117 protein-coding genes and 2 tRNA genes (2 of these 119 running past the window's edge) are annotated in these 115343 nt (G+C 42.7%); 83 read left to right on the forward strand and 36 right to left on the reverse strand.

Annotation, left to right across the window (positions count from 1 at the left end; genetic code table 11):
• From mfd to pth, 6 genes are all read left to right on the forward strand, one after another.
• Positions 1 to 1080, forward strand: partial view of a transcription-repair coupling factor gene (mfd, locus tag P0M11_RS05105; RefSeq protein ID WP_275624728.1) — the final stretch only. Its footprint begins 2274 nt before the window's first position; the window shows 1080 of its 3354 coding nt (coding positions 2275-3354); its start codon lies beyond the left edge, outside the window; it ends in the stop codon at positions 1078 to 1080.
• A 61-nt stretch (positions 1081 to 1141) separates the two neighbouring features.
• Positions 1142 to 1999 (forward strand): hypothetical protein, encoded by an 858-nt coding sequence (locus P0M11_RS05110; RefSeq protein WP_275624729.1) that lies wholly within the window; start codon positions 1142 to 1144, stop codon positions 1997 to 1999.
• Positions 2000 to 2128: 129 nt separating this feature from the next.
• Positions 2129 to 3007 carry a hypothetical protein gene (locus P0M11_RS05115; protein ID WP_275624730.1) on the forward strand — a complete coding sequence of 293 codons (879 nt, stop codon included), beginning with the start codon at positions 2129 to 2131 and terminating at the stop codon, positions 3005 to 3007.
• A gap of 74 nt (positions 3008 to 3081) precedes the next feature.
• Positions 3082 to 3963, forward strand: a complete 882-nt coding sequence (locus P0M11_RS05120) for a hypothetical protein (RefSeq protein ID WP_275624731.1) — start codon at positions 3082 to 3084, stop codon at positions 3961 to 3963.
• 59 nt (positions 3964 to 4022) lie between these two features.
• Positions 4023 to 4871, forward strand: coding sequence for a hypothetical protein (locus tag P0M11_RS05125; RefSeq protein WP_275624732.1), 849 nt, complete (start codon positions 4023 to 4025; stop codon positions 4869 to 4871).
• A gap of 91 nt (positions 4872 to 4962) precedes the next feature.
• The gene (gene pth / locus P0M11_RS05130) at positions 4963 to 5526 is read left to right on the forward strand and encodes an aminoacyl-tRNA hydrolase (RefSeq protein ID WP_275624733.1); all 564 of its coding nucleotides are present in this window, start codon (positions 4963 to 4965) and stop codon (positions 5524 to 5526) included.
• 3 nt (positions 5527 to 5529) lie between these two features.
• On the opposite strand, the gene P0M11_RS05135 is transcribed toward pth, so the two are convergent.
• The 7 genes from P0M11_RS05135 to P0M11_RS05165 form a co-directional block, all read right to left on the reverse strand.
• A complete protein-coding gene (locus tag P0M11_RS05135) occupies positions 5530 to 6165 on the reverse strand; it encodes a carbonic anhydrase (protein ID WP_158063179.1) in 636 nt (211 codons plus the stop codon).
• Positions 6166 to 6195: 30 nt separating this feature from the next.
• Positions 6196 to 7788 (reverse strand): SulP family inorganic anion transporter, encoded by a 1593-nt coding sequence (locus tag P0M11_RS05140; RefSeq protein WP_275624734.1) that lies wholly within the window; start codon positions 7786 to 7788, stop codon positions 6196 to 6198.
• A gap of 125 nt (positions 7789 to 7913) precedes the next feature.
• Positions 7914 to 8159 carry a hypothetical protein gene (locus P0M11_RS05145; RefSeq protein ID WP_275624735.1) on the reverse strand — a complete coding sequence of 82 codons (246 nt, stop codon included), beginning with the start codon at positions 8157 to 8159 and terminating at the stop codon, positions 7914 to 7916.
• A 58-nt stretch (positions 8160 to 8217) separates the two neighbouring features.
• Complete coding sequence (locus tag P0M11_RS05150; protein WP_158063181.1) at positions 8218 to 8901, reverse strand: carbonic anhydrase; 684 nt, start codon at positions 8899 to 8901, stop codon at positions 8218 to 8220.
• Positions 8902 to 9037: 136 nt separating this feature from the next.
• The gene (gene rfbA, locus P0M11_RS05155; RefSeq protein ID WP_275624736.1) at positions 9038 to 9898 is read right to left on the reverse strand and encodes a glucose-1-phosphate thymidylyltransferase RfbA; all 861 of its coding nucleotides are present in this window, start codon (positions 9896 to 9898) and stop codon (positions 9038 to 9040) included.
• 128 nt (positions 9899 to 10026) lie between these two features.
• Complete coding sequence (gene rfbB / locus P0M11_RS05160; RefSeq protein WP_275624737.1) at positions 10027 to 11109, reverse strand: dTDP-glucose 4,6-dehydratase; 1083 nt, start codon at positions 11107 to 11109, stop codon at positions 10027 to 10029.
• Between the two features lie 2 nt (positions 11110 to 11111).
• The gene (locus P0M11_RS05165) at positions 11112 to 12440 is read right to left on the reverse strand and encodes a UDP-glucose/GDP-mannose dehydrogenase family protein (RefSeq protein ID WP_275624738.1); all 1329 of its coding nucleotides are present in this window, start codon (positions 12438 to 12440) and stop codon (positions 11112 to 11114) included.
• Positions 12441 to 12716: 276 nt separating this feature from the next.
• Between P0M11_RS05165 and rimP the strand changes: the two genes are divergently transcribed.
• The 13 genes from rimP (at position 12717) to pckA (ending at position 33715) form a co-directional block, all read left to right on the forward strand.
• Positions 12717 to 13184 carry a ribosome assembly cofactor RimP gene (rimP, locus tag P0M11_RS05170; protein WP_275624739.1) on the forward strand — a complete coding sequence of 156 codons (468 nt, stop codon included), beginning with the start codon at positions 12717 to 12719 and terminating at the stop codon, positions 13182 to 13184.
• 55 nt (positions 13185 to 13239) lie between these two features.
• Positions 13240 to 14475, forward strand: a complete 1236-nt coding sequence (nusA, locus tag P0M11_RS05175; RefSeq protein ID WP_158063186.1) for a transcription termination factor NusA — start codon at positions 13240 to 13242, stop codon at positions 14473 to 14475.
• Between the two features lie 64 nt (positions 14476 to 14539).
• Positions 14540 to 17401 carry a translation initiation factor IF-2 gene (gene infB / locus P0M11_RS05180; RefSeq protein WP_275624740.1) on the forward strand — a complete coding sequence of 954 codons (2862 nt, stop codon included), beginning with the start codon at positions 14540 to 14542 and terminating at the stop codon, positions 17399 to 17401.
• Between the two features lie 89 nt (positions 17402 to 17490).
• Positions 17491 to 19395: a S8 family serine peptidase gene (locus tag P0M11_RS05185; protein WP_275624741.1), complete on the forward strand. Its 1905-nt coding sequence runs from the start codon at positions 17491 to 17493 to the stop codon at positions 19393 to 19395.
• 107 nt (positions 19396 to 19502) lie between these two features.
• A complete protein-coding gene (locus P0M11_RS05190; RefSeq protein WP_275624742.1) occupies positions 19503 to 22385 on the forward strand; it encodes a SusC/RagA family TonB-linked outer membrane protein in 2883 nt (960 codons plus the stop codon).
• 24 nt (positions 22386 to 22409) lie between these two features.
• Positions 22410 to 23897: a RagB/SusD family nutrient uptake outer membrane protein gene (locus tag P0M11_RS05195; RefSeq protein ID WP_275624743.1), complete on the forward strand. Its 1488-nt coding sequence runs from the start codon at positions 22410 to 22412 to the stop codon at positions 23895 to 23897.
• Positions 23898 to 23911: 14 nt separating this feature from the next.
• The gene (locus tag P0M11_RS05200; RefSeq protein ID WP_275624744.1) at positions 23912 to 24715 is read left to right on the forward strand and encodes a hypothetical protein; all 804 of its coding nucleotides are present in this window, start codon (positions 23912 to 23914) and stop codon (positions 24713 to 24715) included.
• A gap of 173 nt (positions 24716 to 24888) precedes the next feature.
• Positions 24889 to 26820: a putative porin gene (locus P0M11_RS05205; protein ID WP_275624745.1), complete on the forward strand. Its 1932-nt coding sequence runs from the start codon at positions 24889 to 24891 to the stop codon at positions 26818 to 26820.
• Between the two features lie 45 nt (positions 26821 to 26865).
• The gene (bshC, locus tag P0M11_RS05210; protein WP_275624746.1) at positions 26866 to 28413 is read left to right on the forward strand and encodes a bacillithiol biosynthesis cysteine-adding enzyme BshC; all 1548 of its coding nucleotides are present in this window, start codon (positions 26866 to 26868) and stop codon (positions 28411 to 28413) included.
• A 43-nt stretch (positions 28414 to 28456) separates the two neighbouring features.
• Positions 28457 to 30118 carry a LysM peptidoglycan-binding domain-containing protein gene (locus tag P0M11_RS05215; RefSeq protein ID WP_275624865.1) on the forward strand — a complete coding sequence of 554 codons (1662 nt, stop codon included), beginning with the start codon at positions 28457 to 28459 and terminating at the stop codon, positions 30116 to 30118.
• Positions 30119 to 30211: 93 nt separating this feature from the next.
• Positions 30212 to 31078 (forward strand): ACP S-malonyltransferase, encoded by an 867-nt coding sequence (gene fabD / locus P0M11_RS05220; RefSeq protein ID WP_275624747.1) that lies wholly within the window; start codon positions 30212 to 30214, stop codon positions 31076 to 31078.
• 7 nt (positions 31079 to 31085) lie between these two features.
• Positions 31086 to 32000: a GYDIA family GHMP kinase gene (locus P0M11_RS05225; protein ID WP_275624748.1), complete on the forward strand. Its 915-nt coding sequence runs from the start codon at positions 31086 to 31088 to the stop codon at positions 31998 to 32000.
• Between the two features lie 110 nt (positions 32001 to 32110).
• Entirely contained in the window at positions 32111 to 33715 is a 1605-nt protein-coding gene (gene pckA / locus P0M11_RS05230; protein ID WP_275624749.1) for a phosphoenolpyruvate carboxykinase (ATP), read from the forward strand.
• A 56-nt stretch (positions 33716 to 33771) separates the two neighbouring features.
• Here the strand turns inward: pckA and aroQ are convergent, their stop codons facing one another.
• The 5 genes from aroQ to P0M11_RS05255 all read right to left on the reverse strand — a co-directional run bounded on the left by aroQ (position 33772) and on the right by P0M11_RS05255 (position 36091).
• Complete coding sequence (gene aroQ / locus P0M11_RS05235; protein ID WP_158063194.1) at positions 33772 to 34182, reverse strand: type II 3-dehydroquinate dehydratase; 411 nt, start codon at positions 34180 to 34182, stop codon at positions 33772 to 33774.
• Positions 34183 to 34245: 63 nt separating this feature from the next.
• Positions 34246 to 34320: transfer RNA gene (locus P0M11_RS05240), tRNA-Glu, on the reverse strand.
• 13 nt (positions 34321 to 34333) lie between these two features.
• Complete coding sequence (gene rpsT, locus P0M11_RS05245) at positions 34334 to 34588, reverse strand: 30S ribosomal protein S20 (protein ID WP_158063199.1); 255 nt, start codon at positions 34586 to 34588, stop codon at positions 34334 to 34336.
• An 88-nt stretch (positions 34589 to 34676) separates the two neighbouring features.
• A tRNA-Glu gene (locus P0M11_RS05250) sits at positions 34677 to 34748 on the reverse strand.
• A gap of 59 nt (positions 34749 to 34807) precedes the next feature.
• On the reverse strand, positions 34808 to 36091 hold the full coding sequence (locus P0M11_RS05255; protein WP_275624750.1) for an N-acetylmuramoyl-L-alanine amidase: 1284 nt from the start codon (positions 36089 to 36091) through the stop codon (positions 34808 to 34810).
• 34 nt (positions 36092 to 36125) lie between these two features.
• On the opposite strand from P0M11_RS05255, the gene P0M11_RS05260 reads away from it, so the two are divergent.
• From P0M11_RS05260 to P0M11_RS05270, 3 genes are all read left to right on the forward strand, one after another.
• Positions 36126 to 38729 carry a putative LPS assembly protein LptD gene (locus P0M11_RS05260; protein WP_275624866.1) on the forward strand — a complete coding sequence of 868 codons (2604 nt, stop codon included), beginning with the start codon at positions 36126 to 36128 and terminating at the stop codon, positions 38727 to 38729.
• Between the two features lie 102 nt (positions 38730 to 38831).
• Positions 38832 to 39212 (forward strand): RidA family protein, encoded by a 381-nt coding sequence (locus P0M11_RS05265; RefSeq protein WP_158063201.1) that lies wholly within the window; start codon positions 38832 to 38834, stop codon positions 39210 to 39212.
• On the forward strand, positions 39212 to 39661 hold the full coding sequence (locus P0M11_RS05270) for a hypothetical protein (RefSeq protein ID WP_275624751.1): 450 nt from the start codon (positions 39212 to 39214) through the stop codon (positions 39659 to 39661). The genes P0M11_RS05265 and P0M11_RS05270 overlap by 1 nt, the downstream gene beginning before the upstream one ends.
• Before the next feature lie 66 nt (positions 39662 to 39727).
• On the opposite strand, the gene P0M11_RS05275 is transcribed toward P0M11_RS05270, so the two are convergent.
• Positions 39728 to 41245, reverse strand: a complete 1518-nt coding sequence (locus P0M11_RS05275; protein ID WP_275624752.1) for a trypsin-like peptidase domain-containing protein — start codon at positions 41243 to 41245, stop codon at positions 39728 to 39730.
• Between the two features lie 238 nt (positions 41246 to 41483).
• Between P0M11_RS05275 and P0M11_RS05280 the strand changes: the two genes are divergently transcribed.
• Genes P0M11_RS05280 through P0M11_RS05290 form a run of 3 tightly spaced genes read left to right on the forward strand, consistent with a single transcriptional unit; the run spans position 41484 to position 43567 of the window.
• A complete protein-coding gene (locus tag P0M11_RS05280) occupies positions 41484 to 42728 on the forward strand; it encodes a peptidase U32 family protein (protein ID WP_275624753.1) in 1245 nt (414 codons plus the stop codon).
• Positions 42729 to 42760: 32 nt separating this feature from the next.
• On the forward strand, positions 42761 to 42991 hold the full coding sequence (locus tag P0M11_RS05285) for a ferredoxin (RefSeq protein ID WP_275624754.1): 231 nt from the start codon (positions 42761 to 42763) through the stop codon (positions 42989 to 42991).
• A 3-nt stretch (positions 42992 to 42994) separates the two neighbouring features.
• The gene (locus P0M11_RS05290) at positions 42995 to 43567 is read left to right on the forward strand and encodes a 5-formyltetrahydrofolate cyclo-ligase (protein WP_275624755.1); all 573 of its coding nucleotides are present in this window, start codon (positions 42995 to 42997) and stop codon (positions 43565 to 43567) included.
• Here the strand turns inward: P0M11_RS05290 and P0M11_RS05295 are convergent.
• Together P0M11_RS05295 and P0M11_RS05300 are read right to left on the reverse strand one after the other, a co-directional pair.
• Positions 43519 to 44100 carry a hypothetical protein gene (locus P0M11_RS05295; protein ID WP_275624756.1) on the reverse strand — a complete coding sequence of 194 codons (582 nt, stop codon included), beginning with the start codon at positions 44098 to 44100 and terminating at the stop codon, positions 43519 to 43521. The two genes, P0M11_RS05290 and P0M11_RS05295, sit on opposite strands and share 49 nt — an antisense overlap.
• Positions 44084 to 45241, reverse strand: a complete 1158-nt coding sequence (locus P0M11_RS05300; RefSeq protein WP_275624757.1) for a hypothetical protein — start codon at positions 45239 to 45241, stop codon at positions 44084 to 44086. The genes P0M11_RS05295 and P0M11_RS05300 overlap by 17 nt, the downstream gene beginning before the upstream one ends.
• Positions 45242 to 45438: 197 nt before the next feature.
• Here P0M11_RS05300 and P0M11_RS05305 point away from each other — a divergent pair, with 197 nt between their 5' ends.
• Both P0M11_RS05305 and P0M11_RS05310 read left to right on the forward strand, forming a co-directional pair.
• Positions 45439 to 45777: a hypothetical protein gene (locus tag P0M11_RS05305; protein ID WP_158063209.1), complete on the forward strand. Its 339-nt coding sequence runs from the start codon at positions 45439 to 45441 to the stop codon at positions 45775 to 45777.
• A gap of 108 nt (positions 45778 to 45885) precedes the next feature.
• On the forward strand, positions 45886 to 46098 hold the full coding sequence (locus tag P0M11_RS05310; protein WP_158063210.1) for a hypothetical protein: 213 nt from the start codon (positions 45886 to 45888) through the stop codon (positions 46096 to 46098).
• A gap of 50 nt (positions 46099 to 46148) precedes the next feature.
• Here P0M11_RS05310 and P0M11_RS05315 read toward each other — a convergent pair whose 3' ends face one another.
• The 7 genes from P0M11_RS05315 to P0M11_RS05345 form a co-directional block, all read right to left on the reverse strand.
• Complete coding sequence (locus P0M11_RS05315) at positions 46149 to 46922, reverse strand: TrmH family RNA methyltransferase (protein WP_275624867.1); 774 nt, start codon at positions 46920 to 46922, stop codon at positions 46149 to 46151.
• Entirely contained in the window at positions 46915 to 48420 is a 1506-nt protein-coding gene (gene rmuC, locus P0M11_RS05320; RefSeq protein WP_275624758.1) for a DNA recombination protein RmuC, read from the reverse strand. Before rmuC ends, P0M11_RS05315 begins: the two co-directional genes overlap by 8 nt.
• 52 nt (positions 48421 to 48472) lie before the next feature.
• On the reverse strand, positions 48473 to 49234 hold the full coding sequence (locus P0M11_RS05325) for a DUF5995 family protein (protein ID WP_275624759.1): 762 nt from the start codon (positions 49232 to 49234) through the stop codon (positions 48473 to 48475).
• Positions 49235 to 49290: 56 nt separating this feature from the next.
• Complete coding sequence (locus P0M11_RS05330) at positions 49291 to 49707, reverse strand: YciI family protein (RefSeq protein WP_275624760.1); 417 nt, start codon at positions 49705 to 49707, stop codon at positions 49291 to 49293.
• A 100-nt stretch (positions 49708 to 49807) separates the two neighbouring features.
• A complete protein-coding gene (locus P0M11_RS05335) occupies positions 49808 to 51013 on the reverse strand; it encodes an FAD-binding oxidoreductase (RefSeq protein ID WP_275624761.1) in 1206 nt (401 codons plus the stop codon).
• 16 nt (positions 51014 to 51029) lie between these two features.
• Entirely contained in the window at positions 51030 to 52211 is a 1182-nt protein-coding gene (pncB, locus tag P0M11_RS05340; protein WP_275624762.1) for a nicotinate phosphoribosyltransferase, read from the reverse strand.
• Positions 52212 to 52293: 82 nt separating this feature from the next.
• Entirely contained in the window at positions 52294 to 52770 is a 477-nt protein-coding gene (locus P0M11_RS05345; RefSeq protein ID WP_275624763.1) for a Dps family protein, read from the reverse strand.
• Between the two features lie 242 nt (positions 52771 to 53012).
• On the opposite strand from P0M11_RS05345, the gene rpsL reads away from it, so the two are divergent.
• From rpsL to P0M11_RS05510, 33 genes are all read left to right on the forward strand, one after another.
• Positions 53013 to 53426 carry a 30S ribosomal protein S12 gene (gene rpsL / locus P0M11_RS05350; RefSeq protein ID WP_158063215.1) on the forward strand — a complete coding sequence of 138 codons (414 nt, stop codon included), beginning with the start codon at positions 53013 to 53015 and terminating at the stop codon, positions 53424 to 53426.
• Between the two features lie 25 nt (positions 53427 to 53451).
• Positions 53452 to 53928 carry a 30S ribosomal protein S7 gene (rpsG, locus tag P0M11_RS05355; RefSeq protein ID WP_158063216.1) on the forward strand — a complete coding sequence of 159 codons (477 nt, stop codon included), beginning with the start codon at positions 53452 to 53454 and terminating at the stop codon, positions 53926 to 53928.
• Positions 53929 to 53934: 6 nt separating this feature from the next.
• Positions 53935 to 56052 carry an elongation factor G gene (gene fusA / locus P0M11_RS05360; protein WP_275624764.1) on the forward strand — a complete coding sequence of 706 codons (2118 nt, stop codon included), beginning with the start codon at positions 53935 to 53937 and terminating at the stop codon, positions 56050 to 56052.
• A 114-nt stretch (positions 56053 to 56166) separates the two neighbouring features.
• Positions 56167 to 56472 (forward strand): 30S ribosomal protein S10, encoded by a 306-nt coding sequence (gene rpsJ, locus P0M11_RS05365; protein WP_002661363.1) that lies wholly within the window; start codon positions 56167 to 56169, stop codon positions 56470 to 56472.
• Positions 56473 to 57166: 694 nt separating this feature from the next.
• Positions 57167 to 57790: a 50S ribosomal protein L3 gene (gene rplC / locus P0M11_RS05370; RefSeq protein WP_158063221.1), complete on the forward strand. Its 624-nt coding sequence runs from the start codon at positions 57167 to 57169 to the stop codon at positions 57788 to 57790.
• Complete coding sequence (gene rplD / locus P0M11_RS05375) at positions 57781 to 58410, forward strand: 50S ribosomal protein L4 (RefSeq protein WP_158063222.1); 630 nt, start codon at positions 57781 to 57783, stop codon at positions 58408 to 58410. The genes rplC and rplD overlap by 10 nt, the downstream gene beginning before the upstream one ends.
• A gap of 3 nt (positions 58411 to 58413) precedes the next feature.
• Positions 58414 to 58701 carry a 50S ribosomal protein L23 gene (gene rplW / locus P0M11_RS05380; RefSeq protein ID WP_158063223.1) on the forward strand — a complete coding sequence of 96 codons (288 nt, stop codon included), beginning with the start codon at positions 58414 to 58416 and terminating at the stop codon, positions 58699 to 58701.
• A gap of 31 nt (positions 58702 to 58732) precedes the next feature.
• Positions 58733 to 59554 (forward strand): 50S ribosomal protein L2, encoded by an 822-nt coding sequence (rplB, locus tag P0M11_RS05385; protein WP_158063224.1) that lies wholly within the window; start codon positions 58733 to 58735, stop codon positions 59552 to 59554.
• Between the two features lie 2 nt (positions 59555 to 59556).
• Entirely contained in the window at positions 59557 to 59835 is a 279-nt protein-coding gene (gene rpsS, locus P0M11_RS05390) for a 30S ribosomal protein S19 (RefSeq protein ID WP_158063225.1), read from the forward strand.
• Positions 59836 to 59837: 2 nt separating this feature from the next.
• The gene (rplV, locus tag P0M11_RS05395; RefSeq protein ID WP_158063226.1) at positions 59838 to 60239 is read left to right on the forward strand and encodes a 50S ribosomal protein L22; all 402 of its coding nucleotides are present in this window, start codon (positions 59838 to 59840) and stop codon (positions 60237 to 60239) included.
• 8 nt (positions 60240 to 60247) lie between these two features.
• Positions 60248 to 60994 (forward strand): 30S ribosomal protein S3, encoded by a 747-nt coding sequence (gene rpsC, locus P0M11_RS05400; RefSeq protein WP_275624765.1) that lies wholly within the window; start codon positions 60248 to 60250, stop codon positions 60992 to 60994.
• Between the two features lie 103 nt (positions 60995 to 61097).
• Positions 61098 to 61523 (forward strand): 50S ribosomal protein L16, encoded by a 426-nt coding sequence (gene rplP, locus P0M11_RS05405; protein ID WP_158063228.1) that lies wholly within the window; start codon positions 61098 to 61100, stop codon positions 61521 to 61523.
• An 11-nt stretch (positions 61524 to 61534) separates the two neighbouring features.
• Complete coding sequence (gene rpmC / locus P0M11_RS05410; protein ID WP_158063229.1) at positions 61535 to 61723, forward strand: 50S ribosomal protein L29; 189 nt, start codon at positions 61535 to 61537, stop codon at positions 61721 to 61723.
• 11 nt (positions 61724 to 61734) lie between these two features.
• Positions 61735 to 61989, forward strand: coding sequence for a 30S ribosomal protein S17 (gene rpsQ, locus P0M11_RS05415; RefSeq protein WP_158063230.1), 255 nt, complete (start codon positions 61735 to 61737; stop codon positions 61987 to 61989).
• Positions 61989 to 62357 (forward strand): 50S ribosomal protein L14, encoded by a 369-nt coding sequence (gene rplN / locus P0M11_RS05420; protein ID WP_158063231.1) that lies wholly within the window; start codon positions 61989 to 61991, stop codon positions 62355 to 62357. The genes rpsQ and rplN overlap by 1 nt, the downstream gene beginning before the upstream one ends.
• A 19-nt stretch (positions 62358 to 62376) precedes the next feature.
• On the forward strand, positions 62377 to 62697 hold the full coding sequence (gene rplX, locus P0M11_RS05425; RefSeq protein ID WP_158063232.1) for a 50S ribosomal protein L24: 321 nt from the start codon (positions 62377 to 62379) through the stop codon (positions 62695 to 62697).
• Between the two features lie 11 nt (positions 62698 to 62708).
• Positions 62709 to 63260, forward strand: a complete 552-nt coding sequence (gene rplE / locus P0M11_RS05430; protein WP_158063233.1) for a 50S ribosomal protein L5 — start codon at positions 62709 to 62711, stop codon at positions 63258 to 63260.
• A 2-nt stretch (positions 63261 to 63262) separates the two neighbouring features.
• On the forward strand, positions 63263 to 63532 hold the full coding sequence (rpsN, locus tag P0M11_RS05435) for a 30S ribosomal protein S14 (RefSeq protein WP_158063234.1): 270 nt from the start codon (positions 63263 to 63265) through the stop codon (positions 63530 to 63532).
• Between the two features lie 152 nt (positions 63533 to 63684).
• Positions 63685 to 64083: a 30S ribosomal protein S8 gene (rpsH, locus tag P0M11_RS05440; RefSeq protein ID WP_158063235.1), complete on the forward strand. Its 399-nt coding sequence runs from the start codon at positions 63685 to 63687 to the stop codon at positions 64081 to 64083.
• A gap of 18 nt (positions 64084 to 64101) precedes the next feature.
• A complete protein-coding gene (rplF, locus tag P0M11_RS05445) occupies positions 64102 to 64647 on the forward strand; it encodes a 50S ribosomal protein L6 (protein WP_275624766.1) in 546 nt (181 codons plus the stop codon).
• Between the two features lie 14 nt (positions 64648 to 64661).
• Entirely contained in the window at positions 64662 to 65009 is a 348-nt protein-coding gene (rplR, locus tag P0M11_RS05450; protein ID WP_158063237.1) for a 50S ribosomal protein L18, read from the forward strand.
• Between the two features lie 18 nt (positions 65010 to 65027).
• Entirely contained in the window at positions 65028 to 65552 is a 525-nt protein-coding gene (rpsE, locus tag P0M11_RS05455; RefSeq protein WP_158063238.1) for a 30S ribosomal protein S5, read from the forward strand.
• Between the two features lie 14 nt (positions 65553 to 65566).
• Positions 65567 to 65749 (forward strand): 50S ribosomal protein L30, encoded by a 183-nt coding sequence (gene rpmD, locus P0M11_RS05460; RefSeq protein ID WP_158063239.1) that lies wholly within the window; start codon positions 65567 to 65569, stop codon positions 65747 to 65749.
• Positions 65750 to 65764: 15 nt separating this feature from the next.
• On the forward strand, positions 65765 to 66214 hold the full coding sequence (rplO, locus tag P0M11_RS05465) for a 50S ribosomal protein L15 (protein ID WP_158063240.1): 450 nt from the start codon (positions 65765 to 65767) through the stop codon (positions 66212 to 66214).
• Positions 66215 to 66222: 8 nt separating this feature from the next.
• Complete coding sequence (secY, locus tag P0M11_RS05470; RefSeq protein WP_275624767.1) at positions 66223 to 67605, forward strand: preprotein translocase subunit SecY; 1383 nt, start codon at positions 66223 to 66225, stop codon at positions 67603 to 67605.
• A 5-nt stretch (positions 67606 to 67610) separates the two neighbouring features.
• Entirely contained in the window at positions 67611 to 67826 is a 216-nt protein-coding gene (gene infA / locus P0M11_RS05475) for a translation initiation factor IF-1 (RefSeq protein WP_029297754.1), read from the forward strand.
• A gap of 79 nt (positions 67827 to 67905) precedes the next feature.
• Positions 67906 to 68022: a 50S ribosomal protein L36 gene (rpmJ, locus tag P0M11_RS05480; RefSeq protein WP_007839480.1), complete on the forward strand. Its 117-nt coding sequence runs from the start codon at positions 67906 to 67908 to the stop codon at positions 68020 to 68022.
• Positions 68023 to 68031: 9 nt separating this feature from the next.
• The gene (gene rpsM / locus P0M11_RS05485) at positions 68032 to 68409 is read left to right on the forward strand and encodes a 30S ribosomal protein S13 (RefSeq protein WP_158063242.1); all 378 of its coding nucleotides are present in this window, start codon (positions 68032 to 68034) and stop codon (positions 68407 to 68409) included.
• Between the two features lie 11 nt (positions 68410 to 68420).
• Entirely contained in the window at positions 68421 to 68810 is a 390-nt protein-coding gene (gene rpsK, locus P0M11_RS05490; protein ID WP_158063243.1) for a 30S ribosomal protein S11, read from the forward strand.
• An 85-nt stretch (positions 68811 to 68895) separates the two neighbouring features.
• Positions 68896 to 69504 (forward strand): 30S ribosomal protein S4, encoded by a 609-nt coding sequence (rpsD, locus tag P0M11_RS05495; protein ID WP_275624768.1) that lies wholly within the window; start codon positions 68896 to 68898, stop codon positions 69502 to 69504.
• Between the two features lie 33 nt (positions 69505 to 69537).
• A complete protein-coding gene (locus P0M11_RS05500) occupies positions 69538 to 70533 on the forward strand; it encodes a DNA-directed RNA polymerase subunit alpha (protein ID WP_275624769.1) in 996 nt (331 codons plus the stop codon).
• Between the two features lie 6 nt (positions 70534 to 70539).
• Positions 70540 to 71076, forward strand: a complete 537-nt coding sequence (gene rplQ, locus P0M11_RS05505; protein WP_275624770.1) for a 50S ribosomal protein L17 — start codon at positions 70540 to 70542, stop codon at positions 71074 to 71076.
• 147 nt (positions 71077 to 71223) lie between these two features.
• On the forward strand, positions 71224 to 71994 hold the full coding sequence (locus P0M11_RS05510) for a DUF3575 domain-containing protein (RefSeq protein WP_275624771.1): 771 nt from the start codon (positions 71224 to 71226) through the stop codon (positions 71992 to 71994).
• 32 nt (positions 71995 to 72026) lie between these two features.
• Here the strand turns inward: P0M11_RS05510 and P0M11_RS05515 are convergent, their stop codons facing one another.
• Positions 72027 to 72389, reverse strand: coding sequence for a hypothetical protein (locus P0M11_RS05515; RefSeq protein WP_275624772.1), 363 nt, complete (start codon positions 72387 to 72389; stop codon positions 72027 to 72029).
• Positions 72390 to 72559: 170 nt separating this feature from the next.
• On the opposite strand from P0M11_RS05515, the gene eno reads away from it, so the two are divergent.
• Positions 72560 to 73852, forward strand: coding sequence for a phosphopyruvate hydratase (eno, locus tag P0M11_RS05520; RefSeq protein ID WP_275624773.1), 1293 nt, complete (start codon positions 72560 to 72562; stop codon positions 73850 to 73852).
• Between the two features lie 80 nt (positions 73853 to 73932).
• Entirely contained in the window at positions 73933 to 75219 is a 1287-nt protein-coding gene (locus tag P0M11_RS05525; RefSeq protein WP_275624774.1) for a citrate synthase, read from the forward strand.
• Positions 75220 to 75462: 243 nt separating this feature from the next.
• On the opposite strand, the gene P0M11_RS05530 is transcribed toward P0M11_RS05525, so the two are convergent.
• Entirely contained in the window at positions 75463 to 75825 is a 363-nt protein-coding gene (locus P0M11_RS05530; RefSeq protein ID WP_275624775.1) for a DUF2200 domain-containing protein, read from the reverse strand.
• Between the two features lie 26 nt (positions 75826 to 75851).
• The gene (locus tag P0M11_RS05535; protein WP_275624776.1) at positions 75852 to 76307 is read right to left on the reverse strand and encodes a hypothetical protein; all 456 of its coding nucleotides are present in this window, start codon (positions 76305 to 76307) and stop codon (positions 75852 to 75854) included.
• An 87-nt stretch (positions 76308 to 76394) separates the two neighbouring features.
• Here P0M11_RS05535 and P0M11_RS05540 point away from each other — a divergent pair, with 87 nt between their 5' ends.
• Complete coding sequence (locus P0M11_RS05540) at positions 76395 to 77309, forward strand: arginine deiminase family protein (protein WP_275624777.1); 915 nt, start codon at positions 76395 to 76397, stop codon at positions 77307 to 77309.
• A 15-nt stretch (positions 77310 to 77324) separates the two neighbouring features.
• Here the strand turns inward: P0M11_RS05540 and P0M11_RS05545 are convergent, their stop codons facing one another.
• Positions 77325 to 77996, reverse strand: a complete 672-nt coding sequence (locus tag P0M11_RS05545) for a copper homeostasis protein CutC (protein WP_275624778.1) — start codon at positions 77994 to 77996, stop codon at positions 77325 to 77327.
• Positions 77997 to 78163: 167 nt separating this feature from the next.
• On the opposite strand from P0M11_RS05545, the gene P0M11_RS05550 reads away from it, so the two are divergent.
• Entirely contained in the window at positions 78164 to 79087 is a 924-nt protein-coding gene (locus P0M11_RS05550; protein WP_275624779.1) for an arginine deiminase-related protein, read from the forward strand.
• Between the two features lie 68 nt (positions 79088 to 79155).
• Here the strand turns inward: P0M11_RS05550 and P0M11_RS05555 are convergent, their stop codons facing one another.
• From P0M11_RS05555 to P0M11_RS05575, 5 genes are all read right to left on the reverse strand, one after another.
• Entirely contained in the window at positions 79156 to 81351 is a 2196-nt protein-coding gene (locus tag P0M11_RS05555) for a TonB-dependent receptor (RefSeq protein WP_275624780.1), read from the reverse strand.
• 266 nt (positions 81352 to 81617) lie between these two features.
• Positions 81618 to 81956, reverse strand: a complete 339-nt coding sequence (locus tag P0M11_RS05560; RefSeq protein ID WP_275624781.1) for a DUF3817 domain-containing protein — start codon at positions 81954 to 81956, stop codon at positions 81618 to 81620.
• Between the two features lie 32 nt (positions 81957 to 81988).
• A complete protein-coding gene (nadD, locus tag P0M11_RS05565) occupies positions 81989 to 82573 on the reverse strand; it encodes a nicotinate (nicotinamide) nucleotide adenylyltransferase (protein ID WP_275624782.1) in 585 nt (194 codons plus the stop codon).
• Positions 82570 to 84330 (reverse strand): single-stranded-DNA-specific exonuclease RecJ, encoded by a 1761-nt coding sequence (gene recJ, locus P0M11_RS05570; protein WP_275624783.1) that lies wholly within the window; start codon positions 84328 to 84330, stop codon positions 82570 to 82572. Before recJ ends, nadD begins: the two co-directional genes overlap by 4 nt.
• A 204-nt stretch (positions 84331 to 84534) precedes the next feature.
• Positions 84535 to 86157, reverse strand: a complete 1623-nt coding sequence (locus P0M11_RS05575) for an ATP-binding cassette domain-containing protein (protein WP_275624784.1) — start codon at positions 86155 to 86157, stop codon at positions 84535 to 84537.
• A gap of 189 nt (positions 86158 to 86346) precedes the next feature.
• On the opposite strand from P0M11_RS05575, the gene smpB reads away from it, so the two are divergent.
• The 3 genes from smpB to P0M11_RS05590 all read left to right on the forward strand — a co-directional run bounded on the left by smpB (position 86347) and on the right by P0M11_RS05590 (position 89133).
• Positions 86347 to 86805, forward strand: coding sequence for an SsrA-binding protein SmpB (gene smpB / locus P0M11_RS05580; protein WP_275624785.1), 459 nt, complete (start codon positions 86347 to 86349; stop codon positions 86803 to 86805).
• Between the two features lie 77 nt (positions 86806 to 86882).
• Positions 86883 to 88295, forward strand: coding sequence for an OmpA family protein (locus P0M11_RS05585; RefSeq protein WP_275624786.1), 1413 nt, complete (start codon positions 86883 to 86885; stop codon positions 88293 to 88295).
• Between the two features lie 97 nt (positions 88296 to 88392).
• A complete protein-coding gene (locus P0M11_RS05590) occupies positions 88393 to 89133 on the forward strand; it encodes a YebC/PmpR family DNA-binding transcriptional regulator (RefSeq protein ID WP_158063264.1) in 741 nt (246 codons plus the stop codon).
• A gap of 61 nt (positions 89134 to 89194) precedes the next feature.
• Here the strand turns inward: P0M11_RS05590 and P0M11_RS05595 are convergent, their stop codons facing one another.
• Together P0M11_RS05595 and P0M11_RS05600 are read right to left on the reverse strand one after the other, a co-directional pair.
• Entirely contained in the window at positions 89195 to 89485 is a 291-nt protein-coding gene (locus P0M11_RS05595) for a GNAT family N-acetyltransferase (protein ID WP_275624787.1), read from the reverse strand.
• A gap of 39 nt (positions 89486 to 89524) precedes the next feature.
• Entirely contained in the window at positions 89525 to 90277 is a 753-nt protein-coding gene (locus tag P0M11_RS05600) for an RDD family protein (RefSeq protein ID WP_275624788.1), read from the reverse strand.
• A gap of 23 nt (positions 90278 to 90300) precedes the next feature.
• On the opposite strand from P0M11_RS05600, the gene P0M11_RS05605 reads away from it, so the two are divergent.
• Genes P0M11_RS05605 through P0M11_RS05635 form a run of 7 tightly spaced genes read left to right on the forward strand, consistent with a single transcriptional unit; the run spans position 90301 to position 97018 of the window.
• On the forward strand, positions 90301 to 91269 hold the full coding sequence (locus P0M11_RS05605; protein ID WP_275624789.1) for a stage II sporulation protein M: 969 nt from the start codon (positions 90301 to 90303) through the stop codon (positions 91267 to 91269).
• Entirely contained in the window at positions 91266 to 92240 is a 975-nt protein-coding gene (locus P0M11_RS05610) for a DUF4013 domain-containing protein (RefSeq protein WP_275624790.1), read from the forward strand. The genes P0M11_RS05605 and P0M11_RS05610 overlap by 4 nt, the downstream gene beginning before the upstream one ends.
• Complete coding sequence (locus P0M11_RS05615; RefSeq protein WP_275624791.1) at positions 92230 to 93021, forward strand: DUF4129 domain-containing protein; 792 nt, start codon at positions 92230 to 92232, stop codon at positions 93019 to 93021. Before P0M11_RS05610 ends, P0M11_RS05615 begins: the two co-directional genes overlap by 11 nt.
• Positions 93022 to 93032: 11 nt before the next feature.
• Positions 93033 to 94187: a hypothetical protein gene (locus P0M11_RS05620; RefSeq protein ID WP_275624792.1), complete on the forward strand. Its 1155-nt coding sequence runs from the start codon at positions 93033 to 93035 to the stop codon at positions 94185 to 94187.
• Between the two features lie 24 nt (positions 94188 to 94211).
• A complete protein-coding gene (locus tag P0M11_RS05625) occupies positions 94212 to 95219 on the forward strand; it encodes a MoxR family ATPase (RefSeq protein ID WP_275624793.1) in 1008 nt (335 codons plus the stop codon).
• A gap of 42 nt (positions 95220 to 95261) precedes the next feature.
• Positions 95262 to 96584, forward strand: a complete 1323-nt coding sequence (locus tag P0M11_RS05630) for a DUF58 domain-containing protein (RefSeq protein WP_275624794.1) — start codon at positions 95262 to 95264, stop codon at positions 96582 to 96584.
• A gap of 14 nt (positions 96585 to 96598) precedes the next feature.
• Positions 96599 to 97018, forward strand: a complete 420-nt coding sequence (locus tag P0M11_RS05635) for an OsmC family protein (RefSeq protein ID WP_275624795.1) — start codon at positions 96599 to 96601, stop codon at positions 97016 to 97018.
• Between the two features lie 12 nt (positions 97019 to 97030).
• Here the strand turns inward: P0M11_RS05635 and P0M11_RS05640 are convergent, their stop codons facing one another.
• Positions 97031 to 99661: a glucosidase gene (locus P0M11_RS05640; RefSeq protein WP_275624796.1), complete on the reverse strand. Its 2631-nt coding sequence runs from the start codon at positions 99659 to 99661 to the stop codon at positions 97031 to 97033.
• A gap of 99 nt (positions 99662 to 99760) precedes the next feature.
• The gene (locus tag P0M11_RS05645) at positions 99761 to 100915 is read right to left on the reverse strand and encodes a hypothetical protein (RefSeq protein ID WP_275624797.1); all 1155 of its coding nucleotides are present in this window, start codon (positions 100913 to 100915) and stop codon (positions 99761 to 99763) included.
• A 97-nt stretch (positions 100916 to 101012) separates the two neighbouring features.
• Between P0M11_RS05645 and folE the strand changes: the two genes are divergently transcribed.
• The 9 genes from folE to P0M11_RS05690 all read left to right on the forward strand — a co-directional run bounded on the left by folE (position 101013) and on the right by P0M11_RS05690 (position 113615).
• Entirely contained in the window at positions 101013 to 101678 is a 666-nt protein-coding gene (gene folE, locus P0M11_RS05650; protein WP_275624798.1) for a GTP cyclohydrolase I FolE, read from the forward strand.
• Between the two features lie 33 nt (positions 101679 to 101711).
• The gene (cysS, locus tag P0M11_RS05655) at positions 101712 to 103178 is read left to right on the forward strand and encodes a cysteine--tRNA ligase (protein WP_275624799.1); all 1467 of its coding nucleotides are present in this window, start codon (positions 101712 to 101714) and stop codon (positions 103176 to 103178) included.
• A 193-nt stretch (positions 103179 to 103371) separates the two neighbouring features.
• A complete protein-coding gene (locus P0M11_RS05660; RefSeq protein ID WP_275624800.1) occupies positions 103372 to 104538 on the forward strand; it encodes a T9SS type A sorting domain-containing protein in 1167 nt (388 codons plus the stop codon).
• A gap of 172 nt (positions 104539 to 104710) precedes the next feature.
• Positions 104711 to 107359, forward strand: a complete 2649-nt coding sequence (locus tag P0M11_RS05665) for a 4-alpha-glucanotransferase (RefSeq protein WP_275624801.1) — start codon at positions 104711 to 104713, stop codon at positions 107357 to 107359.
• A gap of 199 nt (positions 107360 to 107558) precedes the next feature.
• Entirely contained in the window at positions 107559 to 108548 is a 990-nt protein-coding gene (locus tag P0M11_RS05670) for a hypothetical protein (protein WP_275624802.1), read from the forward strand.
• Between the two features lie 117 nt (positions 108549 to 108665).
• Complete coding sequence (locus tag P0M11_RS05675; RefSeq protein ID WP_275624803.1) at positions 108666 to 109142, forward strand: hypothetical protein; 477 nt, start codon at positions 108666 to 108668, stop codon at positions 109140 to 109142.
• Positions 109143 to 109275: 133 nt separating this feature from the next.
• Positions 109276 to 109785, forward strand: coding sequence for a ferritin (locus P0M11_RS05680; RefSeq protein WP_275624804.1), 510 nt, complete (start codon positions 109276 to 109278; stop codon positions 109783 to 109785).
• Between the two features lie 15 nt (positions 109786 to 109800).
• Positions 109801 to 111690, forward strand: a complete 1890-nt coding sequence (locus tag P0M11_RS05685) for a DUF3857 domain-containing protein (protein WP_275624805.1) — start codon at positions 109801 to 109803, stop codon at positions 111688 to 111690.
• A complete protein-coding gene (locus tag P0M11_RS05690; RefSeq protein WP_275624806.1) occupies positions 111687 to 113615 on the forward strand; it encodes a DUF3857 domain-containing protein in 1929 nt (642 codons plus the stop codon). The genes P0M11_RS05685 and P0M11_RS05690 overlap by 4 nt, the downstream gene beginning before the upstream one ends.
• Positions 113616 to 113670: 55 nt before the next feature.
• Here P0M11_RS05690 and P0M11_RS05695 read toward each other — a convergent pair whose 3' ends face one another.
• Positions 113671 to 115343 carry the 3' portion of a UvrD-helicase domain-containing protein gene (locus P0M11_RS05695; protein ID WP_275624807.1) on the reverse strand. The gene runs 1453 nt beyond the window's last position, so the window shows 1673 of its 3126 coding nt (coding positions 1454-3126); its start codon lies off the right edge, out of view; the stop codon is at positions 113671 to 113673.

Here is a 115343-nt window from a genome sequence, read left to right on the forward strand (position 1 = left end):
TATGAAATACAGCGGGACGGTCAGGTATTTTTCATCAATAACAGGATAGAGAATTTGAAGGATATTGCCGGACTCATCCAGAGGCTGGTGCCCGATGCTAAGGTGATCACCGGACACGGCCAGATGGAAGGCAAACAGCTGGAACAAAATGTCCTGGATTTCATGAACGGTAAATATGATGTGCTGGTCTCCACCACAATCGTGGAAAGTGGGGTAGATGTTCCCAATGCCAATACCATCTTCATCAATGATGCGCAGCGTTTTGGGATGGCAGACCTGCATCAGATGCGCGGACGTGTAGGCCGGAGTAACCGGAAGGCATTCTGTTATCTTATAACGCCACCGTTTGATATGGTAACCTCCGATGCACGCAAGCGGCTGGAGGCAATTGAGCAGTTTTCGGACCTGGGCAGCGGCTTCCAGATTGCCATGAAGGATCTTGAGATCCGTGGTGCCGGTGATCTTTTGGGTGCCGAGCAAAGTGGATTCATTAACGAGATGGGTTTTGAGACTTACCAGAAAATCATGCAGGAAGCTCTGGAGGAACTCCAGCATAATGAAGAATTTGAAGATCTTTTTGAGAATGAAGAAGACCGCCGGAAACTGATCAGTACCACTAAAGAGGTAAATATTGACACAGACCTTGAGCTGATGCTGCCGGACAGCTACGTGCAGAGTACGGAAGAGAGACTGAGCCTGTACCAGAGACTCGCGGAAGTGAAGTCGGCCGCAGAACTGGCTGTATTTGAAAATGAACTGAAAGACAGGTTTGGTAATTTACCGCAGGAAGCCCGTAACCTCCTGAAGTCGGTTGAGCTGAAATGGCTTGCCGCTGAGGTTGGGTTTGACAAGTTAATAGTGAAGAACGGCGTATTCCTGGGTTACTTTCCGGCGAATCCGCAGGACAGGTTTTATCAGAGCGATAAATTCCGCCACATCATCACTTATCTGACTCAAAATCCGGCGGAGGCAACATTAAAGGAAAAGAGTACGAACGAGGGTACGCAGTTAATGATGCGAAAGGAGAAGGTTAAAAACGTAGATGAGGTAACTGCGGTATTGGAAAGAATTTTAAATTAAATTAGAAAGCAAGTGCGTCCGTAACATAAAATCAGTTAGATTTGTTTAAAATAAATCTAATATGAAAAAATATTTACTCTGGTTTTTCAGTTTCCCGCTGCTTGGTTTAATTCTCTCCTGTGTGCCGCCTGATCCTGCCATGGTCTACGGATGGAACACCAATACGCCTGCAGGAATTACCGGTCCGCGCATCCTCCATAAGATAGACAGTGCCAATGTGACACGTAAAGAATATGTATCATCGCCCTCGGGCGTACTGGAAACTGTAAAATATTATGATACCGATGACGTAATTAAACTTTTTTACAACAGCAATAATAAAGTCAGCAAAATGACGCTTACTGACCCGGACATGTCAATGGACCTCAATTTTTCATATAACAGCGCAAATAAGATCACCAATGCGGTTATGACTACCAAAATGAATAACAGCAATCAGACGGTGATGGAGGAGACTCATTACTGGCTGGTATACAATAATGTTGGTCAGCTAATTAAGGCAGACCGGAAAAGCAAGCTCTTTCCTTCAATAACAGGACCTTTCACTCATTACGGTGTCATCAACCTCACCTGGGCTGGTGATAATATTGTAAAGGTAATGCAGAACAATTCAGGCATCATTCACCCGGACGGGAGCATGGAGCCGCTGGATCCTATGGCCGCAATGGTTTATAAATTTGAGGATTACGATAATAAGATAAATCCATACACTACATTTCCCGCAGAATTCAATATTGGAATGGGTATTCTGGCACCGCTCACCTTTTTCCAGTGCAGTTACAACAATCATCAGAAACTGCAGATGGAATTTCTTAACATGCCGGTAACCACCTATGGAAATTATATCTATGACACCCAGAATTATCCCGTGTCAGATGTCAGCGGAATTACGAAATATATCTACAAGCCGGTACAGTAACGGAAAAGTAATTAAAATATAGCTGAAGGCGCATTTAGGTGCAGGGTCGGAAACTTTAACATCAAATTATTGCCTTATCTTCAGAAAAAAAAGTAGTTTTGTATGTTATAAAAATTATAAAATTTTAATATGAAGAGAATATTACAATTTTTCAGTCTGATAATAGGTCTGGCCGTATTTAACTCCTGTGCGGAATCTGATCCTGCCGCAGTCTATGGTTTTGAGGATCCCAATGACATTTCGGGACCCCGTATGATCAGAAAGGTAAGTGATAATAACCGGACAGTGGAAGAATATGAACCCAATAACGGCAAGCTTTTCAAGGTAGTGCGCAATGCTTACACGGGTACTGCTCTGCAGGAAAACCAGAGTATTATCCTTTATTATCTTGGTAACAGGATTTCCAAGATGGAAATCATAACCACTGTTCCAAGTGGTCCGGGCACCGGCCGCCACGTACTGATCCCCAATTATGACAATACAACCGGAAGAATGGTAAGTCTGATGAATGATTTCTATGTGGGAAATACGCATACGAACCATTCAATAAGTATATTCAATTATGACGGCACAGGCAGGGTAATAAACGCTTACAAGAAGACAGCTGCGGTAAACCCGGCTACTCCTAATGTGTATGTATATCCGAACACGGTTACAGATGCCATTACCTACGACGGTCCAAATGTTGCCAAGGTGGAATCAAGCAAAAATGTCCTGGACATCAGTACGGGAGTTATTACCAGCACTGTGAGGAACACCTACGAATATGTGAATTATGACTGGCGGAACAATCCTTACCTGGGCATTTCAGACAATTATATTATCAATATCGCCAGTGTGTTTCCGGAAATGTACGCTTATATGTCCGACAATAACCCTGCGAAACTGAAGTTCACATCCGGTTCTGCACCAATGGTTGAAACGGTTTATTCCTATAAATTTGATACGCATAACTATCCTGTGACTAACGGCTTCAGGTCCTTCACCTACCAGCCGGCACCGCAGTGATAGCATGGGTCTGCCTGAAATTCATGCATACCGCACTGCCGCATTATAAATCATAAAAATACAAACAACCGAAAATGAAAAATATATTATATCTATTTGTATCGCTATTCCTTGTCCTGTCTGTTCACTCGTGTAAACGTATGGGCGATGACGACGGAAACCTTCTGAACGATATGGATTACAATCAGGGAGGTATAGGTGAAGACCGTTTCTTTTATCAGGAGGTAACCTCAGCCGATACGATTGCCGGATATCACTACAACGGCAGAAAGCTTGTGAAAGTAGTAGGTAACAATACGGTAACCAACATCAGTTATTCCGGAGACCAGATTAATAAGATTGACTTTACCGGAGTGGTAGCAGGCGACAGTATTATCTACGCTCAGCTGTTTAATTATGATCCAAATAATAATACAAAACTTTCGACAATAACTGAAACCAAAACTGTTTATCCTAACATAGCAGCACAAACGGCACCTCTGGTATTCCAAAAATCCAGGGCCCTATATTCTGTTAAATTTAATGCAAACTCAAAACTGGATTCAGTAATTATCCGGAGAGGTAACGAAGTACCTGCCCAGAATTTTGTGTTTACATCTTACCAGAAGTCGGCTTATCAGTATGATACGCTATGGAACGTTACTAAAGTGACCAACACCTACGGTAATGTGGTGGGGAATGTCCTTGGTGCCGCAATGGTTACTGAGTCTTATGACTTCTCTAACTTTGATGATAAAAGAAGCCCATACTCGCTTCTTCCATTCGGGTACCTGCTTCACAAAACATTTGAAAACTCATTCAACTCTTACCGGTTTTCTGTAAATAATCCAAAGCGTGTAATGTACACAAGTGACGCAATCCCATTGCCTGTTCTGTATAACACCTTGTATACGTATGATAAGCTTGGGTATGCCGTATCTGGTTGGGGATCCAATTATGAATACCGGCCTTTCTAAAACTGAAACTTTAACTACGGGAAATGTAACTGCATTTCCCTTTTATTTTTATTAAAATTATGATGACGGGAAAATTTAAGCAATTAGGTATTTCATTGGCAGCAGTCCTAGCGGTAACCTCATGTGCCGATTCATCGGGAGATTTAGTAGGTCTGGAAAACACCCTGCCCAATTACACCGAAGTGAAAGTTTTAAGCAAAGTAAATATTGCGGAAGCTGGTGCCACTCCGTACGATATAAATTATCTGTACAGCAGCGGAAAGCTTACTGCAGTAACTGCCAGTAATAACTCAACCTCTTACACTTTGGAATACAGTGGCACCCAGATTTCCAAAATCATTAAAACTGATATGCAGGGCACGCAGCCTCAGGTTATTACTTCAATACTCAGCTACAGCGGCAATGTGCTTACACAGATCACCGGTACCATTACAGACGCGGGTACGGTTTCCGGTACGTTCAAATCGGACCTGGTTTATACCGGTGCTAAACCCAGTCAGATTAAGACCACACTTTTTCTGCCAGGCTCAACCGTTGAGGCGGGAAAGCTGACATCAGACCTGGAATATTCAGGTAACAATCTTTCCAAATGGTTATACAGCGCTGAAGTAAGCGCCGGTCCGGTTGTAGTTTCTCCTGTCCAGTTTATTGCCACATTCAGTAATTATGATGGTAATACCAATCCCTACCGTACACTGCCGTTTGCCTTTACAGTTGCAACAGCAAATTTTGATATAGACGGTGCCGGTCCTACTGGTCTTTCATCCAACAATTATCAATCGGTTACCATACAGACGGGAGCAACCTCACAGTCTGAGACTCGGACACATACGGTGGGTACAGCCGGATTCGTCACTAAAACCCAGTCACCTTCCGCAGCTTGGACTTTTGATTATCAGAATCTTTAATACGCTACAGAAGTAAATAAATCTCAACTTCGCCGAAGTTGGGATTTTTTATACATAAAAATTACTTTTGCAAACTATAAAAAAGAAGGTCGTGAAATATTTGATTGTAGGACTGGGAAACAAAGGAGAGGAATACGCAGAAACGCGCCATAATATAGGTTTTAAAGTTGCAGAGAAGATTGCTGCAACCATTGAGGCTCCTTTTAAATCTGCTAACTTTGGCTGGCTGGCAGAAGGAAAATACAAAGGACGCAAAGTCTTTATCCTGAAACCGGATACCTATATGAATCTGTCCGGTAATGCAGTGAAATACTGGCTGCAGAAAGAAAATATTCCGCTGGAGAATCTTCTGGTCATTACTGATGATCTGGCACTGCCCTTTGGCACACTGCGCATGAAAATGAAAGGATCCGACGCTGGCCACAACGGTCTTAAGAGCATACAGGAAAAACTTCAGACGCAGAATTATCCTCGTTTACGCTTTGGAATCTCTGCGGATTTTTCAGAAGGGAAGCAGGTGGACTACGTTCTTGGGAGATGGGAGGAAAGTGAAAAAGAAAAACTTTCCGATCTAATCGGAAAGTTTTCTAATGCCTGTCTCTCATTTGTATTTGCCGGCATACAGAATACAATGACCGCCTTTAACGGTAAATAGAAGTTAAAGCCAGGTTACAACTCCGCTTTCTACACAGTAGTTGGCACCAACGATCTTAATGCTGCCTTCCTTTTCCAGATTTCTCAGCGTCTCACTTTGCGCCCGAATCTGGGAAATCGTACGTTTAATATTGCATACATTAAGCCTTTCAAGCAGATCTTCATTCGAGGAAGACCTTTCTTCTCCCTCGTTGATTACTTCATTAATGCATTCTTCGAAGTTGCCGATGAGGTGATTCAGGTTTTCCATGCCTAAACCTTCAACTTTTCGGGCGTCCAGACCACCTTTCAGGGCACCGCATTTACTGTGTCCCAGTACGACTACGAGTTTGGAACCGGCTACATTGCAGGCAAACTCCATCGAACCCAAGATATCGCGGTTCACGAAGTTTCCGGCAATACGAATGCTGAAAATATCGCCCAGGCCCTGGTCGAAAATAAGTTCGGCAGATGTACGGCTGTCAATGCAGCTCAGAATGGCCGCAAAAGGCCACTGTCCGGCACGGGTGTCATTAACCTGCTCCAGTAGGTTACGGTTAACTTTAAGGTTCTGTACAAAGCGCTGATTGCCTTCCTGCAGGAAAGTAAGTGCTTTTTCCGGGGTAGTTGTCGTTTGGGTTTCTAAAGTATGTGCTTTCATTAATTTTTATTGTAGGTTGTTATTCTTGAATTAGATTGCTCTGCGGTGTGCGATAATGACGTGTGAATCCTGATCTTCCGCATATTCTTTGTAAGAGGTTTTAAATCCAAGCAGATTGACCTCAATGTCTTCTTCCTTTGCTCGGATGTTGGCAAATTCCTGTATCATTTCCAGTATATCGGTTGCGATATAGGAAGTAGACCGTGCATCGATGCAAACCTTAGAATTAGGTTTCACATTTTTAAGTGTTTTTTTAATTGCCGCTTTGTTCAGGAAGGAAACTTCTTCGGCCAGTTTAATATTGATCTCATCGGCATCATCAAGCTGTTCGCGGCTCAGGTAGTATGCTCTTTTCATATTGCCCTGAAGGATGTAGAATACCGAGATCAGCAGACCAATACCGACACCCTTAAGCAGATCCAGTGATACAACTGCAATAATCGTGGCAATAAAAGGAATAAACTGATATTTTCCTTTCTTCCAGAAACGCATAATGGTGGCAGGCTTGGCCAGTTTATAACCAATGAGGATCAGAACTGCCGCCAGTGTAGAGAGCGGAATAAGGTTCAGTATAAACGGGATGGTAAGGACAGAAACCAAAAGCAGTCCGCCGTGAATCATTGTTGACAGTTTGGAAGTTGCACCTGCATTCGCATTGGCAGAACTTCTTACTACAACGGAGGTCATTGGCAATCCTCCGATAAGCGAGGAAAGCAGGTTACCGATGCCCTGTGCCCGCAGTTCACGGTTAGTATCGGTAATTCTTCTGTGCGAGTCCAGTCTGTCTGAAGCTTCAATACAGAGAAGGGTCTCGATGGATGCCACTATCGCGATTGTCGCTCCAACTACCCATACCTGTACATTCAGGAACCCACTGAATGCTGGAAATACAAGCATCCCGCGGAAATCGTCCAGACTTTTTGGCACGGGCAGAGATACCAAATGTTCAGATCCGATAGCCAGGCTACTGCCGGTAACGGTGAATAAATAATTAAGAAGTATTCCGGACGCCACAGCAACGAGGGCCCCGGGAATCATCTTTATTTTCTTCAGCGCCGGAACATTATCCCAGGCCAAAAGGATTGCTACCGAAACAAGTGTCACTATTACAGCACCCGGATGAATTCCCGCCGACATTGCTGCCAGTGAGTTCAGGCTGAATCCGTCAGCTCCCAAAACAGAATCTGTAAATCCGCTTTCAAAGCCAAATGCGTTTGGAATTTGTGTTATGATGATGATGATACCAATACCCGCCAGCATTCCCTCAATCACATTAGTTGGGAAATAGTTGGAAATACTTCCTGCGCGCAGGAAGCCGAGTAGAAGTTGCAGAAGCCCGGCTATTAACCCGGCACACAGAAACAGCTCAAAGCTGCCCAGGCCGGTAATAGCGGTAAGTACAATGGCAGTCAGTCCTGCCGCGGGTCCCGATACGGATATATTTGAATTACTTAGAAATCCTACCACCAGGCCACCTATGATACCGGCTATGATTCCTGATAACGGCGGTGCGCCGGAAGCCAGTGCAATGCCGAGGCATAGCGGTAAGGCTACAAGAAAGACTACGAGTCCTGAAGGGAAATTCTCTTTAATCCCTCCATATAATGATTTTGCTTTTTTCATTTTTTGGTAAAGTGTTGAGCATCCGTTTAACAGATAAACAGTGCAGGTTGAAAATTTAAAAAAGTGCACAGCATTGCTGTCCTGAATATCAATATCCTGGTCAGTTTACATGTGAAAATACTTCGTTAAAGTTCCGGAGGGGGAGAAAAAATGGAGAGAAAGGGGGACAGATGTACCGAATCATCTGCTAAGTGGAAAGATTTGCTAAGCAAATCTGTTCCGAACTTCAGGAAATCATTTATATTTAAAGTATTCGGAATTGTTTTCTCGTGCAGTACCAATGGTCCGTGCTGGGTTTCTTCTTCAGAGACCATAACAGTGGAAACGGGAATATCCCAACCCAATGTGACAGCCATACTGGGTAAGGCCATAAAGTTGAGAAAAATCGCTAATGTGATTAGACTCCAGATCCGCATCGGTAAAGACTTTTTAATCAATGAAGTTCCTGTTTTTTTTCCTACTCATCACCCAGTCTGAGTTCGTCAGGTTATATATTTTCTGAATATCCTTAAGGATACTCTCAAAATCAATTTCCTGGTCAATTATCCTGCCTGTCTTCAGGTCAAAGACCCAACCATGTACGATAGGATATTCATCTACGAGATACTGTTCCTGCACGACGGCCATTTTTATTACGTTGATGCACTGTTCCTGCACATTGAGCTCTACCAGCCGGTTATAACGTGCTTGTTCGTCAGAAATCTGATCCAGTTCCGACTGGTGCAGCCGGTAAACATCCCGGATATTGCGCAGCCACGGATTTAGCAGTCCCAGATCTTCCGAAGTCATTGCAGCCTTTACACCGCCACAGCCATAATGTCCGCAAACAATAATATGCTTAACTTTCAAATGCTCTACCGCGTACTGAATCACCGCTGTAGAATTCATATCCAGGGTGTTAACCAGATTAGCCACATTTCGGGTTACGAAAACCTCACCTGGTTTCATACCCATCATTTCCTCGGCTGAAACCCTGCTGTCCGAACATCCAATATATAAATATTCCGGGCTTTGTGTTTCAGCAAGTGTCCTGAAGAAATCAGGATTTTCGGCAACCTTGCGCTCAACCCATTTACGGTTATTCTCGAAGATAGCGTCGTATGATTTGCCCATAAGCAATGATTCAATATTACAAAGTTATTCAATTACTGATAACTTTTTCGGAAATCCAATAGATTTTATTAATAATGCAAAAATAGAATATTTACCGTGAAACCCGATATTTTTAACAGCATTTAACGCGTGATATCTATTTAACAAGTGCCTTCAAATAGTCACCGTAGCCACTTTTGCCATATTTGGCGGCAGCTTCCAGCAATTGCGTTTCATCAATAAATCCTTTTGAAAAAGCGATTTCCTCAATACACGAAATCTTAAAGCCCTGACGTTTTTCCAGTACTTTCACAAATTCAGATGCTTCATGCAGCGAATCAAAAGTTCCTGTATCCAGCCAGGCAGTACCACGCGACATCACTCCCACCTCCAGTTGCCCCTTTTCCAGGTAAATGCGGTTCACATCAGTGATTTCGAGTTCACCTCTCGGTGATGGTTTCAGGTTTTTTGCAATTTCAACTACAGAATTGTCATAAAAATAAAGCCCCGGCACAGCGAAATTTGACTTCGGATGGTCGGGTTTTTCCTCAATGGAAACAGCTTTAAATTGTTCATCAAATTCAACAACTCCATACCTTTCAGGATCTGAAACCTGGTAGGCGAAAACGCAGCCTCCTTTTACCATGGTTTTACTTTCCAAAAGTTTGGGCAAACCTGCACCGTAGAAAATGTTGTCGCCCAGAACCAATGCTACTGAATCGTCGCCAATAAATTCTTCGCCTAAAATGAAGGCCTGTGCCAGGCCGTCCGGCGAGGGCTGAACTTTATATTCGATCTTGCAGCCAATGGATGATCCGTCACCCAGAAGCTTGATGAACCCCTCCTGATCGTGGGGCGTGGTGATGATCAGAATGTCCTTGATTCCGGCCAACAGGAGCGTAGACAGCGGATAATAGATCATTGGTTTGTCATAAACCGGCATAAGCTGCTTACTCACAGCGATCGTTAACGGATAAAGTCTGGTACCGGAGCCGCCGGCTAAAATTATTCCCTTCATTTTTTTATGCTTTAAGCTTTAGGCAATATGCTGTATGCTTTTTTATATTTGATTAATTGTAGTTGACTTATATGCTCAGCTGTTCAAAATGTTTCTGAACAGGAAGCTTACCGCGTACAGCCTAACGCCTACTGCATATATTGCTTATCATAATACTCCTGGTAGCTTCCTGAAGTGACATGCTCCAGCCATTCCTGATTCTCCAGGAACCAGTCAATGGTCTTGCTAAGGCCTTCTTCAAAGGTAACAGATGGTTTCCAGCCTAATTCTGCGTTCAGTTTCGTAGCATCAATGGCGTAACGCTTGTCATGACCCGGTCTGTCCTTTACATAGGTGATGAGTTTTTCCGAATAGCCTGCCGGCTTGCCCAGCTTTTCATCCATTTGTCTGATGAGTTCCTTGACCAAATCAATGTTCTGCCACTCGTTAAACCCGCCGATATTATAAGTTTCGCCGGTTTTTGCCTCAAAAAAGATGCGGTGAATGGCTTTGGCGTGGTCTATTACAAAAAGCCAGTCCCGTGTATACTTCCCGTCGCCATAGATAGGTAGTGGTTTTTCGTTGATGATATTTGAAATACAAAGCGGGATCAGTTTCTCTGGAAAATGATTAGGACCGTAATTGTTGGAACAGTTGGAAACGATGAAGGGCATGCCGTAAGTGTTCCCGTATGCGCGAACTAAATGGTCCGAAGCGGCTTTACTTGCGGAATAAGGCGATTGCGGGTCGTAGGGAGTTGTTTCCAGGAAAAATCCTGTTTCGCCCAGACTGCCGTACACTTCATCCGTAGATACATGGTAAAACAGGTTGGTGCGCGTCTCATCCGGAAAGTTTCCATGGGTATGGTCTGGGTTTAAGGTCCAGAATTCGCGGCAAAGGTTCAGCAGGTTGGCTGTTCCGTTTACATTGGTGTTTATGAAGGCATTGGGGTCTGTTATGCTCCTGTCTACATGACTTTCGGCCGCAAGATGGATCACCGCATCAGGATTATATTTTTCAAATACCTTTCGGAGTTCTTCCGGTTTGGTAATGTCCGCCTTTTCGAAAACATAATTGGGTTCGTTCTCTATATCCTTTAGGTTTTCAAGATTTCCAGCGTAAGTAAGGGCATCCAGATTGATGATTAAAGTTTCGGGATGGTTCTTTACAAATTCCCGAACAACATGGGAACCGATGAAGCCGGCGCCGCCGGTAATGATGATGTTTTTCATTCTTATTGGTTTATCACTGTGTTTTTTATTGTCCTTCGGCCTACACTTTTATAAAAAAATCCGTGCTGTTCCAGCGTATCAACGGAATACATGTTCCGGCCGTCAAAGATGGCTTTATGTTTAAGGCGGTCCGCGATCAGGTCAAAATTAGGGTTTTTGAATTCTGGCCACTCAGTTACAATCAGCAGACAGTCTGCACCTTCAAGTGCAGAATACATATCTGCAGCATATTCAATTTGGTCGCCCAGAAGTTTGCGCACATTGTCCTCCGCAATGGAATCATATGCAACCACATTTGCTCCTCTGTCCAGTAATGCCCGAATATTGTCCAGGGAAGAGGCCTCACGGATATCATCTGTATTGGCTTTAAATGCCAGACCCCAGACCGCAATCCGGCGACCTTTAAGATTACCACCGAAATACTTTTCAATTTCCGGAATGAGAATGGTCTTCTGGGTGATGTTCACCTGCTCGGTGGCCTGTAGTAACTGAAAGTCAAATTCCTCACTTTTTCCGGAAGTGATCAATGCTTTTACGTCTTTAGGGAAACAGCTTCCGCCATAACCAATGCCCGGAAACAGGAAGCGGTGACCAATCCGGTCGTCGGATCCCATGCCCAGACGTACCTTATCCACATCCGCGCCTACCTTCTCGCAGTAATTGGCAATTTCATTCATGAAAGTGATCTTGACTGCCAGGAAAGAGTTGGAAGCATATTTGGTAAGTTCAGACGATTTCTCATCCATAAATATAATAGGGATGCCTGTATTGGTGAACGGCTGATAAATGGCAGACATTATTTCACGAGCCCGTGCCGAACTGCAGCCTACTACCACCCGCGATGGATTCATTGAATCTTCTACCGCGAAACCTTCCCGCAGAAATTCCGGGTTCGAAACTACGTCAAATGCGATGTCTGTCCGGGAGCTTATCACCTGCCTTACTTTATCGGCAGTACCTACAGGTACCGTGGATTTATTTACGATCACTTTATAATCACTCATGTAAGTGCCTATTTTTTCGGCGACGCCCAGGACATAGGACAAATCTGCGCTGCCATCCTCACCAGGCGGCGTAGGGAGCGCCAGGTATATTACCTCACTTTTGTCAAGAGCTTCTTTAAGGTCAGTGGTGAAAAACAGCCGCTGAGCCTGGATATTCCGGGTAAACATCTCTTCCAGATTGGGCTCATAAATTGGTATTTTACCCTCTTTCATAGCCGCCACCTTTTGCTCATCAATATCTACACAATATACGGAGTTCCCCAGTTCGGCCAGCGTTGATCCTGTAACCAGACCTACGTATCCGGTCCCTACAATCGTAATATTCAAAATTTTTACTTTATAATTGCGCCAAAATTACAGAAAATTTACCTTTTATTATCAAATAATAGAAGATGCTTAATGATAGCGGTTAGAACATTTTCCTGCCTGGTAGTATCTTAAACATATATCAGGACTTTTCATGCCAGCGTACACCCAATAATCTGAGAATCAAATCTGTTTTGTGTTTTAAGAATTTATTTGTATATTTGCACAGGAATTGCGGAAAAATGAAAAGGCTTCGAAAGAGAGCCTTTTTTCGTATCAGCAACCGTTCAGTAGATTATGGAGTTTAGAGAAAAGATAGAAAGCCTGATTGGCGAATTTCTGAAAGAGCGTGAAGATCTGTTCCTTATTGATCTTCGCTTTTCTGCCGCAGATGATATCACTGTCATTTTAGATGGTGATCAGGGTGTGTCGGTTCAGGATTGTCTGGATGCGAGCCGCGTAATTGAATTCAATATGGACCGCGAAGAGCACGATTTCTCGCTGCAGGTCATGAGTGCAGGGCTCAGCGAACCTCTGAAATCAGAAAGGCAGTTCCGTAAAAATATTGGTCGGGAGTTGGACGTCCTGCTTGCAGACGATACCAGGGTGGAAGGCGAGCTACTTACACTGGATGAAAAAAGTATTACCTTAGTACTCCGGTACCGAAAGCCCAAGGAAGTGGGGAAGGGCAAGGTTGATGTAGTGGAAGAAAGAGAGATTCCCTACTCAGAAATAAAAAAAGCGCTGGTAACAGTAAAATTTTAACAATATGATGACCGACGGAGTTTCCGTACTACTCATTATTATCACTATATAGATTATGGACAGTTTAGCGTTAATTGAAGCGTTTGGCGATTTTAAAGACGAGAAAAGCATCAGTAAGATTGACTTGATGGCTATTATTGAAGATTCACTGAAAACGCTGCTAAGAAAAAGATTTGATTCAGACGATCACTTTGATGTCATTGTAAACCCTGATAAAGGCGACTTTCAGATTTTCCTGAATAAAACTATTGTGGAAGACGGAATGTCCGAAGACGATGACCTGGAAATTGAATTGCAGGAAGCCAAAAAAATAGATCCTACCTTTGAAGTGGGAGAAGATTATACCGTTGAAATTCCGATTGCTGAATTAGGCCGTAGAAATATCCTTACACTTAAGCAGATTCTTGCTACCAAACTTCAGGAGCATAATAACGGACTTTTGTATGCGCAGTTCCATGACCGTATTGGTGAGATTGTTGTTGGAGAAGTGCATCATATTAGGAAACAGCACGCGATACTGTTGGATGATGAGGATAATGAATTTATCCTGCCGAAGGAAAATCAGATCCCTTCAGACTTTTTCAAGAAAGGTGAAAGCATCCGTGCGATTGTGGACAGTGTAGACTTTAAGGGTTCCAAACCGCAGATCATTGTTTCCCGAACTTCACCAAAGTTCCTGGAAAAACTTCTGGAGCTTGAGATTCCTGAGATCCAGGATGGTACTATCATACTTAAGAAGGTGGTAAGGATCCCCGGCGAAAAGGCGAAGATTGCTGTTGATGCCTATGATGACAGGATCGATCCTGTAGGTGCCTGTGTGGGAGTGAAGGGGTCCCGTATCCATGGCGTGGTGCGCGAACTGAAGAATGAAAATATTGATGTTATCCAGTGGTCCAAAAATCCTGAGATTATGGTGAAAAGAGCCTTGGGTAATGTAACGGTTAATAAAATTGACATCAATGAAGAGCAATCCTATGCAATGGTGTATACTCCGGTTGAAGAGATTTCCAAAGTAATCGGCAAACAGGGGCAGAACATTAAGCTTGCTTCATGGTTAAGTGGTTTTGAAATTGATGTATACCGGGAAACCAGTGATGACGATGATGTAGAACTGGACGAATTCAGCGATGAAATCAGCGAGTGGATCATCAAGGAATTTAAGAAAGTAGGATTAAACACTGCAAGAAGCGTCCTGGATAAGGATACTGAAGCATTGGTAAACCTTGTGGATTTGGAAGAGGAGCAGATCGATGAGGTGAAGCAGGTTCTTAAGGAAGAACTGGAAGCTTAAACACACCTCGTAAAATGCTGTACTGGGTACACGGGATTATAAAAATAAAATAGTAAATATTTGCATGCCAAAAATTAGATTAAATAAAGCGTTAAAGGAATTCAATATTTCAATGTCGAGACTTGTGGAGTTTCTGCAGGGGCAAGGCTTTGCTGTAGATGAAAATCCTAACGCTCAACTGGATGAAGCGGCATATGGGGCACTGAAGGCAGAGTTCATGAAGGACAGCGAGCAGCGTAAAGCTTCTCATGAAGTGGTTATGGCCAAAGTTCCTGAGGAAAAGCTGGTCGCGGAAGAGAAAGCACCGGAAGTGATTAAAGCGAGAGCTTCCGTAAGACCGGAAGCCAGGATCTTAGGTAAGATTGACCTTAACCCAAAGAAACCTGAAGCTCCTGCGGAAAAGCCGGCGCCGGCTCCGGAAACACCTGTGCAGAAAGAAGAGCCTAAACAGGAGACTCCAGCTGTGATTGAAAGGCAGGAATTCAAGATTCTTGACAAAATTGATCTGTCGCAGATAGAAAGCGGAAAACCGCGCTCATCCAAAAAGGAGCAACAAAAGCCAGAACCTGCCAAAGCGGCAGAGGAAAAGAAGGAAACTCCAAAACCCACAGAAGCCCCCAAAGCGGAAACTCCCGTGGCTGAAGCACCTAAAGCAGCAGATACAGAAACACCGTCGGTACCTGCAATTCAGGAATCTGAAAACTTAGGCGATAATAAAATTGAAACCGTATACCAAAAACTGGATGGTCCTAAAATCTTAAAGCAGACTGTAGACCTGTCCCAGTTCAATAAGCCTAAATCTCAGGGAGCCAACAGCGCTGGTGCCAAAAAGAAAAGAAAACGTATTGAAAAGCCAAATCCTGCCGGTGGGACTCAGTCCGGTAGCGGAGGTGCTGGAGGGCAGGGTAACAGACCCGGCGGTCAGGGTAACCGTCCGCCAGGCAACCGTCCACCACATCAGGGCGGCAATAAGCCGGGAGGCTCTAGACGAGGTGCAGACCGCGTAATGCCGGTTGAGCTTACTGATGAGCAGGTGAAAAACCAAATCAGGGAGACTCTGGAGAAGCTGACCAACAAAGGCGGCAAATCCAAAGGCTCCAAATACAGAAAAGAAAAACGGACTTACAGAAGGGAGCAGGACGAACTGCAGGAGCAGATTGATGCTGCAGACCGCACCCTGAAGGTGACCGAGTTTATAACCGTGGGCGAACTTGCAAGCTTGATGAACGTAAGTCCGACTGAAGTTATTTCAGCGTGTTTCTCACTTGGCGTAATGGTAACAATGAATCAGCGTCTGGAAGCAGATACGCTCTTGCTTGTTGCTGATGAATTTGGTTATAAAATCGAATTTTCCGATGCAGATATTGAAGAATCAGCTGCTGAGGAAGAAGCTGATGCAGAAGAAGATCTGGTACCGCGTGCGCCTATTGTAACAGTAATGGGTCACGTAGACCACGGTAAGACCTCGTTACTGGATTACGTAAGGAAAACCAACGTAATCGCAGGCGAGTCAGGTGGTATTACCCAGCACATCGGAGCTTATAATGTACAGCTTGAGAACGGTCAGAAAATAACCTTCCTCGATACTCCGGGGCACGAAGCCTTTACCGCGATGAGAGCCAGGGGTGCACAGGTTACCGATATTGCTATTATCGTAATTGCTGCTGATGATGATGTGATGCCACAAACCAAGGAGGCGATTTCTCACTCCCAGGCTGCAGGGGTACCGATGATTATTGCACTGAACAAAGTGGATAAACCTAACTCCAATCCCGACAATATACGTCAGCAACTTTCCGGAATGAATATCCTTGTAGAAGAATGGGGTGGTAACGTACAGTCTCAGGAGGTGTCTGCCAAATTTGGTAACAATATGGACGCATTGCTGGAAAAAGTACTTCTGCAGGCAGAAATTCTTGAACTGAAAGCCAATCCAAATAAAAATGCACAGGGAGTTGTAATTGAAGCGTCGCTGGATAAAGGCCGCGGATATGTAGCAACAATTCTGGTTCAAAGCGGAACACTGAAGGTGGGCGATTACGTTCTGGCGGGTAAAAACCATGGAAAAGTAAAAGCCATGCTGGACGAAAGAGGTAAACCAATGCAGTCCGCAGGTCCGTCAATGCCTGTAACGATACTTGGCCTGGACGGTGCTCCGGGAGCAGGTGACAAATTCAGGGTATTTGATGATGAAGGTGAAGCCAAAACTATCGCAACCAAGCGTGAGCAGCTTCAGCGTGAACTTTCTATCCGTACCAAAAAGCATACAACACTGGAAGAACTGGGCAGAAGAATTGCGCTGGGCGAATTCAAGGAGCTTAATATTATCCTGAAAGGGGACGTGGATGGATCTGTGGAAGCTCTTTCAGATCAGTTGCAGCGCCTTTCAACCGAGGAAATTAGTATTAATATACTGCATCAGGGTGTAGGACCAATCACCGAATCCGATGTAAACCTTGCCACAGCCTCCGATGCCATCATCATTGGATTTAACGTTCGTGCCGGCGCTAATGCGAAGGAACTTGCTGATAAAGAAGAAATTGAAATCCGTACCTACTCCGTAATCTATGCTGCTATTGAAGAAGTAAAAGAGGCAATGGAAGGAATGCTTTCACCGGAGATTAAGGAACAGGTGGTAGGTAATGTGGAAATCCGTGAGGTATTCAAGATATCTAAGGTCGGAAGCATCGCCGGGTGTATGGTTCTCAGCGGAAAAGTAGGACGTAATTCAAAAATCCGCCTGCTTCGCGACGGTATCGTGAAATTTGACGGCGAGCTGGAGAGTTTAAAGCGTTTCAAAGACGATGTAAAGGAAGTAACAAAAGGTTACGAATGTGGTCTGAACCTGAAAGGGTACAACGACATTGAAGTTGGAGATATACTTGAAGTCTACGAGGAAGTAGCCGTGAAAAAGAAGCTTAAATAACATCATTTACAAAATATAAAAAAACTACAGCAATGTAGTTTTTTTTGTATATTTACCGGCTTAATATCCTAAAAATAAATGATATAGTAATGAAAATTAAATTTATATGCGCGATTTTACTTATGGCGCCGCTCGTGCTGTCCGCCCAAACTAAAGAGGAACGTGAGAAAATTGCTTCGTTTTCAAATCATACTGCTAATGCAGCAATGGCCCTGGAATTAAAAGCTGAAGAGGAGGCCCGAAAAATAAGACTGGAAAACTTTCTCTCTAATAATCCTCAAGTTAAAAGAATACAGTACACTCCGGGTAAAGTAGAACTTCTTGATGTTCTCCCAAATGGAGATTTAATATTTGCAAAAACTTTTAATGCGGGTAGCGCAGTCACCGCAAGGGCTACAGCATTATATAATGGTGGAAGCTTAGGTATTAATATTCAGGGTCAGGGTATGATTGCGGGTGTTTGGGACGGTGGTATAGCTCGTACATCACATCAAGAGTTTGTTGTCAACGGATTGTCCAAAATTAATGTTATGGATACCGGACTTATTGATGAACATCCTACACATGTAACTGGGACAATTGCTGCAGAAGGAATTAATCCACTGGTAAGAGGCGTTGCTTTTAAATCAAGTATCAATGCTTATGATTGGACTTCTGATCTGAGTGAAATTCTCACAGCTGCTGCGGGAGGATTATTGGTTTCGAATCACTCCTACGGAATCGGATCGCTCGGCAGTTTATGGTTTTATGGTGCTTATGATAACAGAGCGCGTCAGTTTGATAATATAACTTTCAACAATCCATATTATCTTCCTGTTGTATCAGCAGGCAACGACAGAAACGAAACCAGCGCTCCAGGATCAACGCAGCTCGCAACTAAATTCGGTTATGACATGATTTTCGGTCATGGGAATGCGAAAAATGTTATTACGGTAGCGGCAGTTGGGCAGGTCAGTAACTATGTTGATGAAAATAGTGTGGTGATGTCCAGCTTTAGCAGTTGGGGTCCGTCTGATGATGGCCGTATTAAACCAGATATTTCAATGAAAGGAGTGGGTGTTAGATCTACCCTAGATACAAGTGATACTGCCGTTGGAACAATGTCCGGTACCTCGATGGCCTCACCAGGAGTTACAGGGGTTATAACGCTGCTTCAGCAGTATCATAATCAACTTTATAGTAATTTTATGAGGGCAGCCACTGTGAAAGGATTGATTCTTCATACTGCAGATGAAGCTGGCTACAACCCGGGTCCGGATTACGAATATGGCTGGGGTCTTATTAATGCAGAGAAAGCGGCAAAATTAATTAGGGACAAAAACCTTAGTTCTGCACGCAGTGTGGTTGAAGAACTTGTGCTTGCACCTAACGTACCATATACAAAGACCATCTCTGCCAGTGGTACGACTCCTTTAAAGGTATCTATTTCATGGACTGATCCTGCGTCGCCATCATCGAATACTGGAACTGTGGATCCCTCTACATTATATTTGGTTAATGACCTGGATCTTACGGTGACAGATGCAACTGGTACTGTTCACTATCCCTGGAAACTTCAGGGCATGAGCTCTCCGTATTCAGGTGCTACCAATACGGGAAGTAATAATGTTGATAACTTCGAGCGAGTTGACATCCTCAATCCTGCCGGTACTTATACAGTTACGGTAACCCATAAGAATTCACTGGTAAATAATCTTCAGAATTTTTCACTTGTTATTTCTTCTGAAAATTTAAGTACTCTTAACTCAAACGAAGTTAAAGTTATTGACAAAGATATTCAGATTTATCCTAATCCTGTTTCTGAAGTTCTAACAATTGCTAATGGAGTAAAGAGCTCCAAGGTAACAGTTTTAGACTATGCCGGAAGAATTGTCAAGCAGGAAGTCATTAAAGGTGAAAAGCTTATAGTAGGAGATTTGGAGGTAGGTAATTACCTATTGGTATATAAGGGCGCAGATGGAATTGAAAAAAGCTTTAAATTCACGAAAAGATAACAATTTTCCCTATTTATTGTAGATTATTAAAAAAACTAAAAAAAGGTTTGCTTATGTTAATTATTATTAACATATTTGCCGAATTAAAATATTAAAATTTTGTTAATATGAATGTTAAATTACGAGTAATTAGCGCAGGTATGCTATTTTTTATAGGCCATTCTGTAACAGCTCAAGTTGATACTACAGCCGTAGAAGAAATTCAGGAGGTTGTAGTATTAGGATACAGTAGAACCTCCACTAAACCTAAGGATGTTACTGCTTCCACTACAGTTACGTCTGAAAAATTTGAAAACAGACCTACAACATCCTTTCTGAACTCACTTCAGGGTGAAGCCCCTGGGTTGTCAGTTAATTCCACATCCGGTTCACCTGGTTCTGGAAAAATTGACATGATCTTACGTGGTATTGGATCCATTAGTGCTGGTAGTGAACCGCTTTATGTAATTGATGGTGTGGTTTCGAACTCTACACAATTTAGAAACTTGAACGATGCTGATATCGAGTCTGCGTCAGTATTGAGGGATGCTGCGGCTACCGCTATCTATGGTAACAGATCTGCAAATGGGGTAATCGTAATCACGACGAAAAAAGGTAAGTTCAATTCTCCGATGACCTTTAATTATAATGCGTCTACAGGTATAAACCTTTTGCCTAAAACCAAATATAACCTGATGAACACGCAGGAGGCTTTAACAATATCGCGCTTGTACGGAAAAGGTCTTGGGGTGGGCATGACTGATGCTGAAATTGCTAACTATCCGGTGAATACGGACTGGAGGAAAGTTTTCTTTAATCCAGGCGTTACACAAAGGCATGATATCTCTATGCGTGTTGGTGGCGAAAACGTAAATCTTTATTCCAGTTTAGGATACATGGATGTAGAGGGTATCGTCCCAACATCCGACTTTAAGCGTTTTTCTTTTAGAAATAACATGAACGGTCGTTCTGAAAATGGGAAGTTTAATTACGGTGTACAGTCAGCACTTTCTTTTTCAAGGAGACATCAGCTAGATGAAGAAACAAACACCAATATCCGTAATAACAGTATCCAAAACCCATTGCACGGAGCTTACGGTGGTTTGCCATACCTTCAGGCAGGTCAGTTCCAGAATGGACAGCAGTTATTTGATGCTATTGGGACTAACTTTGATGGCGGTAATAACGTGTATGTACTTGAAGATATCTTAAAAGGAACCATCCCGAACGAACGTACTGAAACCGGCATATTACTGAGTGGAAACCTCTCGTACAAAATTACCGACGATCTTACTCTTTCCAACAGAACGGGTATGGATCTTAAATTGTCCGAAACCAACTTTGCCCGTGCACCATGGAACTACCTGGCTATTGCAACTGCTTCAGGGCAGGCAACTGCCAATAATCCGAATCCATATCCTGGTATTGAGGATTTTGCTAAAGGTAGAGAGTTTAACTTTAATAACATTGTTAGCTTACTATATAACAAATCTATCGGTGATCATACTTTTGACGCTGGACTTTATTTCGATTATGTAAAAGCTCATTACAACTCTACGTCCCAAAGACGCACCGGTCTAAACTCACTTAACTGGGTGTTTGGTGCTGGAACAGGATATGTAGCACCGATATATTTCAACACTTCAGGAGCTAGCCCGGAGGTATGGTATGTACCAACAGCAAGTGCATCTGAAATTAATGCTGGAACAACAGCTTATTTCTTAACACTTGATTATGATTATGCTGATAAATATGGATTTTCCGGTTTGATCAGAAGAGATGGCACTTACCGTTTTGTTGATGAGAATCAATGGGGAACATTTTGGTCTGTAGCGGGTCGTTGGAATATTGAAAAAGAAGATTTTATGGCAGACTCCAGCTTTGACCTTCTTAAATTGCGTGCCTCTTATGGTATCACAGGTAACCAAAATATCATCGCAGGAACCTTGGGAACTAACCCATTGTTCGTTCAGCCAAACCTTGTGCGCGAAACTTATCTGACAGGTACAGGTTATGATAATATTACTGGAGCTACTGGTTTTGGCGGGTTAATGAATCCTCTAGTTCAGTGGGAAGAAATTGCGATGGCAAACTTAGGTTTAGATATCAAGCTTTTCAATAATCGTTTGGATATGAGGTTTGATGCATATGACAAAACTACTAATGAGGTTTATAACACCATCAACTTGTCCTCCATTACAGGTTCATCTGCGATAAGCGGAAATAACGGTAAAATCCAAAACCGTGGTGTTGAAGCGCAAATCCGTTATGATGTGCTAAGAGGTCAGGATGGCAAACTGTCTTTATATGGTAATGGTTCTTATAACAAAAGCAAGATCCTGAGCCTTGTAACTGAAGCAAATACAGGTAACATCCGTAACATTGTTGGTGGCGAACTTTATGAGTGGTATTTTGCTCCATATATTGGTGTTAATCCTGATAATGGAAATATGTTATTCCTTGATGCTAACAATAATGTAACAGAAACATTGGGCGATGCCGATCTGAGGGCAACCGGTAAAAGTATGTATCCAAAGTGGACTGGTGGTTTTGGTATGAATGCAGAATATAAGCGTTTCTACTTAGATGCACATTTCAGTTTTCAGCAAGGTGCATGGAAATATGATAATTCCATGGCTTGGGTATATGCCCCGGAATCTATCGGTGACTGGAACCAGTCTGTAGATCTGCTTGATGCCTGGACACCTGATAATACTGACGGATCTATGCCTGCGCTAGATGCAACTAACTATAATGACGCAGACTTCTCCGACAGATGGTTAAAAGATGCATCGTTCTTAAGATTGAAGAATGTAGCTTTAGGATATAATATTCCAAGTCATTTACTTAACGGAACAGGCGTTAAAGCTTTGAAGGTGTTTGTTTCTGGTGAAAACGTTGTAACATGGACCAAATGGAAAGGATATGATCCTGAACCTAACTTCTCTTATTCATTATCTGTTTATCCAAACATGAGAACATTCAGTTTTGGAGCAAATATTGATTTTTAATTAAATAGTAAAAGATTTCTTACAATGAAAAAAATAAAATTATTAGCATATGCTGTAGCAGCTTCGGTAACGATCTGGTCCTGTAGGGATGCACTGGATATTGTACAGCCAGGTGAAGTAACCGAAGAAGTTGTATTTAGAACTGTATCTGATTTGGAAGCTTTCCTAATTGGAAATGTTTATACTTCAGTGGATATTTCAAATGAGATTGCACTTACATCCTACTTTACCGATGAGACAGCAATCACTCCTACTAATTCCGGATGGTTTTTCCAAGAATTCCGTTATGGTCTGAATAGTGGGAACAGTTATGTTGCAGGCGCTTGGTCTACACATTACCGGACAATAAACCGCGTAAACAGACTTATTGAGGCTTCAAAGCTGATTACTCCACCAGCTGCGCAACAGGCTGAGTACAATTCAATTCTTGCAGAAGGTTATGCGATGAGAGCTTTCTCATACCTGCAACTACTTTCTTATTTCACGCCTGACATGAAGGACCCTAATGCATTGGGTGTTATCCTAAGTACTACCGTACCAGGAATTTATGACAAGCTTCCACGAGTAAGTAATGGCGAAATCTATGCTCAGATTGAGCAGGACTTGAATTTTGCAAGTGCAAACATTCAAGCATCTACTGCAACAAATAGTTATAAGTTTGTAACTCCACAGATGATTAACGCTGTAAGGGCGAGAATGTATCTGTATAGAGGAAACTATACACTTGCTAAGCAATATGCGCAGGAAGTTATAAATGCATCTAGCCCAATGACAATTGGTACTCCATTCATACAATCCAATTTCTATACTACAACTCCTTCTTCAAACCCTTACAGAAGAATATGGCAGGATTATGAAAAAGGTGAGGTAATCTTCGCACTTAGTCGTCCATCAGTTGGACCTGGCGGAAATATTGCCAGTCTTTGGACTACTAATACAACCAATTTTCAAGGTTCTCCTCTGATGGGTATGGGGCATAATCTCTATAATCTGATGAATACTGGTTCCGATATTAGAAGATGGGCGTTTGTTGATCCAACCTCAACTGCTACGGTAAAAGTTATTGATAAGTATCCTGGAAAAGGTAACACACCCCTTAAGAATGATATTAAGATTTTTCGCGTAACAGAAATGTATCTAATACTTGCTGAGGCTGCAGTAGCCGAAAACCAACTTTCGACGGCGGCAGGATATATTCAGCAGATCAGAACGGCGCGGAAATATACTGCTGGTCCAGCAACGCTGCCAGTCTACAGTTCGCAAGTGGATGGTTATCGTGACATTTTAAAGGAAAGACGAGTTGAGTTTGCATTTGAAGGACACCGCTATGTGGACTTAAGAAGACTTGGTGCTATAGCCGGTGTGAGCATAGACCGTCACCCACAAGATGATTTCTTCAATTCCAATACTCCACTTACATTGCCAATAACGGACTACAGATGGACATTCCCAATTCCTCAAATTGAGATTGCAGGTAATCCTACTATTGTTCAGAATTCTGGGTATAATTAATAAATAATAAACACATGAAAAAGTTATCATATCTTTTAGTATTGTTTTTCCTCGCTGTGGCTATTCAGTCCTGCCGGGATAACCACACAGAACCATTTTATGATGGTGAACCTGTACTTCATTTTCAAAAGGAATCCGCAGAAGTTAATGCTACTGACGTAGGTTTTACTGACTATGTTGTTGAATTTGGAACAATTGCTCCGGTAGCAGCTGGCACAACAGTAACACTTGTCAAGAAAGGTGGTGATGCTGTGGAAGGAACTGATTATGAAGTTTTAGGTGGTAACACAACACAAGTTGCGGCAGGTGCTGTTAATGGAAGTTTTACAGTTCGTGTTTTTGGAGCCGGTCTCTCTCCTGATACTGCTAAGACATTGGTTCTTGGACTACAATCTTCACAGATTGCTAACGCGGTATATAATCAGGAGATTACATTATCAATGAGAATGAAATGTCCTCTACCTTCAAATTTCCCGTTAACTTATAACGTATCAGTATATGCGTTCAACGAAGATGCACCATCCCATACGCAGACATTGGTTCCAGTACCAGGTACTGATAATCAGTTTACTATAGCATCTTCTTGGGGCCCAAATTTTGTAGCATGGGCAACCAACACACCTTCTTATGCAAATCAGTATTTGTATCCTGGTGTAATAACAATTAACTGTGGCGATGTTACCTTTACAACCAGTGCAGCGTACGGTTCTAATACTACAGGTACTTATGATCCTACAACAGGTGTTATACAGTTTGCAGTTCAGCAGTCGTTGTTTTCTACACAGTTTACAACAAATATCACTCTAACTCCTCAGTAAGGAACTAAAAGTTATAGTTAAGCCGCATTATTTAATGCGGCTTTTTTTATTTGGTGTGGTACAGCTTTATTTATTACTGTGCGATTACCATTTTCGTTAGCATCTTGACTTTTTTACATATCCAATTCTTGCTGTTCAGGGCTTTTTCTTACTTTTGTTCTACAATTTTACTGATGAGATACCTATTTTTCCTGGCGCTGCTCTTTTCCAACCTATACGCTTCACAGGTCGTGAACAAGACAGACAGCAATAGGGTGAAGCCTGCCGACACTCTGGTTATTGATTCGGGTACCAGGGATTCTTTGAAGATTTTTAAACCTACCATACAGGATTATAAATCCTTTACACAGTTTTCAGAAAAACAGGTGATTGACACTGTTCTTTCCGGCGAGAAAACTTATGTCTTCACCCAGTGGAACAACCGTGATAACTTTGGCAGGATTCAGTTCGCAAATATCGGAGCAGGCTTTAATCCCTTGGTTTATGAGTTAAATCCTGAACAAAATCTGACCTTACTTCCCGAAAACAAATCTTTTGGATTTCTGGGAATTAAAGATATACGCTACTATGATGTAAAAACGCCCACAACTACGTTTATTTATCATAATGCGATGCGCAACGGCGCCGCACTCAATTCAACCTATACACAGAATATCGGCAACAATTTTAATTTTGCCCTTGAGTATATGGGACTCCGTTCGCAGGGAATCTATAGTAACTCCCTGGCTGCGAATAACAATACGGTCTTCTCCGGCCATTATATCTCGGACAATTTGAAATACGAGGCCTTCGCACATTTTATACATCAGAATGTGAACAACCAGGAATACGGTGGAATTGCGAATGAGGAACTTTTCAGATCCGATGCCGATGCGTACGACAACAGGGCAAATGTGGAAGTTAATCTGCAGGGGGTGACCTCACAGTTTTCGGCGCGCAGGTATTACTTTAGCCACCAGTTTGCACCATTTGATCCTGTAAAGTATCCATTCAAGATCCGTCATACCATTTACCATCAGGGTAATAAGTACCGCTTCTCGCAGGATGCGCTACAGGATTTTTTCTATGACACACCTTCCGGGCTTGTGCCGGGATTTTCTTTAAGCACTGGAAAATTCTCCAATAACCTAAGCAATACAGTGAGCCTGGTTTTGGATAATGAGCGGTTCAGGATTGATGCAGGAGTCAGGCATCAGCTGATGACGCTCGGAGTTACAGAGCCATTGAACTTGGCCGATTTAAGTGTACCATCAGAAATCCGCGAAAACAGAATAGGAGCGGTCGGAAATCTAGGGGTTGATCTTTGGGACCGAATCGCGCTTAATTCCTTTCTGGAGGTTTCCCGTGGTGAGCAGTTTGGAAATTACCTGCAGTCACGTAATCAGTTAAGGTTTGAACCTGTTGAAGGCTATTTTGTAAATGCTAAAGTGAACTTTCAGTCGGCTGCTCCCAGCTTCAATTATCACCTGAACACTTCCCCTTATAAAGCCTATAATTTTTATGCAGGCGATCTGAAAAACCAGAATGTGCTTGAAATTGGGGGGAATGTTAATCTTAAATGGTTCGAAACCCAAGTCTTCGCTAATTATTTCAGAATTGATAATTACACCTATTTCCGGGCTGCGGTCCCACAGCAAAGTGATACTCCACTGAATATATCGCAGATTGGTGGCGATGCGACCTTCAGGTATGGAAAGTTCGGACTTAGTTCGAGGCTGCTTTTCCAGAAGACGCTGACCAACAGTGACCTGTTCCCTGCTCCTGATTTTGTAGGAAGGGTCAATCTGTTCTTTCAAAGCAAAGCCTTTAAGAATGCTGCCGAAATCCAGACAGGGGTGAAGGGGCACTTTTTCACGAAGTTCGGCTCGCGGGAGTATTCACCCATTCTCAATGAATTCACTGTTCCTGGACCTCAAGGATATCAGATTGGCGGAATTCCTGTAATTGATGCCTATTTCAATCTTAAGGTAAAGCGGATGTTCTTTTTTATAGAAGGCCAGCATCTAAATACCTTGATTGATAATAATAAAATATTTACAGCACCCTATTACCCATTCTATGATTTCCGGCTGAATATCGGAATTGTATGGTATTTAATAAGTTAGTAAACCGATTTGAAATTATATAAGAAAATACCTTTTGTGGAAATTATGGAAATCCCTGATATGATCAAGGATTTTCTAAACTCGGATATTTCTTACGCTGAGGATCACCTCTTTTCACCTGCCAATATTAAAGCTAAGATTGCAGCGAAAAGTGCTGATTTCACCTCCGCACACCGGAAAGTGCTCTATGAAGTAATGCGGGATCAGAATGCTGGATTGCAGGATGAAGTACAGCGTCAGCATTTGGATCTGCTTCGGGAAAGCACTACATTTACTGTGACCACGGGTCATCAGCTGAACCTGTTTACAGGTCCCGTATTTTTCATCTACAAAATTCTTCAAACCATAAAAACTGCCACCTATCTCAAATCACAGTTTTCGGAATACAATTTCGTACCTGTGTTCTGGATGGCTACAGAGGATCATGATTTGGAGGAAATCAGTTTTTTCAATACCGAAAACCAGCGTTATGACCTGTCTGCCACTTCTGGTGGCGCAGTGGGCCGTATTGTTCTGGACGATGTGTCATTTATTGACGGTTTCGAACAGGAATTTAAGGATTCGGTATTTGGTACCGAGCTGATTTTGATGATGAAGGAAGCGTATACTCCGGGTATTACATTGGCTGAAGCAACGCGCAAGCTGGTGAACCGGCTTTTTGCGGAGTATGGCCTTCTGATTATTGACGGCGATGATGCACGTCTAAAACGGCTCATGATTCCGGCTTTCCGCGAAGAACTGATTAATTCTGAAATATTGAAAAACACAACATCCAAAGTAGAGTTTCTGACCGCGCGGTATGGTAAAGTGCAGGTCAATCCGAGGGAGGTCAATCTTTTTTACCTCACTGAAAGCAGGAATCGGATTGATAAGTTAGGTGAAGAATTTGTGCTGGCCGACAGTGACCGGACATTTACCCAGGATGAGATCATTAGCGAACTTAAAAGTCACCCCGAAAGATTCAGTCCAAATGCGTTGATGAGACCTGTGTACCAGGAATCGGTTCTTCCAAATATAGCCTATATCGGTGGAAATGCCGAGATCATGTACTGGCTGGAACTGACAGGCTATTTTCAGGACAAAAACATTCCTTTTCCGGTTCTGATTCCGCGAAACTCCTTTTTAAATATCAGCAGTAAAACACTTAGCAAATTGTCCAGGCATTCGCTTGAGATCGATGATTTCTTCGGAGATTATAGTGAGGTAATTAATTCCAAAATCCTGCAGGACAACGCAATCCTGAAATTGCTGAATGAAAAGGAAGAAGAAGTGGCCGCGGCTTTCAAATCCATCCGCGAAATGGCTGCCAGAACCGAAAAGAGTTTTGGGAACCTGGTTGCTGCGGAGGAAACCCGACAGCTTAAATCCTATAAAAGAATGTGCCGGCGACTGCTTCGTGCCGAGAAGGTAAAACAGTATGAGCGCGTAGCCGCACTTCAGGATCTTTTTTTAAAGGTGCATCCGGGTGGGAAGTGGCAGGAACGGGTGTATAATTTTAGTGTATATTACGCTTTTGAAGGTAATTCTTGGCTTAAATCTTGTTTGGAGGAAATGGATGTACATACGTCCAGTTTGGTAGTGATGGTAGATTAATCCTAAAGCCTTAATTTTGTAAGGAATTCTTGTAATAAAGATGATGAAGAAAATATTCATAATGTCCGTCTTCCTGCTGTTCAGCAGTGTTTCGGCGCAAAAGAAAATGCATACTGTGGCCAAAGGCGACAATGCCTACAACATTGCCCGCAAATACGGCATTTCACTTGACGAGTTTTATAAACTTAATCCTGCGGCCAAAAGTGGTAACCTCAAAATCGGAGATAAAGTTACTGTTAAAAACAGTCCGGCAGCATCTGCCTCCTCAGCGGTTAGTTACATTACCGTCCAGTCCGGACAAACACTGTACGGTCTGCTCAGACAGTATAAAATCAGTGAAGCTGAACTCCGAAAGCTGAATCCGGGTCTGGAATCCAACCTTAAGATTGGCGACCGTATTGCTTTGCCTGCTTCTAACGTCAGCCGCTACGCAGACAGCAATACTTCGATTACTTCTGAAAAAGCAAAACCATCTGCGCCCGTATCTGCATCTGCCAACACCTACACTTCCAGCGGAATATCTTCTGACAATTTTGTTACCTATACTGTGCAGTCCGGCGATACAACTTTTGGCATCGTTAATAAATTTTCGGTAAGTCTGGATGATCTGATAAGGCTGAACCCGGATCTTGCGAAGGGCCTTAGAAGCGGAATGGTTTTGAAGGTGAAGCCGGCTGATAAAGCGTATGTTAAAAAGTCCGGCGATGAACTTAATGTTGTGGTCATGCTTCCTTTCGGTTATGAGTCCGGCGACAGCAAGTATAGAACTATGTCCCTGGATTTCCTTTCGGGAGCCAAGCTCGCTATAGAAAGAAATGCACGCCGCGGGCAGAAACTGAATGTCAAAATTGTAGATGCGGGAAGTGAGGCCACCTTTAAGAACTCACTAACTCAAATTAACAGAGATAATACCGATCTGATCGTAGGTCCACTTTTCAAATCCAGTATACTTGAAGTGCTGGACTATGTGAAGGACAGCAAAATCCCGATTGTTGCACCTTTTGCCAATTCAGATGACCTTTATGGATTCAGTAATCTTATTATTGTTGAAACTAACGAGCAGACTTATGCGGACCGCATCATCCAGGAAGTAAAAACTGCCCACACTGACCAGAGAATTTTTATAGTTGCAGATGGTGACCGTACCCACGCAAATTATATCCGAACCGGACTTATAAAGGCACTTAAGAATCCAAATATACAGCTGGTGAACTCACCGTCAGAGATTACGGCAGATACGAATATGATGACAGGACAATCAGTGCCCGTGATCGCGGTTCTGGCCAGCAATAATGACAGTACAGGGCAGGCGTTTGCCGAAAAGATGATCGCAATGTCCGGTGAGGTGCAGGGAATGAAAGCATTCAGTATGTTTTACGTACCTGCATTTGAAAAGAAGGCCGACGAGCTTGGTAAGGCAAGTTTAGTGTACGTAATGGACAGAACCATTAATACAGAAGGTTCTTTTGAAAAGGAGATTCTGTCTGAATTCAACAGAAAATATTGCAAAACCCCCGGTAAGTACGCAATTATCGGTTTTGATGTGATGAATGATATGTTAAGCCGCGAAAACAGCCGCGGTGAGATCTTCAGTCAGATGGGTAAGACCCAGACTCAGTTGGCAACCAAATTTGAATTTGAACGTATACAGAGAAACGGTGCTTACGTTAATACAGGTTACCGTGTAGTCCGTTTGGTACCCTGAAAACTTATTTCTTAAAGAAGTGCGGCATTGAAAATACATTTCAATGCCGTTTATTTTACGTAAATTTGCCGCATTAATTACTAATTAAAGTAGATGAAAGCACTTGTATTTCCTGGGCAAGGTTCACAGTTTGTTGGAATGGGAAAAGAACTATACGATTCCCGCAAAGACATCAAAGACCTGATGGAATCTGCCAATGATGTCCTTGGATTTGATATATTGTCGCTGATGTTCAGCGGTGCTGAGGAAGATCTTAAAAAGACAGAAATAACCCAACCTGCCATTTTTATCCATTCTTTGGCTGCACTGAAAGCTACTGATGCATTGGGCACCGAAATGGTTGCAGGGCATTCACTGGGCGAATTTTCCGCGCTGGTGGCAAACGGAGTGCTCTCTTTTCAGGATGGTTTGAAACTGGTGCATGAGCGTGCCAGGGCCATGCAGGAAGCCTGTGATGCTCATCCAAGTTCAATGGCTGCTATCCTGGGGCTGGAAGACAGTAAAGTGGAGGAAATCTGCGCTTCAGTAAATGGAGTGGTCGTTCCTGCCAATTATAACTGTCCGGGTCAGCTGGTAATCTCCGGCGAAACTGAAGCGGTTGAAGAGGCCTGTGTACGGATGAAAGAAGCCGGTGCGAAACGGGCGCTTTTGCTTCCCGTGAACGGAGCCTTCCATTCACCTCTGATGCAGTCTGCTCAGGATCGTCTGGCGATGGCTATTTCAAATACAAAATTCAGAAATTCTACAATTCCCGTATATCAGAACATAACGACTACTGCCGTATCTGATCCTGAAGAAATCAAGAATAACCTGATTGCCCAACTCACTGGACCTGTGAAATGGACCCAAAGTGTTCAGAATATGATTAAGGATGGGGCTACGAAGTTCGTTGAAGTCGGGCCGGGTAAAACTTTACAGGGTCTTATTAAAAAGATAAACTCCGAAGTCGTATTTTCATAATCTGCTTATGATGGGCAGAATATTTTCGCCGGGAAAATTATTGCTGACTTCAGAATACTTTGTCCTGGACGGTGCTCTTGCTCTGGCTGTTCCTACAACGCCGGGTCAGGAGTTTTTTTTTGAAGAAAAGGAAGACGGCCGAAGCGAAGTCTTTTGGGAGGCATTACATCAGGGCCACCCTTGGCTGCAGGTGAAGCTGGATTATAAAACCTGGACCATTCTGGGTACCAATTTACCGCAACCGGCAGAATTTGTGCTTCGTCTGTTGCAGTATATCCAGCAATATTCACCTACAAAATTTCAAGGTTCTGACACCTATTACCTCAAAACCAACCTGGAGTTTCCGGCAGATTATGGTTTAGGCAGTAGTTCTACGTTAATAAATAATATAGCTGAGTGGTCTGCCTGTGATGCCTATGCTCTAAATGAGATACTCTTGCATGGCAGTGGCTATGATATTGCAGTTGCGCGGGAGAAGAACGCAGTACTGTTCCAGAACTCTCCGGAACTGATGGTGGAAGTGGTAAACTATTCGCCGCCATTTAAAGATGACTTAATTTTTGTGCACATTAACCGCAAACAGGACAGCCGAGCGGGAATTCAGCTTTACCGGAGTAAGGAAAAGTCTGCGCAACTGATTAACCGGTTTTCCACGTTGACTCAGGAAATTTATGAATGTACTGCGTTGCATGATTTCCTGGAATTATTGGAACTTCATGAAAATTTGGTTTCAGAATTCCTGGGAATACCGAAGGTTAAAGATCAATTGTTCACCGGTTACCCCGGAACCATCAAAAGCCTGGGGGCGTGGGGCGGCGATTTTGTGATGGTCTCCAGGGTTGATGAGCACCGCTCCTGGTTTGCATCGCGTGGGTACACGTGGGTTTTTGATTGGGATGAATTGATTTCAGCCAGACCGTAAATGATTCTGTGCAAAATATTGGTGACCAATATCATTGTGTTTTAACATGTATAGCTTAGTAAATTTGCTTAAATTTGGCCCATTCAATTCGAAAAAAATCTATTTCTAGCATGAAACACATCAAAATTATTCAGCAGCTGAATGATCTGGGTATAACAGGTTATCAGGAAGTGGTGTACAATCCGTCTTATGAAGAACTTTTCCAGGCTGAGAACTCAGCAAAGAACGAAGGATTTGAGAAAGGCATCCTGACTGAGTCGGGCGCAATGTCCGTAAAGACCGGAATCTTCACAGGCCGTTCTCCGAAGGACCGTTATATTGTCCTGGACGACGAAACGCGTGACACTATTTATTGGGATGGCAAAGTAAACCTGCCTACATCCCCGGAAATATTCGCAAGCTGCAAATCTCTGGTTATGGACCAGCTGTCCAAATCCGAGAAGATTTATGTTGTTGATGCGTTTTGTGGCACCAACCCCGATACTCGTCTCAAAGTGAGATTCATTATGGAAGTGGCCTGGCAGGCACATTTTGTAACCAATATGTTCATCCGCCCTTCCAACCATGAGCTTGAAAACTTTGGTGCACCGGATTTTATGGTGATCAACGGTTCCAAAACTACTAATCCTAACTGGCAGGAGCAGGGATTGAATTCCGAGAATTTCGTGATGTTCAATCTTACAGAAAAAATGCAGATCATTGGCGGTACCTGGTATGGCGGCGAAATGAAGAAAGGAATGTTCGCTATGATGAATTATTACCTGCCGCTTAAAGGAATGGCTTCAATGCACTGTTCTGCAAATGTTGGCGAAGAAGGCGATGTGGCCCTTTTCTTCGGACTTTCAGGTACCGGAAAAACTACACTTTCTGCAGATCCAAAAAGATACCTGATTGGTGACGATGAGCACGGTTGGGACAATAACGGTGTCTTTAACTATGAAGGCGGTTGCTATGCCAAGGTAATTGATCTTTCTGAAGAAAAAGAACCCGATATTTTCAGAGCCATCAAGAGAGATGCACTTCTGGAAAATGTTGTTGTAGACGAAAACGGTAAGATTGATTACACAGACGGATCCATTACCGAGAACACACGTGTTTCCTACCCGATATATCATATTAACAAAATTGTCCTTCCTTCCAAGGCCGGTCATGCAAGTAAGATCGTTTATCTTTCTGCTGACGCGTTTGGTGTATTGCCACCGGTTTCTGTACTTACTGAAGACCAGGCTCAGTATCACTTCCTTTGCGGTTACACCTCAAAACTTGCAGGTACCGAGAGAGGAATTACAGCTCCTGAACCTTCTTTTTCACCTGCATTTGGTGAGGCTTTCCTTACACTGCACCCTACAATGTACTCCAAGACCCTTATCGGTAAGATGAAGGAGCACGGAGCAAAAGCATATCTTGTAAATACCGGCTGGAACGGTACCGGAAATAGAATTTCCCTGAAAGATACACGTGCAATCATTGATGCAATTATCGACGGCTCAATAGACCGTGCCGAAAAGGTGACTATTCCAATTATGAACCTGGAGGTTCCGACAGCATTGCCTAATGTATCTGAAGGAATCCTTGATCCGCGTGATACTTATGAAAATTCTTCAGAATGGGAAACTAAGGCCAAAGACCTTGCTGCCAGATATATCAAGAATTTTGAGCAGTATTGTGACTCCGATGAAGCGAAGAAATTAATACCTTCAGGACCTCAACTTTAAAAAGTCAGGTTTCGAATTGAAAAATCCCCGAATTTATTTTCGGGGATTTTTTGTGGTTAATTATTTAGGCTTAAAATAGCCAGCCTGTAGCCTTTTATTCCGAAGCCAGTGATCACACCGTCTGTATGCGCTGCGGTTACGGATTTTTGGCGGAATTCCTCGCGTTTGTAAATGTTGGATATATGAACCTCCACCTTTGCCGCTGAGATGTTTTTCAGGCAGTCTGCCAGCGCGTAGGAATAGTGTGTATAAGCGCCGGGATTGATTATAAGCGCATCATAGTTGGCCTCCTGTAAACGGTTGATCAGATCGCCTTCCACATTGGATTGGTAGAAATCAATATGATGTGTACTGAACTCAGCCTTGAGCGATTTTAGTACTTCCTCCATAGTCGTGTGGCCATAAATCTCCGGTTCCCTTGTGCCCAGCAAATTCAGGTTAGGACCGTTTACAATCAGTATATTCATATAGGGTAGATTTATCTCAAATTTAGACATAAAAAAACTTCCGAAAAAATTTCGGAAGTTACTTGGTAGCCCGTAGGGGAATCGAACCCCTCTTACCAGAATGAAAATCTGAGGTCCTAACCGATAGACGAACGGGCCATCCTGTTTATAATTACGCTAACTTGTTAACGTGCTTTGTAAGTTTACTCTTAAGATTAGAGGCTTTATTTTTGTGGATGATGTTTCTTTTAGCCAATTTATCCACTAAAGCAATCACTTTTGGAAGTTGCTCAGACGCTGCAGTTTTATCCTCTTCATTTCTTAGTGCCTTCACAGCTGTTCTTGCAGTTTTGTGATAGTACTTGTTACGCAGTCTTTTCGCTACGTTCTGTCTGATTCTCTTTAAAGCTGATTTATGATTTGCCATTATTTGTCTCTCAATTGTGGGTGCAAAGATATAGTTTATTTTTTATCCTGCAAATTTATTTTAAAAAAAATTAAAAAAATTGCTTTTGTAGCCTATAGGGGAATCGAACCCCTGTTGCAAGAATGAAAATCTTGAGTCCTAACCACTAGACGAATAGGCCGGTGAATTTCGGACTGCAAAAATAGGCTTTAATGTTGATCTCCAAAAATTATTTCAACTCTATTTTGCTACTTTCTGGATAACGGAGTTTTTAATTCCTTTTTCCTCCAGTGATTTCTGAAGTGCGATGGCATCTTCCAGCGTTTTTACATTACCGTAAGTATAATAGAACATACCGTTCAGCTTCTCGCGCTTTACGTCCTTAAGGTTTTTCACAATATAGGAATCAGAGGGAAGTTTGTCCTTGCCTACAAATACTTCAAGAGTGTAGTAACCGGAGCGCAGCGCCTGTTCGGGTACGAATCCGACCGGTGAAGCCGTTCGGAAACCTGCATCACGGGCTGTTTTCAGGTTGGCATCCCGTACACTGGCCAGGTTGGATACACTGTAATAGTATTTGTACAGACCGTTCTCCTTAAGAGCCAATATGTAATTGAGTCCTTTGAACGCAGGGTCACCGTAATTGTATTTAATTGGGCTGCTCATCAGCAGGATCCGGAAGTCATTTTTAAGTGGTATCTCCTTTTTTTCCTCTTTTTTGGGAGCTGCGGCGGGCTCAGATGCATTTACTTTGCGTGCATATCGGATGATGGCATCATATATCTGAGTGGCTGTCTTTTTCTGTCCCTCTTCGCTGTAAAGAAAATAGGCGTCGTCATAATTGTTTACAAAGCCCGTTTCAATAAGCACTGACGGCATGGCGCTCATCCTTAGGATGTGCAGGTTAGCCTGTTTCACACCTCTGGAAAACCGTCCTCCTTTTTCGAAATTCTCCTCAATAAAACTGCCGATAAACAGGCTGCGTTCCAGGTATTTACTTTGCTGAATTTTCAGTGCGATAAGTGATTCGGGTGAAGTAGGGTCGTAGGAGGCGAAAACTTCGCGGTCTTTGGCGTCCAGATAGATTACATCGTTTTCCTTTTTCGCTACCTCCAGGTTTTCGCGGTTTTGATTGGGGCCCTGCACGAAAGTTTCCGTACCGCGCGCGGTAGCACTTTTCGCCGGAGATGAGTTTACGTGTACGGATACAAAAAGGTCGGCTTTACTCCGGTTGGCAAGGTTAGTACGCTCGGTTAGGGAGGGATAAACATCAGTTTTACGTGTGTAAATAACTCTGAAGGCCTTATTTTCCTCCAGCATCCGGCCTAATTTAAGTACGATGCCTAAAGTGATGTCCTTTTCGCGTGGCGTACCGAATTCATACGATCTTGTTGCGCCCACATCATGGTCACCGTGTCCTGCATCCAAAACGATCGTAAACTTCTTTTGGGCGGTACCTGCAGTAAAAATTATTAAGAAAAGAAGTAAGAAATATTTTTTAAAACAAAAGTTTGTTATCATCATCAATTCTTAAAATTTATTATAATTTTGCTCGCAAATATTAAACAGTACCGGTATCAAAAGCGCCTCCAAAAATATATTACATATTTTAATTATCCTAATTTTTAACAGTTTTTTAGCACCACTGCATGCTCAGAACACTGCTGAAAATAAGGTGGTTAGTGACTCCGTACGCCGTACTGATACTGTACGTGTGCCGGGAGAGCAACTAGCTGATATCGTGAGGACTAAAGCGGACAGCGAACGGAATGACTTTCAGCATAAAATGACTTATCTGAACAAAAATGCACAGGTGAAGTATCAGGATATGCAGATTGATGCGGATTATATACGCATAGACTGGCGGAAAAATGAGATCTATGCACGTGGCGAGGTAGACAGCGCCGGCAGAATCATTAAACCAGCTGTGGCCACCCAGGCCGGTAAATCTTATGAATACAATGATTTTCAGTACAATTACAAAACCAGGCAGGCCATGGCCTATAACGCCCGCACCGAGGAGAGTGAAGGCGTAATTGTAGCTCAGAAAACCAAGAAATACAATGATTCGGTCTTTTTCATGCGCCGGGGATTATTTACTACAGACGAGTATTTCCTGAAGAAAAAAGATACCGTTGCCGACTATCACCTGCTGGCTCCCAATATCAAACTGATTAAAGGCAAGCAGAATTCCCAGGTGGTTACAGGACCTGTACAGATGTATATTGAACAGGTACCTACACCTCTGATCCTGCCGTTTGCGATCCTTCCTTTTTCCGACAAAAGATCTGCCGGTATACTGATTCCGAGTTTTGGTGAAAGGCAGGATGTAGGGTTTTTCCTGAACAGTTTTGGATACTATCAGCCAATCGGTGAACATTTTGATGCAAAGATCATGGTTGATTTTTACACCAAAGGCAGCTGGAACATCAGGCCGGAAACGAACTATGTAAAGATGTACCGTTACAACGGTAACTTTGCAGCAGATATCGGATCTACCGTGCGGGGTATTAAAGGCCTGGACGATTACAGCAAGGTGAACACCTACCGGATCTCCTGGCGGCACTCGCAGGATACAAAGGCTAATCCTCTGTTGAATTTCAGTGCGTCGGTAGATCTTGTAAGTTCAAAATTCTACAACAATACGATCAACAACAATTATATATTTAACCAGAATGTGCTGAATACACAGCAGAATTCTACCGTGAGTGTAACAAAGCGCTTTCTCACATTGCCTGTGACCATTACAGGAACCGCCTCGTACTCCCAGAATTTTTCATCGGGACTTGCTGATTTAAGATTGCCCCAGATTAATGTGGCGGTGAACCAGTTTTATCTGTTTAAACCCCGTACCGGCATCCGGGAAGGACTCCTGGAAAACATTACTGTGAATACCGGCCTTAACTTTACCAACTATGCCAACACCGGCGAGGGCGAAATGTTCACAGAAGCCATGTGGGACAAAATGCAGACAGGCCTGCGGAATAATATCACCCTGGGAACGAATACCAATATCGCTAAATATTTTACATTTTCCGTAGGCGCTAATATCGACAATGCGCTTACCACGAAAACGCTTCGCAGAACCTACAATCCGATCACCAACGAGGTGGAAAATAATTTCAGTAGTAAAATCGGCGGGTATTCGGTTTTCAGCACCAGTGCAAGTATTCAGACCACTCTTTACGGCACCAAAATCTTCAAGGCCGGCTCGGCCATCCAGGGAATCAGGCATATGGTAATGCCCAGTATAGGATTCAGCTACCGACCCGATTTTGGGACTCCCGGATTCGGATACTTCAGCAGCTATTATGATGCTGCCGGCTCCAATATTCCGTATTCAATATTTGATCAGGGCATAGTGGGTTCACCTACCAGTGGTATGGAAGGGGCAGTGAATTTCAGTATCGGTAACAATATTGAAATGAAGGTGCGCAGTAAAAAGGATTCCACCGGAGTCAAGAAGATCAAAATTTTTGAAGCACTCAATATCGCAGGTGGTTATAATTTGGCAGCCAAAAACAATAAATGGTCTGTGTTTACTGTAAACGGTCAGTCTTCTTTTCTGGACAGTAAACTCAGTCTCAACAGTAGCTTGATCATCGATCCCTATGAGAATGTATTTGTGCCCGAAGAAAACAGGGTAGTGCGTACGGAGAATTTTGGTAAATTTAATATACAGGGTTTCAACCTTCAGCTGTCTTATCCATTAAGTGACCTTATTTTCGGCGAAAAGGAGGAACTGGACAAGAAGTACAGCACCAAAGGCGAGATCAGAAATGAGAATTATTATTTTGATGATGACAATTATGCACGCTTTCATCAGCCCTGGACACTTAATATAAATGCGAATTACGGCTATAACAGAGGAGGAACGCTTTTCGGAAATACTGTGGCCTCTGTGGGGCTGGACGGCAGCATACAGCTTACTCCCTACTGGAATATCAATGGCAGCACCCACTATGATTTTATGACACAGGAACTGGCTTATACACGAGTGGGTTTCTCGAGAGATCAGCGCAGTTTTACAATAAATTTCAACTGGGTTCCTTTTGGACAGTATAAGGTTTACGACTTCTTTATCGGTATAAAGGCAAATATCCTGCAGGATGCGCTAAAATATAAGGACAGAAGTTTCACGCAACCTAACGCCCCATTCTAAGATTTCTTGCTGCAGCAGGCTGCTAAATTGCAGCTTTATCGCTAACTTCATTGGTTGACTGTTCCCGATTTAAGTTTTATATTTGCAAAAAATAAAAAATCTATGAAAAAAGTAATCACCACTACAAACGCTCCTGCTGCAATCGGTCCTTATGCACAGGCTAATATGGCCGGCGGCGTGCTCTATATCTCAGGTCAGATTCCGGTGGATCCTGCAACCGGTAATTTGGTGGAGGGTATTGAAAAGGAGACCCACCAGGTGATGAAAAACCTGAAAGCGATCCTGGAAGAAGCCGGTATGACATTTAAGAATGTAGTAAAAGCTTCTATTTTCCTGAAAAGCATGGATGATTTTGCGGTGATGAACGATATTTACGCGTCTTACCTGGATGCGGACAGCTATCCGGCACGTGAAACTGTACAGGTGTCCTGTCTTCCTAAAAATGTGGATATTGAGATCTCAATGATCGCCCATCAGGATTAATGAATTTTCTGCGAAATACTTTTGCGGTTCTTGTAGGTCTGACCATAGCATTGTTGGTGATCACTCTGGGTATACGAACCAATCCGGCCTGGATAACTTTTGAAGATTTTGCCCCATTTGAACATTGGGAAACATTCCTTAAGTCAGTGGAAGGCGATTACCGCTTCTTTGGTTTCCTGCTTCTCTTTACGGGTATTGGTTCGGTTGTAGGTGGTGTTGCAACAGCTATTATTGTAAAATATGGTAAGGTGGCCTACGCAATTCTCATCGGCTTTGCGTTACTTTTCCTGGCAATGCTGGATATTATTATTTTTCCCTACCATCCCACATTTTACAAAATCTGTATCTTCCTTACCTTCTTTCCGTTTTCCTGGATTGGTGGCAAGATTGTGGAGGTAATCTATGAACGCAGGAAACGGCGCCTGCGCGGGACAGAACCGCAGGAGTAAATTGTGACTGATATGAACAGAAGTGCCCCGGGATTCCCGGGGCACTTTCATTTACAATTATAATAATTAGTTAGGCATAACAAATCCTTTGGTATAGATACGGCCGTACTCGTCTACAAATTTGATCTGTACATTCCCTCTGTGGTTTTTAAGCAGGTTTTCTACATCTTTTTGAGAGTTTACCGGTTTACCGTTCACCTCAATTACAATATAGTTATCTACAATTCCAATTTTAGCCATCTCGCCACCTTCCTGCACGTTCTTGGTCACTACACCGCTGTTCAGTCCGTAATCCGTCTTGAACCTATCGCTGAGCGGTGAGAAATCGGCGCCTATTTTTTCGCTTACAGTAAGGTCAGCCTTAGTCCTTACGGATGTATTTCCCTTCTGATCCTTAAGTACTACACGTGAAACCATTTCGCGTCCGTTCCTCAGGTAGGTTACATTTACTGCATCACCCGGTCTTTTACTTCCTACAGCCAGTGTAAGGTCTGCGAAATCGGAAATCAATGTATTGTCTACTTTAGTAATTATGTCTGCTTTTCTCAAGCCGGCATCCTCCGCACCGCTCTTCTCAGTCACTTCTGTAACATAAATTCCGTTGCCTACCTTCAGGTTGGTCTTAAACTGCTGGTTGTACTGTGCAACCTGCTGGTCATTGGATAGGTCCAGCGAATTTACACCCAGGAACCCCCTTTGAACAAGGCCGTACTTCTTAATGTCTTCCACAATCTTCCTGGCCAGGTTAGAAGGCACAGCAAAACCATAACCCTGATAATAACCATTGGTTGATGAAATGGCAGAATTGATACCGATCAGATCACCATTTGGATTTACAAGGGCACCACCAGAATTTCCTGGATTAATTGCGGCATCCGTCTGGATGAAACTTTCAATTGGATTGCTGGCTTTGCCCTGGCTGCCCAGAATTCCGATTCCGCGTCCCTTGGCCGAAATAATACCTGCAGTAACTGTAGAGTTCAGCCCAAGAGGGTTACCTACTGCCAGTACCCACTGACCCACCTCTACATTGTCTGAATTCGCAAAATTGAGGTAGGGTAATCCCTTTTCTTCAACTTTGAGTAAGGAGATATCAGTGTTGGGATCAGTTCCTACCAATGTGGCGATATAACTTTTCTTATTGCTTAAAACTACCTCAAGCTTATTGGCACCTGCTACAACGTGGTTATTGGAGATAATATAGCCATCCGGCGAAATAATTACGCCTGAACCCATTCCTGAGGGAATATTATCCGGTCTTTGCTGGTTTCGCTGACTTCTGTTGGGCTGGCCGAAAAACCACTCAAAAATATCCTGCTCACTGCTTCGGCCCGCAGACCTGTTAGAGTAGTTTTTAATCGTTACAACTGCCGGTACGGTCGTTTTGGCAGCTTTCACAAAATCTTCACCCAAAGCTGCCTGGTTAAAGCCGGCAAAGGAAACATCATTTTTGGCCGTGGAAAAATATCCTGTATCTGCAATGGAAGCATCATTGTTTATGTAATTGATAGCTCCGAAAGTTGTAGCGCCGGAAACTACACCTACGACGGCATACGGTAATAATTTTTTAAAAATATTCTTCATAATATCTCTCTATTGTCTTTCTAATTTAAACAAATATGATGCTATATAGGTATCTTGTCATATTAAGATGTTTCATCTTTAACTAAAATTTAACTACTAAACGCCCCTATTTATATATTTTTAAGGGATTTGCCTGCTTTTATTGAAGATTGGGTCAGAAGGGCTGTTTAAAGTTCTGTCATTTTGACCTCTAGAGCCATTTTTAAATAGCTTATCTTTGCAAAAATTTATTACAAAAATGACAAAAAGCGGTAAAATAGAACTTATGGCGCCGGCCGGCGACTTCACTGCCCTTCAGGCAGCTCTTGATAACGGGGCAGATTCTGTTTACTTTGGTGTGGAACAACTTAATATGCGTGCCCGGGCTTCCATGAATTTCACCCTGGAAGATTTGCCGGAAATTGCCCGCAGATGTGGGGAAAAAGGCGTGCGTACCTACCTTACACTTAATACCATTATATACGACCACGATCTTTCTATTATAAAGACGCTTCTGGATACAGCCAAGTCGGCAGGCCTTACAGCAGTTATTGCAATGGACCAGGCGGTTATTTCTTATGCCCGCCAGATCGGTCTGGAAGTTCATATTTCTACCCAGATCAATATTACAAATATTGAGACGGTGAAATTCTATGCACTCTTTGCAGATACCATGGTGATGAGCCGTGAGTTAAGCATCACACAGATCAAGAAAATCTGTGACCAAATCGTGAAGGATGATGTTCGCGGACCTTCCGGCAATCTGGTCGAAGTTGAAATTTTTGGTCACGGCGCACTTTGTATGGCCGTTTCCGGAAAATGTTACTTAAGCCTGCATTCAGCTAACTCCTCGGCCAACCGTGGAGCCTGTAAACAGAACTGCCGTAAAAAGTATACAGTAACCGATCAGGAAACGGGCTTTGAGATTGAGCTTGATAATGAGTATATGATGTCGCCTAAGGACCTTTGCACCATTGGATTCCTTAATGATATCGTGGATGCCGGTGTGCAGGTGCTTAAGATTGAAGGCCGGGGCCGTGCTCCCGAATATGTAGCCACCGTGACGAAATGTTACCGCGAGGCGATTGATGCAGTAGCCGACGGCACTTTTACTCAGGAAAAAGTGGAGAACTGGATGAAGCGGCTTGAAACTGTTTATAACAGGGGTTTCTGGAGCGGATATTACCTGGGACAGGAATTGGGTGAATGGTCCTCCAATTCAGGATCGAGCGCGACTCAGAAAAAAGTATACGTTGGAAAAGGCAGACATTTCTATCCAAAATCCAGCATCGCGGAATTCCTTATTGAAGCTTATGATGTGAACGTAGGTGATACGGTTCTTATACAGGGCCCAACTACGGGCTCACAGGAAATGGTACTGGAGGCCATGCAGGTGGATACCAGACCCGAAGCGGACAAAGCTACCAAATCCGACGTAATTACTTTTAAGACCGATTTCAGGGTAAGACCAAGTGATAAGCTCTACAAGATCGTTCAGTCATAACAGGCCGGGCAAATCAAAATCAAACGGATTCTATGATTATAGTTACGCTGCAGCGCGATAAATGTATTGGCTGTAACTACTGTGCTGAGTTTGCACCGGAGTTTTTCCGGATGTCCCGTAAAGACGGAAAATCAGTTCTGTTGAAGTCAGCAGATAAAAAAGGATTCTATACTCTTAAAACTCCCTCAGCTGATGCGGTGGAACCCTGCGAAAAGGCGGCTAAAGCTTGCCCTGTGAATATTATTTCTGTGAAAATAACTTAGCCTATGACTAAGCACGAATTACGGACTTTGTATCTAGAAAAGAGAAAAGCGCTTTCTGAAGCGGATGTTAAATTAGCCTCCGAACGCATCTTTTCGCGTTTCCGTGAGGCTTTTCCGGTTACAGTCGGTCAGAAATTCCATGTTTTTATCAGTATCAGTAAGTTCAATGAAGTCCATACCGCCCCGTTCATCAATGAGCTTTATGAAAAGGGGGCACGTGTGTTCGTTCCTAAGATGCTGGACGGCGAAATAATTTCCGTTGAAATATTTCCGGACACCGAAATGATTCAGAACGGTTGGGGTATACGTGAACCGGAATCCAATAAGGATGCGAGGGTAAAAGATTTCGACTATATAATTACCCCATTGCTTTATTGCGACCGAAGTGGGGGCAGAGTGGGTTATGGGAAAGGTTTCTACGACCGGTTTTTCGCCACCCTTGAGCCAAACTGCAGTAAGGTGGGGGTGGGATTCTTTGCGCCGGGATTACCGGTGGCCGATCTGACAAAAGAGGACGTACCTCTTGATTATCTGGTTACACCTGATGAAATACTGTCTTTTAGGATAGGTTGCTGATAGAAGTTCAGGAAAAAGAACTTGAATTCTTTCTTAAATCTGATTTCAGCGGGAACCAGTACATACTGAGCTTCACGCTGGAAACTACCGATGGGCCGGTTGTTGCGGTCAAAGTACTGAACGTCAAAACGAGCAAAATTCAGCGTATCCTCCTTAAAATAGCGTTCTGTAACTTCAAAGTTGCCAATACGCGCATTCCCAACATTCAGGCTGTCAAGTTCTGTAAGAAGGTTGTGGACGGTGAGTGAGTCGGGTTTATAGAAATAACCCAGAATTTGCTTATAAAGTGCAGCATCGATATCAGTATCCTGCTTTCCGGCCTTGTACAGAATAGACAGTTCCAGGACTTCCCGAACCTTTTGTTTGGTAATCTTATTGATGGCCTGCGCGCTGTCCATCTTTGTAGAGGGGTAGCTGGATTTGTTACTGTTGTATTTTACCTGCTCCAGGGACAGGTTGGGTGCCTGCTCTTTCTTACAGGCTACAGCCAGAAGAATTACGCATATCATTAATAACCTAATTATTTTCTTCATCTTCATTTATTTTAAATTTGATGGATACTATTTTTCCCTTTTCCCTAATCATTTCAATTACGGACAGGTTTCGGAGCGAGGTCGTAGGAGTGGTTACCAGAGTGATGTATTTCTGCTTATCCAGGGTTTCTATCCCATACAGGTCACTGTCATAAACCTGGTAAATGACAGCATTGTCACTTATACGGTTTTCAAGCTCGCTGCGTTTTTGTTTTATCAGTGTTAACGCCTCATCCGGGTTGCCGGAAATATCTTTTTTTGAGAAATAATAGACGGCCATTTTATAATCGTCCGGCTTTAGTTCTAAATTTTCCTCACGCGGCGCAGTTTCCAGGTTTCGGTTTACACTCAGGTTTTCATAAAACGGCGAGGTTATCTCCATTCTTAACACCTTGTCTTTTGTTGAATACTGGAAGCACTCACCGGGTGGAATTCTGTACATAATGGGAGACTCGTTTTCTTTAATCACCTTGATCTCCAGCATATTCTGTATAGAGGCATTCCGGTCGGCGTCAGAAAAACAGTACATATAAGTCCTCTCAAATATCTTATCCCCAAATGCCAGCAATCCGGTCAGAACAGCCAGTACGATCGTTGCTGCACCTAGAAGATATTTTCTGATGGATTTCCGGCGTGGAATCTGTTCCGTATCGTACGTGTCGAAGGATGGGCGGATATCTTTAAGCGGTTGATTTTCAGTATCCGATTTTTGTAAAATAACAGTGTTAGGTTCTTTGCTGGCGCTTTTTTCAGCAATTGAAGGTGCCGATTCTGCTACTGGTGTGGCCTGGGGATTTTCCTCTTCCTGGGACAAAACAGTTTCAGCCGTGTTGAGAGATTCATCACCTAGGCTGCAGTTTTTCCGGAAGTCGTGCCATGAAACGAAACCCGCGTAAATACTAAGAAGGTTAAGCATGTCAATGCGCGGCAGCTTAGTTGCAGGCACCGTCTTGAAATAAGTATAAAAGGTCTTTTCGCTGATGTTGCCTTTGGCAATCTGACGGAGATCTTCCTGAAAATAGATGATATCTATACCTTTCCACTTGGATATATCTTCGTGGGAAGGTGTGTGATTCTTAAGATACTGAGCCTGCACAGCAAGTTTCAGCTGCTCAAAATGCAATAGATCTATATTTGACAATCTTTTTACTTTTTGTTAAGGTGCTGATAATCAGAGTTACTTTTTTGTAAAACAGTTTTACAAAGATAATACAATTAATTTTCTGCAACAAAATTCCGTATGCCTATACCTTTGTAGTGTTGAAAATGAATGATTCTCTCATGTCGTCTTCAACAAAGTGTAAATTTAAACAACAAATCAAATAATTTAATAGTATTATGAAAAAATCATTTTTAATCACAGGTTTCGCTGCCCTTGCTCTTGTTGCGTGCGATAAAAAAGAAACAGTAGATACAACCAACTCTGCAGACTCAATGGCTGTAGTTGCTACAGATTCGGCTGCAATGGTTGCTGATTCAGCTGTAGAGGTTATCGATTCAGCTGCTGCTGTTACTGTGGATGCTGCTGCTGACGCTGCTTCTGCTACAACATCAAAAGGTGCTGCTGTTGCAAAAGACGCTGCTGCTGGTGCTGCTGAAGCCGCCAAAGGTGCTGCTGAAAGTGCTGCCGGTGCCGCTAAGGACGCTAAGGACGCTGTAAAAGAGGCAACTAAGTAATCTGAAAAAAAATATTTCAACCTGTAAATATTAGGTTTGGAATTCAAAAATAAAGTGTACTTTTGCACGCATTAAAAAAAGAACAATTAATTAATTTAAATATACATTATGAAAAAGTCATTATTCGTAGCTGCATTCGCTACATTAGCTCTAGTTGCTTGTAAGAAAACTGAAACTGTTGACACTACAGGTGCTGATTCAACTGTTGTAGAAATGGACTCTGCTGCGATCATCACTGATACTGCTGTAGTTGTTGCTGATTCTGCTGCTGTTGTTGCTCCAGAAGCTACTGTAACTGATTCTGCTGCTGTAACTAACTAATAGTTTACACAAACGAACAAAGAACCGTTCCTTTTTTGGGAACGGTTTTTTTATGTCTTTTTCTGAAGTTTCTGTCTTAAGATTTCATAACAGGATATGGCTACGGCATTGCTGAGGTTCAGGGAATCAATGCTGCCCGCCATCGGTATTAAGGTATTCTGGCCTTTGCCTTGCCAAAAAGTACTGAGGCCTGAATGCTCCGTGCCGAACACCAGCGCCGCTCTGCCGCTCAGATCCTGGGTGTGGATATCCCGTGCGCTGCTGTCCATTATTGTGGTGAAGATTTTGAAATCCCGGTCTTTCAGGAAAGCATGAATTTCTTCTGTTTCGGCCTGATAAACATTCATGCCGAATAGGCATCCAACGCTGGACCGTATCACATTGGGATTGTAAATATCTAACCGGGGATCAGCAATCAGTAGCGCTTCTATTCCAAAAGCTTCGCAGCTCCGCAGTATCGCACCCAGATTTCCGGGTTTCTCCAGTGATTCAACAACTATCACCGATGACTGTGGCGACGGGTTAAAATCCTCAAGGCTGCATTCTTTTTCTCTGTAGAGTCCGATGATTCCTTCAGCTTTCCCGCGGTAGGCAAGTTTTTCATATACCTTCGCGGAAACCTCACAAACTTTCCCGCTTGGAGGCTCCGCATTATATATGCTTTGCGCAATATAAAACTCCTCTGCCTCGTACCCGAAACGAAGGGCCCGCTCATTCTCCTGTTTTCCTTCCACAACGAATATTCCCGCTTTTTTGCGAAACCTGTTGTCAGTAATTATCCTGGAAAGTTTCTTTATTCTCTCGTTCTGAAGGCTCTCAATCATTTTCATTATTATTTTCGTGGTCAGCAGTTGCCGGTTCCTCTACGCCTGATCTTTCCAGTAACTGGGCCGGCAATTTTTTCTTAGGCTTTGCGCCCAGCTGCCTCAGTTTATCTGCCGAACGGACCAGATTTCCATTACCGGTGGAAAGTTTTTTCATGGCATTCTCGTAATCTGCTTTGGCGCTCTCCATTTTCTTGCCTACATTCAGCAGATCCGAAACAAATCCTTCAAACTTGTCGTAGAGCGCAGCTGCCTGCCGTGCAATTTCCTCCGCATTCCTGTTTTGGTCTGCACGCTTCCAGACATCGGATATGAGTTTTAGGTAGGCTATTAAATTGGTAGGGCTCAGCAATATAATATGTTTGTGATAAGCATAGTTCCAAAGCTGCGTATCGTACTGTACTGCGGTAAGAAAGGCAGGTTCTACCGGTATGAACATAATGGTGAAGTCAAGCGCCTCTTTCAGATTATCATACCGTTTATTTGCGAGGGTATCTACATGTTTTTTAATAGCTCCGATGTGCATATTCAGATTAAGCTGCCGGTCTTCGTCGGTTTCTGCGGAGCACATTCTCTCATAAGCATTAAGCGATACTTTGGAATCTATGATGACTATCTGGTTTCCGGGTAATTTCAGTACAAAATCAGGCCTCTGACTTTCGCCACTCTCTGTCCTTATATGATATTGCGAAAAGTACTCCCTGTCTTTGCAGAGTCCGGAATCCTCCAGGATTCTTTCCAGGATCATTTCGCCCCAGTTTCCCTGTGTTTTTGTCTGACCTTTAAGCGCTGCAGCAAGATTATTGGCCTCCTGACTGACCTTAGAGGTTTGCTCCAGCATAAGTTTAATAGTATTGTTCAATGAGAACCTTTCACGTGCTTCATTTTCGTAGACTTCATTCACCCGTTTTTTAAAGGTTTCCAGGTTTTCCCCCAGTGGTTTCAGCAATACATCAAGATTTTCCCTGTTGGCATCGGTGAATTTTCTGGATTTCTCTTCCAGAATTTCATTGGCCAGATTTTTAAACTCGTTTTTAGCCAATTCCTGTATCCGCTCAATCTCCGCTTTCTGGTTTGTTAATGACAGCTGCAGGCTTTCGTTATTGGCAGTCAGTTCAGCATTTCTGCCAAACATTTCCTGTTTTTCATGAAAAAGGGCTTCAATCTGTTGGTTGAGCTTAAGATGGATTTCCCGCATTTCATTAAGTTGGCTTTCGGTGCGTTTGTTCTCCGCGGATACTCTTGCCAAGCTGTTCCGGAGGGAAGAGATCTCCTCTGTAAATTTTTGGTTTGCCGCCTTTTCGGTTTGAAACGCTTCGTCCAGTTCCTGTATTTTCTTTTCGGAATTTTTTAAATCAGCTTGTGTGCGGATGAAGTTTGTGTTTAATTCATCATTAACCTGCCTTGATACATGGGTGGACTTCAGCATAAAGTAGGCGATCACTGCCCCCGCACCTGCCCCGCAGATAACACCAATTATCAGTGATGTAATTTCCATTTTTCAAAAGTAAAAAGAAAAATGGGTATTCGGAGTACAGCACAGTCTTTATTCAGACCGCGGTGGCATAAAGCACATCAATATTCCGGGCTACGTTGCTGCTTTCGCACGCTTTCAGCTTAGCCAGGATGTGCTTCGGCGTCCTTGGGGATGTAATGATATTTGCTGCAATTTGTGCCGCAGCGTGATCCACGATGCGTACAAGGGTAGGCCTAATAAAGGATGAGGAATTGGAAAGCACTGTGGCGGCAGCCCACGAAGTTTGGCGGGCCTTTGAAATGGCAAAGTCCAGCGTGCGGTTATCATTTCCCTGTGACAGCTGATCCAGTACTTCTACCGGATAACATATTTCACTCAGTGATTGCTGCACTTTTTGATTGATGGACGCAATGACGGTATTGATTTTATTGAAATCATTTTTCAGCGGATTGATTTTCCGGTATGGCATGATGGATGCTGCCGCAACACCCAGGTCAAGGTTGATGTGGGCATTGATACCCAATACAATATGCTGCATGATAAGCAACCGTGGGTCTTTGGCCGCTTCAAATGCGGTATGCCATGAATTGCTGCATTTCAATCTCTTTTTATATTGATCATAGGCTTCAAAATACCGGTACGCAAACGCCAGGTCCAGTCTTACCATTCGGGCCGGATCTTCAAATTCTTTTCTCTGCACACCCTTCAACACAGCAATGGTCATACTTCGGTAGGTACACGCAAAATATCCGTTCGGACTCTGCTTTTTCCTGCAATCGTCAATGATTTCATCAAGCTTTCCGAGTACCTGTTCTATTGAAGTGAAATTTTTCATTACAGGAAATGTTTAAATGGATTCAAAAATGCCGGTTCAGAAAATCAGAATGTTACCTAAGGGGTATCTTTTGCTATTTTCTTATGATACTGCAGATGCATAGGAATGGCAGCCGATCCATACCAGGGGAGGATTTCCACATTAAATATTCCTGTCTTTACGGTAGGGTCATTTTGCAGAAGATCCCTTGCTTCAGCTTCTGTTTTTACATCAAGCAGGAAAATGCCACGGTAGCCCAGGTTGTTCTTAGTGGCGAAAGGTCCTGCCAACTTCAGCTGTCCGGCCTTCTCCATTTCATTCATGTTGGAGAAGTGTCCTTTAAAAAGTTCTTCGCGCTGCTTCTTATCGGTGATCAAGGCATCCTGAGGTCCGGTTTTCAGGATGATTAACATATAGGATCGCATTCCCCTTTCATCTGCACCCAGGGAATCTGCCAGTTTCTGATTGAATTTCATTTCAGATTTACCGGACATACCTTCTTCTTTTGCACTCTTTACAGCGCAGGAGGATAAAATTATGATTAAAATACATAGAACTGAAACCTTCATATTTTCTGAATTTGGTTAATATGCTTTATCTGCTGAAACGAAAAAATTCCTCCAATTCGTGGCTGCCTCCCTTAAGATGAACAGAAAGCATTTCCATGCCTATAACTGAAAAGGTAATCCCATTTCCGCCGAATCCCAAAACAAAATAAGCGCCCGGAAATTTGGGATGTTCGCCAATATAAGGTAATCCATCTTTCGTTTCGCCGAAAATACCGGCCCAGGTAAAATCTGGCCTGAAGTCAAAATCGGGGAGTAGTTTTTTAACATAGTTTCTTAGCTTTTTTGACTTTATGTCCAGAAGCTGATCCCTTTTTTCCTTATTTATAAACTCTTCATCCTCTCCTCCCACCAAAATACGCCCATCGTCAGTACTTCGGAGATAGTGATAGGGCGAGGAGGTATTCCAAAATAACATACTGTCAAACTTAGGTGGCAACCGGGAACTCTGTTCACTTACAAGAGCATATGTAGAAAGGAGTTTAACAAAATCATCCTTTACCACCTCTACACTTTCAAAGCCGTTACAATAAATGATTTTTTTTGCTGAGATAGTATTGCCAAACTCTGTAGTAGCTTTTATTCCGGACTTTTTATAGACAACACTTTTAATATTGGTCTTGTCGAAAATTTTTAAACCTTTTTTTTGGTTAAAGTTAAGAAGATCATGCGAGAACTGAAATGCGTCCATGCTTCCGCCCTGATCTGAGAGGATTCCTCCAAAGCTGCTCTTAAGTCCGTATAATTTTTCAATTTCTGCCGCTTCCAGCCATTTTACCGGAAAATCATGCATTTCACGGGCGTTATATTCTTTCTTTAAATCTGGAAGATCCTTTTTATATGCGGCAAAGTAGAGCGACTTCTTTTTCATAAAACCGGCTTTGGATTTTATATTTTTTGAAATTTCAGCCAACTTATCGATAGAATGATAACACGCCCAGTAGCTTTGCACCGCACCTTTCTCACCAATCATTTCCTTGAGCTCGCACAGGGGGGTGTCTATTTCGTACTGCAGCATGGATGTGGTTGCAGAGGTGCTCCCGTTAGCAACTTCACGGCGGTCAATCAGCGTGGTTTCGTAACCGTCTGAAATGCATTGGTGAGCAATAAGGCTGCCCGTAATTCCGCTGCCTAACACAAGGATTTCTGTTTCATGGTTTTCACGCAGGGAAGGATAGGAATTGATAATGCCGTTTTTTACCAGCCAAAATGGTTCTGAAGTTTTAAGATTCATTGCGTGATTAATGGTATTAGCCAGTTATATTTAAAAATTCTTTCGCTAAATTAATCATCCGTAATTCGCCGGTATGCTTTCCCGGTTCATCTGAAAGTTTCACGGTGGGTATCCAATCGCCGCTTTGGGATTTTACACCTGTCAGCTTCATCACGATATTCATAGGCTTTACACCCGCATCATTTGTAAGATTGGTACCGATTCCGAACGAAATCCCTATTTTGCCCCTGCAGGCCTGGGTGATTTCAGCAACTTTGTCCAGATCGAGCCCGTCTGAAAAAATAATATATTTAAACAGCGGGTTGATGCCGTGTCTGTTATAATGGGCAATGGTTTTTTCTGCAAATTCAATTGGATCGCCACTGTCATGACGTACCCCGTCAAAAAGTTTGGCAAATTTCTTATCAAACTGGCTGAAGAAAACTTCCGTAGTATAAGTATCGGACAGGGCTACGCCAAGGTCGCCACGGTATACGTCCACCCAATGTTCCAGTGAGAGCGCATTGGCCATCTTGAAACCATATTCGGCTGCATGAAACATAAACCATTCATGAGCATGAGTGCCAATAGGCTTTACGCCGTATTTCATTGCGAAATGCACATTTGAGGATCCCGTAAATCCGCTGCTGCTGTTACGGGTAAGCGCGTCCATGACAAGGTCATGCACTTTATACGAATGCCGGCGCCGTGTACCGAATTCGGCATATTTTACCTGTAGCCTTTCCAGTCCCTCCACCTTCAGCAATGCTTTCTGCTGCACGGTGTCATCAGCCTCACGCTCCATCTTGTTCAGCTCATAATGCAGTTCAGAAATAAGCGCCAGCAACGGGACCTCCCAAAGGATGGTGCGGTACCATTGGCCTTCTACAGTGACTTCCAGATCACTGCCCTGCTGCCGGATGTGAACTTCCGACGGATCATAATGGTAGCCGCCCAGGAAATCGAGATATGGAAGGTCCAGATAAGGACAGGTAATACGGAGGTAGTCTTTTTCTTCGCGTGTTAGTTTCAGTTCAGCCATCGCATCTACGGCTTTCCGGAGTTCGGCATCAAAACCCTCAGGGAAGTGATGGTTGCCGCGGTTAATAAACCGGTATCTAACCCTTTCATTTGGGAACAGCTTCACCACCGCATTCTGCATGGTAATTTTATAAAAGTCGTTATCGAGAAGGGAGCGCAGCCGTACAGAATTCGTCATACTGATAAATATTAACAAATGTAGATAATCCAAAGAAAAATCGCCCTGTAATAAGGCGATTTTATTGTGAAGGAAGAGGAAATTACTTGCCGAGGAAGGAATTGTACATCCATACCTCTTTTTCCTGCTCCGTTATATAATCACTCATCTGTGAGTTGGTTCCCTCGTCACCTGCTTTTTCTGTCATGTCCAGAAGTTCTCTCTGCATATCAATGAGGATTTTAAATGATGCCAGGATGTTTTGAACACATTTATTGCCGTCGGAGACTTCGTTGCTTTCTTTGATTGTCGAAACAGTGAGGTAATCTGAATAGTTGTGTTTGGGAGTGGCGCCCAGTGTCAGAATCCTTTCCGCAATTTCGTCGATTTTAAGAACCAGATTATCATAAAGTTCTTCAAATTTTGGATGAAGGGTGAAAAAATCACTGCCCTTGATGTTCCAGTGGGCTCCTCTGGTGTTCTGATAAAATACCGAGTAGTTGGCCAGCAATTCATTCAGTTTTTCTGCAATAGGATTAATGTCGGTTTTTTCCAGCCCGATGATGTCAGGATTGTTCATAATATTTTTTTTAAAGATTTTTAATGTAAACAGAGGATGCAAATTCTGTGCTAACCAACACTTATGTCTAGGCGGGGTCAAGCCATAATTACGGTTTCCCAGGCTTATCTTGTAACAGTTTAATGAGTGAATGGTCGTAATCCAAGCTTCATGTTGATTATAATTTGTAATTAATTATAAATCAGTGTTTGTAGGTTGAATATTTATTTCTATTTTTGCACCCTAAAATAAAAAGCAATTAAATGCCTACTATTCAACAATTAGTAAGAAAAGGAAGAGCCACGCTTGCCAAGAAGAGCAAATCGGCTGCCCTTGATTCTTGTCCACAAAGACGCGGTGTTTGTACGAGAGTATACACCACTACCCCAAAGAAACCTAACTCTGCACTTAGAAAAGTAGCAAGGGTAAGACTTTCTAACGGGAAGGAGATCAACGCCTACATCCCGGGCGAAGGACATAATCTTCAGGAGCACTCGATAGTATTGGTAAGAGGCGGAAGGGTGAAAGACCTACCGGGAGTACGTTATCACATTGTAAGAGGTGCTTTAGACACTGCAGGTGTGAGTGGAAGAACTCAGAGAAGATCCAAGTACGGAGCTAAGAGACCAAAACCAGGTCAGGCAGCTGCTGCACCAGCAAAAGGTAAAAAGAAGTAATCATTAAAGTTTAAGGTACAGAACAATGAGAAAGACGAAAGCAAAAAAAAGACCGTTGTTACCGGATCCAAAGTTTAATGATCAGCTGGTAACAAGATTTGTAAATAACCTGATGCTTGACGGTAAGAAGTCAATTGCATTCAAAATTTTCTACGACGCGCTTGAGCTTGTAGAAGCAAAAAAAGGTGAAACTGAAAAGACTGCCCTTGAAATCTGGAAAGATGCACTTACGAATGTAATGCCTCACGTAGAGGTTCGTTCCAGAAGAATTGGTGGTGCTAACTTTCAGATCCCTATGCCCATCAGAGCCGACAGAAAGATTTCTATGGCGATGAAGTGGTTAATTAAATACTCTAAAGCAAGAAACGACAAGTCTATGGCCCAAAAGCTGGCGGCTGAAGTTATCGCTGCTTCCAGAGAAGAAGGTGCTGCTTATAAAAAGAAAACAGACACTCACAGAATGGCTGAAGCAAACAAGGCATTTTCACACTTTAAATTCTAATCTGAAATGGCAAGAGATCTTACACTAACAAGAAACATCGGTATCGCTGCGCATATTGACGCAGGGAAAACCACCACTACAGAAAGGATTTTATTTTACTCCGGTAAAAACCACAAGATTGGGGAAACTCACGAAGGTGGAGCAACTACCGACTGGATGGAGCAGGAAGCTGAAAGAGGGATTACAATTACATCTGCAGCAGTAACTGTAGACTGGAAATTCCCAACTGAACAGGGTAAGCCGCTTCCGGATGCGAAAAACTATCATTTCAATATTATCGATACCCCGGGGCACGTGGACTTTACCGTTGAGGTAAACCGTTCGCTTCGTGTACTGGATGGACTAGTATTCCTTTTCTCCGCTGTAGACGGTGTGGAACCTCAGTCTGAAACCAACTGGAGACTTGCAGACAATTACAAAGTTGCACGTATGGGCTTTGTGAACAAGATGGACCGTCAGGGTGCTGACTTCCTGAATGTTTGTAAGCAGGTGAAAGAAATGCTTGGTTCCAATGCGGTGCCAATCGTACTTCCAATTGGTGATGAGGCAGATTTCAAAGGTGTGGTAGATTTGGTTAAAAACCGTGCGATTGTATGGCACGATGATAATCATGGTTCTACTTTTGACATCGTAGACATCCCTGCGGAAATGATGGACGAAGTGAAGCAGTTCAGAGCTCAGTTGATCGAAGAGATCGCTGCATACGATGAGAACCTTCTTGAGAAATTCATGGAAGACGAAAATTCCATCACTGAAGAAGAAATTCACTCCGCACTGAGAGCAGCTACTCTGGATATGAGCATCATTCCAATGACTTGCGGTTCTTCATTCAAAAACAAAGGTGTACAGTTCATGCTGGATGCTGTTTGCCGTTACCTTCCTTCACCAATGGACAAGGAAGCGATAGACGGAACAGATCCAAGAACCGACGAGCCTATCTCAAGAAAGCCATCAGTAAATGAACCTTTCGCCGCATTGGCGTTCAAGATCGCTACCGACCCCTTCGTAGGACGTCTGGCATTCTTCAGAGCTTATTCAGGAAGACTGGATGCCGGTTCTTACGTTCTTAATACAAGATCAAACAGTAAAGAGAGAATCTCCCGTATCTTCCAGATGCACGCTAACAAGCAGGAGCCAATCGAATTTATTGAGGCTGGAGATATTGGTGCAGCGGTTGGATTTAAATCCATTAAGACCGGTGATACACTTTGCGACGAGAAACACCCAATCGTTCTTGAATCTATGGTGTTCCCGGATCCGGTAATTGGTATCGCTGTTGAGCCAAAAACCAAGGCTGACCAGGATAAAATGGGTAACGCTTTGGCTAAACTTGCTGAGGAAGATCCTACTTTCCAGGTTAAAACTGACGAAGCTTCAGGACAGACTATTATCTCCGGTATGGGTGAACTTCACCTGGACATTATTGTGGACCGTATGAGAAGAGAGTTCAAGGTTGAAGTAAACCAGGGACAACCTCAGGTAGAGTACAAGGAAAACCTTACCATGACTGCAAACCACAGAGAAGTTTACAAAAAACAATCCGGTGGACGTGGTAAATTTGCTGATATCGTATTCGAACTTTCTCCGGCTGATGACAACAAGCCAGGTCTTGAATTCATCAACGAGATTAAAGGTGGTAACATTCCTAAGGAATTTATCCCTTCTGTAGAGAAAGGTTTCAAAGAAGCGATGAAAAACGGACCTTTGGCCGGATTTGAAGTTGAAGGTATTAAAGTGACGCTTAAAGACGGATCCTTCCACGCGGTGGATTCTGACCAACTTTCTTTTGAACTTGCTGCGAAGCTTGGTTTCAAGGAAGCAGGTAAAAAAGCGAAGCCTGTGATCATGGAGCCTATTATGAAGATTGAAGTGGTAACTCCTGAGGAGTACATGGGTGATATCGTAGGTGACCTTAACAAGAGACGTGGTACAGTAAACGGTATGGACGACAGAAACAACGCAAAAGTTATCAAAGGCTTCGTGCCGCTTTCTGAAATGTTCGGATACGTTACAACGCTTAGAACACTTTCTTCCGGTAGAGCCAGCTCTTCCATGGAGTTTGAAAGATACGAAGCTGCTCCAACCAACGTTGCTGAAGAGATCATTGCAAAAGCAAAAGGTTAACCAAGCTGTAAGCTTTAAGCTATCAAGCTGCAAGCGATTATAATTAGTACAAATTTTTAATTTCAAAGCAGTGAACATATAGCATATTGCTTACTGCATAAAGCATAAAATAAAATGTCACAAAGAATCAGAATAAAATTAAAATCTTACGATTACAATTTGGTAGATAAATCTGCTGAGAAGATCGTAAAAACGGTAAAGGCTACCGGTGCTGTAGTAAACGGTCCGATCCCATTGCCTACGAACAAAAGAATCTTTACAGTTCTTCGTTCGCCTCACGTAAACAAGAAAGCAAGAGAGCAGTTCCAGCTTTCAGCCCACAAAAGGCTGATGGACATCTACTCCTCTTCTTCCAAAACTGTAGATGCCCTAATGAAATTAGAGCTTCCTTCAGGAGTTGACGTAGAAATTAAAGTGTGATTTTGGCGGCTTGCTTTTAGCCTATTGCTAACAGCCAACAGCCAAAAGCTCCTTTGCTATGATAACGAATCCGTTTCCTTTTGGAAGCGGATTTTTCTGTTTGCCTATCTGGGAATTTTTCGGGAGTTTGGTAAAAATATGAAAGAGTAATGGTCTAGAAACTCCATTTATTGCGACTTTACGAATACCCTTTGCTATGATAAAGAATCCGTTTCCTTTAGGAAGCGGATATCTTGCTGTTTAGTGAAAAAGGGCATAAAAGATTATTAAAAGAAGCTGTCGCTCTGCCTTAAAATAAAATGCGTAGCTGCTCCTGGTAAACATACCGGCGATTTATAGAACAGTTTATTTTAAAAAAAAATAGCTTGAACGTATTGTTCATTTTCATACAAGTTTGAACCTGGTAATAGTCCGTGAAATGTTAACTTTCCGGCACTCAAATAACAATACCTTTACTTATCAGTCGTTTTTCACAACGGTCTTTCATAAAATAGCAATCTTTAACAAAAACTTCGATGCACGGAAGAAGTTTTTGCATTTACTTTTAAATATTTTTAAGTCACTGTTTGTCAGTTCAAATAATATCCATAAATTTGCACTCTCATTTTGGGGGAGAAGTATGCCTAATTGAAACATAGAAATTACTTCGTAACCGGAATGGAAAGCAATTTTATAATAGATATATATTAAATAAATGTCAGGTATTATTGGAAAAAAAGTCGGGATGACATCCCTGTTTAACGAGGAAGGGAAGAATATCCCCTGCACCGTTATCCAGGCAGGTCCATGCTCGGTTTTACAGGTCAGAACCGAAGAAACTGATGGCTATGTAGGCGTACAGTTGGGTTTCGATGACAAGAGTGAGAAGAACGTTGGTAAAGCGTTAGCCGGCCACTTTAAAAAGGCTGGTTCTGCTCCTAAAGCTAAATTGGTTGAATTCCACCATGGATTCGACGATTTGAAAGTAGGAGATGAAGTAAAAGTAAACCTATTCGCTGAAGGTGAGTATGTGGACGTAACAGGAACTTCAAAAGGTAAAGGATTCCAGGGTGTTGTGAAAAGACACAACTTTGGAGGGGTAATGCAGGCTACACACGGCCAGCACAACAGACTTAGAGCGCCGGGTTCAATTGGTGCAGGTTCTGACCCATCCAGAGTATTCAAAGGAATGAGAATGGCCGGAAGAATGGGAGGTAAGCAGGTAACTGTTCAGAATCTTCAGGTACTTAAGGTAGATGAAGAGCAAAACCTTTTAGTTGTAAAAGGCGCTATTCCGGGAGCTATAAATTCATATGTAATTGTAAGAAGATGGAACTAGTAGTATTAAACAACACCGGTAAGGAAACCGGCAGAAAGATAGCTCTGGACGAAACAGTATTCGGTATTGAGCCTAATAAGCACGCGGTATACCTGGAAGTGAAGCAATATCTTGCTGCACAGAGACAGGGAACTCATAAATCCAAGGAAAGAAGTGAGATTACGGCTTCTACCAAGAAACTTAAGAAGCAAAAAGGTTCCGGTTCTGCAAGATATGGTGATATTAAATCCCCAACTTTCAGAGGTGGAGGTAGAGTTTTTGGTCCAAAACCAAGAGACTACAGATTCAAACTGAACAAAGCGCTTAAGAGATTGGCTAAAAAATCTGTTCTTTCTCAGAAAATGAGAGACAACAGCATCCGCGTAATGGAAGATCTAAGCCTTAACGCGCCAAAGACCAAGGACTTTGTAACACTGCTTAATGCTTTTGAACTGAACGGTAAGAAATCTCTGTTCATCCTTCCTGAAGCGAACAGCAATGTGTATCTGTCTTCCAGAAACTTGCCTAAAACTAAGGTACTGAACTATAACGAAATCAGTTCTTACGACCTTATGAATGCTGGTGAGATCATTTTCTTTGAAGGGGCAGTAGAGAAATTTCAGGAAAACCTAAAGAAATAAATCATGTCTATTATAATTAAACCAGTTATTTCAGAAAAAGCCAATTACCTTACTGAGCTAAGAGGCGACTATTCTTTCCTGGTAAACCCAAAAGCGAACAAGATCCAGATCAGAAACGCGGTTGAAGCTGCTTACAACGTAAAAGTAGCCGACGTTAGAACAATGATTTATGCGCCTAAGGTTTCAGTTAAGAATACTAAGAAAGGACTTCAGGTTGGTAAGACCAACAAACTGAAGAAAGCAGTAATTACCCTTGCAGAAGGTGAAGTTCTGGATGTCTTTGCAGTATAGTAATCAGTATATAATAATATAAATAATAGTAATGTCTGTTAGAAAATTAAAACCTATCACCCCGGGACAGAGATTCAGAGTTGTAAACAACTTTGAGGAAATTACTACCAACAAACCAGAGAAATCTCTGACAGTTGGTATTAAAAAGTCAGGTGGACGTAACCAAACTGGTAAAATGACCATGCGTTACACCGGAGGTGGACACAAAAAGAAATACAGAATCATTGACTTCAAAAGAAACAAGTTTGATGTTGAAGCAACGGTTAAAACTGTAGAGTACGATCCAAACAGGACCGCTTTCATCGCGCTACTGGAGTACGCGGACGGAGAGAAGAGATATATCATCGCTCCTAACGGTATTAAGGTAGACCAGAAAGTTATTTCTTCCGAAACTGCAGAGCCTAATGTAGGTAACGCAATGAAGCTGAAGAATATTCCTTTGGGTACTGTAATTTCCTGTATCGAGCTTAGGCCGGGACAGGGTGCTGTAATGGCAAGAAGTGCAGGTTCTTCTGCACAGTTAACCTCCAGAGACGGTAAATATGCGATTGTAAAGCTTCCTTCAGGTGAATCCAGAATGATCCTTACGGAATGTTTCGCAATGATTGGATCTGTTTCCAACTCCGACCACCAGCTTACCGTTTCCGGTAAGGCAGGTAGAAGCAGATGGTTAGGCAGAAGACCAAGAACCAGACCGGTAGTGATGAACCCTGTAGATCACCCAATGGGTGGTGGTGAAGGACGTTCTTCCGGAGGTCACCCAAGATCAAGAAACGGTATGCCTTCTAAAGGTTACAAAACCAGAAAGAAAAACAAAGCGTCTAACCGATTCATCGTCTCTAAAAGAAAATAATTATGTCAAGATCACTTAAGAAAGGACCTTTCATTCATCATACTTTAGATAAGAAGGTTCAGGCAAACGTAGAGTCTGGTAAAAAGACAGTAATCAAAACGTGGTCGAGAGCATCTATGATCTCTCCAGACTTCGTAGGACAAACCATCGCGGTACACAACGGGAAATCTTTTATCCCGGTTTATGTTACAGAAAACATGGTAGGTCATAAGTTAGGCGAATTTTCTCCGACTAGATCTTTCAGAGGTCACGGTGGTAACAAAAATAAAGGAAGCAGATAATCATGGGATCAAGAAAGCAAAATAGCGCAATCGCCAGAAAAGAGGCCGCGAAAGATGTGGTAAGCGCACGTCTTAACGACTGCCCGTCTTCTCCTAGAAAAATGAGATTAGTTGCTGATATCATTAGAGGAGAAAATGTAGATAAAGCCCTGTATATTCTAAAATATTCAAAAAAAGAGGCCTCAAATAAATTGGAGAAACTTCTTCTTTCTGCTATGGCTAACTGGCAGACTAAAAACGAAGGAGCTGATATTGAAGAAGCCAACCTTGTTGTAAAAGAAATATTTGTTGACAGTGCAAGACAACTGAAGAGACTGAGACCGGCTCCCCAGGGAAGAGGTCACAGAATCAGAAAGAGATCAAACCACGTGACAATAATTTTAGATTCAAAAGACATTAAATAATTCAAGGTATGGGACAGAAGACAAATCCAATTGGTAACAGACTAGGTATCATCAGAGGATGGGATTCTAACTGGTATGGTGGTAACGATTATGGAGACAGAATCGCTGAAGACTACAAGATCAGAAGATACCTTGAAGCTAGATTATCTAAAGGTGGGGTTTCAAGAATTTACATTGAAAGAACACTGAAATTAGTAACCGTAACCATCACTACTGCCAGACCGGGTTTAATTATCGGTAAAGGCGGACAGGAAGTTGATAAACTGAAGGAAGAGCTGAAGAAACTTACAGGTAAGGATGTTCAGATCAATATCTTTGAAATCAAAAGACCTGAGCTTGATGCCGTTTTGGTTGCAGACAGTATTGCAAAACAGATCGAGAACCGTATCTCCTACAGAAGAGCTGTGAAAATGGCTATCGCTTCTACAATGAGAATGGGTGCCGAAGGTATAAAAGTAATGATCTCCGGACGTTTGAACGGAGCTGAGATGGCAAGAAGCGAATCTTTCAAGGACGGAAGAATCCCATTGTCTACCTTCAGAGCAGATATCGATTATCACATAGGCGAAGCCCTTACACAATATGGTAAACTTGGTGTGAAAGTTTGGATTATGAAAGGTGAGGTTTACGGTAAAAGAGACCTTACACCACTCGTAGGACAGCAGCAGAAGAAATCGGCCGGCGGCAGGGACAGAAATGACAGGAATGACCGTGGCGGCGACAGAAGACCAAGAAGAAACAATAACAATAATTAATCAGAAGTTAGAAACGAGAAATTAGAAATTAGAACTTCCGTTACAAGAACTGATTTAAAATTTATCTAACATCTAACATCTAACATCTAACATCTAAAAGATTATGTTACAACCAAGAAGAACCAAGTTCCGTCGTGTTCATAAAATGAAGATGAAAGGAAATGCGCAGAGAGGAGCTCAGCTTGCGTATGGAACTTTCGGCATCAAGGCCACAGACGGTGCGTGGATCACGGCCAGACAGATCGAAGCGGCACGTATTGCAGCTACGAGATATATGAAGAGAGAAGGACAGCTATGGATTAAAATCTTCCCGGATAAGCCTATTACCAAAAAACCTGCCGAAGTACGTATGGGTAAAGGTAAAGGTGCTGTGGAATATTGGGTAGCCGTAGTGAAGCCAGGAAAAGTAATGTTTGAGGTAGGCGGCGTTCCTTATGAGGTAGCCAAAGAAGCCCTTAGACTTGCTGCACAGAAATTACCTGTGGTAACCAAATTCATCGTTGCTAACGATTTTGTAAAACCTGAATAAATCTTTGAATTATGAAAAATGCTGACATCAGAAATTTAAGCGCAGGTGATCTACAGAACAAACTTGCTGAACTGAAAGCTGAATATCAAAAAACTAAATTAGCTCACAGAATCAGCCCTGTAGAAAACCCGATTCAAATCAGAGATTTGAGAAGGACCATCGCAAGATTGGAAACAGAAGTAACCGCTAAACAACAATAATTCATTTTACAATGGACAGAAATTTAAGAAAAGAAAGAATTGGGGTGGTTTCCAGCAACAAAATGGAAAAAACTATTGTTGTAAGCGAGACGATGAGAATGAAGCACCCAATGTACGGTAAATTCGTTTTGAAAACGAAAAAATATACCGCACATGACGAAAATAACGAGTGCAGCGAGGGCGATACTGTTCTTATACAGGAAACCAGACCTCTGAGCAAGAGTAAAAGATGGAGACTAGTAAGAATCATTGAAAAAGCTAAGTAATGTTACAAACAGAATCAAGATTAAAAGTAGCTGATAACACCGGAGCGAAAGAAGTTTTGGTAATCAGAGTTCTGGGAGGTACCAGAAGAAGATATGCTTCAGTTGGTGATAAAATCGTAGTGACGATCAAGGATTCTACACCATCCGGAAACGCCAAGAAAGGTCAGGTATCCAAAGCTGTTGTGGTAAGAACCAAGAAAGCAGTTAGGAGAAAAGACGGATCATATATCAAGTTCGACGATAATGCCTGTGTATTGCTTAATGCGAACGGCGAAATGAGAGGTACACGTGTTTTCGGACCCGTAGCCCGCGAACTTAGAGACAAAGAATACATGAAGGTAATTTCCCTGGCTCCCGAAGTACTTTAATTTTTAAAAATTTACAGAAATGACAAAAGTTAAAATAAAAAGAGGAGACAACGTAATCGTAACTACCGGAAAAAATAAAGGTGGTAAAGGTGAAGTTCTGGAAGTGATCAGAAAAGAAGGGAAAGACCCTAGAGTAGTTGTAGCCGGAATCAATATCGTGAAAAAGCACGTGAAGCCGTCTGCTTCTAACCCACAGGGAAACATTGTAGAGAAAGAAGCTTCTATCCACATCTCAAACGTAGCTTTAATGGATAAAAACGGTAAAGCAACCAAAGTGGGTTCCAAAGTGGAGGGAGATAAGAAAGTAAGAGTTGCGAAATCAACCGGTGAAACTTTATAACAGCACAGACAATGGAATTTATAGCAAGACCAAAAAAATTATATAAGGAGCAAATTATTCCTGCGATGATGGAAGAATTTGGGTACAAATCTGTTATGCAGGTGCCTAAATTGCAGAAGATCGTAATTTCCCAGGGTCTGGGAGCTGCTACAGCCGACAAGAAAATTGTTGATTACGCCATCGAGGAACTAACTGCAATTACCGGACAGAAAGCTGTAGGAACCCTCTCCAAAAAGGATGAGGCTGCCTTCAAACTGAGAAAAGGAATGCCGGTGGGTGCAAGAGTAACTCTTAGAGCAGACAAAATGTACGAATTCCTGGACAGGCTTACTGCATCTGCACTGCCAAGGATCCGCGATTTCAACGGTATTAAAGCTGATGGTTTCGACGGTAGAGGAAATTACAACCTTGGTATTACCGAGCAGATCATTTTCCCGGAGATCGTGATAGACAAAGTGAAGAAGATCCAGGGTATGGACATCACTTTCGTTACTACTGCGAAAACAGACAAAGAAGCAAAAGCATTATTAACGCATTTCGGTATGCCTTTTAAAAAGAACTAAAAATGGCTAAAGAATCAATGAAAGCGCGTGAGCGCAAAAGAGAGGCTACAGTAGCTAAATATGCTGAGAAAAGGAAAGCTTTGAAAGAGGCCGGAGATTACGAAGCATTACAGAAGTTGCCTAAAAACGCTTCACCGGTTAGACTTCACAACAGATGTAAGCTTACCGGCAGACCAAGAGGTTACATGAGAACTTTCGGACTTTCCAGAGTTATGTTCCGCGAGATGGCCAACAAAGGCCTGATCCCCGGAGTTAAAAAAGCTAGTTGGTAATACATTTAGAACAATCGAGGTAGTAAAGTTGAATTACTGATAAAAGAAAAAAGAATAAAGAGAAAAGATTTTAAGTCTTGGCTCTTTGTTCTTGGCTCTTTGTTCTTTTTTCAAAACTAACTATCATAAACCAATAACAACAAACAAGAAAAATGGTAACAGATCCAATTTCAGATTTCCTGACCAGAGTAAGGAACGCACAAAGCGCAGGCCACAAGGTGGTGGACATTCCTGCATCGAAAATCAAGAAGGAGATTACAAAAATTCTTTTCGACCAGGGTTATATTACAAACTACAAGTTTGAAGATAACGCGGTACAGGGGAACATCAAAATCGCTTTAAAGTATGACAAGCAAACCAACAAACCGGCTATTAAATCCATCCAGAGAGCATCAAGACCTGGTTTGAGATATTATGCAGGTTCTGCAGAACTTCCTAGAGTTCTGAACGGGTTGGGTGTAGCCATCATTTCTACCTCCAAAGGGGTGATGACAGGTAAGCAGGCCAGACAGGAAAAAGTAGGTGGAGAGGTAATCTGCTATGTTTATTAATTTTTTAAAAGAAGGAAAATGTCAAGAATTGGTAAATCAATTATAACCATTCCTGCCGGTGTTACTGTAACCGAATCAAACGGTGTAGTAACTGTTAAAGGCCCTAAAGGTGAGCTTACGCAAACCCTTACGGAAGGAATTACCTTAGAACAGAAAGACGGTGAACTTACAGTAAACCGCCCGTCTGAGTCTAAACAGCACAAAGCGCTTCACGGACTGTACAGAGCGCTTATCAACAACATGATTGTTGGTACATCCGAAGGTTTCGAAAAGAAACTTGAATTGGTGGGAGTTGGATACAGAGCAACACATTCCGGTCAGAAACTGGAACTTGCCCTGGGTTTCTCTCACAGTATCGTACTGGAACTTCCAAACGAAGTGAAAGTAGATACATTAACTGAGAAGGGTAAAAACCCTATTGTTACTTTAACATCTCATGACAAGCAACTTATCGGAATGGTCGCTGCAAAGATCAGATCATTCAGAAAGCCGGAGCCTTACAAAGGAAAAGGGGTAAGATTTGTTGGAGAAATTGTGAGACGTAAAGCTGGTAAATCTGCTTAATAAATTTTAAGAAAATGGCATTAAATAAAGTACAAAAAAGAAACAGGATTAAAAGTAGAGTAAGAGGCAAGATCTCCGGCTCTGCTGAACTGCCAAGATTATCTGTATACAAAAGTAATAAGGAAATTTACGCTCAGTTAATCGACGATAAAGAAGGTAAGACCCTTGCTTCAGCCTCTTCCAGAGCGCTTAATGCAACAGGTAGCAAAGTGGAAATATCTGCAGAAGTTGGTAAAGCAATCGCTGAAAAAGCCAAAGCTGCAGGAATTGAAAATATAGTGTTCGACAGAAACGGATTCGTATACCACGGCAGAGTGAAAGCTCTGGCTGACGGTGCGAGAGAAGGCGGACTAAAATTCTAATCACAAATTTCGGAAATAATGTTAGGACTAGATAATATTGAAAAAGTAAAACCGGGAGGATTAGAATTAAAGGATCGTCTCGTGTCTGTAAACAGGGTAACTAAAGTAACCAAAGGTGGTCGTGCGTTCGGTTTTTCTGCAATCGTGGTTGTGGGAGACGAAGCCGGAGTTATCGGTTACGGTTTGGGTAAGTCCAAAGAAGTTGCAACAGCAATCTCCAAAGCAGTGGAGGATGCTAAGAAAAATTTAGTTAAAGTTCCTGTTACTAAGGAAGGTACCATTTATCATGAGTCTACTGCCAGATTCGGTGGTGGCCACGTATTTATGAAGCCGGCTTCACACGGTACGGGAGTTATCGCAGGTAACACGGTGCGTATCGTACTGGAGTCTGCAGGTATTAAGGATATCCTTACAAAATCTAAAGGATCTTCCAACCCGCATAACGTGGTGAAGGCAACCTTCAAAGCATTGTTGGACATCAGAACTCCTGAAGAAATCGCAAGAATGAGAGGGGTATCATTAGACAAGGTATTTAAACACTAAAAGTTTTAAGACAGATGGCAACAATTAAAGTAAAACAAGTAAGAAGTGCTATTAACAGAACCAAAACCCAAAAGAGAACTCTGGAGGCTTTAGGACTGAAGAGATTGCACCAGGTGGTAACTCACGAAGCTTCGCCTGCTGTTCTTGGAATGGTGGCTGCAGTTAGACACTTAGTAGAAGTTCAGGAAGAAAACTAATTAAATTTTAAAACAATGAATTTAAATAACTTAAAACCAGCTTCAGGTTCCACTTTCAATTCCAAGAGAATTGGTAGAGGTCAGGGAACAGGAAAAGGCGGTACTTCAACAAAAGGACATAAAGGTCAGAAAGCCAGAGCCGGATACTCTCAGAAGATCGGTTTCGAAGGTGGACAGATGCCTATCCAGAGAAGATTGCCTAAGTTCGGTTTCAACAATGTAAACAGAAAAGAATTTAGAGGAATCAATTTAGATACTATCCAGAACCTGATCGATACAAAAGACATCAAAGGTGACATCACCAGAGAAGTTATGATCGAAAACGGTCTTGCATCTAAAAATGACCTTGTGAAAATTATGGGTAGAGGCGAATTGAAATCAGGTGTTTCAATCTCTGCAGATAAATTCACAAAATCTGCTGAAGAGCTTATTGCTAAAGCAGGAGGTAAAGCAATTACTCTATAAATAACATAATGAAAGGATTTATACAAACACTTAAAAACATTTGGAGTCTAAAGGAACTTAGGGATAAAATCTTATTTACTTTAGGAATGGTCCTAGTGTATAGATTCGCAACCTTTATTTCCCTGCCGGCAATTAACCTGTCCGAAGTTGGGAACTTATTGGATCATTACAAAAGTCAGGGCGGAAACAACCAGGGAGCAGGTCTTCTTGGTTTGCTTTCGTCATTTACAGGAGGTGCATTTGCCAATGCCTCGGTTATGGCCCTCGGGATCATGCCCTATATCTCTGCCTCGATTATCGTGCAGCTGATGGGTATGGCCATCCCATACCTTCAGAAACTTCAGAAGGATGGAGAGTCCGGCCGTAACACCCTTAATCAGATCACCAGATGGTTAACCATTGCGGTGTGTCTGGTGCAGGCGCCCTCGTATCTCACGTCAATTACACAGATGTTCCTGCCTTATTCGCAGTTTTCTGCAGCCTACTATATTCATCCGGAATCCGTGATGTTTTGGTTGCCGAGTATTGTTATCCTGGTAGCGGGTTCTGTGTTTGCTATGTGGCTGGGCGAAAAGATTACGGACAAAGGTATCGGAAACGGTATCTCTATCCTGATTATGGTGGGTATCTTTGCCGGTTTGCCGCAGGCATTCGTACAGGAATACGTTACACAGACAGGTAAAGGTGGTTCTGGAACCATCCTGATCCTGGTTGAAGTACTGTTCTGGATGCTGGTGGTATTGCTTGCAATCATCCTGTCTGTTGCAGTACGTAAAATTCCTATTCAGTACGTGAGCCGTGCACAGGCCCGCGGCGGTGTAAACAAAAACCTGATGCAGGGTGCCAGACAATGGATCCCGCTTAAGGTGAACGCTGCCGGGGTAATGCCAATCATCTTTGCTCAGGCGCTGATGTTTGTACCCGGACTGTTGGTAAAGCTGGACGACAGCAATACCTTCTTTGCAGGCTTCCAGAACGTTTTCAGCTGGCAGTATAATGTACTCTTTGCATTGCTTATTATTATCTTCACCTTCTTTTATACCGCAATTACAATTCCGGTAAACCAGATGGCCGACGATCTTAAGCGCAACGGTGGGCTTATTCCTAAGGTGAGACCGGGTAAGGAAACCTCTGATTATCTGGATGATATTTTATCAAAATTAACATTGCCAGGTTCAATATTTTTAGCTATTTTTGCAGTCCTTCCGGCACTAGTGTTCGGATGGTTGGTGGAGACGCAGAATTTTGCCCTGTTTTTCGGGGGAACCTCGCTTTTAATTATGGTGGGTGTTATCCTGGATACCGTACAGCAAATCAATACTTATCTGTTGAACCACCATTATGACGGTTTGATGCAGTCTAAATTATCAAGGTCATCAAACATCCAATAGTATAAATGGCTAAGCAAAAACATATTGAGCAGGACGGCGTAATTACGGAAGCACTTTCGAATGCGCAGTTCCGTGTGGAATTGGAAAATGGGCATGTTTTAATTGCCCATATTTCCGGTAAAATGAGAATGCACTATATCAAGCTGCTGCCCGGTGATAAGGTAAAGCTTGAAATGTCTCCCTATGATTTGTCAAAGGGAAGAATCACGTTCAGATACTAAGTGTGTCTGGCGTTTGTAACTTTTTATAACAATTGCAATTAGCCTAAAGCCAATTGCCATAAGCATAAAGCAAAATCAAATGAAAGTTAGAGCATCTATTAAAAAAAGAAGTGCTGATTGCAAGATTGTTCGTCGTAAGGGCGTTCTGTTTGTGATCAACAAGAAAAACCCAAAATTTAAACAAAGACAAGGCTAAAATTAAATTATGGCGAGAATTTCCGGTATTGATTTACCAAAAAACAAAAGAGGAGTTATCGGTTTAACTTACATCTACGGGATCGGAAGAAGTACTTCTTCAGAAATCCTTAAGAATGCCGGTATCAGCGAAGACAAAAAAGTCAACGAATGGAATGACGATGAATTGGCCGCAATCAGAAACTACATCACCGAAAACATTAAGGTTGAAGGTGAACTGCGTTCTGAAGTGCAACTGAACATCAAGCGATTGATGGACATTGGGTGCCAACGAGGAATACGTCACAGACTCGGATTACCTTTAAGAGGCCAAAGAACGAAAAACAATTCTAGAACCCGTAAAGGAAGAAGAAAAACTGTTGCTAATAAGAAAAAGGCAAGTAAATAATCGTTAGAATTATGGCAAAACAAAATAAAGTAGTTAAGAAAAGAAAAGTAAAGGTAGAAGCCATCGGTGAAGCACACATCCAGGCATCTTTCAATAATATTATTATTTCTTTAACAAATAAAGCCGGAGAGGTGATCTCTTGGGCTTCTGCCGGTAAAATGGGTTTCAGAGGTTCTAAGAAAAACACTCCGTTTGCAGCTCAGATGGCTGCAGAAAACTGCGCTGCTGTAGCCCACGAAGCGGGTCTCAGAAGAGTAAAAGTGTTCGTAAAAGGTCCTGGTCAGGGTAGAGAATCTGCCATCAGAACGATTCACAATTCCGGAATTGAAGTTAGTGAGATTGTAGATGTAACTCCAATGCCGCATAACGGTTGCAGACCTCCTAAAAGAAGAAGAGTATAATTTATACACTTTACATTCTGGAGTTTGATTTAAAGGGTCATTTCTTTTAACAATCCAGAATCTAAAATCTAAAATCTAAAAAAATATGGCAAGATATATTGGACCTAAAACCAAGATTGCAAGAAAGTTCGGCGCCGCTATCTATGGTGACGATAAAAGCTTCGAAAGAAGAAAAAACCAACCACCGGGACAGCATGGACCTAACAGAAGGAGAAATGCCAAAAAATCTGAGTATGCAGTACAGCTTATGGAAAAGCAGAAAGCTAAGTATACTTACGGTATCCTGGAAAGACAGTTCTCAAACCTTTTCGACAGAGCAACAAGAGCGAAAGGTGTAACTGGTGAAATCCTTTTACAGCTTTGCGAATCAAGATTGGACAACGTAGTTTACAGAATTGGTTTCGCTAAAACCAGAGCCGGCGCAAGACAGCTGGTATCTCACAGACACGTAACCGTGAATGGTGAGTTGGTAAACATTCCTTCTTATATCCTTAAGGCAGGTGATGTGGTAGCAATCAGAGAAAAATCCAAATCTCTGGAAATTATTACAGATGCTCTGGCATCCAAGGCAAACTACGAATGGTTGCAGTTTAACGATGAGAAAAAGGAAAGTACTTTCCTTTCAGCTCCTGAGAGAATTCAGATTCCTGAAGACATCAAAGAGCAGCTTATCGTCGAGCTTTACAACAAATAATAATTATAATCCAATCTTTGCTCAACCAATAATATGGCAATTTTACAATTCATAAAACCCGATAAAGTAATTCTATTAAGCTCCGACGATTTTAAAGGTCAGTTTGAATTCAGACCTCTTGAGTCGGGTTTCGGACTTACGATCGGTAATGCTTTGAGAAGAGTTTTGCTTTCTTCTCTGGAAGGATATGCTATTTCTTCAATCAAAATAGAAGGGGTAGAGCACGAGTTTTCAACAATTCCAGGTGTTATTGAAGATGTTACAGAAATTATTCTGAATCTGAAGCAACTTCGCCTTAAGGCACTTGGAGAAAATCAGACCGCTGAGCAGGTAGTTGCTAAAGTTTCCGGACAGACAGTAGTTACAGGTGCAGATCTGGGTAAATACATGAACGGATTTGAAGTACTGAATCCGGACCTGGTTATCTGCAACATGAACAAAGACGTGAACTTCGAGATTACTTTCAATATTGAAAAGGGTAGAGGTTATGTTCCTTCCGAACAGAACAAATCCGGCACAGCTCCTCTTGGAACTATCGCTATCGATTCTATCTTTACTCCCATCAAAAAGGTGAAGTATGCAATTGAAAACTATCGTGTTGAGCAAAAAACAGACTACGAAAAACTTATACTGGATATTGAAACCGATGGATCCATTACTCCGCAGAATGCTTTAACCGAAGCTTCCAAGATTCTGATCTATCACTTTATGCTGTTCTCCGATGAAAGGATTACCCTGGAAACGGAAGCCGTAAAAGCTTCAATTCAGTATGATGAAGAAACTTTACATACAAGACAGCTCCTTAAATCCAAACTTGCCGATATGGACCTTTCCGTAAGAGCTTTGAATTGCCTGAAAGCTGCTGAAGTGGAAACACTGGGTGAACTGGTTTCTTACAGTAAGTCTGATCTGATGAAGTTCAGGAATTTCGGTAAAAAGTCCCTGACGGAGTTGGAAGAATTAGTACACGCAAAAGGTCTTAACTTCGGTTTCGACGTTGCCAAATATAAGTTAGACGCTGATAAATAAATAATAATGAGACACGGTAAAAAATTCAATCACTTAGGAAGAACCGCTCCACACAGAAAGGCAATGCTTTCTAATATGGCTTGTTCTCTTATCGAGCATAAAAGAATCAACACTACTGTTGCTAAAGCAAAAGCTTTAAGAGTATATGTTGAACCACTTTTAACAAAAGCAAAAGAAGATACTACACATAACAGAAGAACAGTTTTCTCTTACCTGCAAAGTAAAGAAGCTGTTGCTGAACTTTTCAGAACTGTAGCCCCAAAAATCGCCGAAAGAAACGGTGGTTATACAAGAATCATCAAAACCGGTTTCCGCCAGGGTGATGCTGCGGACATGGCTATGATCGAACTTGTAGACTTCAACGAGCTTTACAATCCGAACGAGGAAGAGAAAAAGACGACAAGAAGAAGCAGAAGAGCCGGTGCAGCCAAAAAAGAAACTGTAGCAGCTGCTCCACTGGCTGAAACTGCTACTGCTGATGATGCAAAAACTGAAGGTAATACCGAAGGTGCTGCGGAATCCGGAGAAAACAAGACTGACTAGTCCGTCTGTGAGATAAATTGAAAGCCGCTCAGGAAACTGGGCGGCTTTCTCTTGTCATTAGGTCGCTGAAGATTTATGTTGCACATAAGTATCTTATTTATTAGTTTTGATTACTTATCGCACGCTTAACTCCCTGAAAATTACTCTATGAAACTGAAAATCTTTACATCTGCTGCACTACTGTGCGCTTCCTTTGCCTTCGCGCAACGGGCCGACACTGTTTCAACGGTTCAGATCCGGCCGGAAAATCCCAATATCATCAAAACCAATGTGACGGCATATGCCTTCCGGAACCTCAACCTGTCCTACGAACGCATCATCAGCAAAACTACGTCACTCTCTGCCTCATTTTCTGTAATTCCCTCCGGAAAGGTGCCCTATGTAAAATTGTTTCTGGATGGTGAGGATATTGGCGATGTTGAAAGCATGGTGATGAATTATAACTCCATTACTCTGGAACCACGATTCTATTTGGGGAAACGCGGCTTTGGTCAGGGATTTTATCTGGCGCCTTATTACCGTTACTCACATAGTGAATTCTCGGATTACCGGTATGAATTCCAGACCATAGAAGCGGGTGTAACCGAAACTCATTATGTGGAGCTGGAGGGAAATGTTACTGGTCACAGTATAGGTGTCATGTTCGGCAAACAGTGGTTCCTGGGCCAGAAAAAGGATTGGGTGCTTGACTTTAATATTTTGGGAGGACACTATGGCATTTCCAAAGGTGACCTCATAGCCGTGAGCAGTCAGAGATTAACTCCGGAAAGACAGAAGGAACTTCAGAAAGAACTGGACGAACTGGATGTACCTCTTGTTAAAATTGATGCAACCGCCAATGAGAATGGAGCAACCGCGAAAGTGAGCGGCCCCTGGGCAGGACTCCGTTTCGGCCTGGCCTTGGGCTACCGTTTCTAAACAGGATTTAACTTAATAACCTGCAGGTGCTGTTACTGTCCGCGAGCTTTCCGCAATTCAATAACAGCGCCTGCCTGGTCTATCGTAACCAACGAATCATTGGCTGTTACGGTAATGTCATGCTCCCTGTAGATATCGCCGGAATCAGTATCTGCTTCGTGTTTTACTCTAATGGTCTTGTTATTACTGCGGATGCTGATGTATTTGCCCTCCACTGAGTCACCAAATGTAACATGGGCACTGCTGCCGTCATCCGCTACATAACGTAAAGTTTCTTCCTTTGCATTTTGTGGGCTTACAGCCTCCGGTTCTTCTCTTACAACACCGGCATTTCCGCTTTCTTTGCCGCAGGCAGTTAGCACCACTGCTGTCAGTACGATTAATATTTTTTTCATAGCTCTATTTTAAGGGGTTTGGAGTATGTTCTGATCAAAATTACTTAAAATATGTGAATAGCTTCGGAAAGCGCCGATTAATTGCAGAAATATCCTCTGCAAACCGCTCAAATTATTTAAATTTGTGAACCTTAATAAGGCCGATACTAAAATCCATTAAACACATAAAAATGAGTTACATTTCGTACATTGAAGCAAGACAGATTCTTGATTCCCGCGGTAATCCGACAATTGAAGTAGATGTTTTCACCGAAAGCGGAGCCATGGGCCGCGCAGCCGTTCCTTCGGGTGCCTCCACAGGCGAGCATGAAGCTGTTGAACTGCGTGACGGTGGCTCAGATTATTTAGGAAAAGGTGTTTTGAAGGCTGTTGAAAATGTGCGTGAAGTAATCGCACCGGAGCTTGTAGGCATGCCTGTGTACGACCAAAATCTTATCGACCGGATTATGATTGATCTGGACGGCACCAATAACAAAGGAAGTCTGGGTGCTAATGCTATCCTTGGTGTTTCGCTTGCGGCAGCCAAAGCAGCAGCAACAGAACTGCGCCTTCCTCTGTACCGTTACGTGGGTGGTGTTAATGCCAATACACTTCCGGTACCGATGATGAATGTAATTAACGGAGGATCGCACTCCGATGCTCCAATTGCGTTCCAGGAATTTATGGTGATGCCGGTAAAGGCAGACTCATTCTCCCATGCATTAAGAAAAGGTACGGAAATATTCCACAGCCTGAAATCTATCCTTCACGGGCGTGGACTTTCCACAGCTGTGGGCGACGAAGGTGGTTTTGCACCAACATTCAGCGGAACTGAAGATGCACTGGATACCTTGCTTCAGGCTATTGAAAAAGCAGGCTACAAACCCGGAGACGATGTAATGATTGCTCTGGACTGTGCCGCGTCCGAATTTTATAAGGACGGAACCTACGACTACAGAAAATTCCAGACTCAGGACTCTGCGCAGTTCAGCAGAAGTGAGCAGGTTTCATATCTTGCGGAACTGGCTTCCAAATATCCAATTATTTCCATCGAAGACGGTATGCATGAGGATGACTGGGAAGGTTGGAAAATGCTGACCGAAAAAATCGGTGACCGCGTACAGCTTGTGGGCGACGATTTATTCGTGACCAATGTGGAAAGACTTTCACGCGGAATCAACGAAGGTATCGCAAACTCAATCCTTGTTAAAGTGAACCAGATCGGTTCCCTGTCCGAAACCATGGCCGCGGTACAGATGGCTCAGCATAACCGTTATACAAGCGTAATGTCCCACCGTTCCGGTGAGACGGAAGATTACACCATCGCTGATCTTGCAGTAGCTATGAACTGTGGTCAGATCAAGACAGGCTCAGCTTCAAGGTCAGACAGAATGTCCAAGTACAACCAGCTTCTTAGAATTGAGGAGGCTTTGGGTGAAACAGCTGTCTTCCCGGGTCTGGATGCCTTCAAGGTAAAAAGATAATAGACAAAATTAATTAAGAATGGCTTAATCGATTTGCCGTTTACTATCAATATTCATAAATTAGTAAAAAATTATAAATAATGTCAGATAACAAAGTTGTACTGAACTATGATGGGAAATCATTTGAATATCCTATTGTAGAGAGCACCGTAGGTGACAGAGGAATTGATATTTCAAAACTGAGAGACGAAACTGGTTTAATCACGCTGGACTTAGGGTATAAAAATACTGGTGCCACTTTAAGTGACATCACCTATCTGGATGGTGACAAAGGTGAACTTTATTACAGAGGTTACCCCATTGAGCAGATTGCCGAAAAATCCAATTTCACAGAGGTGATGTATTTGCTGCTTCACGGCGAACTTCCGACCTCAGAGCAATTTGGCAAATTTGAAAACGGAATTAAAAAATACAATTTCGTAGCTGACGAAATGAAGAAAATCCTGGATGTATTTCCACGCTCAGCACACCCTATGGGAGTTCTTTCTTCGTTAACATCTGCACTTACAGCCTTCAACCCGAAAGCTGTGAATGTAAATTCCAAAGAAGAGATGGATGAAGCAGCAAAGATGCTTTTGGCTAAATTCTCTCATCTTTGTGCGTGGACTTACCGTAAAAAATTAGGTCTTTCTATCAATCACGGCGATAACAACCTGAACTATGTAGAGAACTTCTACAAAATGTGTTTCCGTCGACCGAACATGGATTTCGAATTGGATCCTGTTGTGGTAGGAGCTTTGGATAAATTATTAATCCTTCACGCAGACCATGAGCAAAACTGTTCCACTTCTACGGTAAGAATGGTAGGTTCTGCCCATACAGGTCTTTTCGCTTCAGTTTCAGCAGGTATTTCTGCACTATGGGGCCCGCTTCACGGTGGTGCTAACCAGGCAGTGATTGAAATGCTTGAAATGATTGAGCAGGATGGTGGTGATGTGGCTAAATATGTTGAAAAAGCGAAAAACAAGGACGATAACTTCCGCTTGATGGGCTTCGGACACAGAGTTTACAAAAGTTTCGATCCGCGCGCAACAATTATCAAGAAAGCCGCAGACGATATCCTGAACTCTCTGGGTATTGATGACAAAGCTTTGGACATCGCCATGCAGCTTGAAAGAGTAGCACTGGAAGATGAGTATTTCGTAAGCCGTAAACTGTACCCGAATGTAGATTTCTACTCCGGAATCATCTACAGGGCTTTAGGTATTCCAACCGAAATGTTTACTGTAATGTTTGCATTGGGCAGACTACCGGGATGGATTTCCCAGTGGAAAGAGATGCGTTTGCATAACGACCCGATCGGAAGACCAAGACAGGTTTACCAGGGCGCTCAAAAACGCGATTACGTAGATATGAACGCGAGATAGTTTACAAAATATTGGATATTATAGTTATTCCTCCCGTTATTGGGAGGAATTTTTGTTAAAAGGAAAATTTTTCCTTACATACATGCGATACGACCTTTAAGGAGTACCCGCCTTCAGTCCTACCGAGACCGACATCAGTCCCACATTCTGCGTGGTCATTGCTTTTGTAAATAAAAAATGCCGTACCCAATCCTATAAACAGGATTAAAACAATCAGGGCAGGAACTAATCTTTTGTTTAAGGTCATTTTCTTAATATTTTCTCAAGTGTTTTTCCTTTGGCAAGTTCATCAACCAACTTATCCAGGTACCGCACTTTTCTGGTTAGCGGATTTTCAATCTCCTGAATTTTGTAACCGCAAATACTACCTGTAATCAACTCGGCCTTGGGATTTAGATTAGCCGACTCAAAAAAATCAGCGAAAGTGGTTTTACTGTTGATGTGTTGTCGCAAAATAGTTTCATCATAGCCTGTAAGCCACTCAATTACCTGATGTAACTCGCTACTGCTTCTCCCTTTCTTTTCAACTTTGGTAACATAGTGTGGATATACTGAAGCAAAGCTCATTTGGGCTATGCGGTCGTCATGATGTGAAGTACTTTTCATCTTCAGATTATTAAATTTTATAAAACTCAGGGAGAAGAGCCGTCAAGGTCTGCAATGTTTGCCATGATTAAAATGGCGGATTTTAGTTTTACATCCTGATCTAACTCCCCGTGTAGAGGCAACATTGTTAGTTCTATGCCAAAAAGTTTTTGTTTAAGAAGCAATTTTGCTTTGGGCTGTCCGTTTATCAGCAACTCGCCGTAATTTCCACGGAAAATATAGTTGCGGTTGTTTGTTATAAAATATTGGTCATCACCGGATACTGCTTTGTTCCGGCTTACTAACTCATAGGGGTAATCCAGGCCGTTCACTACTTTTGAGACCTTGTCGGTAGTGCCATTGATGTGGAAGCTCATTGTCTGTGTCTCCGCAAGATAAATCTTTACATCGCAATTCCCAAACCATCCAAACTTTCTCTCGGCTTTAAGCATCAGTGGTCCTTCTGTAACAATTTCTTCAAAAATCCGGGATTTAAAAATCATAAATACGATGTTAAGATGGACAGCTAAAAGTACATATTATTTTTTGTTTGGATAGTGATTGCCTATATTTGTATCAAGCTACATTTTATGAAGTTAAACATCAATAACGAAACAGGTCTGTTAAAATCGGTAGTGTTGGGTATGCCACATTCTATGGGTCCTGCCCATACGCTGGAGGAAAGTTACGATGCCAAATCTTATCACAGTCTCTATAATAATATTTACCCTAAGGAGGAGGCTATTGTTCATGAAATGACAGAATTTGAAAAAGTTCTGAAAAAATATGATGTAGAAGTTTTCCGCCCGCACATCATTGAAAATTATAATCAGGTCTTTGCGCGCGATGTAGCTTTTGTGATAGAGGATAAGATGATTATTTCCAACATTATTCCTGAGCGGTACAATGAACAGGATGCCTACCGCAAAATTTTTGCACGGGTAGGTTGGAAAAAAATCATAAATCTGCCGGATACCGCTCACGTGGAAGGGGGTGATGTTATTGTATGGAATGATTTTCTTTTTGTAGGCACCTGCTTTTCTGAAGATTACAGGAATTTCAAGACTGCGCGGACCAATGAATATGCCATTGAGATTCTGAAGGAATACTTCCCGAAAAAAAGGGTGATAGACCTGGAGCTTAAGAAGAATGACACCGATCCTTTCTCGGGAATTCTGCATCTGGACTGCACTTTCAATCCGGTTGGAACAGATAAGTGCATTATTTATAAAGACGGTTTTGTGGATGAAAGTGATTACCGTTTACTGCTTGATATTTTTGGGGAAGAAAACTGCTTTGAAGTTACCAAACAGGAAATGTTTGAAATGAATCCAAACATATTCTCCATATCACCGGAAATTGTTGTTTCAGATTCTTCCTTTGCCCGGCTTAACAATCATCTGCGTAACGAGTGGGGTATGACTGTGGAAGAAATTCCTTACCGTGAAATTTCTAAAATGGGTGGTTTACTGCGCTGCTCTACCTTACCGTTGGTACGCGAATAAACAACAGAGTTTAAATTAATGGTCCGGCCGGATTACCATCTGCAGTTTGCGGATTTCCTCTTCATTGGCAAAACTTTCGTATTGGGGTATGGCTGAGGAGTGAAAATGCCGGCCGCCCGTGACTTCTTTCAGTTCGGCGATATTTCCTGAGCGTACACCGCCACCTACCAAAATGTCAAGTCTGTGGGAGTAAGAGGTAATTAAATCCCTTAGAGGTTCCCGTCCTTCCCATGCTGTAGCTTTTCCGCCGGAAGTAAGCACTGCACGGAATCCAAGCCTTATTAAACTCCTTACGCCAGTCTCTAGATCTAGGGTACGGTCTATGGCCCGGTGAAAGGTGCAGGGCAACGGCCCTGCAAGCTCAATCAGGAGGCTGTTCCGGTCCATGTCAACAGTATTACCGTGCCCTAAAATCCCAAAAACAAATCCGTCGGCACCGGCATGTTTAAATTCAAGTAAACTCCTGCGCATTTCCCGAAACTCAGTATCAGAGTACATAAATCCGCCACCCACAGGCCGTATCATTACGTATATCGGCTTTCTGTATACCGATTTTAAATAGCGGAACTCTTCAATATCCGGTGTAAGTCCGCCAAGATGCTGGTCCGAGCAGAACTCAATTCGGTCGGCTACCGACCGCAGCGCTGTCTCGGCGGAGGTTATTTCAAAGCAGGCAATTTCAAGCATCTTGATTTTGTATTTGTGTTATGTAAATATAGGATAAACGGAAATTTTACATGCGTCCTGCTGCCAATTCATTTTTTTTAATTATTAATGGTGCAAATCCTTGGGTATTGCACCTCCCCAATACCTATTGAAATATTGACTATTTTTGTCATAAAATTTAATAAAAGATGCAAACTACAGATACGGTACTGATGATTGAACCGGTGGCCTTTGGTTATAATGCGCAAACTGCCGAAAACAATTATTTTCAGGTCAATGTTCAGAATGATGATACGCAGAAGAAAGCGTTGGCCGAATTTAATGCCTTCGCAGCTATACTTGAAGAAAAGGGTGTGAATGTGGTGAAGGTGCAGGATACACCTGAGCCGCATACGCCCGATTCAATATTTCCTAACAACTGGGTGAGTTTTCACCGTGACGGAAAGGTAATTCTGTATCCTATGTTTGCACCAAACCGCAGGGTAGAACGCAGACAGGACGTGCTGAAAGCGGTAGAGAATCAAGGTTTCAGAATAGACCGTGTGGTGGATGTGAGTCATTTTGAGGAGGAAGGGAAATACCTGGAAGGAACTGGAAGCATGATCTTTGACCATACCCATAAGATTGCTTATGGTTCTGTCTCACTTAGGCTGGACGAAGGGCTGTTCCGTAAATTCTGTGCAGAGAACGGTTACGAGCCTGTTGTATTTCACAGCTATCAGAATGCCGGAGAGGAAAGGCTGCCCATCTATCACACCAATGTGATGATGTGTGTGGCAGACCGTTTCGTGGTCATTTGTCTGGACTGTATTGATAATGAAATTGAACGTGAAAAGGTTCAGGAAGTAATTAAATCTACAGGCAAGGAACTTATTGAGATCTCCGAGGAGCAGCTGCAGAATTTCGCCGGCAATATGCTTCAGGTTCATAATTCTGAGGGAAAGACCTTTCTCGTAATGAGTCAAACTGCCTTTAATTCCCTTTCAGCTGAACAGGTCAGCAGGATCGAAAAATATTCCGAAATTATTTTTGCGGACCTGAATACGATTGAGGTCAACGGCGGTGGCAGTGCCCGGTGCATGCTGGCCGAGGTTTTTCTGCCCAAAGCGTAAACAACTTGTTGTGCCATGAATAAAATCCACCGTTCCGCGGTGGATTTTTTTATGTATAAGTATAGTCCTTATCTGGTTCTGGATTTGGCATCCTTACTGGCATCTTCTATTTTTCGAAGTCCTTTCACCTTTTTGTTACCAAAATTATAGGTAACGGAAAACTGGACGCCGCGGTTAAACTGGTCATTGGTTACAAAGTTATAATTTCCGTTGCCCTGGGTATCATCCACTTTTACTACGTTGGTTCTTAAAAGGTCCGTGGCTTCCAGGTTGAATGTCCAGTCGTTCCAGATTTTCTTTATGCTGACATCCAGCGAAGACAGAGGTTTTAGGGTGCCGATGTTCAGAATCTGTGCGCCCACGTACCAGTAGTTGACACCCAGATACCAGTCTTTTTTATGTGAAAGCCGAATGGTATTGTTGGTCTGGATAAGAAGAGAATTTGTGTGGGTGTTGATGGAAAATGGGGAAAACTGGTCTCCCGTAATTGGGTCATGATCCAGAAATGCATCTACACGGTTTATCTGTAATCCTATATTGGTGTTAGTGGTGAATATACTTCCGAAGAAGGATTTCTGAGTACCCACTGTGGCCGAGAACTCCACTTTATCTCCGTAATTGGTGCGGATGTAGCGCAGTTCATCACCCTTTTGAAGGGGGATCTGGGAAAAATCATCCCTGGTTAAACTGTGACTCACCACAAAGAAATAGGATTGTTTCAGCATGTAAGTAAAATTGTGGTTATATACTTCCGAAGCCTTTACAAACGGATTATTCTGAATATAGTTTGTAGGTGTAAGGTAAACACGCACCGGATTCAGCTCCCAGAATGAGGGTCTGCGAATCCTGCTGGAAAAGGAGTACGAAACATTGTTTTGGTCATTAATGTCATAACTGAAACTGGCAAAAGGCAGAGGATTGCTGTAGTCTCTCTTTATATTGACATCAGAATTCAGTATCTCGCCGAAGGAATGAGTGTTCTCCCATCTTACTCCAAGTTTTCCGGAAAATTTCTCACCAATTTTCTTTTCAGCGGATAGGTAAGCACCGCTGATCTGTTCGCGGTACAGGAAATGGTTAGATTGGTTCTCATCTTTTATATAGTTGCCTGTAAGCGGATTCAGTTGTTCAAAATAGGTATCGTTGTCTGTTTCAGTCTTGCTGAAGTTTCCTCCTGCCGCCAGGGTAAGTTCATTTTTAAACTTATGCAGGTAATCTGCTGTGGCAGCATAGTTATCAATGATCTGCGGCGCGCGCTGCCTGAACATATTTGTCAGGTCCAGAGTTTCCCTTAAGGTATTGCTTTCAAAGGTCGAGTTGGTGTTGTGCTGGAATCTCTTATAGTTCAGGTAAGCAACATTCAGATTAAGTTTGCTTCCCAGTGAATCGGTTTTTAATTCATAGTTCAGATTAAGTGAATTGTTATAAGAGCGTGAATTTTCATTATTGATTGTTTTGTTGTAGTTGATACCCGCCGGAGTAGTGATTGAATTAAAGAGTTCACCCCTCGAGTCATAGCTTCTGTTAGCCCATGAATTCCAGCTTAGCGCAATATTCTGGCGGTCGGTGAGGGCATAGTCCATATTCAGGTAACCGCCCAGGTTGAGGTTAGGGTCCGAAACCGGTCCTTCCGATGTATTTTGGTAGCCTGCCGTGCCGTTTTGAAGTTTGTAGTACTGTCTTCTTTGCCAGTTGGAACCGTTGATATTGGTAGATATACCAAGTTTATCCTTTCGGAAGTTCAGAGATACTGCACTGGATTGCTGGTTGTAATAATCCTGATGGTTGGTTACCCTGAAGTTACCGTTCATTCCGTCATCGAGTTTTTTCTTAAGTACGATGTTAATTACTGCCTCAGACGATTCCACATTATATTCACTTCCGGGTACAGTGATGACTTCAATTTTGCTGATGTTTTCTGCCGGGGTGTTTTTCAGAAGTTCCACCACTGCTTCCGCATTCATATTGGTGCGGCGGCCATTCATGAAAATCACAGCATTTGATTTTCCCAGGACTTTTACCGTCTTGTCGTCAGTGCTGGATACCATGGGGGTTGCTTTCAGGATGCCGAATGCCGTATTCCCTTTGGCTACAGGTGATCTCGCAACATCGTACACGAAACGGTCGGACTCCTTTTTGAAGTTTTTCTTGATAAGGGCGACTTCTGCAATTTCTTTTGTGGCTACAGTGTCATTCTGATGCATGTCCTGTGAATAAGAAAATGACAGTGCAAGCAGGGAAATGAAGGTAATTTGTTTTTTCATGGTTATTGTTTTTGTTGTAATCTTTGGCCCGTGGCCTGAAATCTCTATTTACCAAATAAGTATATAGTACTTATAGATTGTTACTAATTTTCCTTGCAAAGATATAATTAAAATGCAGTAATATGCAATACAAAGTACCTAATCACTTTTATTGATAGTTATAATTAACGGTATGTCAAAGGTTTGCGGAATTAAATTAAGTTAGAAATAACAAAAAAATGAGCAGAAAAATCCACCCATCTTCATATACCAGAAAAAATAGAGCATTATTCCCGCTCCATTTTTGCCAGTCTTTTATCAATCCATACGGTTGCAAAGGGAAAGAATGCGGCGAGAAGAGCAAACACGGTGTCCTCATCATCCCATTTATAGATTCGGCGGGCAGATGCCAAAAGTAAGAGGTAAAGTGTAAAAAACAGCCCGTGAATATTTCCTACGACAATGATATAGATGGTCGGCAGCAGTCCCTCACGGTCATAGCGGATCCAGATCATAGCTGAAAAAAGGAAAAGCCAGGACACCGCTTCCAGAAGGCATACCTTCCGGAACCAACCGGTAATCTTTTCGTCGGAATATTTTGCAAAAAACTTATTGATGAAATTCATATTTTATTGTAACCCTGTTTACAGGTCAGTTTTTACTTATAAAAAGCACTTCCGTCCAGGTACTCAAAAACTTCAGGAGGAAGCATGGGCCGCACATTTTTACCGGCTTTTATCATCTGACGTATTTCAGTGGCTGAAAGTTCAATTACAGGCGCGTTCACAAATGCTATATTTTCATGCTGAATATATTCGTGGTCCTTCTTTTCACCTTCAAATGTCCGTGGGTACACAATAATCTGATGATTTTTGATCAGCATCTCAGAATTTTTCCATTTTGCCAGACCTTCCAGATTATCCTCACCCATTATCAGCGCAAAGGAATAGTCCGGATATTTTTCATGCAGATACGTTAATGTATCAATGGTATAGCTGGGTTGCGGCATGGAGAATTCCACATTGGAGGCACGCATCTTGGGATAGTTCTTAATGGCAAGCTGTACCATGTCCAGGCGGTTATGGTCTTTGAGCAGTGATTTTTTTTCTTTAAAAGGATTTTGAGGGCTCACCACAAACCAAAGTTCCTCCATATCCGAATTTTCCAGGATATAGTTGGCCAAAATCAGATGTCCGATGTGTATCGGATTGAAACTCCCGAAAAAAAGACCTACTTTCTTCATGAAATATTTTCCGTAGGTGAGTTTATCAGTCCGGGAGTTTCTTCGGAAGCGATAAATTTTACATCGCGGATATTCAGGAAATAGGTCACATTGCCTTTCCAGTGATTTTCTTCGGCCGTAAATGCGATATCAAAACGCTTGTTTCGGAACTCGTCCGCATACTTGCCCAGTTTAAAACCTACACATTCAATGTTCCGGCCTGTAGATTCTTGGCGGATGTAGAACTTCAGATGGCATTCATCCTTTCCCATCGTCTTTACAAAACCTGATATTTTCTGGTTTTTAAGTACCAGCACCGGTTTCATATTATTAGGTCCAAAAGGTGCCAGCTTACGGTGGAAGTTGAAGAAATCCTTATTCAGTTCATCCACATCTACCACAGAATCGATAGTGATACTTGGTTCCTTTTGATGATCTTTTATTTTTTCAGATACAATTTTCTCAAACTTCTCACGGAACAGATCAAACTTGTCTTTCTCCATTGAAAGTCCTGCCGCAGCAGGATGTCCGCCAAATTTCAGGAAAAGGTCTGAACAGTTTTCCAATGCATCATGCACGTCAAAATCAGCCACGGTTCGTGCGGAGGCTACCATTTCGCCATTGTTTCCGTCGGTAAAGACAAGTGTCGGCTTATAATAGGTTTCTGTAAGCCTGGAAGCTACAATTCCGATGACTCCTTTATTCCAGCCCGCTCCGTAAACAATTGTAGTATAATTCTGCACCTGCCCGGACTCTTCAACCTGAAGAAGTGCCTCGGTGGTACTGCTCATATCCATCTCACGGCGGCTGTCATTGAGGGTGATGATGTCATTGACGATCTGGTGTGCCTGCTTCAGATTGTCAGAAACCATCAATTCGACCGCTGCTTTTCCGTGCGAAATGCGGCCTGCGGCATTAATTTTCGGTGCAATTTCAAATACGATATTGGAGATCTCGAAAGTTGCCAGTTTATCAGCGGGGATCAGCAACCTTAAACCTAAGTTGCGGGTTTTCCTCAGTACTTTCAGTCCCTGCTTGGCCAGCACTCTGTTTTCGCCTGTCATGGAAACTATATCCGCAGCAATTGAAATGGCCAATAGGTCGGTCAGTTCAAAAAGTTCAGCGTAGGGGATTTTATAAATGCTGTTCAGTCCCTGGCAAAGTTTAAAACCGACGCCACATCCGGAAAGTTCCTTAAAGGGATAACGGCAGTCTGCTCTTTTTGGATCCAACACGGCAACTGCCTCCGGAATCTGCTCTCCGGGCAGGTGATGGTCGCAGATGATGAAATCTATTCCCAAACCTTTTGCGTATTCAACCTTATCAATAGCCTTTATACCGCAGTCCAAAGCAATGATGAGGGTATAACCGTTCTCTTTGGCGAAGTCTATTCCTTCTTTGGAAACGCCATAGCCTTCAGAATTTCGGTCGGGAATGTAAAATTCCAGATATTTCTTGTCTACAATCTTGCTGAGGTAAAGGTACATGAGCGCAACAGCAGTAGTTCCGTCCACGTCATAGTCGCCGTAAACAAGTATTTTCTCGCCGTTCTCAATAGCAGTCGCTATGCGGTCCACGGCAAGCTGCATATCCTTCATGAGGAACGGATTATGAATATCGTTGAGGTTGGGCTTGAAGAATTCCCGTGCTTTCTGGTAGTTGTCAATTCCTCTGAGAACCAGTATTTTGGATTCAAAAGTTCCAAAACCCAGAGACGAACTTATGCCGTCTACGATATCTTCATCCGGTTCGGGTTTGTAAATCCATTTTTGACTCATAGTTCAACAAAAATACGAAAAAAAATATGGGAAGACATAGGGCGTGAACTCACCGTAACATAAAAGTATCCGTCACTAAAACCGCAGGTGGGTTAAGCATTTTCAAAAGATACATTTAATTACAGGCAGGCTTCAAGATCAAAAAAAAGGCTGTTTTCACAAAATGTGAAACAGCCTCTTTTAAGATGCAGGGTAAATTATTTCTTAAGAATACATCTGCTGCTGAAGTTCCTTTACTTTCTTATCAGCCAGGTATTCGTCGTAACTCATTTCGCGGTCTATGATTCCTTTTGGCGTAAGCTCAATAATTCTGTTACAGACCGTCTGAAGCATTTCGTGGTCATGGGAAGCGAGGAGGAGCGTTCCCTTGAAGTTGGTGAGCGAGTTGTTCAGCGTGGTGATACTCTCCAGGTCCAGGTGGTTGGTAGGTTCATCCAACAGCAGTACATTGGCACGCTGAAGCATCATTCTGGAGAACATGCAGCGCATTTTTTCACCTCCCGATAGTACGGTACAGGATTTCAGTGCCTCATCTCCGGAGAATAGCATTTTACCCAGGAAGCCGCGCATATATTCTTCATGTCTTTCCTCATCGTTCTTTGTGAACTGACGCAGCCAGTCTACAAGATTGATGTTTTCCTGAAAAAACGAGGTATTGTCAAGCGGCATATAAGACTGAGTAGTTGTAATTCCCCAGTTAAAGGTTCCTTTGTCAGCCTCTGAATTACCGCCCAGGATTTCAAAGAATTCTGTGATCGCCAGGCTGTTTTTGGAAAGAACAGCTACCTTGTCATTCTTCTTAAGGTTCAGGTTGATGTCCGAGAACAGAAGTTCGCCGTCTTTTGTTTTCTCCAGGCCTTTAATTTCGAGGATTTGGTCTCCCGCCTCGCGTTCCGTATCAAAAATAATAGCCGGGTATCTTCTGGAGGTCGGTTTTATCTCATCAATATTTAGTTTGTCAATCATTTTCTTACGTGCGGTGGCCTGTTTTGCCTTTGCAACGTTGGATGAAAAACGCGCGATGAAGTCCTGAAGTTCTTTCTTTTTCTCCTCCGCTTTTTTATTGGCCTGCTGGCGTTGCCGGGTAGCTAGCTGTGACGCCTGATACCAGAATGAATAGTTACCGGTATATAAGTTCAGTTTGGAGTAGTCCAAATCGGCAATGTGCGTACAAACGCTGTCCAGGAAGTGACGGTCGTGAGATACTACAATTACAGTGTTTTCATAATCGGCCAGGAAATCTTCGAGCCACGAAATGGTTTCAATATCCAGGTCATTTGTAGGTTCATCCAGAATAAGCACATCCGGGCTTCCGAAAAGTGCCTGGGCCAGCAAAACTTTTACTTTATTCTGATTTTCCAGCTCACCCATAAGCTGGTAATGCATATCATCTTTAATGCCTACGTTGGAAAGCATGGTCATTGCGTCGGATTCTGAATTCCAGCCGCCCATCTCGTCATAAATTACGCCCAGTTCACCGGCTTTAATCCCGTCTGCATCAGAGAAGTCCTCCTTTGCATACAGCGCATCCATTTCCTCCTTTATTTCAAAAAGCTTCTTGTTTCCTCTCAGTACTGTTTCCAGCACGGTATAGTTATCATATGCAAAGTGATCCTGCTCCAAAACAGACATTCTTTTGCCGGGCTCCAGCGATACGTTGCCGGTTGTTGGGTCCTGTTTGCCGGTCAGGATTTTCAGAAAGGTGGATTTTCCGGCGCCGTTTGCTCCAATAATACCGTAGCAATTCCCTTTGGTAAACATGATATTCACATCATCAAAAAGAACTCTTTTCCCGAATTGCAAGGATAGGTTAGATACTGTTAACATATAGTTTTGTAAATTTGGTGCAAAAATACGAAAAGATTTTCACTATTACAGTGCCTTTGCGGCCGTCTTAGGGGCAGTGAGTGGTGAGGGCTAATTCATATTATGTTAAAAATTGGATGAATGTTAAAATCTTTTATAAAAATTATATAAAGCTGACAGCCACTAATTTGGAGAAATTTGCCCTATAAGATGAAGATCGAAAAATCTGTTACAATATTAAACAAACGTGCCCGGTTTGAATATGAGATTCTGGAAGAGGTGGAAGCAGGCCTGGTGCTTACCGGAACAGAGATCAAGTCTCTACGATCCTCTAAAGCCAGTATCACAGAGTCATTTTGCCAGTTTATAGAGGGGGAGCTTTATATTATAAATATGTCTATTGATGAATATAAACTCGGAACATATTATAATCATAAGACTAAAAGGGAGCGGAAACTCTTACTTCATAAGAGAGAACTTCAGAAACTGGAAAAGAAAATGAAGGATGTGGGTAACACAATTGTCCCTCTTAAATTATATATCAATGACAGAGGGAAAGCAAAGGTGCTTATAGCATTAGGTAAAGGTAAGAAACTCTTTGATAAAAGGGAATCCATTAAAGACAGAGAAAACAAAAGAGCACTTGACAGAATTCTTAAGAAAAGTTAAATAAAGTCTGGTAAACTTTGTTTATAAGGAAAAATTATATTTATTTTGCAATATCAATTATTTAATCATTTAATTCTATGAAAAATCTAAAATTAGGAATTTCAGCATTGGCACTTACGGTTGCCACTACTGTTTTCGCTCAAACAAGCAACAATCCGTGGTTGATCGGGGTTGGTGCTCACGGGGTGAATCACATGGCCGTAAAGAACGGCGGGATTGGTGACAAATTCGGTGCATTCGATAGACTCTTCAATATCGGTGACTACCATATTACTCCACCACTTTCTAAATTAACTGTAGCTAGACACCTTGCAGGTCCTTTAGTGCTGGACTGGCAAACTTCTGTAGGTAACGTTCCCAACCCAAGATTTAACATGGGTAAAGAATTTATGCTGATGACCGGTTTAGGTCTTCAACTTAAAGCGAATACGCTTTGGAACGAGGAGTCCTGGTTTGACCCTTATTTAAGAGTAGGGGCAAGTTACCTGAGACATGATTATTCAGGTGTTAGTTTCCCAGTTGCGGATGCGGCTAACGATAATGAAATGATTAACTATGATGCAAGTGGAACTACGGTTGGTAAAGCTAATCACTTTGCCACTCCAATAGGCTTGGGTTCTAATTTCTGGATCACCAAGAACTTTGGTTTGGGTATTCAGGGGGATTATGTTGCGACTCCATTTAACGATAAGTCAAATGTTCCTAATTTCTGGCAGGCTTCTGCCTCCCTGTTGTTCAGATTCGGACAGAGGGACAGAGATAAGGATGGTATTTTAGACAAAGATGATCTTTGCCCGGATACTCCAGGTTTACCGGAATTCCAAGGATGTCCTGATACTGACGGTGACGGAATCCCAGATAAAGATGACGAATGTCCAGAAGTTGCAGGACCAGTTGAAAATAACGGTTGTCCTTGGCCAGATACAGATGGTGACGGAATCATCGACAGAGACGATAACTGTCCTAACGTTCCTGGACCAGCTGAAAACGCAGGATGCCCATGGCCAGATACAGACGGTGACGGAATTCTTGATAAAGATGATGCCTGTCCTACAGTTCCGGGTCTTGCTCAGTACAACGGATGTCCTAAGCCAATCGAAGTTTGGGGTGACGAAGCTACTAAGGCATTGGAGAACATTCTTTTCGACTTTAACAAAGCTACATTAAGAGCTGAGTCTAAAGAAAAACTTGACAACGCGGCTCAGATCATTAAAGATTCTCAAGGTAGATTCATGATCATCGGTCATACTGATAAGAAAGGATCTGAAGCTTACAACCTTAAACTTTCAAGACAAAGAGCAGCATCTGTTGTTCAGGCTCTTGAAGCAAGAGGAGTAAACGAGAGTTCTCTTAAATCAATGGGTGTTGGTGAGCAGGATGCTGTTGTACCGGAATCTGCTTCTAACGCTGAGAGAGAAAAAGACAGAAAAGTAATCGTTAAGCCAGCTGATGCAGCTACTTGGGATGCTATGAAAAAGAGAGATTACTAAGACGTGATTCCCTTCAATAAAATGCACCTCCGAATTTTCGGAGGTGTTTTTTTGTGTGAACTTTTTAGCTATTTTTGCACCCTAATCATAATAGAATATGGGACGCGCGTTCGAGTACAGAAAAGCTTCTAAGATGGCCCGCTGGGATAAGATGGCCAAAACATTTTCCAAGATCGGGAAAGATATCGCACTTGCTGTAAAAGCTGGCGGTCCGGATCAGGATTCCAATCCCGCACTGCGCAGGTGTATCCTGAATGCCAAAGGTGCCAATATGCCCAAAGACAATGTTGAACGTGCCATCAAGAAGGCCAGTGGCGCTGATGCTGAGAATTATGAAGAAGTAACTTACGAAGGTTATGGTCAGGGTGGTGTCGCATTCTTCGTGGAATGTACCACTAATAATACCACGCGTACCGTAGCAAACGTTCGGGCAATCTTTAACAAATTTGACGGAAACCTGGGTAAGAATGGTGAACTTGCCTTTCTATTTGACAGGCAAGGTGTTTTCACTATAGACCGCGCTGCGATTAAAATGGACTGGGACGATTTTGAAATGGAAATGATAGACGGTGGTGCCGAGGAGATCGACCAGGATGAAGATGAGGTATACATCACCACCAAATTTGAGGATTTCGGTTCGTTGTCTCATAAACTGCACGAACTTTCAATTGAGGCTAAAAGCTCCGAACTTCAAAGGATTCCCAATAACAGCAAAGCGGTTAATGCGGAACAGTTCAAGGCAAATATGAAGATGCTTGAGCGTTTCGAAGAAGACGATGACGTTCAGAATGTTTACCACAATATGGAAATCACGGACGAGCTGATGGACACCCTGTAATCAGCTGCTCCAGAAATATAAAAACAGACTGCTACATTATTTTTGTAGCAGTCTGTTTATTTTACCGGTGCAGCATAATATCTTCTACATCATTCATCCGGTTCATTACCGCACGCGCATAGGAGCAATGTGGGTAGACCTTCCAGTTATTTTCCCTGGCATACGCCACAGTGGCTTCAACGAGATATTTTCCCATTCCCCGCCCTTCAAACTGCGGATGTACAAGCACGAACGAGATAATTAATTTCTGCTCAGACGGAAAAACGGTATATGTTGCTCTGCCGATCTCTGCCTCATCATTGGAAAGTGTAATTACACCTCCGTTACCGGATTTATTGTTTGTATACTTCATGGCAAGGCTGATGAAATAAATATACCAAAGCCGGCCGCGTCATTCATCCCGGCCCGTATAATGACTGTAATCTTTTATAACCGTCCGGATAAACTGCTGTTCAGTCTGTTTAACCTGATCCGGGTCCAGCTTTATTGTTTCGCGTATTTTCGCAGCAATTGCGGAGATTACCTGCCGGTCATAGGTGGTCATTGCACGCGTGAAGGTTTCCTTGATGATGCGTACATCGTTATCAGTAAGAGCCACCACCTGCGGATAGGTACCGGTATACCCCTCATCCAGATGTTCCAGTATGGTTTGTGAGATTCCTGTCTTATTTTTCAGCGATATGACTGCAGTTCCGGAGGCAATGCCACCCAAACGCTGGTTATTTTTGCTGACAATCATTGAGATAATACCAACTACCCCTGAGTTACTTGTAATATCGATTAACCTGAAAACCCAGCGCACCAGATAATCTCCAAAAGAAGCCTGATAACCGTCAATCTTTACCACCCGTATCTTCATAAGTCGTTTGCCCGGGGTCTGACCTTCCATTAAGCTCTCAAAAACAAGAGTATACAGATGAACGGGAAGCGTAATAATTGTGAGTATAGCGATAATTGACGCACGGTCCAGTGAGTTGAAATAGGTTTCGAGATTAAGGAATTTTGACAGAACTGTGTAAAGCACAATGACATAGGCGATTTTTATGATCATGTCTATCAGGAAAGCCGCAATCCTTTCGCCGATACCCGCCACCTGGTATTGTATATTTATGTTTTGTGAGGTAGTGATGTCAATTTGCGACATATATTTTACTATTTTAGCTACGTATGAGGGAAGTGGCGTTTATTAAACAAAATAAAGAAAAATGGCTGGGAATTGAACAGGTTGTGGACGGAAAGATAAAAAAAAATCCGGACGACCTGTCTTCACTTTATATTAACCTGCTTAATGATCTTTCCTTTGCACAAACATACTATCCCAAGAGTAAAACCACTGTTTATCTCAACCATCTGTCAGGTCGGATCTTTCAGCGAATTTATAAAACAAGACGTACGGAGAAGAACAGGCTAAGCTATTTTTTCCTGACTGAAGTACCGCTGCTTGTTTATCATTACCGCAGATTCTTAAGTTATGCATTTCTTTTCTTCTTCCTTTTTGTGCTGATTGGGGTGGTATCCACATTCTATGATAAAGATTTTCCAAAGCTGATCCTGGGTGAGGATTATGTGAACAGAACGCTTGAAAATATCAGGCAGGAAAACGCGGTCGGGGTCTATCAGCAGGGATCCAACTGGGGTATGATGGTCTATATCATAGTTAATAATCTGGCCGTAGGAGCAAAACTATATATTTATGGCATCTTTGGCGGACTCGGAACTCTTTTTGTGCTGATGCAGAATGCCATTATGGTGGGTACTTTTCAGTATTTCTTTCATCAGCAGGGAGCACTTCAGGAAAGTGCCCGTGGGATCTGGCTGCACGGTATATTTGAGATCTTCAGCATGGTTATTGAAGCCATGGCGGGACTGATTTTGGGGGCCTCCATTCTTTTTCCGGATACTTATTCGCGGTTCAATTCTTTTAAGATCGGTTTTAAAAATTCGTTTAAGATCTTTCTTAGTACCGTCCCCTTCACTATATGCGCCGGAATAATAGAGGGATATCTGACCAGATATGCGCTGAAAATGCCTTTGATGCTTAATCTGATATTACTTCTCTTTACCTTCACAATCATTTCCTTTTACTACCTTGTTTATCCTTTTATTGTTCACCGGAAAATTAAAGACACAATATGACACAGTTTTATAAGATCAGAGATTTCAGCGCACTTATTTCAGATACCTTTGGTTTTTTCCAAACCCACGGCCGAAATTATTTCAGGAACTGGCTATTGCTGAACGGGCCTCTGCTCATCCTGTTGGTGGTAATGTTTGTGATTGGGTACAGTGAGTTTTTTTCACAGATTACGGGTGCTGCCGGAGATGGCAGCAGTTACCTGTGGCAGGAGTATTTTGAGGAAAACCAAATTATGCTCATCCTGTCACTTGCCGCCGTATTTATTGTCTTTCTGGCTGCCAGTATAATAAGCTATACTTTCCCGGTCTTTTACATGAAGAGGTTGAGTGAAACAGGGAACAAAGACATTAAGGCCGACGAAATCTTGTTTGACATACGCTCCAACGCTTCCAGATTTGTAGTATTTTTCCTGGGAATGCTTTTTATTGTAGCACCAGTGTTCTTAGTGGTTATCGGCATATCCTATGCACTGATGATTATCGTTATCGGCTTTTTTATGCTGCTTTTTCTGCTGCCGCTCGCTATGAATGTCATCAATTTTCTCCTGTTCCATTATTTCCATACCGGACAGGGGTTTTTTCAGTCCCTTAGCTACGCGTTCCGGTCGCAGTTTAATTACGCCAATTTTCCCAACCGTTCACCTCTCTGGAAATACTGGGGCTCTACTTTTATTATGTATCTCATCATTAATGTAATAACCACCATATTTACAATGATACCGCTGGTAATCATGATGTTCCGGATTTTTGCGGTAATGGAAGATGGGAGTGGGACAGGTCCTCAAAATCCTTTGGCCGGCGGCATGGGAATGCTGTTTTTTATGACCTATGGAGTTTCCATCCTGGTCTCCTTTATTCTAATGAATCTGATATTGGTAAATGGTGGTTTGATGTATTATGACAGCCGAACCGATCTGCATCGCAATGTAGACCTCTCCAACATAGATGCTATCGGACGCAATGAAGCTTAGATTTTCACTACTCTTTCTACTCTTCCTTTGCGCTGCTTTTTCGGCTCAGGAACCCGTGTCCGGTACCACTAAAATAGACTCGATATTACTCAGCAGGTATAGTGGGAGTGCGGCATCAGATTCCTTTTCCCACGGTTCTGCTGTAACCGACAATCAGGTTTATCCCAAAAAGTTTGCTCAGAATTACAGACAACAGTACAGGGGAGCGGATTTCGATTATTCAGGGGTGAAGCCACGTGAATCCATATGGCAGAAATTTCTGAAGAAGGTGGAGGAGATTATCGATTTCCTTTTTGATGAACTTAATCCAGGCAAGGCTGTGGGGATTACCGGCATAATTATAAGGGTTTTGGCCATCCTCCTGATTTCTTTTTTATTCTATTTTTTACTTCGCTTTCTGGTTTCCAGGTACGGAACCTTTTCTGGGAAGAAGAACTACAAAGTAATTATAAACGGCACGGAAGTCCATGAAAATATTCATGAAATCAATTTCGCTGAAACTATTCTGGCTTATGAGCAGCAGGGTGATTTCCGCTCTGCGGTGCGCTACAGGTTTTTAAAAATGCTCAAGAACCTTACAGACCAGGATGTGATTCTCTGGACTCCCGAGAAAACAAACAGGGATTATACCTCCGAGATTACGCAACCTGAGTTAAAGCAGCAATTTTCGGATCTTGTCTATATTTATGATAATGTATGGTATGGTGAATTTAATATTGATGAAGCCAGCTACAAACATTTTTCAGTAAAATTTGATTCAGTCGTACCTTCAATAGGGTAATTCAGCAGGTTATGAATAAAACTTTTAAACTTTACGGAATTATCTTCATCATCACCCTGGTGCTGTTGGCATTGCTGCAGCTGAACAAAAGGCAGATTACAGACTGGCGGAGGCATTTTGATGTAAATATGAAATCGCCTTTTGGACTGTTTGTTTTCAATAAGGAAGCCGATGCTGTTTTCAGTAACAGGTTGGAACGAACCTCGCGGTCGCCCTATCAGTTTTATGCAGACAGTACCCGCGATGCACATAATATTCTCATTATTGAGAAAGAAATTGACCAGGAATCAGCAAAGAAAATCCTGGAGCAGGTGTCTAAGGGTTCCGATGCCATGATTGTAAGCACAGTATTTCCGCAGATTCTGGCAGATACGCTAAAATTCAGGACCCGTGAATATGTAGAGCAGCTGGATAAACTTAAACTTACCGACAGGAAGTTTAAAAGCGATTCACTTATTTTGGACAAACGGCCATCGAATATGGTGTTTGACAACCCAAATGAAGATAGCGAAGTGTTGGGATTTGTTGGATCTGATGAAATGATGCCTTCATCGAACTTCATTAAAGTGAAATGGGGCCGTGGTAACTTTTATCTTCATTCCGAACCTTTGATTCTCACCAATTATTATCTGATCAAACCCGGATCCGAAGTTTATGTTGAGAATGTTTTTTCTTATCTCCCGGACAGGCGAACCATCTGGTTTACAGATGCCACTTCCGAATCCTCATCTTCGCCACTGCGTTTCATCCTTTCGCAACCGCCACTCAGGTATGCGTGGTGGCTCTTCCTGGCCGCACTGCTTATATTCGTAGTGTTCAATGTGAAGCGCCGGCAGCGAATCATCCCCATAATCCAGCCTCTTCCCAACAAATCTGTTGAGTTTGTAAGAAGTATCGGGAATCTGTATCTTCAGGAAGGCGATTTTCATGATATGATGGCTAAAAAAGCACAGTATTTCCTGCACAGGGTGCGTACGGAACTGCTGTTGGACACCCGGATTCCGGATGAGGATTTCGCTGCGAAACTCTCACTGAAAACAGGCACCGACATCAACGATGTGGAGAAAGCGCTGGTGCTGATTGGCAAAGCCCAGGATCCTTACGCCCAGGTCACAAAGGAAGATTTGATGATCATGAATACATTACTTGATAAAATTTTGAAATAATTTTTAAACATAAATTGATATAAAATGCACGATACAGATATGAACTTCCGTCCGGATGCCTCCGGAGACTTCCGGCCACGCATAGACCTTCAGCATTTACAAAGAAGCGTGAGCCTGGTGAAGAGTGAGATCGGGAAGGTAATTATTGGCCAGGAAAGCATGATTGAACACCTGATTGCGGCACTCCTGGCTAACGGGCATGTGCTTATAGAGGGAGTACCTGGAGTAGCCAAAACCATCACTGCGAAGCTGCTGGCCAGAACAATTGACGTAGGTTTCAGCCGTATCCAGTTTACGCCGGATCTTATGCCTTCTGATATTTTAGGCGGATCTGTGTTCAATGCGAAGACTACGGAATTTGAATTCAGAGCGGGTCCGGTATTCTCAAACTTCATCCTTATTGACGAGATTAACAGATCTCCGGCCAAAACTCAGTCGGCACTCTTTGAGGTAATGGAAGAGAGACAGATTACAATGGACGGGACGCGTTATGAGATGGAACAGCCTTTTCTGGTAATCGCCACCCAGAATCCGATCGAGCATGAAGGTACTTACCGCCTGCCTGAAGCGCAGCTGGACCGTTTCCTTTTCAAAGTGAATGTGGGCTATCCGGATTTGCAGCAGGAAATTTCCATCATTACAAATGAACATTCCAACAGGCTGGCCGATAAAACAGATGCCGTGCAACCGGTAGTGAGTGCATCCGAATTAAAAGAATTTCAGGGACTTGTACGTAATATTGTTGTGGAAACGCACCTGCTGGAATATATTGCCGGCATCATTGTAAATACCCGGGAGAATCCGTTTCTATACCTTGGTGCCTCGCCCAGGGCTGGATTGGCATTGCTCGCGGCCTCAAAATCCTTTGCCGCTATCCGAGGCCGCGATTTCGTAACTCCGGAAGATATTAAAGAAGCCAGCTACGCTGTGCTCCGTCACCGCGTGATGGTTACTCCGGAGCGCGAGATGGAAGGCCTCACTTCAGATGAGATTGTAAGGCAGATTCTGGAGAGTATTGAAATCCCAAGATAATTCAGTAAACAGGCATCAATATTTTAAATCCCCTCCGGAACAATGAAGAATCTTTATATCAATTCCCGTTTTTACATGGCGCTCCTTGCTGTGGGGTCATTATATGTGTTGGCATTCTTCTTTTCGGTGCTTTTATGGTTTGCCCATATCCTGCTGATTTTATGTTTAATCCTACTGGCTGTGGATATTTTCCTGCTCTTTGGTAAAAAGAGTGCGCTCCTGGCACGCCGAACTCTTCCTGAAAAACTTTCTAATGGGGATCAGAATGAAATCCTTGTGAGTGTTAAAAATAATTATCCCATTCCAATTAGCGTCCGGATCATAGACGAGATTCCTTTTCAGTTCCAGAAGAGGGATTTCCTGCTCAGCAGGCAAATGAAGTCAGGTGAAGATGTGGTCTTTCAGTATCCGCTGGTGCCCAAAGCAAGAGGTACCTATCATTTCGGTAAGTTAAATGTATTTGTAAGATCCCAATTATTATTTATTTCCCGCCGGTTCATATTCCAGGAGGGCGAATCTCTGCCCTGTTATCCTTCTTTCATACATTTGCGGAAATATGAGCTGATGGCCCTTCAGAACGAATTCATGATGGGTGGCCTTAAAAAGATCCGGAAACTGGGTCATACCATGGAATTTGAGCAAATTAAAGATTATGTTTCAGGCGATGACATCCGTACCATTAACTGGAAAGCTACAGCGAAGAGGAATCAGCTTATGGTTAACCAGTTTCAGGATGAAAAGTCCCAGCGTATCTTTCTTATCATAGACAAGGGGAGGACAATGCAGATGCCCTTCCGCGGTCTCAGTTTACTGGATTATTCCGTTAATGCCGTTATGGCGCTGAGTCATATTATTCTGAAAAAGAGTGACCGCGCGGGCCTCATGACTTTCAGCAAACAAACCGAAAACAAAGTGGCAGCTGATAACAGGTCCGGGCAGCTTCGGAAAATCTCTGAAGCGCTCTACCACATCCAGACCGATTTCTTTGAAAGTGATTTCAGCAGGCTTTATCAGGACGTCAGGTTTACCGTGGGACAGAGAAGCCTGATCCTCCTTTTCACTAATTTTGAAACCTTGGATGCGGTTACCCGACAAATGAAGTACCTTCGCGGGATTGCCAAAAACCATCTGCTTGTGGTGGTGTTTTTCCGGAATTCTGAACTCCACGACCTCATTCAGGCTAATCCGGAGAATATGAAAGAGGTCTACGACCAGATTATTGCAGAAAAACTTGAATTCGAGAAGAAGCTTATCATTCAGGAGCTCAGGAAATATGGTATTCACTCTATATACACACTGCCTGAAAATCTGAATATTGAAGTCATCAATAAATACCTTGAAGTAAAAGCGAGAGGTCTCCTTTAACAAAACATAAATTAATGAAAGTACGTTTAAACCGAATCAACGACGATTATTTATTTGAATGCACAAATGAAGCAGGCAATAAGATACTGATGGATAATACATCGCAGCCGAATGCGAAAGGGGTGTCGCCAATGGAAAGCCTGCTTATTGCTGCAGCTGCATGCAGCGGAATAGATATCATAAGCATCCTGAAAAAGCAGCGGCAGGAAATAACCAGTTTCAACGCTGAGGTAGAAGGCGAGCGTATACAGGTTGATGAAGCCAAACCTTTCAGCCATATAAAATTGACTTTTAATATTGAAGGTGCTGTAGATCCCGCAAAAGCCTTAAAGGCCGCCGAACTTTCCTTTCAAAAGTACTGTTCGGTCACTAAAACCCTGGAGCCTAACGTAACTGTTTCATTTGAGGTTAAGGTAAATGGACATATGGCATAGGGCAGTTATTGATCAGGAAAATTTTCCCTTGGGCGTACGGCCCGGCTGAAGCAGTTTGGCCACAGTAGCTGTCCAGCCTGTTTGGTGTGAGGCGCCGATTCCTTTTCCGGTGTCTCCGTTGAAATATTCATGGAAGAGCAGATAATCCCGGAAGTGTTCATTATGGTTCAGGAGTTTGTCGCCGCCGTTAAAAGGCCGCTCGCCATTCCCGTCGCGTTTGAAGATGGAGCAGAGTCTGCGGCTCAGGTCCGTTGTTACAAAATCCAGGTTACGCATTTCACCGCTTCTGGAGGGATATTCAATTTGCAGGCTTTCGCCGTAATAATAATAGAATCTCTGCAGGCTCTCCACAATCAGGAAATTAATAGGAAACCAGATGGGTCCCCGCCAGTTACTGTTGCCGCCAAACATTCGGCTGTCGCTTTCTGCCGGTGTATAACGTACAGTAAAATCCTGACCGTCTACTGTAAACCGGAAGGGCTGATCTTCATAAACTTTAGACATGGAGCGGATTCCGTAATCCGAAAGAAATTCCCCTTCATCCACCATCCTGTTAAGAATTCTTGTAAGCCTGGTCTTGCGCAGGATACTCATGAGGTGTTTCCGCCCCTGACCCTCCACTTCCCAATGTGAGACCAGGTTGGCCAGCTGAGGTTTGTTTTTAAGGATCCAGTCCATCCTTTTGGTAAAATTGGGCAGTTTCTCCAGTGTTTCATGCTCCACAATTTCAACTGCAAACATTGGAATGAGTCCAACGATACTTCGCAGCTGCAGTGAAATGGAATCTCCGTCATTAAGCTGAAGTACATCATAAAAAAATCCGTCCTCTTCGTTCCACAGACCTCCTTTGGCATCTCCAATATTCTCCATGGCTTCTGCGATGTAGAGATAATGCTCAAAAAATTTAATGGCCATATCCTCGTATACCGGATTATGAAGTGCGAGTTCCATGGAAATGCGCATCATATTCAGGGCAAACATAGCCATCCAACTCGTGCCATCGGCCTGCTCCAGATGATCGCCGTTCTTAAAAACCATATTCCTGTCGAACGCACCTATATTGTCGAGGCCCAGGAAACCGCCACCAAATACATTGTTGCCGTTTTTGTCCTTGCGGTTTACCCACCACGTAAAATTGAGCAGTAATTTCTGAAAAACACTTTCCAGAAAAGGTACATCCGGCCGGCCATTAATCTTTTCGTCAATTTTATAGACCCGAAATGTGGACCACGCGTGAACTGGTGGATTGACATCGCTGAAATCCCATTCATAGGCCGGTAACTGACCGTTGGGATGGATATACCATTCCTTTGTAAGCAGCCGGAGCTGGTCTTTGGCGAATTGGGGGTCTATTAGCGCAAACGGAACACAGTGAAATGCCAGGTCCCAGGTCGCAAACCAGGGATACTCCCATTTGTCCGGCATGGAAATAATATCCTTATTCTGCATGTGTTCCCATTCGCGGTTCCTGACGTGGTTATTAAAATCGCGGTTTGCATCAAGCTTGGGATCGCCTTTCAGCCATTTGGAAACATTATAATGGTAGAACTGTTTATTCCATAACAGACCTGCAAAGGCCTGCCGCTGTATATTTTTTTCATCCTCATCCGGAATTTCGCACTGAAGGATATCGTAAAATGCATCAGCTTCCGTCTTACGCTGAAGAATCATTTCATCAAAATCATAAAACGGATTATCGAGCTCTTCCGGACTGAGCCTGAAATCAAAGGTTCGGCTTTCACCGGCTTCCAACTCCGTCTTCACTAAAAAGCAGGCTTTGGTCCCAGTCCTGTCAGGATTTACTGCATCTGCCCTGTTGTGAACCAGAAAGTCATTGATACCGTCCTTGTAGTACTTTGCCTCCGCAGCTGTTCCGGAAATTTTATTGAAATTGGTTTCATTGTCGCAGAAGAGGGTAACTGCGGAAGTATCACGTGCGTACAGCTTTTTAATACTTAAACTGTCGTGCTCAATTTCTAAAATTCCCTCGGCGCCAGCCTTAATTGCGGGCTTATATGTACCGTAACCCCAGGACCAGTTATTGCGGTACCATACTGTTGGGAGTATGATAAGCGGCTGTTTTTGCCGGCTTCTGTTTACAGCAGTGAGTCGGATCAGAATGTCATTATGAGCAGATTTTGCATATTCTATAAACAGGTCGAAATAAGCATCGTGCTGAAAGATTCCGGTTTCAGTCAGTTCAAATTCCGGTTCTTTCTTACTTCTGCGCGCGTTTTCAGAAATGAGCTGTTCATAGGGGAAGGCATTGACCGGATACTTATAGAGCATTTTCATATAAGAATGCGTGGGCGTATTATCCAGATGGAAATACACTTCCTTTACATCCTCACCATGGTTGCCCTGAGGGTTACTTAGGCCAAAAAAGCGCTCTTTGATTAATGAATCCCGGGTATTCCAGAAAGAAAAAGCAAAACAGAGCCTCTGTTTATGATCGCAAATTCCTGCAATACCGTCTTCGCTCCAACGGTAAGCACGGCTAACAGCGTCTGTATAATTGGTATACCCCCAGGCATTGCCGTCTTTACTGTAATCTTCGCGAACAGTACCCCATTGTCTGTTACTTAGGTAAGGTCCCCATTTTTTCCATTCCGGGTTTTTCAGTCTCTCCTTTTCAGCATTCATTTGTCAGCAATTTACTTAATGAAGATCAATATTTTACAGGGAGTTTATTGGTTTACAGACCCATGCAGGTTAATCGCTTATTTGCGGTGCCCACAAAATCTAAAGCTCAGGATGTCTTTTAAATTCTGCGTCCGGATCAAACAGGTATCGGTACGTTGCCAGCTTTCTGGTTACAACTGTATCCAGGGCTTCTGCTATTTTTATCATCTTTGGATTAAAGTCGCCAATCCACTGGAGTTCCGTTGTTTCAAAGTCGGTATGTTTCCGCAGGTGCTGTGTGCCTTCCCAGATCATATAGCCGTCTATGCCGGTCCTCTGCCATTCCGGCACTACTCCAAAAACGATGCCTACCATTTTTTTATTTTTTCTGAACCGTTTAATCCACAGAAATTTCAGTTTCTGCAGAATACCAAATTTTCCGTTGAGGTATTTAAACCATTGATTCATATCCGGAATATTCATCCAGACAGCGATGGGTTTTTCATTTTCATACACGAACCAGGAAATGTGCTCATTAATGACCGGTCTCATGCTCATAAACATCTTGAGGGTTTTTTTATACTCCAACACTTTCCCGTCGCCATGGCTGGCCCAGGCCCTGTTATATACCTCAGTGAAATCTGCCGCAAATTTTTGGAGTTTATTTTTTTTTAGGGGTTCGGCGGAGATTGCCGGATTTCGGGCGTGCTTACTGTGCATTACCCGGAATACCCGGGAGACTTCGGCATGTACAGGTCTTGTGTAGCAAAGTTGATTATAATACACCTTAAATCCATAATTTTCAAAAAGTCTGCTGTAGTAAGGTGCATTATAGTTCATACCATACAGAGGCTCGGTGAATCCCTCAGTAAGCACGCCCCAGAACTTGTCTCTCTCGCCAAAATTAATGGAGCCGTCCATGGCTTTCATTCCGCGCTGCAGTAACCACTGTTTACAGTGGTCAAAGATAAAATCAGCAGTTTCCTGACTGTCGGTGCAGTCGAAGAAACCTATGCCGCCTGTAGGCTGTTCGTTATTGTATTTCGGATTCACAAAAACAGCTACACGCCCAACCGTTGTATTGCTGCTGTCCTGGAACAGGAAGCGGGCACATTCGCCGCTGCCGAACAGTTTATTTTTAGCAGGATCAAAAACTTCTTCCACATCCTTATCCAAAGGCCGGATGTACTGCGAATCATTTTTGTAAAGATGTGCGGGGAAATCCAGAAACTCCTTTCTCTCCTTTGCGCCCATTACGGGTACAGCTTTCAGCATAAAATCTTTTTAGATAAAGCGAATGTAATATTTTTTGAACTGATTTTAAAATAGTAAGAAAATTTAAATCCTTAATTTTGCCCCATATAACTGCACTATGAACGATTTTAGTGATAATGATGATGATATTTTCTCGGGACGCGAGCACACACCTCTGCGGGATGATGCTTTTGAAAAATCTCCGGAAGAAAAGATAGAGATTATCAAACACCATTTTCACCAGATTATGGAAACTTTGGGAATGGATATGACTGATGATTCGCTGAAAGATTCCCCGCGCCGGGTGGCAAAAATGTATGTCAACGAAATATTTGGCGGTCTTTTGCCGGAAAACAGACCAGCAATTTCCACGTTCTCTAATAAGTATAAATACCGGCAGATGTTGGTGGAGAAAGATATTACCGTGTATTCTTTTTGTGAGCACCATTTCTTGCCCATCATCGGTAAAGCGCACGTGGCGTATATCTCTAACGGCGAGGTAATTGGCCTTTCAAAAATAAACAGGATAGTGGACTATTATGCTAAGCGTCCGCAGGTGCAGGAGCGTCTGACGATGCAGATTGTGTCGGCCCTCAAGGAAGGACTGGGTACCAAGGATGTAGCCTGTATAATTGATGCAAAGCATCTTTGCGTAAACTGCCGCGGTATAAAGGACACAGCAAGTTCTACAATAACCGCCGAACTGAGCGGGATTTTCCGTACCAACCCCATTACACGGCAGGAATTCCTTCATTATGTTGGAACACATGCCAAATTCGACTAATTAATTATACTGCAAACAGACACCATAAATGTAATGAGAGAACTTAAAGTCTATAATTCAATCAGTGGGACAAAGGAGGTTTTCAAACCTATCCATGAGGGTAATGTGGGTATGTACGTTTGCGGACCTACCGTTTACAGCAATGTTCACCTGGGTAACGTACGTACATTTATGTCCTTCGATTTTATTTACCGTACGCTTATTTATTTTGGGTTTAAGGTACGTTATGTCCGAAACATTACCGATGCTGGTCACTTGACTGATGATGGCGATGTGAACAATGACCGCTTTGTGAAGCAGTCGCGACTGGAAAAACTGGAACCCATGGAAATTGTCCAGAAATATACCGTTGATTTTCATAAAGTCCTGGATACTTTCAATCTATTGCCACCTACCATAGAACCAACAGCCACGGGACATATTCTGGAACAGATTGAACTTACACAGGATTTGGTGGCGAAGGGCTTTGCATACGTAAGTAACGGTTCAGTGTATTTTGATGTGCAGGAATATAACAGCCGGGGCTTAAACTACGGTGAACTTTCCAGGCGCAACATTGAGGAACTGTTCGCCAATACACGGGATCTGGATGGGCAGAATGAAAAGAAAAACCCGCAGGATTTTGCACTTTGGAAAGCAGCCTCACCCGCTCATATTATGCGGTGGAATTCGCCCTGGGGTGCCGGCTTCCCGGGTTGGCACCTGGAGTGTACTGCAATGTCCACCAAATATCTGGGCGATCAGTTCGATATTCACGGAGGTGGTATGGACCTGAAGTTTCCGCATCATGAATGTGAAATTGCACAGGGGAAAGCATGCAATGGTGTTTCGCCGGTAAACTACTGGCTGCACGCCAATATGCTTACCATGAATGCACAAAGAATGAGTAAATCGACAGGTAACTATATCCTGCCTATGCAATTGGTAAACGGGGATAATGATTTCTTTGAAAAAGCGTTCCATCCGGCAATAGTGCGTTTCAATTTTATGCAGGCGCATTACCGCAGTGTGCTGGATATCTCCAATGAAGCCATGATTGCCAGCGAGAAGGGCTACAACCGCCTTATGGAAGCGGTATCCATCATTGATAACTTTCATGCAACCGCTGAGGTTTCAACGTTTGACTTTGCACTTTGGAAAGAAAAATGTCAGGAAGCCCTGGCGGACGATTTTAATTCGCCCATACTTATCGCTCATCTGTTTGAAGCAGTAAACTTCATATTTAAACTGAAAGAAGGTAAAGAAACCTTGACGGCTGCTCATCTGGAGGAATTACGAATCACTTTGCATGAATTTGTTTTTGATGTTCTGGGACTTCAGACAGTGGAGGAAGGTGGAAATACAAAACTGGATGATACGCTGCAGGTACTCATTGACCTTAGAACTCAGGCGAAAAAGGCCCGTAATTTTGAGCTTTCAGACCAGATCCGTGACCGTCTTCTTGAAAAAGGGATTCAGCTTAAAGATGGCCGCGAGGGAACGACCTATTCTCTTGTTTGATTTCTGACCAGCCATCCTGTTTGACCAAACACCGCCGGCGGCGGTGTTTTTTGTTCATATAAAAATTGATAAAAAGGTGAATTGTATTATTAAATGCTGCGTAATGTTCATTAAATGAACCAAAAATTTGCGTTTGTGTAATATAAAGTAGTAATTTTAATGTGAATTTATCTTCAATCCAAATAATATTGCTATGAAAAAATCTTTACTATCACTCGCAGTGCTGTTCAGCGGGGCCACAGCCTTCTCACAGCAGGATATCTATGCATTAACAGGTAACCCGGGAACTCAGATTCATTTTAAAGAATTACGGACATTAAATCTGGAGTCAGCGACGCCGGGAAGAGTGCTTCTTTCTTCAGATTCGGATATCAACGTGTTTTCGCAAAATGCCAATTCGGTAGTCCGGGAAAGCCGGCAGTCGTTTCATCATGCTCAGGCACCTGCCATGGCAGCGCTGGCCTATGACCGGGTGACCGGTGAGGTCTTCTTCTCACCCATGTACTCTTCCAATGTTTATGTGCTGAATGAGAAATCCGGGAAAATTACCCTGGTTGAAAATACAGCTGTTAAAGCGACAGCCTGTGATCTGAATTCCCATATTACCCGGATGGCAACCGGTGCCGATGGTAGTGTTTACGCCATGAATAATGCCGGTACACAACTAATTAATATCCGAAAAGAGGCGGGTAAATATAATGTTAAAGACCTGGGGTCAATACAGGATTCCTCCACGCGCCCGGAAGAGTCACTGCGCACTGTACAAATTGGCTTTGGCGGTGATATGGTGGCCGATGGTCAGGGCAATCTTTATATATTTTCAGCCTCAGGTAATGTATTTAAAATCCCGGTCAAGTCGCTGACCTCCGAATATGTAGGGAAAATTACAGGCTTGCCGGAAGGCTATTCACTTAATGGGGCCGCTGTGAGCGCCGATGGTGGAGTGATTGTCGGCAGTGCGAAATCTGAGGGCTTATTTAAGGTTAATATTGATGACCTTAGCGCAGTTTCTGTGAAATCGGAATCCACTTACCCTGTTTATGATCTGGCGAGCGCGCATTTGCTTAGACAGAGTGGCAACGACTTACCCGAAACTGCAATTGCCGGTATAGAAGTATATCCAACAAGAATTACTGCCGGTGAACTTTATATCCGAATCTCCAACAATTCCGTACCCATGGCTTTGGTTGATTTATACGACAGTGCAGGCACCAGGGTTCTTAGCCAGCGGATCAAGGTGTCAGAGAATTCAGGCAGTCACCTCATTAATGTGGGCAATTTGAAGAAGGGTGTTTATATCGTCAGCATCAGCACTGAAAAAGGTGAGAAACTGCGTAGTGTAAAAGTGCTTATTGAGTAAGTTTTTTTGATTTTCCGGTGTTTAAGCTGAGGTTCACCAGGTGCAACCTCAGCTTAAATTATTTGTACTCTGTATATTCCCGTCCCTTTATTCACCTTTTGCTGACGGTGAAAATGAATGTCATCGCTTAAATTTCAGTTTGCTAACTTGCTGTCTGTAAATCACACAGGAGATGAAACTAACCTTTAGGATACATTACAATACGGCATTTGGCACCAATCTGCAGATCCGGATCATTGAAGAAGGCCACCCGGATCAGGTTCACGCGATGCATTATTGTGGGCATGGTTACTGGTCTGTTGAGCTTGATCATTTCAACCGTTCTCTTTCTTACCGCTATCAGCTTACAAATGACGGCGTTGTTACTGATCAGGAACTGGTGACTCATAGACTTTCATTTCCACATACTATAAAAGAGTACCGTATATTTGATTTTTGGAATAAGAAGAATTTCCCGGAGAACTACCTCGCCAATAAAATACTGACGCTCAGGCTTCAATCAGTAAAATTTGAGAAAGTCACCATTCTCAGGAAACACACACATTACTTCCGTTTGGAAGCCCCGCTTTACAGTACATACCACCATGTCGTGATTTGTGGCGAAGCAGATGAGCTGGGAAACTGGGATTATGATAAAGCACTTCCAATGTGTCAGACAGCACTTGGTGTTTGGGAACTGGCATTAGCCCTGAAAAGCGCCGGTGATGTTCATTACAAATATGGAATTCAGGAAGCAGGTTCGGGAGCAGTAGAACTGGAGTCCGGAAATAACCGTGTAGCTGAACGAAATGAGGAGGTGAATGTGTTATACGTACATGCTGATCACTATTTTAGGTTTAAAAACCATCAGATGTACCATGCTGCCGGTGTAGCAGTTCCGGTCTTTTCTTTGCGCAGTGAACGGGGCTATGGAGTTGGTGAATTTGCGGATTTAATGGAATTTGGCGATTGGGCGAACCTTGTAAACCTGTCGCTGATCCAGGTTCTGCCTATAAATGATACCACAGCTACGCACACCTGGACGGACAGTTACCCTTATGCGGCTGTTTCGGTGTATGCCCTGCACCCGCAATATCTTTCTATAGACAGACTCGGATATAAGTTGACCGGTGAATTAAAGGTCCAGTATGAAAATGAACGCAGACATCTGAACAGTTTAGAAAAGATTGATTATGAGCAGGTACTTCGGGTTAAGTGGCGGTATCTGACAGAGTTATACCACGAAAATAGAGAGCATATTACCGGGGACCGGAATTTCAGAAAATTCATTAAAGAGAATGAGGCATGGTTAATACCCTATGCCGCATTCTGTGTTCTGCGCGATAAATATGATACTCCCAATTTTAATAAGTGGAAGACACACCGGAAATTTGTAGCGGGAAAAATTAGGCTGAGTTTCAATTCAAAAAGTAAAGATTATGAGGTCTTTCTTCTTCATCAGTGGGTGCAGTATGAACTGCACCGGCAACTCATAGAAGCGGTGGATTATCTGCATAGCCTCGGAATTTCAGTGAAGGGTGATCTTCCCATCGGAATTTACCGCTATTCTGTTGAAGCGTGGACGGAGCCGCAACTGTTCGGCCTGGAATATCAGGCAGGGGCACCGCCTGACCAGTTTTCAGATTTGGGTCAGAACTGGGGTTTTCCGACTTATAACTGGGAAGTGATGCAGGCGGACGGTTTCCGCTGGTGGAAAAACCGCTTCGCCGCGCTTGAGAAATATTTTGATGTGATGCGTATAGACCACATCCTGGGCTTTTTCAGAATCTGGCGAATGCCATTGTCTGCAGTTCAGGGTATACTCGGCTATTTCCATCCTGCTGTACCGGTTACCATAATGGAATTTAAGACACGAGGGATTCCCTTCACAGAAGCGCGTTACTGTCAACCCTTCATTAACCGTGAAATCCTGCAGGAGGTTTTTGGTGATGAATATGATGCGGTGGTACTGTATTTTTTTGATGAAAAGGAAGATGGCACCTACCACTTCAAGCCAGAGTTCAGCAGTCAGCGGAAACTGAAGAAGTATTTTGAAAGTTCCGAAAATAATTCGCTGCAGGATAAGTTATTGAATATAAGTGCAGACCTGCTTTTCCTAATGGAGGAGATTGGCAGGGAAACGGTGTATCATCCAAGATTTAACCTGCATAAGACCGCCAGCTACAGGTTTTTGTCAGAAAGTGAAAAGGCATCCGTTTACGAACTCTATCTGGATTATTATTACAGGCGCCAGGAAGGCCTCTGGTATAACAGTGCAATGCAAAAACTGCCACTCATCCTGAACTCTACCGAAATGCTGATTTGCGGCGAGGACCTGGGACTGGTTCCGGACTGTGTTCCAAGGGTGATGGACCGTCTCGGAATTACTGCCCTAAAGGTGCAGCGAATGCCCGCTGAAGATACAGCTTTTTACAACCCTAAATATGCAGGTTATCTCAATGTAGTTACTACAAGTACCCACGACAGTTCCACTATGCGGCAATGGTGGCAGGAAGACCGTGCAGTGACAGAAAAATATTTTAGGGAACAGCTTGTCCAGCGTGGAACCGCACCATCGGACCTGATGCCGCAGCTGGCGGAAGTAATAATGAAACAGCATCTGTACAATGAGGCGATGCTTTCGGTTTTTCCCATTCAGGAGTTTTTGGCCACCGATGAAGAGCTCAGAAATCCTGATCCGGATTCTGAAAGAATTAATGATCCGTCAGTATTTCCCCACTTTTGGAACTACAGAATGCATCTCGATATCAGTAAATTAAAGGAAGCAGAAAAATTTAACAAAAAAATTTCAGCGTGGATCAGGGATTCCGGCCGAAATTAATTGTGGTTGATTATCAGTATGTTGACCTATTGCGGAAGGAAGTTTTATCAAATGATTTAACTTCCTTTTTTATTTCCTATCCAACTATCAGTTGAAAGTGAGAAAACGCCCTGCTGTAAAGGGTTGAAGTGAATTTTGAAATTAAAAGCGGCATGTTTTTTTAATCACTTTTAACAGAACAATCAGATATTTAAATAAGATGAAAAAATTACTTTTAGGATTGGCAATGGCTATAGGAACATTGTCTTTCGCACAATACCAGAGCAGCAGCTATGGAAATGTTGGATACGGCAATTATGACGGATATTATAATGACAGTTATTACTTTCCGGACGAGTATTATTACGATTATCCAAGAGATTATTACGCGGAAAATTATTACCAAAGTTATTATAATGACTACCGTAACAGCATTGTGATGATTAACTGGAATGATTTCTTCCGCAGGCACAGGCTTTCTTCCTGGCAGGTGCAGCAAATCATGATGCTTAATGACATGTATGCCTCATACTCGAGCTGGAATTCTTACTACAGGTACAATCCGGACAGATGGTATTTTGACAGGTTTTATTCGCTTCAGCAGATTTTGGGGCCTAAGATCTTCATTGTGTTTCAGAACAATTATTATAACGGATACCATCCTATTGCCTATTTCCAGAACTACAGACAGGAATATTATGTGCCGAGGTACCGAGTAACACCACGATACAGAAATGTAAATATTAATATTTACCGGGTAGACCGCAACCGTTTTATCGAGAAACATGGTAATAAATTTGGCTGGAATGAAACCCGCAATCCTCATAATGCCGCCGGTGTGCGCCAACCCACAGGCCGTCGGGACGGTACCGCTACTGTATCTCCTTCCATCCGGAACAACCCGGCACTGAGAAGTGGTAGTCAAAGGGTAGAGCAGCAGGCAACGCCACGAAGGACCGGGACTTCCTCCGGTGTCAGAAATGTTGCTTCGCCCCGTAGCTCAGCAAATGAAAGTGTACAGGGTCAGAGACTGCCTTCCCGTACAGTTTCACCTTCAGCAGGTCAGCCTGCAATATCCAACGGCGGTGGTATGCGCAGCAGTTCCGCACCGTCGGTACGCAACAGTCCGGTGGGCCAGAGAAGTACAGCGTCAGCCGAAGGATCAGGTACTGGAAGCCGTGGAAGCAATTCCGCTAGGGGTGGAAGGTAAATTTAAGCCTCTTAATTAGCGATAATAAAGCTGTTCTTAACAAAAATTTATAATACGTCTAATTTAACCCGAAGTATTTTTCGGAATCATAAAGACAGTACAATACAACTAACGAATATGAAAAAGTTTATTATTGCAGCCTTATTAAGTGTAGGAACTTATGCAGTGGCGCAGCAAACCCCTTCGATGCCTGAGCGCAAAGCCATGATGGAGCAGAAAAAGGCTGAAATGGAAAGAGCCCGTGCGATAAAGCAGCAGCAACATCTAGCGGAAATGCAAAAGAGCCTGAATCTGACTGAACAGCAAATGAATAAGATCCGTGTTATGCAGCAACGTCAGATGGAAGAGCGAAAAGCTCAGTTGGAGAAGAACCGTGAAATGCAGAAAGACCGTTTGCAGGCCATGAAGTTAAAGCAGCAGCAAAAGGAAGCTGAAATGAAGTCCATCCTTACTCCTGAGCAGTTTGCGAAGTGGCAGGAAAACCGGCAGAAGATGATGGCTCAGAGGCAGGCAAAAATGCGCAGTTCGGCTGAAGGTATGAAAATGAAAAGACACGGGATGCATAAAAAAATGGATCTCCAGAAGAAACCATAGTAGTTCATAGTTTTTGATTTTTAATGTGAGGAGGGCAGAGGTTAATTATAGCTTCTGCCCTTTTTTGTGCCTCATTTTCCAGATCATAAATAATTCAGTACTTTTGGATTTGAACTAAAATTTAGAATATAAAATGATCAGCAATAAAATAGCTCAGCTTTTGAATGAGCAGATTTCCAAAGAACAATATGCCGCTCAGTATTATCTTTCAATGTCAGCCTGGTTTTTTGCCCAGGACTTGGATGGTATTGCCAACTATTTCCGTGTACAGAGCAAAGAGGAACTCATGCATGCAGATAAGATGTTTGATTACCTGAACGATGTAGGTGCCGAAATTGTAGTAGGAGAAATCCCCAAGCCACCGCACGAATTTACGAGCCATATAGAGGTATTTGAAAAGGCTTTAGAGCATGAAAAAACAGTAACCAGAAGTATTTTTAACATTGTAAAAAATGCCAATGATGAGGGTGATTTTGCAACTGTTTCCTTTCTTCAGTGGTGTATTAATGAACAGGTGGAGGAAGAAGCAAGCGCCTCTCAGCTTGTAACCAAGATCAAGATGGTTCATACAAATCCTTCAGCTCTCTATCTGTTTGATCAGGAACTGAGCCAAAGAGTATTTACCGCAGAGCCTGCGAAATAGTTACATAAACACATAATGATGAAAAAATTTTATGGCCTTTGCCTTGTAGCTTGGTCAGTGTTCTTCTTTGCGCAAAATTACAGCGTTGCAGCAATTCCGGAATCCCTTTTAAAAAATTCGAATGCGGTTATACGTGAGAGTAGTGAAGTTTATACACTCAAATCGGTATCCGATCTAGTCATTGAAAGAGAGCATGCAGTCACCGTCCTAAGCAGCGCTGGAGATGAGTTCGCGAATGTTTACATTCCTTACAATCCGACGACAAAAATCAGTGATGTCAAAGTAGAGCTGTACGATGCCGCAGGCAAATTAAGCAGAACTTTCAGTAAGAAAGATTTTTCCGATTTCAGTCATAATCCCAGTGCTGCCCTTTATGTGGACGACCGTATTATGATTTTACGTCCAGTGTTTCCTAAATATCCATTTACAGTTCGCACAACCTACACCACTAATACCTCCAATACGGTCTACCTTAGTTCATTCCGACCTGTATCCAGTTTTAATGTCGCTGTGCAGAATGCGTCATTCACACTGATAAATACTTCAGGTATTGATATCCGGACTAAAGTTACGGACAGGCCTCAGGCTAAAGTTACGGAATCGCGGTCTGGAAACCGCTGGCAATACAGCTATGTAAATATTCCCTCCATCCGAAATGAGGAATTGGCGCCCAGTTTAAATAACCTGGTTTCTTATGTTGAGTTTTCGCCGCAAAAGTTTACACTTGCCGGGCGGCAGGGCGATATGAGCGACTGGAATACCTTTGGAAAATGGTATTACTCCGAACTTATAAATCCGATGTCTGAGATAACCCCGGAGATACGCGCAGAAGTTGCGGCACTTAATCTGAAAGGAACGACCTCGGATAAGGTGAAAACCATTTACCAGTATATGCAGAACAAGACAAGGTATGTACTGATTGCAATGGGAATTGGTGGTTGGCAGCCAATGCCCGCTGCGGAGGTAAGCATGAAAGGCTATGGAGACTGCAAAGCGCTTACGAACTATATGAGGACTCTATTAGAGGCTGCAGGTATCCCATCCTACTTCTCAGTGATTTACGATGACCGCTCCGAGATCAGTTTTGACAGGAACTTCCCGCGACTTTCAGGAAATCACGCAATTCTTATGGTGCCCACCGAAAACGGTAACATCTGGCTGGAGAATACTTCGCAAAAACATGCCTTCAATCATTTGAGTTTCACCTCGCACCACCGAAATGTGCTAGCCGTAAACAAAGATGGGATCCAAATAGTGGAAACCCCGAAATACCGCCCCGAGCAAAGCAGGGAAGTCCTGCGGTCTGAGGTGCAGTTGTCGGCAAATGGAAACATGTCATCAAAAGCTTCTCTGGAGTTTACCGGAGGTCAGTACGACACGAACCTGACACTCTTCGGACTGAGCAGCAATGAGATTGAGCAGTCGCTGAAAAACCGCCATTATACTTTGAACACGGTAAAACTTGCGGTTCACAACCTGAAAAATGACCGCGAATCCGGCAAGGTAATGTATGACTTAAATATTGATGCGAATGGATTTGCCAAAAAACTGGGCGATGATCTGTTTTTCCCGGTTATGCCTTACTATCAGGATGTAGTTTATTCTGCGAACGAAGAAAGAACATTGCCATTTGAGACTTCTTTTCCGTATCAGGACGATTACGAGATTAAATTCAAGGCGCCGGCCGGTTATAAATTCTCAGAAATACCGGAATCCAAATCCTTCAGCACCGAATTCGGTTCTTACTCCCTGACCTTCACTCCTGAAGGTGAACATTTAATAGTGAGCAGGGTGATCACGGTAAATAAAGGCCAGTATCCAAAAGAAAAGTTTGCAGATTATATCGCGTTCAGAAAGAAAACGACCAACAGCGACAGTACAAAAATACTATTAATCAAATTATGAAGAAAATTTTATTCCTTTCAGCTATCCTGATCATAGGATTGGCAAATTCACAACATAGATTTCTGGAAATTCCCAAACTCTCTGAGGCCGACTTAAAAAGCCAAAAATCGGAAAAGTATGCGGATGCACCTGCTGAAGTTCTCTACCGTTCTACTCATTTCAACATTGATAACAAAGGACATATGTTTCAGAAGGTGGTGAGCCGTGTTAAGATTTACAATAGAGAAAAAGCAGTTGATTATCTGGATCATGAAATAGTCCTTTATGATGATAAGAAGGGATCTGTGGAAACACTTACAGACCTGAAGGCACATACTTACAATTATGAAGATGGAAATATTGTTGCCACAAAGGTGGCTAAAGACGAAAAATACAGATCTAAAGAAGACCGGCATTATAACGTAACCAAATTTGCATTTCCTAATGTAAAGAATGGATCTGTTGTGGAGTATTCCTACCAAATAATGACTCCATTCCTTGTTTCAACTCCGAAAATTATGATAGAGGAGGAAATTCCTGTCCGTTACAGCGAGTTTATTCTGGACTATCCTACCGTACTATCCTACAATATTAATTACAGGGGAAATCTAATGCCCACGCACCGGACAGTGGAAGAGAAGCGGCTGTATGGCGATTCCTACAAAACCTATAGATTTGGTTATGAAAATATAACTCCCTATATCAATGAAAAATATGTATTGAACAACCAAAATTACAAAACAGGAATAAAAGCTGAGCTCAATGCTGCCATGACGGATAATAGCGTGAGATCTTTTGCAGGTTCATGGCTGGATATTAGAAAGCGCCTTTACGATCATCAGGCATTCGGGCAGGAACTGAAAAAACTTAATCTGGTTAAAGGTGTTCTGCCACAGGATATTTCATCCATAACTCCCCCAATGGAGAGGGCAGCCGCAATACTTAAATTTGTACAGAAGAACTACACCTGGAATAATGAAAACTCGGTGTTTACAGATAATGGAATTAAAAACCTGTTGTCTACCAAGGTGGGTAACTCAGCAGAAATTAATCTGCTACTTACCCAATTGCTTCAAACTGCAGGGTTAAAAGCTGATCCTGTGGTGCTGTCCACCGTTGATTTGGGAATGCTGCTGGCTTACTCACCATCTATTTCCCAACTTAACTACGTAGTCGCCTCAATTTCTGTAAATGACAGGATACACCTATTGGATGCAACTCAAAAACAAAGTGAGATTAACATGATTGCACCGCAGGCATTAAATTATTCGGGATTTATCATGACTCCTAAAGAAGCTACGGAAATCAGCCTGTTGTATCCGGACAGGAGCAAGACCATTCTCTCAATAGATGCTAAGATGAACTTAGACGGAACATTTGGTGGGAATTTCAAAGACCGCGATACAAAGCTTTATGCCATGATGGTGAACAGCAGATATAGCAGCGATACATCTGCTTTCGCCGACTCTTATAAAAGCGGTTACAAATTTCCGATTTCCAATCTTAAGCATGGTATTCAGGACAATAATGATTTTGAAACCAGCTTTGACTTCACATCAGATAACTTTGTAGATGCTATTGGCAGTAAGCTTGTTTTCAACCCACTGCTTTTCCTGTATTCCCAAAATCATAATTTTGATCAGAAAGAGCCACGGAAAGCCCCACTGGAATTCTATTCAGCATACGACCGGACAAAGAAGGTCACAATTACAATCCCTGATAACTATGAATTTCAGAATGTGCCGAAATCAAAGAAATTCCGGACAGATGACAACGCTCTCCAATACTCTTATGTGGTTACGCAGGCGGGTAACAAATTAACTGTAGAGACTACTGTGAGTACCGACGATTCTGTATACCCTAAAGAATATTATCCTGCATTTGCGCAGATATTTGATAACATTACCAAACAGGAAGCTCAGGTGGTAACAGTTGTACGGAAATAGGTTTAATAAATTCCACATTTAACCGGTCCACAGTTTATCTGTGCACCGGTTTTTTTTAAAGATAGATTACTTCGCTGCGTGCTACCTTCAAATTCAGTTTTTGCAGTATCTGACTGTAAGTGTTTATCTGATCCTGATGCTTTTTACTTTCGCTTCCGGTCTTAAAATCAATTATAATAAATCCTTCTTCCGTATTAATAAGACGGTCCGGCCTGTACACTTTTGAGTCTCCGTTCTCGGTAAGCATAATGTCCTGCTCATTGATGATCCTTAAATCTTCGCCAAAATAAGCCGGATACTTTGTAATAATTTGAAGTATTGATTTCTCTATATCTGCCTTTTCCTGCAGGGTAAGAATTCCCTCAAGAACGTAGCTCTCCAATACATCATCCACATCCTTTTCAGAATTGATCTTCGACAGTATTTCGTGGGTGAAGATCCCGTTTCGTACCTTTTCATCTCTGTTTTGGTAGCTTTTGGAGGGTGTTGCGATTTTTATTGCGGACGGAGCTTGTGTCCGCCGTGTAAGCCCCTGTATGGATTCGGTTCTGTATTCCTTAGTCTTAATCTTACCTTTTTTGCTGTAGTCGTGGCTGGGATAAAGGTCAAAATCATCTTTCTGCTCCGGATTCATCTGCTGTACAAAATCCAGGATTTCTAAACTGTTGGTTTTACCTGCCTTCTGTATGTACAGAAAAAGCTGCTCCACAGGTCTGGTGGTGGCCACATACTGGAGGCAGGTGCGGTCAATCCGGTTCTTGTAACTGTTCACTTCATTAAACTGCCGGATATCAGCATCATAGATTTCCAGATCCCTGCTGAAATGGCCGGTGTTTACCGAATGCAGTCCGAACTCACGGTCTGTTTCAAACCAGTCATTGAACTTGTAATCCCGCTGACTGTTTACCATGGGATAAAAGACCACCGGGAATTCCAACCCTTTGGCTTTATGAATAGTCATCAGCTGAATGGCATCCACATTATCCGAAGCCTGGATACTCATATTTCGCGCTTCTTCATTCCAAAACTTGATGAAATCCTTCAGGCTGGCTCCGGAATTTTGGGTAAATCCGTACAGAACCTCCAGGAAGTTCAGCAGGTAATCTGTCTCCTTGTCCTGTACAGCAAATTCATGCAGGTAATGCTCAACAAAATTATACATGTTCAGCTTGGGGGAATCTGTTTTATGAAGTTGAAGTCCGTATTTCTCCTTCAGAAAGGCTGCAATGCTTTCCTTATCTTTAAGCTGCAGTATTTCGGTCATTTCCTTTGTGAAATCATGCATCACGATGCGGCCCAGGCGGTTCAGGTAATACATCATACGCACCGGATTCTGCAGGTTACGCGGGTTTTCTTCCCAACTCAGATACTCCATGAGGGCAGCCAGTGTATCGGACAGTTCCAGTGTGAGTCCACTTTCGGAAATCGTTTTAATGTTGATTTCCTGACCGCGGTAATTAATGGTAAGTGCACCCAGGCGTTCAGAAAAGTGGAAAATATCTCTGTTACCGCGGCATAGTATGGTGATATCCGAAAGAGCAAAACCGTTATCGGCTAGATCCTGGATATCATTGCGCATGCGCTGCGCTGTATCGTTATAAAAATCTTCTTTGCGTCTGTTCTCTATAAGGCTTACCTTCACGCGGCCTTCAATTCCGTCCTGATACTGCTGTTGTGCCGAAGCGCCGAAAATATCTTTATGCTCTTCGGCCAGTCCGCAGGAAATAA

The sequence above is a fragment of the Kaistella sp. PBT33-4 genome (assembly GCF_029194425.1).
Taxonomy (GTDB): Bacteria; Bacteroidota; Bacteroidia; order Flavobacteriales; family Weeksellaceae; genus Marnyiella.

Coding starts and splice junctions, on each gene's coding strand:
- rplB (WP_158063224.1), top strand. CDS start 58,733: ATGTCTGTTAGAAAATTAAAACCTATCACCCCGGGACAGAGATTCAGA.
- P0M11_RS05590 (WP_158063264.1), top strand. CDS start 88,393: ATGGGACGCGCGTTCGAGTACAGAAAAGCTTCTAAGATGGCCCGCTGG.
- P0M11_RS05530 (WP_275624775.1), bottom strand. CDS start 75,825: ATGAAAAGTACTTCACATCATGACGACCGCATAGCCCAAATGAGCTTT.
- rpsN (WP_158063234.1), top strand. CDS start 63,263: ATGGCTAAAGAATCAATGAAAGCGCGTGAGCGCAAAAGAGAGGCTACA.
- recJ (WP_275624783.1), bottom strand. CDS start 84,330: ATGAGTCAAAAATGGATTTACAAACCCGAACCGGATGAAGATATCGTA.
- P0M11_RS05205 (WP_275624745.1), top strand. CDS start 24,889: ATGAGATACCTATTTTTCCTGGCGCTGCTCTTTTCCAACCTATACGCT.
- P0M11_RS05345 (WP_275624763.1), bottom strand. CDS start 52,770: ATGAACAATCCTGACATCATCGGGCTGGAAAAAACCGACATTAATCCT.
- rpsJ (WP_002661363.1), top strand. CDS start 56,167: ATGTCACAAAGAATCAGAATAAAATTAAAATCTTACGATTACAATTTG.
- infB (WP_275624740.1), top strand. CDS start 14,540: ATGCCAAAAATTAGATTAAATAAAGCGTTAAAGGAATTCAATATTTCA.
- P0M11_RS05595 (WP_275624787.1), bottom strand. CDS start 89,485: ATGAAGTATACAAACAATAAATCCGGTAACGGAGGTGTAATTACACTT.
- rplW (WP_158063223.1), top strand. CDS start 58,414: ATGTCTATTATAATTAAACCAGTTATTTCAGAAAAAGCCAATTACCTT.
- P0M11_RS05330 (WP_275624760.1), bottom strand. CDS start 49,707: ATGTCCGGTAAATCTGAAATGAAATTCAATCAGAAACTGGCAGATTCC.
- eno (WP_275624773.1), top strand. CDS start 72,560: ATGAGTTACATTTCGTACATTGAAGCAAGACAGATTCTTGATTCCCGC.
- rplN (WP_158063231.1), top strand. CDS start 61,989: ATGTTACAAACAGAATCAAGATTAAAAGTAGCTGATAACACCGGAGCG.
- P0M11_RS05680 (WP_275624804.1), top strand. CDS start 109,276: ATGATCAGCAATAAAATAGCTCAGCTTTTGAATGAGCAGATTTCCAAA.
- rpsH (WP_158063235.1), top strand. CDS start 63,685: ATGGTAACAGATCCAATTTCAGATTTCCTGACCAGAGTAAGGAACGCA.
- P0M11_RS05510 (WP_275624771.1), top strand. CDS start 71,224: ATGAAACTGAAAATCTTTACATCTGCTGCACTACTGTGCGCTTCCTTT.
- P0M11_RS05125 (WP_275624732.1), top strand. CDS start 4,023: ATGATGACGGGAAAATTTAAGCAATTAGGTATTTCATTGGCAGCAGTC.
- P0M11_RS05555 (WP_275624780.1), bottom strand. CDS start 81,351: ATGAAAAAACAAATTACCTTCATTTCCCTGCTTGCACTGTCATTTTCT.
- rpmJ (WP_007839480.1), top strand. CDS start 67,906: ATGAAAGTTAGAGCATCTATTAAAAAAAGAAGTGCTGATTGCAAGATT.
- P0M11_RS05540 (WP_275624777.1), top strand. CDS start 76,395: ATGAAGTTAAACATCAATAACGAAACAGGTCTGTTAAAATCGGTAGTG.
- rplC (WP_158063221.1), top strand. CDS start 57,167: ATGTCAGGTATTATTGGAAAAAAAGTCGGGATGACATCCCTGTTTAAC.
- rpsT (WP_158063199.1), bottom strand. CDS start 34,588: ATGGCAAATCATAAATCAGCTTTAAAGAGAATCAGACAGAACGTAGCG.
- rplO (WP_158063240.1), top strand. CDS start 65,765: ATGAATTTAAATAACTTAAAACCAGCTTCAGGTTCCACTTTCAATTCC.
- P0M11_RS05665 (WP_275624801.1), top strand. CDS start 104,711: ATGAAACTAACCTTTAGGATACATTACAATACGGCATTTGGCACCAAT.
- fusA (WP_275624764.1), top strand. CDS start 53,935: ATGGCAAGAGATCTTACACTAACAAGAAACATCGGTATCGCTGCGCAT.
- rpsL (WP_158063215.1), top strand. CDS start 53,013: ATGCCTACTATTCAACAATTAGTAAGAAAAGGAAGAGCCACGCTTGCC.
- P0M11_RS05120 (WP_275624731.1), top strand. CDS start 3,082: ATGAAAAATATATTATATCTATTTGTATCGCTATTCCTTGTCCTGTCT.
- rfbA (WP_275624736.1), bottom strand. CDS start 9,898: ATGAAGGGAATAATTTTAGCCGGCGGCTCCGGTACCAGACTTTATCCG.
- rpsC (WP_275624765.1), top strand. CDS start 60,248: ATGGGACAGAAGACAAATCCAATTGGTAACAGACTAGGTATCATCAGA.
- P0M11_RS05515 (WP_275624772.1), bottom strand. CDS start 72,389: ATGAAAAAAATATTAATCGTACTGACAGCAGTGGTGCTAACTGCCTGC.
- P0M11_RS05315 (WP_275624867.1), bottom strand. CDS start 46,922: ATGATTGAGAGCCTTCAGAACGAGAGAATAAAGAAACTTTCCAGGATA.
- P0M11_RS05215 (WP_275624865.1), top strand. CDS start 28,457: ATGAAGAAAATATTCATAATGTCCGTCTTCCTGCTGTTCAGCAGTGTT.
- P0M11_RS05185 (WP_275624741.1), top strand. CDS start 17,491: ATGAAAATTAAATTTATATGCGCGATTTTACTTATGGCGCCGCTCGTG.
- P0M11_RS05560 (WP_275624781.1), bottom strand. CDS start 81,956: ATGAATTTCATCAATAAGTTTTTTGCAAAATATTCCGACGAAAAGATT.
- P0M11_RS05685 (WP_275624805.1), top strand. CDS start 109,801: ATGATGAAAAAATTTTATGGCCTTTGCCTTGTAGCTTGGTCAGTGTTC.
- P0M11_RS05140 (WP_275624734.1), bottom strand. CDS start 7,788: ATGAAAAAAGCAAAATCATTATATGGAGGGATTAAAGAGAATTTCCCT.
- P0M11_RS05525 (WP_275624774.1), top strand. CDS start 73,933: ATGTCAGATAACAAAGTTGTACTGAACTATGATGGGAAATCATTTGAA.
- rfbB (WP_275624737.1), bottom strand. CDS start 11,109: ATGAAAAACATCATCATTACCGGCGGCGCCGGCTTCATCGGTTCCCAT.
- P0M11_RS05670 (WP_275624802.1), top strand. CDS start 107,559: ATGAAAAAATTACTTTTAGGATTGGCAATGGCTATAGGAACATTGTCT.
- P0M11_RS05575 (WP_275624784.1), bottom strand. CDS start 86,157: ATGTTAACAGTATCTAACCTATCCTTGCAATTCGGGAAAAGAGTTCTT.
- P0M11_RS05255 (WP_275624750.1), bottom strand. CDS start 36,091: ATGATGATAACAAACTTTTGTTTTAAAAAATATTTCTTACTTCTTTTC.
- rpsG (WP_158063216.1), top strand. CDS start 53,452: ATGAGAAAGACGAAAGCAAAAAAAAGACCGTTGTTACCGGATCCAAAG.
- P0M11_RS05640 (WP_275624796.1), bottom strand. CDS start 99,661: ATGAATGCTGAAAAGGAGAGACTGAAAAACCCGGAATGGAAAAAATGG.
- P0M11_RS05285 (WP_275624754.1), top strand. CDS start 42,761: ATGATTATAGTTACGCTGCAGCGCGATAAATGTATTGGCTGTAACTAC.
- P0M11_RS05115 (WP_275624730.1), top strand. CDS start 2,129: ATGAAGAGAATATTACAATTTTTCAGTCTGATAATAGGTCTGGCCGTA.
- P0M11_RS05310 (WP_158063210.1), top strand. CDS start 45,886: ATGAAAAAGTCATTATTCGTAGCTGCATTCGCTACATTAGCTCTAGTT.
- P0M11_RS05270 (WP_275624751.1), top strand. CDS start 39,212: ATGAATTTTCTGCGAAATACTTTTGCGGTTCTTGTAGGTCTGACCATA.
- P0M11_RS05610 (WP_275624790.1), top strand. CDS start 91,266: ATGACACAGTTTTATAAGATCAGAGATTTCAGCGCACTTATTTCAGAT.
- pncB (WP_275624762.1), bottom strand. CDS start 52,211: ATGACGAATTCTGTACGGCTGCGCTCCCTTCTCGATAACGACTTTTAT.
- P0M11_RS05295 (WP_275624756.1), bottom strand. CDS start 44,100: ATGAAGAAAATAATTAGGTTATTAATGATATGCGTAATTCTTCTGGCT.
- rpsE (WP_158063238.1), top strand. CDS start 65,028: ATGTTAGGACTAGATAATATTGAAAAAGTAAAACCGGGAGGATTAGAA.
- P0M11_RS05600 (WP_275624788.1), bottom strand. CDS start 90,277: ATGTCGCAAATTGACATCACTACCTCACAAAACATAAATATACAATAC.
- rplP (WP_158063228.1), top strand. CDS start 61,098: ATGTTACAACCAAGAAGAACCAAGTTCCGTCGTGTTCATAAAATGAAG.
- pckA (WP_275624749.1), top strand. CDS start 32,111: ATGAAACACATCAAAATTATTCAGCAGCTGAATGATCTGGGTATAACA.
- P0M11_RS05135 (WP_158063179.1), bottom strand. CDS start 6,165: ATGAAAGCACATACTTTAGAAACCCAAACGACAACTACCCCGGAAAAA.
- P0M11_RS05335 (WP_275624761.1), bottom strand. CDS start 51,013: ATGAATCTTAAAACTTCAGAACCATTTTGGCTGGTAAAAAACGGCATT.
- rplV (WP_158063226.1), top strand. CDS start 59,838: ATGGGATCAAGAAAGCAAAATAGCGCAATCGCCAGAAAAGAGGCCGCG.
- P0M11_RS05190 (WP_275624742.1), top strand. CDS start 19,503: ATGAATGTTAAATTACGAGTAATTAGCGCAGGTATGCTATTTTTTATA.
- P0M11_RS05225 (WP_275624748.1), top strand. CDS start 31,086: ATGATGGGCAGAATATTTTCGCCGGGAAAATTATTGCTGACTTCAGAA.
- rpsK (WP_158063243.1), top strand. CDS start 68,421: ATGGCAAAACAAAATAAAGTAGTTAAGAAAAGAAAAGTAAAGGTAGAA.
- P0M11_RS05620 (WP_275624792.1), top strand. CDS start 93,033: ATGAATAAAACTTTTAAACTTTACGGAATTATCTTCATCATCACCCTG.
- rplE (WP_158063233.1), top strand. CDS start 62,709: ATGGAATTTATAGCAAGACCAAAAAAATTATATAAGGAGCAAATTATT.
- P0M11_RS05690 (WP_275624806.1), top strand. CDS start 111,687: ATGAAGAAAATTTTATTCCTTTCAGCTATCCTGATCATAGGATTGGCA.
- aroQ (WP_158063194.1), bottom strand. CDS start 34,182: ATGAATATACTGATTGTAAACGGTCCTAACCTGAATTTGCTGGGCACA.
- rpsM (WP_158063242.1), top strand. CDS start 68,032: ATGGCGAGAATTTCCGGTATTGATTTACCAAAAAACAAAAGAGGAGTT.
- P0M11_RS05110 (WP_275624729.1), top strand. CDS start 1,142: ATGAAAAAATATTTACTCTGGTTTTTCAGTTTCCCGCTGCTTGGTTTA.
- P0M11_RS05630 (WP_275624794.1), top strand. CDS start 95,262: ATGAAGAATCTTTATATCAATTCCCGTTTTTACATGGCGCTCCTTGCT.
- rpsS (WP_158063225.1), top strand. CDS start 59,557: ATGTCAAGATCACTTAAGAAAGGACCTTTCATTCATCATACTTTAGAT.
- rpsD (WP_275624768.1), top strand. CDS start 68,896: ATGGCAAGATATATTGGACCTAAAACCAAGATTGCAAGAAAGTTCGGC.
- rplX (WP_158063232.1), top strand. CDS start 62,377: ATGACAAAAGTTAAAATAAAAAGAGGAGACAACGTAATCGTAACTACC.
- folE (WP_275624798.1), top strand. CDS start 101,013: ATGAACGATTTTAGTGATAATGATGATGATATTTTCTCGGGACGCGAG.
- smpB (WP_275624785.1), top strand. CDS start 86,347: ATGAAGATCGAAAAATCTGTTACAATATTAAACAAACGTGCCCGGTTT.
- fabD (WP_275624747.1), top strand. CDS start 30,212: ATGAAAGCACTTGTATTTCCTGGGCAAGGTTCACAGTTTGTTGGAATG.
- rpsQ (WP_158063230.1), top strand. CDS start 61,735: ATGGACAGAAATTTAAGAAAAGAAAGAATTGGGGTGGTTTCCAGCAAC.
- infA (WP_029297754.1), top strand. CDS start 67,611: ATGGCTAAGCAAAAACATATTGAGCAGGACGGCGTAATTACGGAAGCA.
- P0M11_RS05145 (WP_275624735.1), bottom strand. CDS start 8,159: ATGGCCTTACCCAGTATGGCTGTCACATTGGGTTGGGATATTCCCGTT.
- rmuC (WP_275624758.1), bottom strand. CDS start 48,420: ATGGAAATTACATCACTGATAATTGGTGTTATCTGCGGGGCAGGTGCG.
- cysS (WP_275624799.1), top strand. CDS start 101,712: ATGAGAGAACTTAAAGTCTATAATTCAATCAGTGGGACAAAGGAGGTT.
- P0M11_RS05660 (WP_275624800.1), top strand. CDS start 103,372: ATGAAAAAATCTTTACTATCACTCGCAGTGCTGTTCAGCGGGGCCACA.
- nusA (WP_158063186.1), top strand. CDS start 13,240: ATGGACAGTTTAGCGTTAATTGAAGCGTTTGGCGATTTTAAAGACGAG.
- secY (WP_275624767.1), top strand. CDS start 66,223: ATGAAAGGATTTATACAAACACTTAAAAACATTTGGAGTCTAAAGGAA.
- P0M11_RS05305 (WP_158063209.1), top strand. CDS start 45,439: ATGAAAAAATCATTTTTAATCACAGGTTTCGCTGCCCTTGCTCTTGTT.
- P0M11_RS05200 (WP_275624744.1), top strand. CDS start 23,912: ATGAAAAAGTTATCATATCTTTTAGTATTGTTTTTCCTCGCTGTGGCT.
- P0M11_RS05635 (WP_275624795.1), top strand. CDS start 96,599: ATGAAAGTACGTTTAAACCGAATCAACGACGATTATTTATTTGAATGC.
- P0M11_RS05605 (WP_275624789.1), top strand. CDS start 90,301: ATGAGGGAAGTGGCGTTTATTAAACAAAATAAAGAAAAATGGCTGGGA.
- bshC (WP_275624746.1), top strand. CDS start 26,866: ATGGAAATCCCTGATATGATCAAGGATTTTCTAAACTCGGATATTTCT.
- P0M11_RS05325 (WP_275624759.1), bottom strand. CDS start 49,234: ATGAAAAATTTCACTTCAATAGAACAGGTACTCGGAAAGCTTGATGAA.
- rplD (WP_158063222.1), top strand. CDS start 57,781: ATGGAACTAGTAGTATTAAACAACACCGGTAAGGAAACCGGCAGAAAG.
- P0M11_RS05265 (WP_158063201.1), top strand. CDS start 38,832: ATGAAAAAAGTAATCACCACTACAAACGCTCCTGCTGCAATCGGTCCT.
- rimP (WP_275624739.1), top strand. CDS start 12,717: ATGGAGTTTAGAGAAAAGATAGAAAGCCTGATTGGCGAATTTCTGAAA.
- P0M11_RS05585 (WP_275624786.1), top strand. CDS start 86,883: ATGAAAAATCTAAAATTAGGAATTTCAGCATTGGCACTTACGGTTGCC.
- rpmC (WP_158063229.1), top strand. CDS start 61,535: ATGAAAAATGCTGACATCAGAAATTTAAGCGCAGGTGATCTACAGAAC.
- P0M11_RS05150 (WP_158063181.1), bottom strand. CDS start 8,901: ATGGGCAAATCATACGACGCTATCTTCGAGAATAACCGTAAATGGGTT.
- P0M11_RS05290 (WP_275624755.1), top strand. CDS start 42,995: ATGACTAAGCACGAATTACGGACTTTGTATCTAGAAAAGAGAAAAGCG.
- P0M11_RS05675 (WP_275624803.1), top strand. CDS start 108,666: ATGAAAAAGTTTATTATTGCAGCCTTATTAAGTGTAGGAACTTATGCA.
- rpmD (WP_158063239.1), top strand. CDS start 65,567: ATGGCAACAATTAAAGTAAAACAAGTAAGAAGTGCTATTAACAGAACC.
- rplR (WP_158063237.1), top strand. CDS start 64,662: ATGGCATTAAATAAAGTACAAAAAAGAAACAGGATTAAAAGTAGAGTA.
- P0M11_RS05615 (WP_275624791.1), top strand. CDS start 92,230: ATGAAGCTTAGATTTTCACTACTCTTTCTACTCTTCCTTTGCGCTGCT.
- P0M11_RS05625 (WP_275624793.1), top strand. CDS start 94,212: ATGCACGATACAGATATGAACTTCCGTCCGGATGCCTCCGGAGACTTC.
- P0M11_RS05550 (WP_275624779.1), top strand. CDS start 78,164: ATGCAAACTACAGATACGGTACTGATGATTGAACCGGTGGCCTTTGGT.
- rplF (WP_275624766.1), top strand. CDS start 64,102: ATGTCAAGAATTGGTAAATCAATTATAACCATTCCTGCCGGTGTTACT.
- P0M11_RS05280 (WP_275624753.1), top strand. CDS start 41,484: ATGACAAAAAGCGGTAAAATAGAACTTATGGCGCCGGCCGGCGACTTC.
- P0M11_RS05275 (WP_275624752.1), bottom strand. CDS start 41,245: ATGAAGAATATTTTTAAAAAATTATTACCGTATGCCGTCGTAGGTGTA.
- P0M11_RS05195 (WP_275624743.1), top strand. CDS start 22,410: ATGAAAAAAATAAAATTATTAGCATATGCTGTAGCAGCTTCGGTAACG.
- rplQ (WP_275624770.1), top strand. CDS start 70,540: ATGAGACACGGTAAAAAATTCAATCACTTAGGAAGAACCGCTCCACAC.
- P0M11_RS05645 (WP_275624797.1), bottom strand. CDS start 100,915: ATGCTGAAAGCTGTACCCGTAATGGGCGCAAAGGAGAGAAAGGAGTTT.
- P0M11_RS05535 (WP_275624776.1), bottom strand. CDS start 76,307: ATGATTTTTAAATCCCGGATTTTTGAAGAAATTGTTACAGAAGGACCA.
- nadD (WP_275624782.1), bottom strand. CDS start 82,573: ATGAAGAAAGTAGGTCTTTTTTTCGGGAGTTTCAATCCGATACACATC.
- P0M11_RS05500 (WP_275624769.1), top strand. CDS start 69,538: ATGGCAATTTTACAATTCATAAAACCCGATAAAGTAATTCTATTAAGC.
- P0M11_RS05545 (WP_275624778.1), bottom strand. CDS start 77,996: ATGCTTGAAATTGCCTGCTTTGAAATAACCTCCGCCGAGACAGCGCTG.